Below are 100,401 nucleotides of genomic sequence, written 5' to 3' on the forward strand. Positions count from 1 at the left end.
CGATGACCCTTGAAGAAAAGGAAAAACTCGAAAAAGAATTAGAAGAGTTGAAACTAGTTCGTCGTCCAGAAGTTGTAGAACGCATCAAGATTGCGCGTTCATACGGTGACTTGTCAGAAAATAGTGAGTATGAAGCAGCTAAGGACGAGCAAGCCTTCGTTGAAGGACAAATCTCTAGCTTGGAAACAAAAATCCGTTATGCTGAGATTGTCAATAGCGATGCGGTTGCTCAAGATGAAGTTGCTATCGGGAAAACAGTCACTATCCAAGAAATTGGTGAAGACGACGAAGAAGTATATATCATCGTGGGATCAGCGGGTGCAGATGCCTTTGCAGGTAAAGTATCAAATGAAAGCCCAATTGGGCAAGCCTTGATTGGTAAGAAAACAGGTGATACTGCTACGATTGAAACACCTGTAGGAAGCTACGATGTTAAAATCTTAAAAGTAGAAAAAACAGTTTAATAGGAATGAAAAGAAGGAGTAGATGTAGGGAAAGCGCTTCCCATCACTCCTTTTCTTAATTCTAAAAACTAGAGGAGACTATATGAGTTCAGAAAATAAGCACAAAAAGAAAAATAAAATGGAACGTGGGTTAACAAATCGCCATGTTCAAGTCATGGCCATTGCGGGAACAATTGGGACTGGACTGTTTCTAGGAGCTGGTCGCTCTATTAGTTTAACAGGACCTTCCATTGTTCTAGTCTATATGATCACGGGTGGCTTTATGTATCTTATGATGCGTGCTATTGGGGAAATGTTGTACCAAGATCCGGAGCAACATACCTTTATCAACTTTATTACGCGTTATCTAGGTCAGGGTTGGGGTTACTTCTCAGTCTGGTCATACTGGCTTTCAGTAGTATTTATCGGAATGGCCGAGATTACGGCTATCTCTCACTATGTTCAATTTTGGTTTCCATCATGGCCATCTTGGTTGATTCAGGTTGTATTTCTGACAATACTTGGCTTGGTGAACTTGATTGCTGTTAAAATATTTGGTGAAGTAGAATTTTGGTTTGCCATGATTAAAATTGTGGCTATTCTTGCCATGATTGCCACAGGGGTATTTATGGTATTGACAGGCTTTGAAACACCTCATGGATCTGCGAGCATAACAAATATTACCGATCATTTCTCTCTTTTCCCAAATGGAGTTGTGAACTTTGTCATGGCTTTTCAAATGGTATTTTTTGCTTATCTGATGATTGAATTTATTGGTGTAACCACATCTGAAACTAAGGATCCTCGGAAAGTATTGCCTAAGGCGGTTAAGGAAATTCCTTTGCGAATTATCTTTTTCTACGGTGGAGCTCTCTTAGCCATCATGTCTATTATTCCTTGGCGTGAACTTTCTGCAGCAGATTCACCATTTGTGACAGTGTTTGAACTTGTTGGTCTTAAGTGGGCAGCAGCCTTGATTAACTTTGTAGTTTTGACTTCAGCAGCGTCAGCCTTGAATTCAACTCTTTACTCAACAGGTCGTCACTTGTACCAAATTGCCCATGATTCACCAAATCGTTTCTTGAAAGCTATTAAGGCAGACACGCTCTCACGTCACAACGTTCCTCAGAATGCAATCATTGCTTCTGCCGTATTGATTGGTTTTGCAGCCTTCATCAATGTACTTCCTGGCGTATCAGATGCCTTTGCTTTGATTACGGCTTCTTCATCAGGTGTTTATATCGCCATCTACATCTTGATCATGGTAGCCCATCTCAAGTATCGCAAGTCTAAAGACTTCATGGCAAATGGCTATCTCATGCCTCAATACCGCTTGCTAAATCCTCTGACCATGCTCTTCTTTATCTTTGTATTTGGAACACTCTTTTTACAAGACTCTACATTTGTAGGAGCAATCGGTTCAGCTATCTGGATTGTCGCATTTGGTATTTATAGCCAATGGAAATTTAGAAAATAAGTTTTACTCTCATCAACTTAGGTTGGTGAGTTTTTTAGTTTGACAGTTCTTCAAAATAGGAATATAATCAAGGCGTAAGTGTCTTTGAGGAGGTTTTGATGCACATTATATTGGAGAATACAGAGTCTCAGAAAGCACAGGAGATAGGGAATTTGATTCGCTCCTATAATCGTTCAAAAAGAGAAAAAGCTGAAAGTGAGCCTCTTAATATTTATGTCGAAGATGATAGCGGTGAACTCATGGCCGGTTTAGTAGCAGAGACCTTTGGAAATTGGTTAGAAATTGAGTATTTATTTGTGAAAGAAGACTTGCGAGGACAAGGAATCGGCTCCCAACTATTGCAGCAAGCAGAAACTGAAGCTAAGAATCGAAACTGTCGCTTTGCTTTTGTGAATACGTATCAATTTCAAGCGCCAGCCTTTTATAAAAAGCATGGTTACAAGGAAGTCTTTACTTTAAAAGACTATCCCTATACTGGACAAAGGCACTATTATCAAAAAGAGTTGTAAATGGAAAATGAACGATCGAAGAAATCGACACATCATAATGGAGGTGGGTTAATGGATATCATACTAGATATGGGTAATGTTCTACTGGAATGGAATAAGGATAAGATTTTGAAATCTGTAGCTAAAACTCAGAAAGATTATCTGATTTTAGACAAGGCTATTTTTCAGTCGGGGCTCTGGGAAAGATTGGACCTGGGGACCTTGACTCGAGAAGAATTGGTTGATAAGGTTCTTTCTATGATAGGGGATTGCTATCAGAAAAAGGTTGAAGAAGTCATTTGGAATTGGCCAGCCTATATCGATATTTACATGGAAGTCTTTCCGCTGCTTGCACGTTTAAAGGAAAAAGGTCATCGTATTTTTGTTTTGTCAAATACATCACCAGTTTTTTATGAATTATTGAAAGACCAACTATCTCCTTTAAATGGAATCTTAGATGGTTTCGTCCTTTCCTGTGATATCAAGGTCATCAAACCTGATCGAAAAATGTTTGAAGAAATCCTCCATAAATATCAGTTGGACCCAGCAAATTGTGTCTTTCTTGATGATATAGCAGACAACACTAAGATGGCTGAAAGTTTAGGTATCAAAGCCTATCAAGTAAAACACAGAAGCGATATCGTAGATATTTTACCAAGATTTGAATAAACATAAAAGTCTCTATCATATAGGTGGTAGAGATTTTTTGTTAAAAAAATCGCACAAAATGAAAGATATATATTGCATAATGTAAAATATATGATATAATGAACTTAGAAAGAATCGCGACTTTTAAAATTAAGGAGGAGGTAAGAAGTGGCTAAGAATTTAAAATTAAAACTCGCTCGAGTAGAGCGAGATATGACACAGGGTGATTTGGCAGAAGCTGTGGGTGTCACTAGGCAGACTATCGGCTTGATAGAAGCTGGGAAATACAATCCCTCGCTTTCGCTTTGCCAGTCTATTTGCAGATGCTTAGGCAAAACTCTAGACCAATTATTTTGGGAGGAAGAAGATGAAAAATAGATTTTATTATTACCAATTATTAGATGAAAGAGAAGAGCAACTGATGAATAAAGCGGGGGCTGAAAGTTTCTATATCTCTATAGCTTTCTTGCTTTTATCTTATATGATTACAGTATTAGCACCAAGTCTTTTTAATCCGAGAATGATTCTCATCATTATCATTATTGGAACTTCTTACTTTTTCGGCCGTGCTCGAGATTTGGGTGTGAACTACTATAGTCGTTTTCATTTTACAATTATAGGGTGTTTGCTGGTAACTCTCGCTATTACGACTCTTTTGATGTTGCAGAATTATCAATTCAATATCGAAATTTATCAGCACAATCCTCTGAACGTTAAATACTTGTCTGCTTGGGCAATTACTTATGTTATTTACCTTCCTTGGGTTTTTATTGGCAATCTAGGTCTGAAGAGCTATGGCGAATGGGCTCAGAAAAAATTTGAGCAAGACATGGATGAACTGGAGAGTGGAGAATAGCTTGTTACTCTTTTCTCAATCCAGCTAAAATGTGATATAATAGTACTAATTTATGAGAAAAGAAGAAAGATTTTCATCTTTTTGCAAATAAGGAAGAAGGACAGTATATGTACCAAGATGACAGTTTAACATTGCACACAGATTTGTATCAGATTAACATGATGCAGGTTTACTTCGACCAAGGGATTCATAACAAGAAAGCGGTTTTTGAAGTTTATTTCCGCCAACAACCTTTTAAAAACGGTTATGCTGTATTTGCAGGTTTGGAACGAATTGTGAAATACCTTGAAAACTTGCGTTTCTCAGATAGCGATATTGCTTATTTGGAATCACTTGGCTATCATGGCGCCTTCTTGGAATATCTCCGTCATCTCAAGTTGGAATTGACTGTACGTTCTGCTCAAGAAGGGGATTTGGTATTTGCCAATGAACCGATTGTTCAAGTGGAAGGTCCTTTGGCTCAGTGTCAATTGGTTGAAACAGCTCTCTTGAACATCGTCAACTTTCAAACCTTGATTGCGACTAAGGCTGCTCGTATTCGTTCAGTCATTGAAGATGAGCCTTTGATGGAGTTCGGTACACGTCGTGCTCAAGAAATGGATGCAGCTATCTGGGGAACGCGCGCCGCTGTCATTGGTGGTGCCAATGGGACTAGTAATGTACGTGCTGGTAAGCTCTTTGGAATTCCTGTACTAGGGACTCACGCTCACGCCTTGGTACAAGTCTATGGCAATGATTATCAGGCTTTCAAGGCTTATGCCTCAACGCACAAAAACTGTGTATTCCTAGTAGATACCTACGATACTCTTCGGATCGGTGTTCCAGCAGCGATTCAGGTTGCGCGTGAACTTGGTGATAAGATTAACTTCCTTGGTGTTCGTATTGACTCTGGAGATATCGCCTATATTTCTAAAAAAGTTCGTCAACAACTGGACGAGGCAGGATTTACGGATGCTAAGATTTATGCATCAAATGACCTAGATGAAAATACCATCCTTAACCTCAAAATGCAAAAAGCTAAGATTGATGTCTGGGGTGTAGGAACGAAGCTCATCACTGCTTATGACCAACCAGCACTTGGAGCAGTCTACAAGGTTGTTGCCATTGAAGACGAGAATGGTCACATGCGCAATACCATTAAACTTTCTAACAATGCAGAGAAAGTTTCAACACCAGGTAAGAAACAAGTTTGGCGTATCACCAGTCGTGAAAAAGGCAAGTCAGAAGGTGACTACATTACCTATGACGGTGTCGATGTTGCTAGCATGACTGAAATCAAAATGTTCCATCCAACCTATACTTACATCAAGAAAACCGTCCGTAATTTTGATGCTGTTCCTCTCTTGGTAGACATTTTCAAGGAAGGTAAACTGGTTTATGACTTGCCAAGTCTGCCTGAAATTCAAACCTATGCTCGTAAGGAATTTGATAAGCTTTGGGATGAATACAAACGTGTACTAAATCCACAACATTACCCTGTCGACTTGGCTCGTGATGTATGGCAAGACAAGATGGACTTGATTGATAAAATGCGTAAGGAAGCTCTAGGTGAAGGAGAAGAAGAATGAGTTTGCAAGAGGACATTATCCAGCAACTAGGTGTAAAACCAGTGATTGATGCCCAGGAAGAAATCCGTCGTTCGATTGACTTTTTGAAAAGATACTTGAAAAAACATCCTTTTTTAAAGACATTTGTCTTAGGAATTTCTGGAGGTCAAGACTCGACCTTAGCAGGACGCTTGGCACAATTAGCCATGGAAGAAATGCGAGCAGAAACAGGTGATGATAGTTATAAATTTATCGCTGTTCGCCTCCCTTATGGAGTGCAAGCTGACGAGGATGATGCTCAAAAAGCCCTAGCATTTATTCAGCCAGATGTGAGTTTGGTCGTTAATATCAAGGAGTCTGCTGATGCTATGACAGTAGCAGTAGAAGCAACAGGCAGTCCTGTTTCCGATTTTAACAAAGGAAATATCAAGGCTCGTAGTCGTATGATTGCCCAATATGCTCTTGCAGGTGCTCATAGCGGAGCTGTTATCGGGACAGACCATGCTGCGGAAAATATCACAGGTTTCTTTACTAAATTTGGTGACGGTGGTGCAGATATTCTCCCACTTTATCGCCTCAATAAACGCCAAGGAAAACAACTTTTGAAGGAGCTTGGAGCTGATCCAGCCCTCTATGAAAAAGTTCCAACGGCAGATTTGGAAGAAGAAAAACCAGGTATTGCAGATGAAGTAGCCTTGGGAGTTACTTACAATGAAATTGATGATTACCTCGAAGGTAAACAAGTAAGCCCAGAAGCCCAAGCAACCATTGAAAAATGGTGGTATAAAGGCCAACACAAACGCCACCTACCAATTACTGTGTTTGATACGTTTTGGGAGTAAAAAAGTCCGGGGGACTTTTTTAGCCCGAGCCTGAAAATAGAAAAGCGAGGTTGAATTATGAAATCCATAGGTACAAAGACATTACATACTGAACGGTTGCTATTGCGACGCTTTTGTGAAACTGATGCTCAAGCCATGTTTGAAAATTGGGCTTCTAGTCTAGATAATCTAACCTATGTTACTTGGGATCCTCATCCAAATGTTGATTTTACAAAGAACTCAATAAGAACTTGGGTAGCATCCTATGACAATCCAAATTACTACAAATGGGCCATTAGTTTCAAAGAAAATCCAGAATATGTCATTGGAGATATTAGTCTGGTCAGTATGGATGAAGAAAAATCTAGCTGTGAGATTGGATATATCTTAGGTATGGATTACTGGGGACGAGGGATCATGACAGAAGCCTTGAAAGCTGTTTTATCATTCTGTCTAGATGAGATTGGTTTTGACCAGGTAGATGCTTGCTATGCAAGTCTAAATCCTGCATCTGGGCGTGTCATGGAAAAAGCAGGTATGACTTTTTGGAAGACAATTCCAAATGCAGTTGAACGAAAAGGTTATATAGCTGATAAAATTTATTATCAAATCAAAAAATAAGATGGAAAAGAATAACTTTTCCATCTTATTTTTTATAATATACTTTTTAATCAAAATAAAGCAAATCTTTGCTAGTACTTGTAAAGAGGTCGAAGCCATCTTTGGTAACAACACCGCAGTCCTCAATGCGGACACCGACTTTACCAGGGATGTAGATACCAGGCTCAACTGAGAAGCACATGCCTTCTTCGATAACCATGTCGTTTCCTTCCATGATGGATGGGAACTCGTGTACATCCATACCGATACCATGACCGAGACGGTGGTTGAAGTACTCACCGTAGCCAGCTTTTTCAATCACTTCACGAGCTGCGCGGTCTACTTCATGAGCCGTCACACCAGGTTTGATAAAGTCAAGGGCAGCTTGTTGGGCTTCCAGAGTCAAGTTGTAAATATCTTTCTTGAACTGGTCAGGTTTACCAACAGCGACTGTACGAGTCATATCTGATGCATAACCATTCACCATCACACCGAGGTCAAAGAGGAGAAGGGCATTGTTTTCAACCTTGTTAGCTCCAGGGATACCATGCGGATTCGCAGCATTATCACCAGTCAAGACCATGGTATCAAAGCTCATTTCGTAGCCTTCGCGTTTCATAGCAAAGTCAATCTGCGCAATGATATCAGTTTCCGTATTATCAAGAGAGATATTGTCAAAACCAACTTTAACAGACTTGTCGGCGTAAACACCCGCAACCATCATCTTTTGCACTTCGTCTGCTGATTTAATCAAGCGCATACGTTGGATCAATGGAGTCAAGTTTTCAAACTCGGAAGTTTCAAAGACAGTCTTCAAGCCATGATATTTGGTCAAGATGAGATTATCAAACTCAACAGCGACACGTTTGAAGTCAAGTTGTGGAAGAGCATGTTTCATTTTTTGCCATGGATTTTCAGAATCCACATAGCCCACAACTGGGAAGGAAACAGTGCTGCTTGCACGCTCAACCTCAAGGGCTGGGACAAAGAGGAGAGGTTCCTGATCTGCTAGGACAAAAAGGAACATTTGGCGTTCATGGGGATCACTGTAAAAGCCAGTGAGGTAATTGATTGTGACGGGGTCAGATACGACAGCGACGTCTAGTTTTTCTGATTCAAGATATGTTACGATTTGTTGTAATTTAGACATATGCTACCTTCTTTCTACCCCTCTATTTTGGCAAAAAATGAGAGAAAATGCAAGGGAGAAGGGTAAAAGAAAAGACAAAAAAACTCCGACAAGATAACGGAGTTCTTTGATATGATTTTTCTTGGTTTAAGAAAAGTCAGCCTTGCTTTTGACATCACTGTATTCTTCAGCGATTTCTTGACTGAGAATGTCCTCATAAGCAGGGAGTTGGATGTCCTGACCATATTTCTTCTTGAGGGCTGTAGTGACTAGGCGATAAGCCAGATTGGCATTGCGAGAGAGAATAGGCCCGTGGAAGTAAGAACCGAAAACATTTTTATAATGAACCCCTTCGCCGACTTTTTCTTCGTTATTTCCATTTCCATAGACAACCTGTCCCAGTGGTTTTTGATCATCTGAGAGGAAGGTACGGCCCTGATGATTCTCAAATCCATAGTAGGTTTCATTGAAATCTTCATTATGAATCTTGATGTCACCGATAAAACGGTTATTGGTCTGGTTGAGGGTGTAGTGGCCCATGACCCCTAGTCCTTCGATACGTCTCCCTGAAGCTTCAACATAATATTGACCCAATAATTGGAAACCACCACAGATAGCCAGAACCACACCGTCGTTTTGGATGTAGTTGTCAATGCTCTCTTTTTTAGCAGGTAGGTCGTCTGCAATAATACTTTGTTCAAAGTCTTGACCGCCACCGAAAAAGGCGATGTCGTAGTGATTTTCATCAAAGTCATCATGGAGAGAAACGATGTCAACGGTCACATGGGCTCCCAGCTTTTCAGCCACATACTTGAGCATGAGGATGTTTCCATTGTCCCCGTAGGTATTCATGAGATTTCCGTAGAGGTGGGCAATGTTGAGCTGATAGGGGTAATTGCCAGCTTTTGAGGAAAGTGAAGTATAAACCATTAGTTCATCTCCTTTCTAACAATCTGACGACTAGCCAGCAGTTCGCGGAATTCAAGCATAGCAGTATAGGTAGCCAGAATATAAGCATGCTTGCAGTCTTGGTTCTCAATGGTCTTGAGAACTTGCTCCAGACTACTTGTTTCAGTGATTTTCTCAGCTGGATAGCCTGTTACTCGTAGACGACGAGCGATTTCAGAATGACGAACACCGCCAGCGTTGATTTCGGGAATGTCCATGTCAGTGATTTGTTCAAAATCAGCATCCCAGATCCAGCTGGTATCAATTCCATCTGCATAGTTGGCATTTAGGAGAACAGATAGACTAAATGGATAAGGTGCTAGTTTAATCATTTCGATAGCTTGGGTCGCACCGACTGGATTTTTAATCAAGACGAGGGTACATTCCTTTTCACCGATATGGAAGGTTTCTTGGCGTCCAAAGACAGCACGGCTCTTATCAAATCCCTGCTTGATGAGTTGTGAATCTGCACCAAGGAAACGGGCGATAGCAACCGCTGCTAGGGCGTTGTAGATATTGTAGAGACCACCGATTTGAATACCGTATTCTTGTCCGTCAATGACAAAGCGAGAGCGATTGTTGGTCAACTCAACCAATTCTGTCAAGCGATAGTCGAGATCAGGACGTTTACATCCACAACCTTCACAGATATAGGCACCCAAGTTTGCATAGGTATTGTGCTCATATTTGAGGATGCCTTGGCAGTCAGGACAGAGAATTCCTTCTGTATTATAGTGAGCCAGCTGGGCTGGGCCTTTCTCCAAGTCAAAACCAAAATACTCTACAGGATTTGGAATAGCTGGCTTGTAAAAAAGTGGACTGTCTCCATTAAGGAGAACAGTGGCAGTAGGCACCTTACGAATAGCGTCCAAAATCATCTTGTAAGTTGTGTAAATCTCACCATAGCGGTCCATCTGGTCACGGAAGATATTCGTGATGACAAAAAGGCTTGGCTGGATATAGTCACAGATACGAGATAGACTGGCTTCGTCAATTTCTAGGACGGCAATGTTTTTTCCGGTTTTAGAAGATTTGGCAGTCAAGAAGGTCGTCGCAATTCCTGTAATCATGTTGGCACCGCTTGGGTTGGTCAAAACTTGACCATAAACCTCTTTTAAAATGCCGACAGTGAGGGCAGTTGTCAGGGTTTTTCCGTTGGTTCCAGTGACCACGACAATCTCGTAGTTCTTAGCTAGGTTTTGTAAAATATCTTTATCAAATTGAAGGGCAAGTTTTCCTGGAAGCGTACTTCCACGGCCAAGACGGCTTAAAATGAAGTGGGAAGAACGCCCAGCAAGAAGGCCCAAAGTAGTTTTTAATTTCATGTTTCTATTATATCATAAAAGAGGGAAAAGACAGATTTGAGATTTCGAAGAAGAAAAAACAGCCCAAAGAGGGCTGTTGGATACGATTAAACTCAACTTAAATCGCAAACAAGTCATTCAAGTTCTCAGCCAAGGTTGGGTGAGTGAAGATTTGTTTTGTGAAGTAAGTGTAAGGAATCTTGTTGTCCATGGCAACAGTGATGATGTTGATGATTTCTTGAGAACCTTCTGAGAAGATGCTTGCTCCAAGAATTTCTTTTGTTTCAGTATTGACAACAGCTTTGAAGGCACCACGAAGGTCTCCATTTACATGGCCGCGAGGCATTGCTGCAACTGGAATTTCCTTAACAGCGTATGGAAGTTTCAAATCAGCCGCTTGGCTTTCAGTCAAACCAACTTGTGAAAGTGCAGGTGTGATGAACATGGTGTTTGGTACATTGAGACGGTCTTCAAGTGTGTAGCTGCCATCTCCAGCAAGGTAGCTGTAGACAACACGGAAGTCATCAAGAGAAATGTAAGTAAATTGAAGGCCACCGTTGACATCTCCAACTGCAAAGACACCAGGAACGTTTGTTTGACAGTGTTTGTCCACTTTAATAGCGCCACGTTCAGTTAGTTCAATATCTGTATTTTCAAGTTGAAGTGGTTCTACATTTGGCTTACGTCCAGTTGCGTAGAGAAGGGCGTCGAAACGGTAAGTTTCATTTTCAGTTACGACAAGGACTTGGTCACCGTCGTTTTTGATTTCAGTAGTACGGATGTTTTGAAGCAATTCAATGCCATCTTCTTCCATGTATTGTTTAGCAAGAGCTGCGATGGAAGGTTCTGCACGAGGTAGGAAAGTATCCAAGGCATCTAGGACTGTAACCTTGCTTCCAAGTTTGTTATAAAGACCAGCAAATTCAAGACCGATATTTCCGCCACCAAGGACACCAAGTTTTTCAGGCAATTTGTCCAAGTTTTGGATACCTGTTGAGTCAAAAACATTTTTGCTTGTAGCAAGTCCTGGAATTGGCAAGACGTTTGAAACAGCACCAGTGTTGATGACGATTGTTTCGGCAGTCAGTTCTTGTTTTTCATCACCAGCTTGGATTTCGATGACTTTATTTGAAAGGAAGTGAGCTTCCGCATCAAAGATATCGACACCTGTACCAGCAACAGTCGCATAGTTTTTACCGTTGAGGCGACCAGTGATAGTGTTTTTAGTAGCAATGACTTCTTCAAAAGACAAGTCTTTCTCAGCAGCAACTAGCAAAGTTTTAGTTGGGATACATCCGATGTTGATACAAGTTCCACCGTACATAGCTTTGCTACGTTCAACGAGGGCAACTTTTTTGCCAGCTGAAGCCAATTTACCAGCTAGTGTTTTACCAGCTTTACCAAATCCGATAACGATTAAATCATAAGTTAACATTTAGAGTTCCTCCTATTCGATTTTCATTCTAGCACAAGAAAAAAACTTTTGCACAATTCTGCTACGCTTTAAAAAAGTTTATGAAATAGTGGAAATTTCATCCTTATTTTCTCTGAAAAATCGTTTACATGAGTTTATCGATGGATTGGGCTATCTTTTGCTTCTCTCTTGTGTTATACTAGATAGGTTGCAAAGAAAACAGTACTTTTCTTTTGTGGAAAAGAAGCAACACGATTTTATATCCAGTATATGAAAATACGTCATAAAAAGAAAAGTATAAACTAAGCCCTATAGGGTGGCTTCGCACCACCTTTAGAAAGAAGAATAACGTGAAATTTAATGAATTAAACTTGTCTGCTGATTTGCTAGCAGAGATTGAAAAAGCTGGTTTTGTAGAAGCTAGTCCGATCCAAGAACAAACTATTCCATTGGCTCTTGAAGGTAAGGACGTTATCGGTCAAGCTCAGACTGGTACAGGAAAAACTGCAGCCTTTGGCTTGCCTACCCTTGAAAAAATCCGTACAGAAGAAGCGACCATCCAAGCTTTGGTTATCGCTCCAACACGTGAACTTGCTGTCCAAAGTCAGGAGGAATTGTTCCGTTTTGGTCGTAGTAAGGGAGTCAAAGTACGCTCAGTATATGGCGGATCAAGCATTGAAAAACAAATTAAGGCTCTTAAATCTGGTGCCCATATCGTGGTGGGAACTCCAGGTCGCCTCTTGGACTTGATTAAACGCAAGGCCTTGAAATTACAAGATATTGAAACTCTTATCCTTGACGAAGCGGATGAAATGCTCAACATGGGCTTCCTTGAAGACATTGAAGCTATCATCTCCCGTGTCCCTGAAAATCGACAAACCTTGCTCTTCTCAGCAACTATGCCAGATGCCATCAAACGTATCGGTGTTCAGTTTATGAAAGAACCTGAGCATGTGAAGATTGCGGCTAAGGAATTGACAACAGAATTGGTTGACCAATACTATATTCGTGTTAAAGAACAAGAAAAATTTGATACCATGACTCGTCTTATGGATGTGGAACAGCCTGAGCTTGCTATCGTATTTGGTCGTACCAAACGTCGTGTGGATGAATTGACTCGTGGTTTGAAAATCCGTGGCTTCCGTGCAGAAGGAATTCATGGAGATCTAGACCAAAACAAACGTCTTCGTGTCCTTCGTGACTTTAAAAATGGCAATCTTGATGTTTTGGTTGCGACAGACGTTGCAGCGCGTGGATTGGATATTTCAGGTGTGACCCATGTCTATAATTACGATATTCCACAAGATCCTGAAAGTTATGTTCACCGTATCGGTCGTACAGGTCGTGCTGGTAAGTCAGGTCAGTCTATTACTTTTGTATCACCAAATGAAATGGGCTACCTTCAAATCATTGAAAACTTGACTAAGAAACGCATGAAAGGTCTCAAACCTGCAAGTGCAGAAGAAGCCTTCCAAGCTAAAAAACACGTAGCTCTCAAGAAAATTGAACGTGATTTTGCAGATGAGACTATCCGTGCCAACTTTGAGAAATTTGGTAAGGATGCTCGTAAGCTAGCTGCCGAATTTACTCCAGAAGAATTGGCAATGTATATCCTCAGCTTAACTGTTCAAGACCCAGATAGTCTTCCTGAGGTTGAGATTGCACGTGAAAAACCGTTACCATTTAAACCATCTGGTGGTGGCTTTGGTGGCAAAGGTAAGGGAGGTCGTCGTGGAGATGACCGTCGTGATCGAGATCGCCGTCGCGACAATCGACGTGGTGAACGTCGAGATGACTTCAAAAAAGGCAGTCGCAAAAACGACCGCTTTGAGAAGGAAAAACGTTACCGTAAGGATAATAAAAAACCACGCAATACTTCAAGCGAGAAGAAAACTGGTTTTGTAATCCGTAACAAGGGTGATAAATAATAAAAAAGCGGTTCACTGAGGTGGATCGCTTTTATATATAAGGAGACCGAGAGTCAAGAAAAGTTTCATACGAGAAAATAGATTTATATATTTGTTATCTTGTAATATTATCTTATCAAAAATTTAGGAACCTGTCAACAAGAAAATTAGAAAAAACTAGTAAAAATTTTCGAACAGTCATGAATTGCAATTCAATAAACAATTTTCAGATAATTATTGAAATAATGATCAATTTATGGTATAATGGAAGCGATTAAATACGAGGTGAAAAATGGCACATTTATTAGAAAAAACGAGAAAAATTACGTCTATCCTGAAGCGTGCGGAGGAGAAATTACAAGATGATCTTCCATATAATGCCATCACACGCCAATTAGCGGATATTATTGATTGCAACGCTTGTATTGTTAACAGCAAGGGGCGCCTCCTTGGCTATTTTATGCGTTACAAAACCAATACAGATCGCGTAGAGCAGTTTTTCCAAACTAAGATTTTCCCGGATGACTATGTACAAGGTGCGAACATGATTTATGAAACAGAGGCCAATCTGACAGTTGATCATGATTTGAGTATTTTCCCTGTAGAGAGTCGTTCTGATTTTCCAGAAGGTTTGACAACGATTGCTCCAATCCATGTTTCTGGGATTCGATTGGGTTCTTTGATTATTTGGCGAAATGACAAAAAATTCGAAGATGAGGATTTGATCCTTGTTGAGATTGCCAGCACGGTGGTTGGTATTCAGCTTTTGAACTTCCAACGTGAAGAAGATGAGAAAAATATCCGCCGTCGCACAGCAGTGACTATGGCGGTCAATACACTTTCATATTCTGAATTGCGTGCAGTCTCTGCGATTTTAGCAGAACTAAATGGCAAAGAAGGACAATTGACAGCTTCAGTTATCGCAGATCGCATCGGTATTACACGTTCGGTAATTGTCAATGCTCTTCGTAAACTCGAATCTGCAGGCATTATCGAAAGTCGTTCACTGGGTATGAAAGGAACTTATCTAAAAGTTTTAATCCCAGATATTTTTGATGAAGTGAAGAAGAGGGATTACTAATGGCAAAGGCCTTAATTTCGATTGACTATACAGAAGATTTTGTAGCGGATTATGGAAAATTGACAGCAGGAGCTCCTGCTCAAGCAATATCAGAAGCAATCAATCAGGTAACTAGATTAGCATTTGACCGTGGAGATTATATTTTCTTTACCATTGATGCTCATGAGGAAAATGATGTCTTTCATCCAGAAAGTAAACTATTTCCCCCTCATAACCTGATTGGGACAAGCGGGCGTAATCTATATGGTAAGTTAGCTGAATTTTATCAGGAACAGGCCCAGGATAGTCGTGTTTTCTGGATGGACAAACGTCACTATTCGGCTTTTTCTGGCACAGATTTGGATATCCGTTTGAGAGAGCGTCGCGTGGATACAGTCATCTTAACAGGTGTTCTTACAGATATTTGTGTATTGCATACGGCTATCGATGCCTATAATCTTGGGTATCAGATAGAAGTTGTCAAGCCAGCAGTCGCATCCATTTGGTCTGAAAACCACCAGTTTGCACTTGGACATTTTAAGAATACATTAGGAGCGAAACTCCTTGATGAAAACCTAGTTGAAATCAAAGAATAATGTATTCAAAAAAACTGAAAAAAATCTGAAAAAAGTGTTGACAAAGTTTGTGAAAGTTGATATACTAGTAAAGTAATCGACGCGGGGATGGCGGAATTGGCAGACGCGCAGGACTAAGGATCCTGTGACCGCTTTAGGTCGTGAGGGTTCAAGTCCCTCTCTCCGCATAGGAAAAGAGTTAGCTTCGGCTAGCTCTTTATTTTTATATAAACAAGGGCAAAGATTTTGCTCTTTTTTTCTTATTTCATAAACATTTCATATTTGAATATTATAATGATTTTACAAATATGGAGGTGTTATATGAATCCCACTCAAAGAGCCTGGGCTTACGTCAGCAGAAAACGACTGAGAAGTCTCATATTATTCTTGATTCTATTTGTCTTATTGGCTGGAATATCGGCTTGTTTGACGCTCATGAAGTCCAACAAAACAGTAGAAAATAATCTCTATCGCTCACTGAATACGTCTTTTTCTATTAAAAGAATAGAAGCAGATCAGACTTTTCAACTGTCTCAACTAGATGACCTTAAAAAGATAAAGGGTCTTGAGAAGATTTCACCTGAGCTAGAAACAATAGCCAAGTTAACTGACAAAGAAGTCGTTACTGGAGAACAAAGTATTCAAAGGGATGATTTGACAGAGGCTGAAAAAAATCTCATCAGTTTGATTGCTTTGGAAGATTCTTCCAAGGATGTTTCTTTTACAAGTTCCGCCTTTACCCTTAAAGAAGGAAGGCATATCCAAAAAGGGGATCGTAAAAAAATCTTAATCCACGAAGATTTAGCCAAGAAAAACAACTTAAAAGTAGGAGATAAGATTAGCTTAAATCCTGTTCCAGTAGAAGGAAATAGTGGACAAAGGCTAGACTATGAAATCGTAGGTATTTTCTCAGGTCAAAAACAAGAGAAGTTTACCGGTCTATCATCAGACTTTAGTGAAAATACGGTCTATACAGACTACGAAAGTAGCCAAACTCTTCTTGGGAATAAGGAAGCTCAAGTTACTGCCGCTCGTTTCTATCTAGAAAATCCAAAAGATATGGATAGTATCATTCAAGAGGTTGAAAAGTTATCTCTTGAAACGAAAGGTTACCAAGTCGAAAAGGAAAATAAGACTTTTGAACAAATCAAGGATTCAGTTTCGACCTTCCAAACCTTCCTACAGATTTTCCTCTATGGCATTATGATTGCTGGTGTAGGAGCGCTGATCTTGGTCTTGTCCCTTTGGTTACGAGAGCGAGTTTATGAGGTTGGTATTTTATTGGCACTAGGGAAGGGAAAAGGAGCAATCTTTAGCCAATTCTGCCTAGAAGTTATCCTAGTTTCATTGGCAGCTATTCTGCCTGCATTTGTGGCTGGAAATGCCATTACTTCCTATCTCTTGAAGACTGTACTAGCAAGTGGCGACCAAGCTGCCCTACAAGATACGCTGGCAAAAGCAACGAGTCTTTCAACAAGTCTTCTATCATTTGGAGAATCTTATATCTTCCTACTTATCATTAGCTGCTTGTCAGTTGCACTTTGTTTCCTATTTTTATTTAGAAAATCACCGAAAGAAATTTTATCATCCATCAGTTAATAAAGGAGAAATTATGACTTTACTACAATTACAAGATCTTACTTATCGTTATAAGAACACTGCAGAAGCAGTCTTATATAAAATCAATTACGATTTTGAACCTGGCAAGTTTTATAGTATTATCGGAGAATCAGGAGCTGGGAAATCCACACTCTTATCTCTATTAGCAGGACTTGATAGCCCAGTCGAAGGTGCTATCCTATTCGAAGGCAAGGATATTCGTGAACAAGGTTATTCTTATCATCGCATGCACCATATCTCGCTGGTTTTCCAAAACTATAACTTGATTGATTATCTTTCTCCATTGGAAAATATCCGCTTGGTTAATAAAAAAGCCAGCAAGGATACCCTTCTTGAACTTGGTTTAGATGAAAGTCAAATCAAGAGGAATGTTCTCCAATTATCAGGTGGACAGCAACAACGTGTTGCCATTGCTCGTAGCCTTGTATCGGAAGCACCAGTTATTTTAGCAGATGAACCAACAGGAAACCTAGATCCTAAGACTGCTGGAGATATCATCGATTTGCTCAAATCTCTTACTGAGAAAACAGGCAAGTGTGTGATCGTTGTGACCCACAGCAAGGAAGTGGCACAGGCGTCAGATATTACACTTGAATTGAAGGATAAGAAACTGACTGAAATAAGAACAAACAGTAACTAAAACTTTTAAACATATTAAAAACGGAAGTAAATCTAGAAAGGAATCTTATGTTACACAACGCATTTGCCTATGTCACAAGAAAATTTTTCAAGTCGATTGTGATCTTTCTTATCATTCTCTTGATGGCTAGTTTGAGTTTGGTCGGCTTATCTATCAAAGGAGCAACAGCCAAGGCTTCTCAAGAAACCTTTAAAAATATCACCAATAGTTTCTCCATGCAAATCAACCGCAGGGTCAATCAAGGAACTCCACGTGGTGCTGGGAATATCAAGGGCGAAGATATCAAAAAAATTACGGAGAACAAGGCCATTGAATCCTACATCAAACGGATTAATGCTATCGGTGATTTGACAGGCTATGAACTAATTGAAACGCCTGAAACCAAGAAAAATCTAACTGCAGATCGAGCACAACGTTTTGGAAGTAGCTTGATGATAACAGGTGTAAATGACTCTTCTAAAGAAGACAAGTTTGTGTCAGGCTCTTACAAACTAGTCGAAGGTGAGCATTTAACAAACGATGACAAATACCAGATTCTCATGCACAAAGACTTGGCTGCTAAACATGGCTGGAAGGTAGGAGACAAGGTCAAACTAGACTCAAATATCTACGATGCAGATAATGAAAAAGGTGCCAAGGAAACAGTAGAAGTAACGATCAAAGGACTTTTTGATGGACACAACAAATCTGCTGTAACCTACTCACAAGAACTCTATGAGAATACAGCTATCACAGATATTCACACAGCAGCCCAACTCTACGGTTATACAGAAGATACAGCTATTTATGGAGATGCTACCTTTTTTGTAGCTGGAGATAAGAACCTAGATACTGTCATGCAAGAATTAGGGTCTATCAACGGTATCAACTGGAAGATGTATAGCTTGATTAAGAGTTCATCTAACTATCCTGCCCTTGAACAATCTATCTCAGGCATGTACAAGATGGCTAATCTTCTCTTCTGGGGTAGCTTAAGCTTCTCTGTTCTTCTACTGGCTCTCTTACTGACACTATGGATTAACGCCCGTCGTAAAGAGGTTGGAATTCTCCTTTCAATTGGTCTAAAACAAGCAAGTATTCTAGGACAATTTATCACAGAAGCAGTTATGATTGCTATTCCAGCACTTGTTTCAGCTTACTTCTTAGCCAACTATACTGCTCGTGCAATTGGAAATACAGTTCTTGCAAATGTCACATCAGATGTGGCTAAGCAAGCTAGTAAGGCAGCCCAAGCCTCTAATCTTGGTGGTGGTGCAGAAGTTGACGGCTTTAGCAAGACTCTTTCAAGTCTGGATATTTCCATTCAACCTTCTGACTTTGCTATCATCTTTGTACTTGGCTTAGTTCTTGTAGTATTAGTTATGGCACTTGCTTCAAGCAATCTCCTCTGTAAACAACCAAAAGAACTCTTGTTGGATAGTGAATAAAAAACCTGCTACCTATTCTCACTCAAATGAGATATAATATAGGTAGCATTTTTGATAGAAAAGGATTTATATGAAAATTCTAATTGTAGAAGATGAAGACATGATCCGTGAGGGAATTAGTGACTATTTGGCGGATTGTGGCTATGAAACCATTCAGGCAGCAGATGGCCTTGAGGCCTTAGAACAATTTTCCAATCACCAAGTTGCTCTGATTCTCCTAGATATTCAAATGCCGAAACTCAATGGTTTAGAGGTTTTGTCAGAAATTCGTAAAAGCAGCCAAGTTCCGGTCTTGATGTTGACAGCCTTTCAGGACGAAGAATATAAGATGAGTGCCTTTGCTGCATTAGCAGATGGTTATTTGGAAAAGCCTTTTTCTCTGTCTTTGTTAAAAGTACGAGTGGATGCTATTTTCAAACGTTATTATGATGTAAGTCGTATCTTTACCTATGGGGATACTCAGGTAGACTTTGACAGTTATAGCGCTAAAGTGGCTGGTCAAGAAGTTGCAGTGAATGCAAAAGAACTAGAAATTTTAGACTATCTGGTTAAAAATGAAGGTCGGGCCTTGACTCGGTCGCAGATTATAGATGCTGTATGGAAAGTAACTGATGAAGTACCTTTTGACAGAGTGATCGATGTCTATATCAAGGAACTACGAAAAAAATTGGATTTAGACTGTATTCTTACCGTTCGCAATGTTGGTTATAAATTGGAGAGAAAATGAGACGTTCAGGTTTATTTAAAAAAATTTTTATCTATACCTTCTCGGTATTTTCTACCTTGGTCATTTGTTTGCATTTGGCCATCTATTTCCTCTTTCCTCCGACCTATCTCAGTCATCGACAGGAAAGCATCGGGCAAAAGGCTACAGAAATTGCCCAAACTCTCCAAGGAAAGGACAGTCAAGCTATTCAGGAGGTCCTTGAACTTTATTCTAAAAGCAGTGATATTAAGGGAGCTGTTAAGGGAGAGATGACTCAGGATAAGTTGGAAGTCAATGATAATCTTCCCATTGATAAACAACGACAGACGGCCTCCTTGGTTATTGAGGAAAGAGAAGTTCAAACTAAGGATGATCAGACGATGACCTTACAGTTTTTAGCTTCTATGGATTTGCAGAAAGAAGCAGAAGACATCAGTCTTCAATTTCTGCCCTATACTTTATTAGCGTCTTTCATCATTTCGCTCCTCATCGCCTTTATCTATGCTAGAACCATTGTTGCTCCTATTTTGGAAATCAAACGAGTAACTCGACGGATGATGGATTTGGATGCAGAAGTGAGGTTGCGCGTGGATTCTAAGGATGAAATTGGCGATCTTAAAGAACAAATCAACAGCCTTTATCAGCATCTCTTGACGGTCATTGCAGACTTGCATGAAAAGAACGAGGCCATCCTCCAGCTGGAAAAGATGAAGGTTGAGTTTTTGCGAGGTGCTTCCCACGAACTGAAAACACCTCTAGCTAGTCTAAAGATTCTTCTGGAAAATATGCAAGCCAATATCGGACGCTATAAAGATCGTGACCATTACCTTGGAGTTTCTCTAAGAATTGTGGATGATTTAAGTCACCATGTCCAGCAAATCTTATCCCTTTCTTCAGTGCAAGAATTGCGAGATAAGAAGGAAGTAATCAACCTTCTTGAAATGACAGATTTTCTCTTAAAGGATTATGATTTATTAGCCAAAGAGAGAAAAATCACTGTAGAAAATCAACTCACTGACCAGCAAACTTATCTAAATCCTTCAGTACTAAAGTTGCTTCTTTCCAATCTTATCAGTAATGCTGTGAAACACTCTGTTCAAGGTGGTTATTTAAAAATTGGAGCAAAAGATGGTTGGGTCTTTAGTGAGAACGCCTGTACATCTGAGGAACAAGATAAATTTGAACAATCCTTCACTTCCTCTAGTCGACAAAGCAAGGGAGCTGGTTTGGGACTCTTCGTTGTCAAAAGTTTATTGGAAAACGAAGAAATTGACTATCGATTTGAAAGACATGATGATCACTTGGTATTTTATATGAACCTGCCTTAGAACAAGGAGTAGACCAAGTGGGAAAAGGTTTACATATCTGAAAATAGAAGAAATTCAATCGAAACCACGGGAAAAACTAGCTTTTTTTGCTAAAAAGTGATAAAATGAACAATGTAAATGGGATGTCCCATAAAAATATACAGGAGGCCTGATAAAATGGCAATCGTTTCAGCAGAAAAATTTGTCCAAGCAGCTCGTGACAACGGTTATGCAGTTGGTGGATTTAACACAAACAACCTTGAGTGGACTCAAGCAATCTTGCGCGCAGCAGAAGCTAAACAAGCTCCAGTTTTGATCCAAACTTCAATGGGTGCTGCTAAATACATGGGTGGTTATAAAGTTGCTCGCAACTTGATCGCTAACCTTGTTGAATCAATGGGTATCACTGTACCAGTAGCTATCCACCTTGACCACGGTCACTACGAAGATGCACTTGAGTGTATTCAAGTTGGTTATACTTCAGTAATGTTTGACGGTTCACACCTTCCAGTTGAAGAAAACCTTGAAAAAGCTCGTAAAGTTGTAGAATTTGCTCACGCAAATGGTGTATCAGTAGAAGCTGAAGTTGGAACTATCGGTGGTGAAGAAGACGGAATCATCGGTGATGGCGAATTGGCTCCAATCGAAGACGCTAAAGCAATGGTTGCAACTGGTATCGACTTCTTGGCAGCTGGTATCGGTAATATCCACGGTCCTTACCCAGAAAACTGGAAAGGTCTTCACCTTGATCACTTGCAAAAATTGACTGAAGCTGTACCAGGCTTCCCAATCGTATTGCACGGTGGTTCAGGTATTCCTGATGATCAAATCCAAGCAGCTATCAAACTTGGTGTTGCTAAAGTTAACGTTAACACTGAATGCCAAATCGCATTCGCTAACGCAACTCGTAAATTTGCTCGCGACTACGAAGCGAACGAAGCAGAATACGACAAGAAGAAACTCTTCGACCCACGTAAATTCTTGGCTGACGGTGTCAAAGCTATCCAAGCATCAGTTGAAGAACGTATCGACGTATTCGGTTCAGAAGGTAAAGCTTAATTAGGCTATAGATAGAAAATCTCGCTACGGCGGGATTTTTCTTGTATAATGAATCTAGGAAATGTCATACAGAGGCAATGAAAAGATGAAATTCAAAGAGAGAATATTTAGTGGTGTCATTGATCGGCCGGTGGGGTTTGAAGATTCTTTTGGGAATGTCTATCCGATTAACTATGGCTACATACCTGAACTGATGGGGGGAGATGGCGAAGAGCAAGACGTTTATATTGTTTCCCATGATCAGCAACAGCCTCTGGAAGTCTTTACTGGAAAGTTGGTTGCTATCATTCGACGTCGTGATGATATAGAAGACAAGTGGGTTTTAGCGCCCTTGGACGAGAAGGTTAATAAAGGTTTGATTGCAGAGCAGACCTATTTTATGGAGCAGTATTTTGATTCTTGGATTGAAATGGTGGAGGAGAATAATGATTCAAGTAAGGGAGGTTATAAATAAGGATGAAAAATCTTTTCTTACGGCAGAAATTCTAACTGATTTGCAAAGTTGTTTGGAATTCATGAAACCTCCGGAGCATATATTGATGACTCTTTAATTGCAGTTTTAGCTACACTAGGTTCATTTGGAAAGCTTGTTGACATTGGATTGCTAGCGATTATAGGTTTTTCGATGTTTAGGTGTGAGAAGATTACAGTACTTGTGAAAGGAAAGAAAGCCATGATATTCGATCAGTCCTTGCAAGCCTACCTACATGAAGTAGATGATGTTCTTGTAGCTTGGGAAGAAAAACAAAGTGGAAATTATGAGGTGGAAGCTCAGTTGCTTGCAGCTAATTACCATAAAAATAGATCTCGTATTCTTGCTTTTATACTGCCTAATTTACAAGAATTTTATGGGTATTTCACAGATGAAGAAGCTACTGAAAAATTGGGTAAACCCATCATCGAGCCAGAAAGACAAACCGTTACTTTCTGCGATCAAACTTTTGATGATATTCATATCTTTTCTTTTGACTATCAGGGGCAGGCATTTGAGAGTTTGGAGAATTTTGCCATTGATGGTTAAGGTCTGTTTTCAGTTTTAAAAAGAAGGAGAGAGACTGATGAGTACTGCTGATTTTGTCTTTATTGAGAGTAAAGACCCCATATTCCTAGATTTACAAGCCTTTTGTACTGCTTTGAGAGAAAAATTCCCAGGTATTTTGATCAGAGAAAGGACGAATCCTGAAAAAGCTTACTCGCTTTCTTGGGATTATCAAAGTCCTCAGCTTACTTTGGAAAGTTCACTGAGTAGCAAGAAAAATGTTTTTGTGATTGATTACTTTGATTCAACGAACAGGTTACAAGATTATGCCTCCTATATCATCTGGCTTCGGAAATGGTTTCCACCTGAAGAGAAAGTTTTCTTTTGTGATGAAGGTTATGAGTATGTGTTTGAACTTCCTAGTGATTTATCCCAAAAGGAGTTTGAAAACTACTTACGAACAAGGTTTGATGAGTGAAGAAGAAGTTCGAAAACGAATAATGATATGGATCAGTTGAAAAGGAGAATCAGATGCTTACTAAAGATGATATGTTAGTTGCTTTGCATGATGCAATTACTGAAGACCAAGAATTTGAGTTGGCAGACGAGATTGTAGATGCCATGGAGGCTTCCCCTCAACCCTTTGATTTGGTTGCTCCCATATTAGAACTCATTGCTAACCACCCAGAAGTAGATTTTGGAGCTCCAGGTGAGTTGGTTCACTTTGTGGAGCGATTTTATCATCAAGGCTATGAGGAATTATTGATGGAGTCAGTTCTAAAAAGTCCAACTGTGCATAACATCTGGATGCTTCATCGATGCTATAATGACAATGATCCAAATCTAGTCCGGCAGATTCAGACTTTGGTTGGAGAACTGAAGAAGGATAAGACTCTTGATTCACAAGTAAGAAGCATGATTGAAAACTTAACTTGGTAGAGGGAGGTGATGCAGCATCACCTTTTTATCTTTTCTTAGGGATAAAAATTTTCGATATAAATTAACACTTGTTTTCCTTAGACATTTGCACTATAACAGGGTGTTATTAGGGCTTTCTTTCCTTATGTTGAAAAAGAAGGCAGGTTTTTTGGTGTCTTAAGGAAACTATTAAACATAATTTTTGATTAAAAATATTATTTTAAGAGAGAAATCTCTAATTTCATAATCTATAAGCAAACGCTTGCATTCCTTTTTTTATTGGATTATAATAGGCTGGTATAAAGCTTTCTGTAATAATATTGAAAAGGTGTAGAAAGTAAGGATTTAGAATATTTGTAGTCAAAAATACAATGTTGCTATTCCTTACCATAGGGAGATAGATATGGCAATGATAGAAGTGGAACATCTTCAGAAAAATTTTGTGAAGACAGTTAAGGAACCGGGTTTGAAGGGGGCTTTACGTTCCTTTATTCATCCTGAAAAGCAGACCTTTGAAGCGGTCAAGGATTTGACTTTTGAAGTTCCAAAAGGACAGATTTTAGGATTTATCGGGGCAAATGGTGCTGGAAAGTCGACAACCATCAAAATGCTGACAGGGATTTTAAAGCCAACATCTGGCTATTGTCGGATTAATGGCAAGATTCCACAGGACAATCGCCAAGATTATGTCAAGGATATTGGAGTCGTTTTTGGACAACGCACCCAGCTATGGTGGGATTTGGCTCTGCAAGAGACCTACACGGTATTGAAGGAGATTTACGATGTGCCAGACTCGCTCTTTCATAAGCGCATGGACTTTTTGAATGAAGTCTTGGATTTGAAGGATTTTATCAAGGATCCCGTGCGGACTCTTTCATTGGGACAGCGCATGCGGGCGGACATTGCAGCTTCCTTGCTTCACAATCCCAAGGTTCTCTTTTTAGATGAGCCGACCATTGGTTTGGACGTTTCGGTCAAGGATAACATTCGTCGGGCCATTACTCAGATCAATCAGGAGGAAGAGACAACTATTCTCTTGACCACTCACGATCTGAGTGATATTGAGCAACTTTGTGATCGTATTTTTATGATTGACAAGGGGCAGGAGATTTTTGATGGGACGGTTAGCCAGCTCAAGGAAACCTTTGGTAAGATGAAGACACTCTCCTTTGAACTGCTACCAGGTCAAAGTCATATCGTTTCTCACTATGAAGGTTTTGCGGATATGAGCATTGATAGACAGGGGAATAGTCTCAACATTGAATTCGATAGTTCTCGCTACCAGTCAGCTGACATTATCAAGCAAACCCTGTCTGATTTTGAAATCCGCGATTTGAAGATGGTGGATACGGATATTGAGGATATTATCCGTCGCTTCTATCGAAAGGAGCTCTAAGATGGTCAAATTGTGGAGACGTTATAAACCCTTTATCAATGCAGGTGTTCAGGAATTGATTACCTACCGAGTAAACTTTATTCTCTATCGAATAGGCGATGTCATGGGGGCTTTTGTGGCCTTTTATCTCTGGAAGGCTGTCTTTGATTCCTCACAAGAGTCTTTGATTCAGGGCTTCAGTATGGCAGATATCACCCTCTACATCATCATGAGTTTTGTGACCAATCTTCTTACTAGGTCAGATTCTTCCTTTATGATTGGGGAGGAGGTCAAGGATGGTTCCATTATCATGCGCTTGCTGAGACCAGTGCATTTTGCGGCCTCTTACCTTTTCACCGAACTTGGTTCCAAGTGGTTGATTTTTATCTCTGTTGGCCTGCCATTTTTAAGTGTCATCGTGTTAATGAAAATCTTATCTGGGCAAGGGATTGTAGAAGTGCTGGGATTAACTGTCCTTTATCTTTTTAGCTTAACGCTGGCCTATCTGATTAACTTTTTCTTTAATATCTGCTTTGGATTTTCTGCCTTTGTGTTTAAAAATCTTTGGGGTTCCAATCTACTTAAGACTTCTATAGTGGCTTTCATGTCTGGAAGTTTGATTCCCTTGGCATTCTTTCCAAAGATGGTTTCAGATATTCTCTCCTTCTTGCCTTTTTCATCCTTGATTTATACTCCGGTCATGATCATTGTTGGGAAATACGATGCCAGTCAGATGCTTCAGGCGCTTTTGCTCCAGTTTTTCTGGCTCTTAGTGATGGTGGGCTTGTCTCAGTTGATTTGGAAACGAGTCCAGTCATTCATTACCATTCAGGGAGGTTAGTATGAAAAAATATCAACGTATGCATCTGATTTTTATCAGACAATACATCAAACAAATCATGGAATACAAGGTGGATTTTGTGGTTGGTGTGCTGGGAGTTTTTCTAACTCAAGGCTTGAACCTCCTATTTCTCAATGTCATCTTTCAACACATTCCATCACTAGAAGGTTGGACTTTTCAAGAAATTGCCTTTATCTATGGTTTTTCCTTGATTCCCAAGGGACTGGACCATCTCTTTTTTGATAATCTCTGGGCTTTAGGTCAACGACTAGTTCGAAAAGGGGAGTTTGACAAGTATCTGACTCGTCCTATCAATCCTCTCTTTCACATCCTCGTTGAGACCTTTCAGATTGATGCCTTGGGTGAACTCTTGGTCGGTGGCATTCTATTAGGAACAACAGTGACTAGCATCGCTTGGACTCTTCCAAAATTCCTGATTTTTCTAGTCTGTATTCCTTTTGCGACCTTGATTTATACTTCCTTGAAAATTGCGACAGCCAGCATCGCTTTTTGGACCAAGCAGTCAGGTGCCATGATTTACATTTTCTATATGTTTAATGATTTTGCCAAGTATCCTATTTCTATTTACAATTCATTTCTTCGATGGTTGATTAGCTTTATCGTTCCTTTCGCCTTTACGGCCTACTATCCTGCCAGCTATTTCTTGCAGGATAAGGATGTAATCTTTAACATCGGAGGTTTGATTTTGATTTCCCTTGTTTTCTTTGTCATTTCCCTTAAACTCTGGGACAGGGGCTTGGATGCCTATGAAAGTGCGGGTTCGTAAGAGGTAAAGTAAGACAAAAATCAAGAAAGGCACTTATAATGTTTGTAATTGAAGCAGTCAAGGATGAAGATCAAAAAATGGCAGTTGTTGCTGAGGTTTTAAAGGATTTGCCAGAATGGTTTGGAATTCCAGAAAGTACGCAAGCCTATATCGAAGGAGCCAAGGACTTGCAAGTGTGGGCTGCCTATCAGGAGAGTGATTTAACTGGCTTTGTAAGCTTGTCCTATTCTAGTGAAGATTGTGCAGAGATTGATTGTCTCGGAGTAAAAAAGGCTCATCAAGGTAGAGGAATTGGGAGCCAATTACTTGCTACTTTAGAAAGTGAAGCACGCAAAAAAGTCGACTATTTGCAGGTAAAAACTGTGGCAGAAGGTTCTAATAAAGATTATGATCGGACGAATATTTTTTATCGCAGTCTTGGCTTTAAAAAACTAGAGATTTTTCCGCAACTGTGGGGACCTCAGAATCCTTGTCAGATTTTGATTAAAAAGATGGGTTAAGAATCCCTTGACATCCGTCCTTATAGTGCTATACTATAAGTGGAATCGCCGATTTAGCTCAGTTGGTAGAGCACCGCACTCGTAACGCGAAGGTCACAGGTTCGATCCCTGCAATCGGCATTTTAGAAATGTAAAGAAAGACAAAGAAAATTCAGAATGTTTATTTGAAGGCAATTATCACAAGTTGATTTTTAAAAATAATTTAGTATTTTATTTGAAAAAAACAGTAAAAAGCGCAAAAAATCACTTCCTGTGCTATACTGTGATTGAAATTTTTTTAGTTTGGGCGTTAGAACTGTTTCCTCAGTCCTAGCGCCTTTTCTGTTTGATAAGTCTGTTTGGTGGAGAAATGATTCTGATACTCAATGAAAATCAAAGAGCAAAGTAGGAAACTAGCCGCAGGTTGCTCAAAGCACTGCTTTGAGGTTGTAGATAGAACTGACGAAGTCAGCTCAAAACACTGTTTTGAGGTTGCAGATGAAACTGACGAAGTCAGCTCAAAACGCTGTTTTGAGGTTGCAGATGAAACTGACGAAGTCAGTAACATATATACGGCAAGGCGACGTTGACGCAGTTTGAAGAGATTTTCGAAGAGTATGAGAATCTTATGGGCGCAAGTAATGATGGCTTTCATCTTGCTTCCTATTTGGGAAATTCGATTGTAAAAAGAAGAAAAGCCTGGATCCTTAGAATTTGCTGCAATCAATCCCGACATAGTCAAAGCTTGCTTGATATATCGATTTCCTTGCGTGATGTGTGAGGATATTTTAATGCCAGCACTTTCATAAGACTATTGAGCATAGTCGGCAGAATAAACCTTTTAGAAGCGCCCTATTCCAACACATTGTAGGACTGTCCCACGCTTGATTTCAGTATGGATAGTTTGAGGAGTTTTTCCAAGTAGAGGGGCAATTTCTCTATTTGATTTCCCTTTTTTTCCATCGTTCGATTAACCGACGGCTATCGATTGTCAAATGTTTGGCTTTTGTAGTATAATGGTTCTGAATCTCTGTGCCTTTCTTGTGTTTGTGGTTGAACAACAAGTATAACACAGAGCTGTTTTTTTATGCCTATAAGAGATTTCATGTGACAAGAGGAGCCCCTGAAGCTGTTTTGTCAGCTAAAGCAAGGCTAGTCTTAGCCTTGGACACCAGCCTAACATCATCAAGCCGCTTATCAAATGAAATCGAGTACTAGCTATAAGCTAGTTGAAGCATCTAATTTTTAGGAGGGCTGGATGGCTAACTTCATTATAGAACTTTCAGTAAAGCAAAAATCATGAAAAGTATAATAAAATTCTCTGAAAACAATTGACAAGGACAGTTTTTTCTTGTAAAATAAATAAAAATTAAATACAACACCGAATGAAGTTTAATAGAAGTGGAAAATCGTTTGATTTTTCATGACTGTAAATGGACGGAACTCTGGAGAGACCGTAAAGGCACCGAAGGGGCAAGGCAGGCAACTGCTCAAACTCTCAGGTAAAAGGACAGAGCAATGATAGAGCGCTTTTTGGCATTTATCGATGCATTCCAGAGTACATGTTTCTAGCATGTACTCTTTCTTTTGGGGTTGATTAGATAGGAGAAATGCATGTTAAATTTGCTAAAAGAAATAGACGCTTTTGTATGGGGACCACCCCTTTTGATCTTATTGGTTGGTACAGGGATTTACTTGACTCTTCGTTTAGGACTTTTACAAATTTTGCGTCTCCCTAAGGCCTTCCAGCTTATTTTTACCAAAGACAAGGGACAAGGAGATGTATCTAGTTTTGCCGCTCTTTGTACAGCCCTAGCAGCAACTGTTGGTACGGGAAATATCATCGGGGTGGCAACAGCCATCAAGGTTGGTGGACCAGGTGCTCTTTTTTGGATGTGGGTGGCTGCTTTCTTTGGAATGGCAACCAAATATGCAGAAGGACTACTTGCTATCAAATATCGGAGTAAGGATGAAAATGGCGCTATCGCAGGAGGACCGATGCACTATATCCTTCTAGGGATGGGAGAAAAGTGGCGCCCTCTTGCAATCTTCTTTGCTATAGCTGGAGTATTGGTTGCACTTTTAGGGATTGGTACTTTTACCCAGGTTAATTCCATTACAGAATCCGTTCAAAATACGGCTAGTATTGATCCGACAATTACTGCACTTGTTTTATCTATTTTCGTAGGGATAGCAGTCTTTGGTGGACTTAAGTCCATTTCAAAGGTGTCAACTACAGTTGTTCCCTTTATGGCTATTGTTTACATCTTGGGAACCTTGACAGTCATTTTTGTTAATATTGAGAAAATCCCTGCAACTTTGGCCTTGGTCTTTACATCAGCTTTTAGTCCAGTTGCTGCACTAGGAGGATTTGCTGGAGCCAGTATTCGAACTGCTATCCAGAATGGTGTAGCGCGTGGTGTCTTCTCTAATGAGTCTGGTTTGGGTTCAGCTCCTATTGCGGCTGCGGCAGCCAAGACAAATGAGCCGGTGGAGCAAGGTTTGATTTCCATGACAGGTACCTTTATTGATACCTTGATTATCTGTACATTGACTGGTTTGACCATCTTGGTGACTGGTGTCTGGAGCGGTGATTTGAATGGTGTTGCTTTGACTCAGTCAGCTTTTTCTACAGTCTTCTCTTTCTTTGGACCTGCTCTTCTAACAATCTTCTTGGTACTTTTTGCCTTTACTACGATTTTGGGTTGGAACTACTACGGAGAGCGTTGTTTTGAGTTTCTCTTTGGGGTTCGCTTCATCTGGCTCTACCGTGTGGTTTTTGTGCTCATGGTCTTGCTGGGAGGATTTATTGAGTTGGATATGGTCTGGATTATCGCAGATATTGTCAATGCCCTCATGGCACTGCCAAACTTGATTGCACTCTTAGCCTTGTCGCCAGTTGTTATTGCTGAGACTAAGAAGTATTTTGATAAATAATGTAAGATTGATATTACCATTTATAGATAAGACTAGCATCTGTTTGTGAGATGCTAGTTTTTTCACTACTAGGGCTAGTCTTTTGTTTTATACTCAATGAAAATCAAAGAGCAAACTAGGAAACTAGCCGCAGGTTGCTCAAAGCACTGCTTTGAGGTTGTAGATAGAACTGACGAAGTCAGCTCAAAACACTGTTTTGAGGTTGCAGATGAAACTGATGAAGTCAGTCACATATATACGGCAAGGCGACGTTGACGCGGTTTGAAGAGATTTTCGAAGAGTATTCTGTCATAAGATGAATGAAATTCAATAGTACCTCTTTAATGATATCCTTTATTTGCACTTTTATTTATTGTATAATAGTCAACATAAATGTGTTTTTGGTCTGATATGTCTTGTTTCATCTAAGTGCGAAATAAAAATAAACTGGAGGTGTTTATGTCAAAAGATATTCGAAAATTAGTGATTTCACAGGGACTAGCGAATCTAGCAGATGTCTTTTTTAGAGTCATTGTGATTGCAAATGTGTTTGTCTTATCTGGTTCGGTCATTTCAACCTCCCTAGTGCCAATTCTGATAGGTCTATCCTCCTTTTTAGCTAGTTTCTTAGTTCCATTAGTAACGAAGAGATTCGCTTTAAATCGTGTTCTTTTCTTGACTCAATTGGGTAAGACGACTCTGCTAGCGATTTTGTTTTTTCTACTCAAGCAATCTGAAACTATTTCCCTCCCTCTTTTATATGCTATTGTTACCTTAATCTCCGTTTTGGATGGTTTTGCAGCGCCTGTTTCCTATGCGATTGTTCCACGATATGCAAGTGATTTAGCTAAAGCGAATGCAGCCATCTCAATGAGTGGTGAAAGTGTACAACTCGTTGGTTGGGGTTTAGGAGGCTTCTTATTTGCGAGTCTGGGAATGAAGCCTAGCCTGCTCATTGTGTTATCCTTGTTTACACTTTCTACGATTTTGATGTTCGGTTTGCCACTAGTAGAAAAAGAAGAGTTGTCCTCTGAAACGAGTTTTGAGACGCTCACAAAAGGTTGGCGGCTGGTGGTTAAAGAATCAAGATTACGCTTTATTGTCCAGGCTAATCTCTTAGAAATTCTAGCTAATGCTATCTGGGTATCTTCTGTTTTACTTGTTTTTGTGACTGAAATTTTACATCAGTCAGAAAGCTATTGGGGTTATGTCAATACAGCTTATTCCTTGGGGATTATCTTGGGAGGAGCTATTATCTTCCGTCTAGCCGAGAAAGTTGTTACCTATAAATATCAGACTATGACCTTTTCTTTAATAACGACAGCACTAGTAACACTCTTGATATTGCTATTTCCAAATCTACCTATTTTCTTACTCCTATCTCTAGTAATTGGTTTTCTATCTCAAATCAAGGAAGTCCCTGAGAGTGTATTATTACAGGAATCGGTTGATGAGAAGGAACTTGTAAATGTTTACTCCGTTATTGAAGTTGTCTCTACCTTGGCCTTTTCTGCCTCTGTTTTTCTAATGAGTTCTATCACAGAATATTTTGGTGTATTTACTGGCTTTAGCCTGCCTATATTCTGCTTGCTAGTAGAGTCCATCTTAGTTTTAAGCAACAAGCATCAGATAAATTAACCGTTATGACCACACATCTGGTGTGATTTTTTTGTTTTCATAAAAATTTTTTATCAGTGCAATTTAAAATATATATTATGCAAGGTATAGATTCTGTGTTAGACTTATTGTCAACGAAAGAAAAAGAGGTTCTCTTATGACAACATTTACTATCCACACAGTAGAATCAGCGCCAGCAGAAGTGAAAGAAGTTCTTGAAACGGTACAAAAGGACAACAATGGTTATATCCCAAATCTTATCGGTCTTTTGGCCAATGCCCCTACAGCCCTAGAGGCTTATCGCACTGTTGGAGCTATTAACCGTCGCAATAGTCTAACACCTGTAGAACGAGAAGTGGTACAAATCACTGCAGCTGTAACCAACGGTTGTGCATTTTGCGTCGCTGGTCACACAGCCTTTTCTATCAAGCAAATCCAGATGAACGATGACCTACTTCAAGCCCTTCGCAATCGTACTCCAATCGAAAGCGATCCTAAGCTGGATACCCTAGCTAAGTTTACCTTGGCAGTTATCAATACCAAAGGGCGCGTAGGAGATGAAGCTCTTGGAGAATTTCTTGAAGCAGGCTATACACAAGAAAATGCCTTGGATGTTGTTCTCGGTGTCAGTCTAGCAAGTCTGTGTAACTATGCCAACAACCTAGCTAACACACCGATTAATCCAGAATTACAACCTTATGCATAAGAGGAGGGCAGAGTATGGGATTTTTTTCAGAAGAATTTTTAAGCTGGTTAGACCAGCATGCTGATGAAATTGACAAAAAATCATGTCAAGCTGGAGAAAAGCTGATTGAGAAAATTGCTGCAGAAGGTGCCTTTCGTGTAGGAGTACCAAAAGTTCTTGGAGGGCTAGGTGGAAGTGATCAAGATGTTATCGATATCCTTTCAGAACTCGCTCAACATTCCTTAACAGCTTCCTTTATCTCATGGGGGCAACGAACTTTAATAGACAATATTCTTCATACTGATAATGCTTATTTCAAAGAAGTTTACTTGGAAAAACTCTTATCAGGAGAATATGCAGGTGCTACGGCTTTGTCTAATGCGGTCAAGTATCTATCTGACTTAGAGGAACTAAATGTTCGTATCCTTGAAGAAAAGGGAAATTATTATCTTAAAGGACGACTTCCTTGGGTAACCAATGCTCGTAGGGATCGCTTCCTTACTATTTTTGTAGCAGGATTTGCAGATGATCCGAGTACAAGTTATGTAGTAGCCGTACCATCGGACGCAGAAAACTTTAGTCGTTCCGAAGATTTGGAATTTGTCTCTCTCCAAGGAGGAAATACGGCAGCTCTGACTTTCAACAAGGTTCCTTTAAAGGAAGAGTGGATTCTATCCAAGGATGCTCATCAATTTTTAGCGCAAAATCGTCCAGCTTTTTTAGGCTACCAATTTGGCCTAGCTTTTGGTTTGGCTGAACGTTCACTCTCAGAAGTCGAAAAAGAATTGGGGAAACGAGGTGTCTTGAAGGAAGAGTGGCAACATCAGGTCGAACAGTTAGATGATATTCGGCATTCTCTCTATCAAGGACTATCTGAAGAGTCCTATTTCGTTAAAAATCCGCGTGAGCTATTCCAGTTACGGATTGATATTGTTGATGTTGTTGCCCAAAGTCTCTTATTAGAACTACAAGCTGGTGGCGGTAGAGGATACTTTAGTAAATCGACATCCGGTTTCATACGTCGTTGGAATGAAGGCGCATTTTTGCCAATTGTTTCTCCTAGTGCTGTGCAATTGCGACATATTTTAGCGACAAACTAAAAATAAAGAAAATAAAAACGAGGTTTATCTTTTTAAACTTCGTTTTTTAATACTTCATTTAAGCGCTTTTATGCTATACTGATAATAACATGACTATTGGAGGTTCATATGAAAAAACTCCCCTTGGCCTTTTCAGGGTGTTTATTGGGATTGGCTGGAGCAGGCAATCTCATCCTGGATATTTTTCCACTATTATCGCACATCTTTAGTTTGTCAGGCTTGATTTTATGGTTTTATTTTTTATACAGTCATCTTAGTGATTGGCAAGAAATCCAGCAAGAACTTAAGAAAGCTCCTCTATTATCGGGAATGGCGACTTTTCCCATGGCAGGGATGATTTTATCAACCTACTTACTGCGAATCTTACCTGCGAGTATGAGTATCATAGTGCAAGCTCTTTGGTGGTTTGCCTTTCTACTGGATGTAGGTTTAATCATCTACTTCACTAAAAATTATGTGCAGACTAAACCAAGAACGAGCGCAACGCCAAGTTGGACAGTTCTTTATGTGGGAATAGCAGTAGCAAGCTTGACCTACCCAGTGGTGGGCATAGTCGAGATTGCCTATGGTGCTTGGATTTTTGGCTTTACCTTAACCCTTTTCCTTTATCCTCTGATTTATCAAGATTTGAAAAGTAATCCATTGCCACGGGCTTTACTGGGGCAAGAAGGAATCTATTGTGCTCCCTTTTCTCTACTGTTAGCAGCACTCGTTCGGATCGGAGGTTCAGCTCTTCATGTCTGGATTTTGCTAGTCATGATTCTTGCTTCACAAACTTTCTTTTTCTTTGTCCTCAGTCGCTTGCCAAATATTTTAAAACAGGGATTTCAACCAGCTTTTTCAGCCCTAACCTTCCCAACTATCATCACAGCAACTTCATTGAAAATGGCCCAAGGCATTCTGCAGTTTCCAGTCCTTAACCTCCTCGTTTGGCTGGAAACGATCATTTGTTTAACAATCCTTGTCTATGTATTAGTAGAATATATGCGGTATTTAAGGAACTAAAAAAGCCCCTAGCACTGAGAAGTGTTAGGGGGTTATATATATCTAGTTTAAAAAGCGTTTGGAACCATTCGAAACAACACAGCTCTAAAACTAAAATATAACATCCTTACTGATTTTAACAAATTTTTACTAATAAATCATTATTTTTGTTGAAATCTTTAAAATTAGTAGTATAATTATAGTTATATTTTAAGGGGTATCTAATAAAGATATTTTTAAAGATTACAAGATGAGTTTAGATGATAATAAATCAATTTTGTAGTTAAAAAATAATTTTTAATTTTGTAAATATAATAAAAATTTTTTATAGGAGGATTATCAATATATGAATTCAAAAAATTACTCTATCGGACTTGATATTGGAACTAACAGCGTCGGATTTGCCGTCATTACGGATGACTATAAGGTTCCATCGAAAAAGATGAAAGTTCTGGGCAATACCGATAAACGATTTATCAAGAAAAATCTAATTGGAGCTTTATTATTTGATGAGGGAACTACTGCTGAGGCTAGACGTCTTAAACGAACTGCACGTCGTCGCTATACTCGTCGTAAAAATCGCCTTCGCTATCTTCAAGAAATCTTTTCTGAGGAAATGAGCAAGGTGGATAGTAGTTTCTTTCATCGCTTAGACGACTCCTTTTTAGTTCCTGAGGATAAAAGAGAAAGTAAATATCCTATTTTTGCTACCTTAGCAGAAGAAAAAGAATATCACAAGCAATTTCCAACTATTTATCATTTGAGAAAACAGTTAGCAGATTCAAAGGAAAAAGCTGATTTACGCTTGATTTATCTGGCATTAGCTCATATGATTAAATATCGCGGGCATTTTTTATACGAAGATACATTTGATATTAAAAACAATGATATCCAAAAAATTTTTAACGAATTTATAAGCATTTACGATAACATCTTTGAAGAAAGTTCACTTAGTGAGCAAAATGTACAAGTAGAAGCAATTCTTACAGATAAAATTAGTAAATCTGCAAAGAGAGAACGCGTTCTAAAACTATTTCCTGACGAAAAGTCTACTGGTTTGTTTTCAGAATTTCTCAAGCTGATTGTAGGGAATCAAGCTGATTTCAAAAAACATTTTGAACTAGAAGAAAAATCTCCACTACAATTCTCTAAAGATACCTATGATGAGGATTTAGAAAATTTGCTCGGACAAATTGATGATGATTTTGCAGATCTCTTTGTAGTTGCAAAAAAACTCTATGATGCCATTCTTTTATCAGGAATCTTAACTGTTACAGATCCTTCAACCAAGGCTCCACTATCGGCGTCTATGATTGAACGCTATGAAAATCACCAAAAAGATTTGGCAGCTTTAAAACAATTCGTCAAAAACAATCTTCAAGAAAAATATGATGAAGTTTTTTCTGATGATTCTAAAGATGGCTATGCTGGATATATCGATGGCAAGACCACACAAGAAGCATTTTACAAATATATCAAAAATCTTCTCTCTAAATTCGAAGGAGCAGACTATTTCCTTGATAAAATTGAACGCGAAGATTTTTTGATAAAACAACGAACCTTTGATAATGGTTCTATTCCTCATCAAATTTATCTTCAAGAGATGAATGCTATTCTTCGTCGTCAAGGAGAACACTACCCATTTCTAAAGGAAAACAGAGAAAAGATTGAGAAAATCTTGACATTCCGTATTCCTTATTACGTCGGTCCATTGGCTAGTGGAAATAGTGATTTCGCTTGGCTTACTCGAAATTCTAAAGAAGCAATAAGACCTTGGAATTTTGAAGAAATTGTTGATAAAGCAAGCTCTGCAGAAGCCTTCATCAATAAGATGACTAACTATGACTTATATCTGCCAGAGGAAAAAGTTTTGCCTAAGCACAGTCTCTTGTATGAAACATTTGCTGTCTATAATGAATTAACAAAAGTAAAATTTATTGCAGAAGGTTTAACAAGGTATCAGTTTTTAGACAAAAAGCAAAAGAAAGATATTTTTTATACTCTTTTTAAGGCCGAGGATAAAAGAAAAGTAACTGAAAAAGATATCATTCATTATCTACACAATGTTGATGGCTACGATGGAATCGAACTAAAAGGAATTGAAAAACAATTTAACGCTAGTCTTTCTACTTACCATGATTTACTCAAAATTATCAAGGATAAAGAGTTTATGGATGATGCTAAAAATCAAGCAATTCTTGAAAATATCGTCCACACGCTAACTATCTTTGAAGATCGTGAGATGATTAAGCAACGTCTTGCTCAGTATGACTCTCTCTTTGATGAAAAAGTAATCAAGGCACTAACTCGTCGACATTATACTGGTTGGGGAAAACTCTCTGCTAAGTTGATTAACGGTATCTGCGATAAAGAAACTGGCAAAACGATTCTTGATTATCTGATCGATGACGATTACAACAATCGTAACTTTATGCAGTTAATCAATGATGACAGACTTTCTTTCAAAGAAATTATTCAAAAAGCGCAAGTAGTTGGCAAGACAGACGATGTGAAGCAAGTTGTCCAAGAACTTCCAGGAAGCCCAGCTATTAAAAAGGGGATTTTACAAAGTATCAAGATTGTTGATGAACTTGTAAATGTCATGGGTCATGATCCAGAGTCCATTGTGATTGAGATGGCACGAGAAAATCAGACAACTGCCAGAGGGAAAAAGAATTCCCGACAAAGATATAAACGTATTGAAGATTCATTGAAAATCTTAGCAACTGGACTTAACTCCAAAATTCTAAAACAACATCCGACAGATAACACTGCCTTACGTGATGATAAACTCTTCCTTTATTATCTCCAAAATGGTCGAGACATGTATCTTGATGAAGAGCTGGACATTGATAGACTTGAGGATTATGACATTGATCATATCATCCCTCAAGCCTTTATAAAGGATGACTCTCTTGATAACCGTGTCTTAACTAGTTCAAAGGAGAATCGTGGTAAAACTGACAACGTTCCAAGTTTAGAAGTTGTTCAAAAAAGAAAAGCTTTTTGGCAACAATTATTGGATTCTAAATTGATCTCAGAACGTAAGTTTAATAATTTAACCAAGGCTGAACGCGGTGGGCTGGATGAACGTGATAAAGTTACCTTCATCAAACGCCAACTAGTTGAAACACGACAAATCACAAAACATGTTGCACAGATTTTGGATGCCCGCTTCAATACAAAAGTGAATGAGAAGAACCAGAAAATCCGTACTGTCAAAATTATCACTTTGAAATCCAATCTAGTTTCTAACTTCCGTAAAGAATTCCGACTATATAAGGTAAGGGAAATCAATGACTACCACCATGCGCATGATGCCTATTTAAATGCAGTAGTAGCTAAGGCTATCCTTAAGAAATATCCTAAACTAGAGCCTGAATTTGTCTATGGTGACTATCAAAAACATGATCTTAAGAGATACATCTCAAGAAGTAAAGATCCTAAAGAAATTGAAAAAGCAACAGAAAAGTATTTCTTCTACTCAAATTTGTTAAACTTCTTCAAAGAAGAAGTGCATTACGCAGACGGAACTATCGTAAAAAGGGAGAATATCGAGTACTCCAAGGATACGGGAGAAATCGCTTGGAATAAAGAAAAAGATTTCGCAATAGTGAAAAAAGTGCTTTCTCTTCCACAAGTTAATATTGTGAAGAAAACAGAAGTTCAGACACATGGTTTAGACAGAGGTAAACCTAAGGGGCTGTTTAATTCGAATCCATCTCCTAAACCATCAGAAGATAGTAAAGAAAATCTAGTTCCCATTAAACAAGGGCTTGATCCACGAAAATATGGTGGATATGCTGGTATTTCTAATTCATACGCAGTATTGGTTAAAGCGATTATTGAGAAAGGAGCGAAAAAACAACAGAAGACAATTCTTGAGTTTCAAGGTATCTCTATTTTAGATAAAATAAATTTTGAAAAGAACAAAGAAATTTATCTTCTTAAAAAAGGATACACAGAAATTCTATTAACTATTACTTTACCTAAATATAGTTTATTTGAGTTTCCTGATGGTACAAGGCGAAGACTAGCAAGTATTCTATCGACAAATAATAAACGAGGAGAAATTCATAAAGGAAATGAACTAGTCCTACCTGCAAAGTATACAACTCTTTTGTATCATGCTAAGAATATTAATAAAACACTCGAACCAGAGCACCTAGAGTATGTTGAGAAACATAGGGATGAGTTTGCTAAACTTTTAGAATATGTACTCGATTTTAACGAAAAGTACGTTGGGGCGCTGAAAAATGGAGAGAAAATCCGTCAAGCATTTACAGATTGGGAAACAGTTGATATCAAACAATTGTGTTTCAGTTTCATCGGTCCAGAAAATAGTAAGAATTCTGGATTATTCGAGTTGACATCGCAAGGGAGTGCTTCTGACTTTGAGTTCTTAGGAGTAAAAATTCCACGATACAGAGACTATACACCTTCATCACTCCTCAACGCCACCCTCATCTACCAATCCATCACTGGTCTCTACGAGACTCGGATTGACTTAAGAAAACTAGGAGAAGACTAATGGGATGGAGAACCGTTGTTGTCAATACGCACTCTAAACTATCCTACAAGAATAACCACTTGATTTTTAAAGATGCCTCTCGGACAGAGTTGATTCACCTGTCCGAGGTGGACATCCTACTTTTGGAGACGACAGACATCGTTCTCTCCACTATGCTAATTAAACGCTTGGTGGATGAAAATATTCTGGTCATCTTTTGTGATGATAAACGCTTGCCAACTGCATACTTAATGCCCTACTACGGTCGGCATGACTCCAGTTTGCAACTCTCCCGACAAATCGCTTGGGATGAGGATACTAAGGCACAAGTTTGGACCACCATTATTGCACAAAAAATTCTCAATCAGGCTTTTTATTTGGGGAGTTGTGGTTTTCTGGAGAAGAGCCAGTCCGTCATTGATCTATATCATGGTTTAGATCTATTTGACCCAAGCAATCGTGAGGGACACGCAGCACGGATTTATTTCAACACCTTGTTTGGGAATGATTTTAGTCGTGAGCAAGACAATGATGTCAATGCTGCCTTGGACTACGGCTACACCTTGATTTTGAGTATGTTTGCGCGTGAGATTGTATTGTCTGGCTGCATGACCCAATTTGGATTGAAACATGCCAATCAGTTCAATCAATTCAACCTAGCTAGCGATATTATGGAACCTTTCCGTCCCATTATTGACAGGATTGTCTATGAAAATCGAAGCAGTTCTTTTGTCAAAATCAAGCGAGAACTTTTTACTATTTTCTCAGATACCTTTCACTACAATGGTAAAGATATGTACCTGTCTAATATCGTCAGCGACTATACTAAGAAAGTCATTCAAGCGCTCAATCAACCGGAGAAAGGAGTTCCTGAGTTTAGGATATGAGTTATCGATATATGCGTATGATTTTAATGTTTGATATGCCCGTTGATACAGCCGAGGAACGCAAGGCCTATCGGAAATTTAGGAAGTTCCTCATAGATGAAGGATTTATCATGCACCAATTCTCCATCTATAGCAAGCTCTTGCTCAACAACTCTGCTAATAACGCTATGATTGAGCGACTCAAGATTCATAACCCTAAAAAAGGGAACATCACTCTCTTAACCGTCACAGAAAAGCAGTTTTCTCGCATGATTTACTTAAATGGTGAGCGAAATACTAGCGTAGCAAACTCCGACGCTCGTTTGGTCTTTCTGGGAGAGGAGCCTAGTGATGAAGATTAACTTTCCGCTATTGGATGAACCATTAGCTATTGAAAATGCGGCCTTTTTAGTGCTGGAAGACCAGTTTACCTTTTCAACTATCGTCAAGCAGTTCTACCAATATACTGATGATGGGGAGTTGAAGTTGTTTGATAGAAATCTAAAAGCGCTGAAAGAGTCCGAGTTACTAGTGATAACGGATGTCTTAGGATACAATCTCAACTCACCTGCTATGATTAAACTGATACATGCAGATCTTGAAAATCAGCTCAATGACAAACCAGAAGTCAAATCCATGATTGAAAAGCTAGTAGCTACGATTACAGAATTGTTAGCATTTGAGTGCTTGGAAAATGAACTAGACCTGGAGTACGATGAAATCACCATTCTAGAGTTGATTGATGCGTTAGGAGTCAAAGTTGAAACTCTGAGCGATACTCCTTTTGAAAAGATGCTAGAAATTATCCAGGTTTTTAAGTATCTTTCCAAAAAGAAACTCCTTGTTTTCATCAATGCGACAGCCTATCTATCAAAGGATGAGTTAGCAAATCTGATAGAGTATATCCAACTCAATCAACTAAGGGTTTTATTTGTGGAACCTCGAAAAGTCTATGATTTTCCGCAGTATGTGCTGGATCAAGACTATTTCTTGAACCCTGAAAATATGCTATAATAAGAGTAATAATTGGAACCTGACGATCTGGAGTCTGGCTGGGACGAATAGCGCGATTACGAAATTTCGTGAGAAAAATTTTTCTACGAGGTTTTAGAGCTGTGTTGTTTCGAATGGTTCCAAAACTTGCGCTGGGTAGTTTGGCACTTCCTGCGCGTTTTAGAGCTGTGTTGTTTCGAATGGTTCCAAAACTGTCACAACCGCCCAGCAGTTGAGAATATAGTTTTAGAGCTGTGTTGTTTCGAATGGTTCCAAAACTACGCAGAGGGGTATGAGTGCCAGCAACATGTTTTAGAGCTGTGTTGTTTCGAATGGTTCCAAAACGAATATTTCCCGAGCATGGACGGTATACGCGTTTTAGAGCTGTGTTGTTTCGAATGGTTCCAAAACCTTGCGCCTTGTCGCTTATTTAGAGAATGTGTTTTAGAGCTGTGTTGTTTCGAATGGTTCCAAAACGCCGTGGTTTTAAAACCATCAAAGAGGCCAGTTTTAGAGCTGTGTTGTTTCGAATGGTTCCAAAACCCCAAAACCCTTGAATAACCTCGTTGGCTAGTTTTAGAGCTGTGTTGTTTCGAATGGTTCCAAAACAAAAAGGAAAGTTTCATAAAAGAAACTTGCGTTTTAGAGCTGTGTTGTTTCGAATGGTTCCAAAACGTTGTTGGTTCTGATAAAGCTGTTTCCGTCGTTTTAGAGCTGTGTTGTTTCGAATGGTTCCAAAACGCTAAAATCAGAGTTAAAGCCCTCTTTTGGGTTTTAGAGCTGTGTTGTTTCGAATGGTTCCAAAACCAAGGCTTACGGCTGGGAGCGTTCGGGGTAGTTTTAGAGCTGTGTTGTTTCGAATGGTTCCAAAACCCTGATTTTCTCTGTTGGAAGATACCGCTTGTTTTAGAGCTGTGTTGTTTCGAATGGTTCCAAAACAGCGTAACGGGTCTATTGTAGTATCTGGACGTTTTAGAGCTGTGTTGTTTCGAATGGTTCCAAAACAGGAGACACGGGAGACAGACGGCTTGGAAAGTTTTAGAGCTGTGTTGTTTCGAATGGTTCCAAAACTGAAATCTGACTATCAGTGTCTTCGATTGCGTTTTAGAGCTGTGTTGTTTCGAATGGTTCCAAAACAGGAGTATCTTTTAACAGTTTCTGAAATCAGTTTTAGAGCTGTGTTGTTTCGAATGGTTCCAAAACGCAGTATCTTGAACTAGGGAGAACACTTTTGTTTTAGAGCTGTGTTGTTTCGAATGGTTCCAAAACTTTAGGTTTAGAGAGTGAAATTTACTACTTGTTTTAGAGCTGTGTTGTTTCGAATGGTTCCAAAACAACTTATTCCCTTGCTTATTCGCCGATACAGTTTTAGAGCTGTGTTGTTTCGAATGGTTCCAAAACGTGTTTCTTCTTCCATAACTACTTCTGAGAGTTTTAGAGCTGTGTTGTTTCGAATGGTTCCAAAACAGGAGACCTTGCTGATGCAGTGGACGACGCGTTTTAGAGCTGTGTTGTTTCGAATGGTTCCAAAACTTAACTCAATTTCATATCTGTACCAATCACGTTTTAGAGCTGTGTTGTTTCGAATGGTTCCAAAACAAAGTACCTTTTCAAAAGGTCCATTGATAAGTTTTAGAGCTGTGTTGTTTCGAATGGTTCCAAAACCATAAGTAGGAGATACACCAACAGCCCCAGGTTTTAGAGCTGTGTTGTTTCGAATGGTTCCAAAACTGATTCTTGCATAGTCTCTCCTTTAAAAATGTTTTAGAGCTGTGTTGTTTCGAATGGTTCCAAAACCTAACTACTCTTTGAGCAGTAACGCTCCTAGTTTTAGAGCTGTGTTGTTTCGAATGGTTCCAAAACATGTGATTAACTTTGAGACAAGGGAAAGTAGTTTTAGAGCTGTGTTGTTTCGAATGGTTCCAAAACGCCTATGGTTATTTACAAAGCTGATAACGCGTTTTAGAGCTGTGTTGTTTCGAATGGTTCCAAAACCATATCCTACAGAACGCTTTGAATATGTTAGTTTTAGAGCTGTGTTGTTTCGAATGGTTCCAAAACATAAATGACTTGATAGAGCTGTCATCGTTGGTTTTAGAGCTGTGTTGTTTCGAATGGTTCCAAAACCGTATCTGACATTAGTGGTCAATTTCTGTAGTTTTAGAGCTGTGTTGTTTCGAATGGTTCCAAAACATCCGACATTAAAGTTCCTGGAAGGCTTCAGTTTTAGAGCTGTGTTGTTTCGAATGGTTCCAAAACCATGTCTCGTAATGAGATTGCTAATCGTCAGTTTTAGAGCTGTGTTGTTTCGAATGGTTCCAAAACAACAACCATTTCTGTTATTGCTGGAGCAAAGTTTTAGAGCTGTGTTGTTTCGAATGGTTCCAAAACCTTTACCCTCTGTAGGCATATCAACAAATTGTTTTAGAGCTGTGTTGTTTCGAAAGATAGTAGAAGAGGGTTAGAGCTATTTTTAGGGCTTAAAAGAACTTTTTTGTAATATTTGAAATTTGCTTCTCATTTTACTTGATAATCTTTGTAAAATATAGTACAATTAATTCGTTGGAACTATTCGAAACAACACAGCAAAGTTAAAATAAGGCTTTGTCCGTATACAAACTTGAAAAAGTGAGCACCGATTCGGTTGCTAGAAAGTCATCTGTAAAGATGGCTTTTTTGTTTTGTAAAAGAAATGGGGTAAACTGTCTTTAAAATCATAAAAACGCATAATATCAGGAATTCAAAAAACTTGATGTTATGCGTTTTATCATGAAAACATTTACTGGGATTTTGCAATAAAGTGAGGTTTTTGCCAATCAGCTTATAAACTGTAATCCAAGCTTTCTCCTACTGTTCTTCATGTTCGGATAAAAAATAATAAGTCATAGTACCGAAGATTGTTCCTACTCCGAGTCCTACTAATAGGAAAAATGCGATCATTTTGAGTTCTAGAAACTGCAAGAAGAAATCTGTAATGGAGTGATTTTCAAGAAGTACTTTTTTGGAAAATAGGATAAATAAGTAGAGAGTTGGGATGCTAGTTCCAACTAACCAACTTCTTAACTTGATTTGACGCTTGCTGTAAGTGATTTGTGGAATCTCGGATTGATCATCATCTTCTAAGTGAAGCCCTCTAGTAGAATATCTTGCCTTGAGACTGAGGGTAAAAATCATCAAGAAGTAGAGATAGGGCATAGCCATTCGAACCATCTCTATAAAGCGTCCAAACAAAAGATAGAACAGGAAGAGAAAGAAGGAAGAGTAAAAGATTTGGACCATGGAACGGGCGCAAGCCTTATAGATGACCTCTTGACGGCATTCGTCAAAAGGCCCTTGTATATGAAAGAAATTTCGAACTAAGCGAGTGGTTAAGTCTTCTTTTTTCATGGTAGTGACCTCTTAATAACCTTGTTTTTGATTAGCTTCTTTAAAGAGTTGATAGAGAGTATAGAAGTAGACTAGACTAAAAACGATACAGATGGTTAGAAATAGGAGATATCTCCAATCCATAGAATTCGTTAACAGTTGTGGGAAAGATACGAGGATAAAGCAGAGAGATGCGTTTAAGAGGCGTATTTTTTTTGATGTGATTTTCTGAAATCTTTGTCCTTTGTTCAAGACAGGAAGGGCTAAGAGGAAGATGATTAGAAAAGGACGCGTAATTTGGCCATAAACTAGGAAAACTGTCATAAAGATACTGATCAAAATATGGCTGAGAATTAAAGTTTGTAGTGATTTCATAAGTTTCCTCCTAATCGTCGTCTTGATCTTCTCTAGCTTTTTGAATACGAAGAGTGATGACAATATGCACTGTTAATCCGAAAAAGAAGGCTGCAACGATGGTTGACAAGATACTTCTTGTATTCAAGAGAGCGGTAAGATAGTTTTTGCTATCATCCATTAGGATATTGAGAAGTGGCATTCCAAACAACATGGCTATTCCATAGCCAAGACCAGCTTTAAGACCAGGATTACGTAACTGTTTCTTTTCTTTCTGGTTCAACACGTCAGGATCAATAGAAGCAATACCAGTTTTTGTAGTTTGACTAGTGACATAGATAGCACAAACCATGGAAATTAGAAAGATAATGATTGGATATCCAAAAGCGACTACTTGGGGATATCTAAAAGCAAGGACAAAGGGAATAAGATTGCCTAAAGTCATGAGGTAAAAGAGAATCATAAAGATTTTATTTCCGATGTGCTCAGCTTCGCGCCGTTTGTGTTCATCAAGTGGCCCTGAAATGCCATAGATACGTTTGATTAGTTTTTCATAGAGGGGTTCTTTTTTCATGGGTAATTTCTCCTAAATGAACGATGTTATTTTGTTTCTTTTACGAATTGATAGAGATAATAAAGATAAGTAATAGAAGAAAGGATAGCGATAGTTAGCAATAGATAATATTTCCAATCGTTTGAAATAACCGTCAGTTGTGGTAAGGATAGAAAGGATAGAATCATAAAGAATAGTGCTAAGTTGAGTATGCGCGTTTTTTGGGAATCTATCTTTAGATAAGTCAGTCCTTTGTTGAGTGCTGGAACAAAGACAAGAACAAGGACTGTATCGTAGATGGGCAAGTTCCCTGAAACGATGATGAAGATGAGCAGTGAAGCAAACAAAAGATGATAGGTAAGTAAAGTTACTAGTGATTTCATAAGCTTTCTCCTAATCCTTATCTTGCTCTTTTTTAGCTCTTGCAATGCGAAGTGAGTCGACAATATGTATCATAACTCCGAAAAAGAAAGCTCCCAGTATAGTTTTAAAAATATGTTTTGTATTTAGAAGAGAACTGATAAAATTTGAATTTTCACTTGTTAGGGTATCAATGAGTGGAATTATAAAAAATATCACTGTTCCATAAATCGAACCTGCTTTTAGACCAGGATAACGTAACTGCTTCTTTTCTTTTTTCATGAGTTTCCTCCTAATCCTTATCCTGGTCTTCCTTGGCTTTTGCAATGCGACGGGAGATGATAATCTGTATGACCACTCCAAAGAAGACAGACTGGAGGATACTTGAAAAAATATTTTTAAAAGCGAGAAGAGACTGAAGATAGTCCTGACTCTCACCTAGCAGTATAAGGAGAAGAGGGGTTGAAAAAAAACTCATTAATCCATAGACTATCCCAGCTTTCAGACCAGGGTAATGTAGTTGCTTACTTTCTTTCTCAGTCAGCATATCTGGTTCGATAGTTGTAATCCCAGTTTTTTGCATTTGGTAGGTGACATAGCCAGCAGCGATGAGGGCAATCACTAAAATCAGAGGAGGATAGACTAGAGCCACTAGTTGAGGAAATTGATAGGCCAGAACAAGCGGAATAAGATTGCCGAAAATCATCAGATAAAAGAGAATCATAAAGACTTTATTTCCGATGCGGTCAGCTTCGCGCCGTTTGTATTCGTCCAGTGGATCAGAAATACCGTAAGTGCGTTTGATGAGCTTTTCAGTGAAGGTTTCTTTTTTCATTTTTCTTCTCCTTTTTAAAAATCATCCTCCCAAAAGAGACTGTTGAGGTCAGTTTGGAGGCTGCGGGCGAGATTGAGACAGAGTTCCAGAGTTGGATTGTACTTGTCGTTTTCAATCATATTAATGGTTTGTCTCGAGACACCAATATCCTTGGCAAGTTCGAGTTGGGACTTTCCCAGTTCCTTGCGGAATTCTTTTACGCGATTCATGCTTCCTCCTTTTTAGTTTATGTCACATATATTTGACTATAGTATATTCTTTTAAGAACATAATGTCAACTATTTTTGACATATTTTTAAAAGAATCTTGGTGATAATATTTCTATGTGAAAATCTTTTAGCGATTTTATGCTATAATGAAGAAAAATAAGAGTGAGTTGGATATCCTGAATGCTATCCAATAAAGAAAGAGCAGAAAATGAACCATAAGATTGCAATTTTATCAGACATTCACGGCAACACTACGGCCTTAGCTGGAGTGCTTGAGGATGCTAAAAATCTTGGTGCGACTGAATATTGGCTTTTGGGAGATATTTTTCTTCCTGGGCCGGGAGCAAATGACTTGGTGGCTCTTTTGAAAGACCTTCCCATTGCAGCATCCGTTCGAGGCAACTGGGATGATTGTGTCTTAGAGGCTTTAGATGGACAATATGGTTTAGAGGATCCCCAAGAAATTCAGCTTCTCAGGATGACCCAATATCTGATGGAGGACCTAAAGCCAGAGTATATTGATTGGTTGAGAAAGCTACCTATGGTAGCCAAGAAAGAAGTCGATGGCTTGCGCTTTTCTCTTTCTCATAATTTGCCTGAGAAAAATTATGGTGGTGATTTGCTGGTTGAAAATAATACCGAAAAATTTGACCAGCTACTTGATGAAACTAATGATGTAGCCGTCTATGGGCATGTCCATAAACAACTTCTACGTTACGGTAGTCAAGGTCAACAAATCATCAATCCAGGTTCGATTGGTATGCCTTATTTTAATTGGGAAGGGCTGAAAAATCACCGAGCCCAGTATGCCTTACTTGAGGTTGAAAATGGTGAATTGGTCAATATCCAATTTCGTAAGGTTGCCTATGATTATGAAGCAGAGCTAGAATCAGCCAAGACCAAAGGTCTTCCTTTTATCGAAATGTATGAAGAATTACGACGTGAGGACAACTATCAAGGACATAATAGGGAATTACTTGCTAGCCTAAATGAAAAGCATGGCTATGTGGAGGATGTGAAGAATTATTTTGATTTTTTGTAAGAGTTGCTTTAATGAACAGATACTAAATAAAGAGTCTGGGACAAAAGTCCTAGCCTCTTTTTGATGTTGGATTGTCGAGCAAGACGCAGTGGTTGAGTGGGCTCAACTACGCTGATTTCATCAGCTTTTACAGCCCTACTCAACTGTGCGGAGGTGGGACGACGAAATCGAATTCTAACGAATTACCGATTTCTGTCCCACTCTCTTTTAATATTTCTTATTGTAATTGAGATTGATCTGGTAGGTAAGAACCACCGAGATAGGTTTTGCTGAGTTTTTCAAGGGTTCCATCTTGGTAGAGTTCTTTAAGAACCTTGTCAAATTGGTCTTTAAATTCTTTTTGGTCACTTGAAAAGATGATGTAATTGTTTGGATTGTCATTGCTTTCCAAGTCAACTACGTTCAAGTCTAAAACTCGGTCTTGGATAATTTTTTGAACAGAGATTTTATCAAAGATTAGGAAATCAAATTCGCCATTTGCGAGGTCAGTCAGACGTTTAGCGACATCTTCACCAGAGTATTGGATGGTAGCAGGATTGTCTGAATGGCTTTGATTCCAGTCCGCAACAACCTTGGCAGTAGAAGTTCCAGTATCATCCTGGGTTGTTTTACCAGCGATGTCTTGCAGAGAAGTAAGAGCTTTGTCTTTTCTGCTTACAAGCACCAAAGGATTTTTAGCGATAGGTAGGGAGTAGAGGTATTTGGCTGCTCTCTCTTTGGTATAGCTCAAGTTGTTGGCAGCAGCTTGGTAACGGCCAGCATCCACTCCAGGGAAGATACTTTCCCAAGCTGTTTTTTGAAATTCAATCTTGTATTGATCCAGTTTTTCATCGACCGCTTTTAAAACTTCAACATCATATCCAGTTAGGCTACCATCTTTTTCAAAGTCAAAAGGTGGGATGTCTCCGGCAGTTGCTACGACAATGGTTTTAGGACTAGCAGTGGAAGTTGAAGTACTTTCTTGTTTAGATTGTCCACAGGCGACCAACAAGGGACTAATGGCTAATCATAAGAATAATTTTTTCATAAGATAATGGTGTCTAGCTTACCAGACAATCAATCAGATATCTAATATATATTTTTTATGGAAGTGATAGAGAAATATTATAATTTCCAGTTTTGTAGTAAACAACTCAAGTAAGAAAAAGATAATTTGTTTCACCAATGAAAAATCTCTGCAAGCTCTTTCAGAATGTGGTAAAATGGAAGCAATAGAAATAGAAAAGGAAATCAATTATGAAATTTCTTGAGTTAAATAAAAAACGTCATGCGACCAAGCATTTTATTGATAAACCTGTCGATCCGAAGGATGTTCGTACAGCTATTGAAATCGCAACCTTGGCACCAAGTGCCCACAACAGTCAGCCTTGGAAATTTGTCGTGGTTCGTGAGAAAAATGCTGAACTAGCAAAATTAGCTTACGGTTCAAACTTTGAGCAAGTAGCGTCTGCACCTGTAACCATTGCCTTGTTTACAGATACAGACTTAGCCAAACGTGCTCGCAAGATTGCCCGTGTTGGTGGAGCAAAGAACTTCTCAGAAGAACAACTTCAGTACTTTATGAAAAATCTTCCAGCAGAGTTTGCGCGTTACAGCGACCAACAAGTTAGTGACTACTTGGCTCTTAATGCTGGACTTGTTGCTATGAACTTGGTCCTTGCTTTGACTGACCAAGGAATCGGATCAAACATTATCCTTGGTTTTGACAAATCAAAAGTCAATGAAGTCTTGGAAATCGAAGAACGCTTCCGTCCAGAGCTCTTGATTACAGTGGGATACACAGATGAGAAGTTGGAACCAAGCTACCGCTTGCCAGTAGATGAAATTATCGAAAAAAGATAGGAAGAAAAAATGACAGTTATTGATTTTACAGCAGAAGTAGAAAAACGTAAAGAAGACCTCTTGGCTGACTTGTTTAGCCTTTTGAAAATCAACTCAGAACGTGATGACAGTAAGGCTGATGCGCAGCATCCTTTTGGTCCTGGACCAGTAAAAGCCTTGGAGAAATTCCTTGAAATCGCAGACCGTGATGGTTACCCAACAAAAAATGTTGATAACTATGCAGGACATTTTGAGTTTGGTGAAGGGGAAGAAGTTCTCGGTATCTTTGCCCACATGGACGTGGTGCCAGCAGGTAGCGGATGGGACACTGATCCTTATACTCCAACCATCAAGGATGGTCGTCTCTATGCGCGTGGTGCTTCAGATGACAAGGGTCCTACAACTGCTTGTTACTATGGTTTGAAAATCATCAAAGAGCTTGGTCTTCCAACTTCTAAGAAAGTCCGCTTCATCGTGGGAACAGACGAAGAATCAGGCTGGGCAGATATGGACTACTACTTTGAGCATGTAGGACTTGCGAAGCCAGACTTTGGTTTCTCTCCAGATGCTGAATTCCCTATTATTAATGGTGAAAAAGGAAATATCACAGAATACCTCCACTTTGCTGGTGAAAACAAGGGTGAAGCTCGTCTTCACAGCTTCACAGGTGGTTTGCGTGAAAATATGGTGCCAGAATCAGCAACAGCTGTTGTTTCAGGTGACTTGGCTGATTTGCAAGCGAAACTAGATGCCTTTGTTGCAGAGCACAAGCTTAGAGGAGAAATTCAAGAAGAGAACGGCAAGTACAAGGTTACGATTATCGGTAAATCTGCTCACGGTGCTATGCCTGCTTCAGGTGTCAATGGTGCAACTTACCTTGCTCTCTTCCTCAGCCAGTTTGCTTTTGAAGGACCTGCAAAAGACTTCCTTGACATTGCTGGTAAGATTCTCTTGAATGACCATGAAGGCAAAAACTTGAAAGTGGCTCATGTGGATGAAAAGATGGGTGCCCTTTCTATGAATGCTGGTGTCTTCCGTTTTGATGAAACAAGTGCTGACAATACCATTGCCCTTAACTTCCGTTATCCAAAAGGAACAAGTCCAGAGCAAATCAAATCAGTTCTTGAAAACTTGCCTGTTGCTTCAGTTAGCCTTTCTGAACATGGGCACACTCCTCACTATGTGCCAATGGAAGACCCACTCGTTCAAACCTTGTTGAATGTTTATGAAAAACAAACAGGTCTTAAAGGTCACGAACAAGTCATCGGTGGTGGAACATTTGGACGTTTGTTAGAGCGTGGTGTCGCTTACGGTGCTATGTTCCCAGATTCTATCGATACTATGCACCAAGCCAACGAATTTATTGCCTTGGATGATCTCTTCCGTGCAGCAGCCATCTACGCTGAAGCTATCTATGAATTGATCAAATAATGATATAGAAGTCTGAGATTTAATGCTTAGACTTCTTTTTGGAGGGAAACAGATGTCTCAAATCGAAAGAATCAAGCAAGCTATTATGGCGGATCCACAGAATGCCGGCTATACTGAGCAAGGCATCGAGCCACTCTTTGCAGCACCAAAAACTGCTCGAATCAATATCATTGGGCAGGCACCTGGTCTCAAAACTCAAGAAGCAGGACTTTACTGGAAGGATAAAAGTGGGGATCGCTTGCGAGAATGGTTGGGTGTGGATGAAGATACGTTTTATAACTCAGGTTACTTTGCTGTCATGCCTATGGATTTCTACTTTCCAGGTCATGGAAAATCGGGTGACCTGCCACCTCGTCCAGGTTTTGCAGAAAAATGGCATCCGGAACTCTTGAAGGAATTACCAGATATTCAATTAACACTCTTGATTGGTCAGTATGCCCAAGCCTACTATCTACATGAGAAGGTCAGTGGCAAGGTGACAGACCGTGTGCATCGATTTAAAGATTATTTGCCTGATTATTTCCCTCTGGTACACCCATCACCACGTAATCAAATTTGGATGAAAAAAAATCCTTGGTTTGAGGAAGAAGTGGTTCCAGATTTGAAAAAAAGAATTAAAACTATTTTAGGAGAAAAAGAATGAACGAAATTACTTTTGACGATTTTTATCAGTTTTATCAGAAAGAGTCGCTTTCTGTATTAGATGTGAGAGAAGTAGAGGAATTTGAGACTCTTCATTTAGAAGGCGCTCGTAATTTACCTCTCAGCCAATTAGCTGATACTTATAAACAACTAGATAAAGATAATCTTTACTACGTGATTTGTAAATCAGGAATGCGTTCAGCACGTGCCTACCAATTTTTAGCAGAACAAGGCTATGAGGTTGTCAATGTCCAAGGTGGCATGGATGCCTTAGAATAAGAAAATCTCCCTTTGAGACCGAAAATAAGAAAGGTTTTAAAGGGAGTTTATTTGTTCTAAAAATCAGAAAATTGAAAACATTTTAAAATTATTTCGAGATAGCCTTTTCAAGCCTTTAATCATGTTATACTAAGAAAGTATTTTATTTTTAATAAGGAGAGTTTATGGCTAAAAAAGGTGCTTTAACAGGATTACTCCTGTTTGGAATATTTTTTGGAGCAGGTAACTTGATTTTCCCTCCAACTCTAGGCGCACAGTCTGGAGAAAACTTTCTTCCTGCCATTGCAGGATTTGTATTTTCGGGTGTTGGGATTGCCGTCCTAACCTTGATCATTGGTACCCTTAATCCTAAGGGTTATATCTATGAAATTTCTAAGAAAATTTCTCCATGGTTTGCGACAATTTATCTTGCAGCTTTGTACTTGTCGATTGGTCCATTCTTTGCCATTCCACGTACAGCAACGACATCATTTGAAGTTGGTATTAGTCCGCTATTAGATCAAGCAGATAAAGGTTTAGGTTTGATTGTCTTCACCATTCTATACTTTGTAGCTGCCTACCTAATTTCGCTGAATCCTTCAAAAATCTTGGATCGTATTGGTCGAGTCTTGACTCCAGTTTTTGCCATCTTAATTGTTATTCTGGTCATCCTTGGAGCTTTAAAGTATGCTGGGAACGCACCACAAGCAGCTTCAGGAGCTTATCAAGCTTCCGCCTTTGGAGCTGGTTTCTTAGAAGGATACAATACACTTGACGCGCTTGCTTCGGTTGCCTTCAGTGTTATTGCAGTACAAACCTTGAAACAACTTGGTTTTTCAAACAAGAAAGAGTACATTTCAACCATTTGGGTTGTTGGAATCGTTGTAGCACTCGGATTTAGTGCTCTCTACATCGGTCTAGGTTTCTTGGGCAATCATTTCCCAGTAACAGAAGAAGCAATGAAGAGCGGAACTCCGGGAGTTTATATCTTGTCTCAAGCGACTCAAGAAATCTTTGGTTCTACTGCTCAGCTTTTCCTAGCGGCTATGGTAACCGTTACTTGCTTTACAACGACTGTAGGGTTGATTGTATCAACTGCCGAGTTCTTTAACGGACGTTTCCCACAAGTCAGCTACAAGGTTTATGCGACTGTCTTTACCTTGATTGGTTTTGCTATTGCAAATCTTGGTTTGAGTGCTATTATTAAGTACTCTGTACCAGTTCTCGTTATTTTGTACCCAATTACGATTGCCATTGTCATGATTGTGATTGTGAACAAGTTTGTTGCTCTTTCAAAACCAGGAATGCAATTAACCGTTGGTATTGTCACAGCCATTGCTATTGCAAGTGTTTTAGGATCTACTTTTAAAGTTGAGGCCCTTGCAAATATTGTGAACGCTCTACCATTTGCTAAGGCTTCATTGCCATGGTTAGTACCAGCTATTATCGGAATTCTACTTTCTCTTGTTCTTCCAAATAAACAAGAAAGTGAAGCTTTTGAAATGGAATAATCACTAAAATCACTTTTGTAGCTAAGTCTACAGGAGTGATTTTCTTTTTTTATCCGATGATAAATGTGTTATAATAGGTAGCAAAAGAGGTGAAGAAATGAATCAAACTGTAGAATATATCAAAGAACTAACTGCTATTGCGTCACCAACAGGTTTTACGCGTGAAATTACGAATTATTTGGTTGAGACTCTTGAAAAACTAGGTTATCAACCAATCCGTACTGCCAAAGGTGGTGTCAACGTTACTGTCAAAGGTAAAAATGACGAGCAACAGCGTTATGTAACTGCCCATGTGGATACTCTGGGAGCTATCGTCCGTGCTGTTAAACCAGACGGTCGTCTCAAGATGGATCGTATCGGTGGTTTTCCTTGGAACATGATTGAAGGAGAAAACTGTACCGTTCATGTAGCTAGCACAGGTAAAACCGTATCAGGTACGATTTTGATCCACCAAACTTCTTGTCACGTTTACAAAGATGCGGGAACAGCGGAACGTACACAGGACAATATGGAAGTGCGTTTGGATGAAAAAGTTACCAACGAAAAAGAAACACGCGCACTCGGTATCGAAGTTGGAGACTTTATTAGTTTTGACCCACGAACTGTCGTGACTGAGACAGGTTTTATCAAATCTCGTCATTTGGATGATAAGGTCAGTGCAGCTATTCTCCTCAATCTCCTTAAAGTTTATAAGGAAGAAGGAGTTGAACTTCCCGTCACTACGCATTTTGCCTTTTCAGTCTTTGAAGAAGTGGGACATGGTGCTAACTCAAGCATCCCTAGTCAAGTTGTCGAATATCTAGCGGTAGATATGGGAGCAATGGGAGATGACCAGCAGACGGATGAGTACACAGTGTCAATCTGTGTCAAAGATGCTTCAGGTCCTTATCACTATGAATTCCGTCAACACTTGGTGGCCTTGGCAAAAGAGCAGGATATTCCATTTAAACTCGATATCTATCCATTTTATGGTTCAGATGCTTCTGCAGCTATGTCAGCTGGAGCAGAAGTCAAACACGCTCTTCTAGGAGCGGGTATCGAGTCTAGTCACTCTTATGAGCGTACTCATATCGATTCTGTAGTTGCTACTGAGCGTATGGTGGATGCTTACCTCAATAGTGGATTGGTAGACTAAGATGTGCCTCATCTGTCAACGAATTGAATTGATTAAGGCGGGGGAAAATCCCTATTTTGTAAAAGAACTGGAAACAGGCTATGTTGTTATTGGTGATCATCAGTATTTTGAAGGTTACACTCTGTTTTTAGCCAAGGAACATGTCACAGAATTACATCATCTACCTCCAAGTGTTAAACTTCGTTTTTTAGAGGAAATGAGTCTGGTTCAGGAAGCAGTTTCTAAAGCTTTTTCTGCTGAAAAAATGAATGTAGAGTTATTGGGAAATGGAGATGCACATGCTCACTGGCATATTTTCCCCAGACGAGAGGGTGATATGAAGGGACACGGTCTTAATGGTCGTGGTCCAGTTTGGTGGGTTCCTTGGGAAGAAATGGCAGCAGAAGATTGCCAAGCGCAACCGAAACAATTAGAAAACTTAATCCAAACTTTATCTGTTGAATTGGATAAAGTTATCATATGAAAGGATAAATCATGAAAAAAAGATACCTTATCTTGTCAGGACTACTAGCCCTAACATTGGCGGCTTGTTCGCAAGAAAAACCAGCAACTTCTGACGCAAAAGCTTCTTCAGAGCAAAAGACTGTACAAGAAGGAACCGCGGGAAGTAAGTCTCAGGAAGCGAGCCCAAAAAAGGCAGAAGTGGTCAATAAGGGAGACTACTTTAGCATTCAAGGCAAGTACGATGAAATCATCGTAGCAAATAAACACTATCCATTGTCTAAAGACTATAATCCAGGGGAAAATCCAACAGCCAAGGCTGAGTTGGTCAAACTCATCAAAGCTATGCAAGAGGCAGGATTCCCGATTAGCGATCATTACAGTGGCTTTAGAAGTTATGAGACTCAGACTCAACTTTACCAGGAATACGTTAATCAAGATGGAAAGGCAGAGGCTGACCGCTATTCGGCAAGACCTGGTTATAGTGAACACCAAACTGGTCTGGCTTTTGACCTGATCGGAACAAATGGAGACCTAGTCACTGAAGAAAAGGCAGCCCAATGGCTTTTGGACCATGCAGCAGACTATGGCTTTGTCGTTCGTTATCTAAAAGGTAAGGAAAAGGAAACCGGTTATATGGCTGAAGAATGGCACCTTCGCTATGTTGGCAAAGAAGCCAAAGAAATTGCAGCTAGTGGTCTCAGTTTAGAAGAGTACTATGGATTTGAAGGTGGAGACTATGTTGATTAGTCGCAAAACATCTTGCAAGATTACTTAAATTTTGATAAAATGAATAATAATTAAATAGAAATCTGCAAGACTAGTAACTCAAGGGAAATATATCAGGGAGGAGAGCCGTGACTGCAAGCTCTCTATATGAAAGTTGGGTGAATTCACTTGCGCATGGATTTAGAAATGAAGGTCTGACTTGTCAGATAAAAACGGATGGTACCGCGTGTCAACGCTCCGAGTGGAGTTTTTGGCATGTGGTTTTCTTTTTATCTACGAGAGACTGATGGAGGAATTATGTCAACTATTGAAGAACAATTAAAAGCGCTGCGCGAAGAAACGCTGGCTAGCTTGAAGCAGATTACTGCTGAAAATGAAAAAGAGATGCAAGACTTGCGTGTCTCTGTCCTTGGTAAAAAGGGTTCGCTTACGGAGATTCTTAAAGGAATGAAAGATGTCTCTGCTGAGATGCGTCCAATCATTGGGAAACACGTCAATGAAGCTCGTGATGTCTTGACAGCAGCCTTTGAAGAAACAGCTAAGCTCTTGGAAGAAAAGAAAGTGGAAGCTCAACTAGCAAGTGAGAGCATCGATGTTACACTACCAGGTCGTCTAGTTGCGACTGGTCACCGTCATGTCCTCACACAAACCAGTGAGGAAATCGAAGATATTTTCATTGGGATGGGTTACCAAGTCGTAGATGGTTTTGAAGTGGAGCAAGACTACTATAACTTTGAACGTATGAACCTTCCAAAAGACCACCCAGCTCGTGATATGCAGGATACTTTCTATATCACTGAAGAAATCTTGCTCCGTACCCACACGTCTCCAGTTCAGGCGCGTGCTATGGATGCCCATGATTTTTCTAAAGGTCCTTTGAAAATGATCTCGCCAGGGCGTGTGTTCCGTCGTGATACGGACGATGCGACTCACAGTCACCAGTTCCACCAAATTGAAGGCTTGGTTGTTGGGAAAAATATCTCTATGGCAGACCTTCAAGGAACCCTTCAGTTGATTGTGCAAAAAATGTTCGGTGAAGAGCGTCAGATCCGTCTGCGTCCATCTTACTTCCCATTCACAGAGCCATCTGTTGAGGTGGATGTTTCTTGCTTCAAGTGTGGTGGAGAAGGCTGTAACGTATGTAAGAAAACAGGTTGGATCGAAATTATGGGTGCCGGTATGGTTCATCCACGTGTCCTTGAAATGAGTGGTATCGATGCGACTGTTTACTCTGGATTTGCCTTTGGTCTTGGTCAAGAGCGTGTAGCTATGCTCCGTTATGGAATCAACGATATTCGTGGCTTCTACCAAGGAGATGTCCGCTTCTCAGAACAGTTTAAATAATGATTAGAAAAGTAGAAATGCCAGATGTTGAGGTGTTGGCCAAAATTGCCAAACAAACCTTTCGTGAAACATTTGTTCATGATAATACAGAAGAGCAGTTACAGGAATACTTTGAAGAGGCTTATAGTATGAGAGTTTTGTCAACTGAGTTGGGAAATCCTGACTCCGAAACCTATTTCATTATGCATGAAGAGGAGATAGCTGGTTTTCTCAAAGTCAACTGGGGAAGTGCTCAGACTGAGAGAGAATTAGAGAATGCTTTTGAAATTCAACGTCTCTATGTGCTACAAAAATTCCAAGGATTTGGACTAGGTAAGCAACTGTTTGAATTTGCTCTTGAACTTGCTACAAAAAATAGTTTTTCTTGGGCTTGGCTAGGTGTTTGGGAGCATAATACAAAAGCTCAAGCATTTTATAATCGATATGGTTTTGAAAAATTTAGCCAACATCATTTTATGGTTGGTCAAAAAGTAGATACGGATTGGTTACTGAGAAAGAAATTAAGGTAAGAAGAGGATTCTTCTATTGAAATGATAGGAAAGGAAAAGAACTAGAGTGATAACTGTCATTCTGGAAAACTAAATTATGCTTGTATCTTATAAATGGTTAAAAGAATTGGTGGACATTGATGTGCCATCACAAGAGTTGGCTGAAAAAATGTCAACTACAGGGATCGAGGTAGAAGGTGTTGAATCACCAGCTGCTGGTCTCTCAAAAATTGTCGTCGGAGAAGTCTTGTCTTGCGAAGATGTACCTGAAACACACTTGCATGTTTGCCAAGTCAATGTGGGTGAAGAAGAAGCCCGTCAAATCGTCTGTGGTGCACCAAATGTGCGCGCAGGCATTAAGGTTATGGTGGCTGTTCCAGGTGCTCGTATAGCAGATAACTACAAAATCAAAAAAGGTAAAATCCGTGGTTTAGAGTCACTAGGGATGATCTGTTCACTTGGTGAATTGGGCATTTCTGACTCCGTTGTACCAAAGGAATTTGCAGATGGCATCCAAATTTTGCCAGATGAGGCTGTTCCAGGTGAGGAAGTATTTTCTTATCTAGACTTGGATGATGAAATCATCGAACTTTCCATCACTCCAAACCGTGCAGATGCTCTTTCTATGCGTGGGGTAGCGCACGAAGTAGCAGCTATCTATGACAAGGCAGTCAACTTCAAAGAATTTACTTTAACAGAAACAGACCAAGTTGCAGCGGATGCTCTTTCTGTCAGCATCGACACAGACAAGGCGCCTTACTATGCCGCTCGTATCCTGGACAATGTGACCATCGTACCAAGTCCACAATGGTTGCAAAACCTCCTCATGAACGAAGGCATCCGTCCGATTAATAATGTCGTCGACGTGACCAACTATATCCTGCTTTACTTTGGCCAACCTATGCATGCCTTTGACTTGGATACCTTTGAAGGGACTGACATCCGTGTACGTGAAGCGCGTGCTGGTGAGAAATTAGTGACCTTGGATGGGGAAGAGCGTGAACTTGCAGAAACAGACCTAGTCATCACTGTGGCTGACAAACCAGTAGCCCTTGCAGGTGTCATGGGTGGTCAGGCTACAGAAATCTCTGAAAAATCTAGTCGTGTCGTTCTTGAAGCTGCTGTCTTCAATGGCAAATCTATCCGTAAGACAAGTGGTCGCCTCAACCTTCGTTCAGAATCATCTTCTCGCTTTGAAAAAGGCATCAATGTGGCAACCGTTAATGAAGCCCTTGATGCAGCAGCAAGCATGATTGCGGAATTGGCTGGTGCGACAGTGCGTAAAGGCATCGTTTCAGCGGGTGAGCTTGATACTTCCGATGTAGAAGTTTCTTCAACTCTTGCCGATGTTAACCGTGTCCTTGGTACGGAGCTTTCCTACGCGGATGTAGAGGATGTCTTCCGTCGTCTTGGATTTGGCCTTTCTGGAAATGCAGAAGCCTTCACAGTCAGCGTCCCACGTCGCCGTTGGGATATCACCATCGAAGCGGATCTCTTTGAAGAAATCGCTCGTATCTATGGCTATGACCGCTTGCCAACTAGTCTTCCAAAAGATGACGGTACAGCTGGTGAATTGACTGCGACACAAAAACTTCGCCGTCAAATTCGTACGATTGCTGAAGGAGCAGGTTTGACAGAAATCATCACCTATGCTCTAACAACTCCTGAAAAAGCAGTTGAGTTTACGGCTCAACCAAGTAACCTTACGGAACTCATGTGGCCAATGACTGTGGATCGTTCTGTCCTCCGTCAAAATATGATCTCAGGTATCCTTGATACTGTTGCCTACAACGTGGCTCGTAAGAATAAAAACTTGGCCCTTTACGAGATTGGAAAAGTCTTTGAACAAACAGGAAATCCAAAAGAAGAACTTCCAAATGAGATCAACAGCTTTGCCTTTGCCTTGACAGGCTTGGTTGCTGAAAAAGATTTCCAAACAGCAGCAGTTCCAGTTGATTTCTTCTATGCTAAGGGAATCCTTGAAGCGCTATTTTCTCGCTTGGGACTAGAAGTGACTTATACAGCAACCTCTGAAATTGCTAGTCTTCATCCAGGACGTACAGCCTTGATCTCACTCGGTGACCAAGTCCTTGGTTTCCTCGGTCAAGTACATCCTATTACAGCTAAGGCTTACGACATTCCAGAAACTTATGTAGCAGAGCTCAACCTTTCAGCTATTGAAGCAGCCCTTCAACCAGCTGCTCCATTTGTGGAAATTACTAAATTCCCAGCAGTCAGCCGTGATATCGCTCTTCTCCTCAAAGCAGATGTGACTCACCAAGATGTGGTTGATGCCATCAAATCTGCAGGCGTGAAACGTTTGACAGATATCAAACTCTTTGATGTCTTCTCAGGTGAAAAACTAGGACTTGGTATGAAGTCAATGGCTTATAGCTTGACATTCCAAAATCCAGAAGATAGCTTGACAGACGAACAAGTCGCACGCTACATGGAAAAAATCCAAGCATCACTTGAAGAAAAAGTCAATGCAGAAGTGCGTTAAAGTATCAATCCATCCTTCGGGGTGGATTTTTGCTTTTCAAATAACAATTCAGGATCAAAAATAGACAGTTGAGGAACAGAGAAGATAAATTGGAGTTTACCAGTGTATAATGTACTCATAACTCAAAGTACCCTAAGATTTTTTACTAAAATGAGGATGATAAAATGGACAGAAATTATTGTAAAGGCTATCAAAAAGGAGTATAATGAGTGCAAGACATTTCGGAGGTGAAAGATGCTAGAAGTAAGAAGTCTAGAGAAAAGTTTTGGATCCAAGCAAGTTTTGTTTGGTATTGACTTTCAAGCGCGACCAGGTCGTATTTTGGGGCTAGTCGGGAAAAACGGTGCTGGGAAAACAACGATTTTCCACAGTATTTTGAAGTTTTTAGAATATCAGGGAGAAATCAGTCTAGATGGTCAGGATATTCGTCAAGAGACCTACGCTCGGATTGGCTATCTGCCTGAAGAACGCAGTCTCATGCCTAAATTGACAGTCCTTGAACAAGTTCGTTACTTGGCGACCCTAAAAGGCATGGACACCAAGGAAATCAAAGAAAAACTCCCTCAATGGATGGAAAAACTGGAAGTTAAGGGGAAACTGACGGACAAGATTAAAAGTCTCTCAAAAGGAAATCAACAGAAGATTCAGTTGATTATCACTTTGATTCATGAACCAGACTTGATTATCCTAGATGAGCCTTTTAGTGGCTTGGATCCAGTTAATACCGAACTTCTTAAGCGGGTTATCTTGAAAGAAAAAGAACGCGGCGCGACCATTATCTTTTCTGACCATGTCATGACCAATGTCGAAGAACTTTGTGATGATATCCTCATGATTCGTGATGGGCGTGTGGTCTTGCATGGACCGGTTCAAGAGGTTCGCAATCAATACGGGAAAACACGACTTTTTGTTTCTAGTGACCGAAGCAAGGAAGAACTGGAGAGCCTTCCTCATGTCAAACAGGTTAGCTTGACCAAGCAAGGCAGTTGGAAGTTAATCTTGGATGATGAAAGTGCAGGTAGAGAGCTCTTTCCAATCTTGACTCAAGGTCGATATATCGCGACTTTTGATCAACAAGCTCCAACAATCGATGAAATCTTTAAATTAGAATCAGGGGTGGAAGTATGAGAAATATGTGGGTTGTAATCAAAGAAACCTATCTAAGACATGTCAAGTCGTGGAGTTTCTTCTTTATGGTGATTTCGCCTTTCCTCTTTTTAGGTCTTTCTGGAGGAATTGGTGTTCTCCAAGGTTCTTCCTTGGCTCAAAATAGTAAGGTAGCAGTAGTTAGTTCTGTTCCTCTTGTTACAGAGGAACTTAAATCGACCAATGGTCTTAACTTTGACTATAAGGATGAAGCAAGTGCCCAAGTCGCTATCAAAGATGAAAAAATAAAAGGCTATCTAACCATTGACCAGGAGAATAGTGTCCTCAGGGCAGTCTATCATGGTGAGACTTCACTAGAGAGTGGCATTAAGTTAGCAGTGACCGCTAAGTTGAATGAACTTCAATCCCAACTCAACCGTTCAGAAGCAAATTTGTCTCAGGAACAGGAAAAACGCTTGGCTCAAACGGTTCAATTTACAGAGAAAATTGATGAAGCCAAGGAAAATAAAAAGATGGTCCAAACCTTTGCTGCTGCAGGACTGGGCTTCTTCCTTTATATGATTTTGATTACTTATGCTAGTGTCACTGCTCAAGAAGTGGCCAGTGAGAAAGGGACTAAAATCATGGAAGTGGTCTTCTCAAGTATTCGTGCCAGCCATTACTTCTACGCTCGCATGATCGCCCTGCTCCTAGTCATTTTAAGTCATATTGGGATTTATGTTGTAGGTGGACTTGGAGCTATCTTATTCTTTAAGGATATGCCTATCTTGGCAAATTCAGGTATTCTAAATCACTTGGGAGAAGCCTTTTCGATCAATACCTTGTTGTTTGTCTTGGTTAGTCTCTTTATGTATGTAGTCTTGGCTGCCTTCTTAGGTTCTATGGTTTCGCGACCTGAAGATTCTGGTAAGGCCTTATCGCCTTTGATGCTTTTGATTATGGTAGGTTTCATTGGGGTAACAGTATTAGGAACTTCTGGTGATAATTTGATTTTGAAAATCGGTTCTTACATCCCATTCGTTTCAACCTTCTTTATGCCATTCAGAGCTATCAATGGTTACGCAAATGGACTAGAAGCTTGGATTTCTCTTGCTATAACAGTCATTTTTGCAGTAACTGCAACAGTCTTTATCGGACGCATGTATGCTAGTTTGGTCCTTCAAACAGATGATTTGGGGATCTGGAAAACCTTTAAACGAGCTTTGAGTTATAAATAAAGTATCGGACCTGTGAGTGTATCTCCCAGGTCTTTTATACTCTTCGAAAATCTCTTCAAACCACGTCAGCTTCCATCTGCAACCTCAAAACAGTGTTTTGAGCAGCCTGTGGCTAGCTTCCTAGTTTGCTCTTTGATTTTCATTGAGTATTAATTAGCTGAAATATTTCACATTTATTTCTCCTAAACCTTTGACTATTAGGCAAAATTATCGTACAATAAAGAGTACATGATAAAATGAGACCGGAGTTTATCCACTCTGGCGTTAGTAGTAAAAAATGAGGAGAAACGCTTTGGAATTAGAAGTATTTGCTGGGCAAGAAAAAAGTGAACTATCTATGATTGAGGTGGCTCGTGCCATCTTGGAACTCCGTGGTCGTGATCACGAAATGCATTTTAGTGATTTGGTTAATGAAATCCAAAACTATCTCGGTACCTCTAATAGCGATATTCGTGAAGCTTTGCCTTTGTTCTATACAGAGTTGAACTTTGACGGTAGCTTTATCTCACTTGGAGATAACAAATGGGGCCTTCGTTCATGGTATGGAGTGGATGAAATCGATGAGGAAATCATTGCTCTTGAAGAAAGTGATGATGAAGAAGTAGCACCTAAGGCTAAGAAAAAACGTGTCAACGCCTTTATGGATGGTGATACAGATGCTATTGATTACAGTGCAGATGATCCAGAGGATGAAGACGCCTACGAAGAAGATCCAGCTCTTTCTTATGATGATGAAAATCCAGATGATGAGAAGAATGAAGTGGAAGCCTACGATGCTGAAATCAATGAAATCGCCCCAGATGATCTAGACGAAGAAGTCGATCTTAATGAAGAAGACGACGAAGACTCTGAAGAAGAGGAAGAATAAAAATAAAAAGGAGTTGGAGCTGGAATCGGTCTATCAAGTCTCGATTTCCTAGTCCAGCTTTTTTGTATTAATTTGAATTAGTTTTGTAAGCTGGAATGCGCCAAGTCAACGATTTGTTCTATTTGACAAATGGTTCATTTTGAGGTAATATATTGTTCGGGCACCTCTTTTAGAGGTCGGAGCTCCCTAGTTATTAGGGAGCTATTTTTGTTTTTCCAGGAAGCTTTTCTTCTTGGGGTGTAGTTATTGATGAAGGTCTTGTTTTCTCAATCCCCTGTTAGTGAACAAGACCTTGAGCATTTTAGAAAGAGGAATCTATGTCTACGAAATATATTTTTGTCACTGGTGGTGTGGTGTCGTCTATTGGAAAAGGGATCGTTGCAGCGAGTCTTGGACGTCTTTTAAAAAACCGTGGTTTGAAGGTGACCATTCAAAAATTTGACCCTTATATCAATATCGACCCAGGAACCATGAGCCCTTACCAGCACGGAGAAGTCTTTGTAACTGATGATGGGGCTGAGACAGATTTGGACTTGGGCCACTATGAACGTTTTATCGATATCAACCTCAACAAATACTCAAACGTGACAACTGGTAAAATCTACAGCGAAGTTCTTCGTAAGGAACGCCGTGGAGAGTACCTTGGAGCAACTGTCCAAGTTATTCCTCATATTACAGATGCCTTGAAAGAAAAAATCAAGCGTGCTGCCCTAACGACTGACTCTGACGTTATTATTACAGAGGTTGGTGGAACAGTCGGCGATATCGAGTCCCTTCCATTCTTAGAAGCTCTTCGTCAGATGAAGGCAGATGTGGGTGCAGATAATGTCATGTATATCCATACGACCTTGCTTCCTTACCTCAAGGCAGCTGGAGAAATGAAGACCAAGCCGACTCAACACTCTGTCAAAGAATTGCGTGGTTTGGGAATCCAGCCAAATATGTTAGTCATTCGTACAGAAAAACCAGCAGGACAAGGGATTAAAAATAAACTAGCCCAGTTCTGTGATGTGGCGCCAGAAGCAGTTATCGAGTCCTTGGATGTGGATCATCTTTACCAAATTCCACTGAACTTGCAGGCACAAGGTATGGACCAAATTGTCTGTGACCACCTGAAATTAGACGTACCAGTAGCAGATATGACAGAATGGTCAGCCATGGTGGACAAGGTTATGAATCTAAAAAAACAAGTCAAAATTGCTCTTGTTGGTAAGTATGTCGAGTTGCAAGATGCCTACATTTCTGTCGTAGAGGCCTTGAAACACTCTGGTTATGCCAATGATGCAGAAGTCAAGATTGATTGGGTCAATGCTAACGATGTGACAGCTGACAATGTGGCAGAACTTCTATCTGACGCTGACGGAATCATCGTTCCAGGTGGTTTTGGCCAACGTGGAACAGAAGGTAAGATTGAAGCGATTCGCTATGCGCGTGAAAATGATGTACCAATGCTTGGAGTCTGCTTGGGTATGCAGTTGACCTGTATCGAGTTTGCACGTAATGTCTTAGGTCTTGAAGGAGCTAATTCAGCAGAGCTAAATCCTGATACCAAATACCCTATCATCGATATCATGCGTGATCAGATTGATGTTGAGGACATGGGTGGGACCCTTCGTTTGGGACTTTATCCTTCTAAGTTAAAACGTGGTTCTAAGGCAGCGGCAGCTTATCATAACAAAGAGGTGGTGCAACGCCGTCACCGTCACCGTTATGAGTTTAACAATGCTTTTCGTGAACAGTTTGAAGGAGCAGGTTTTGTCTTTTCAGGAGTGTCACCAGATAATCGTTTGGTAGAAATTGTGGAAATTCCAGAAAATAAATTCTTTGTAGCTTGTCAGTACCATCCAGAGCTATCAAGTCGTCCAAACCGCCCAGAAGAACTCTACACTGCTTTTGTAACAGCAGCTGTCGAAAATAGTAAATAGGTAAATGAAGAGACTGGGCAAAAAGTCTTAAAATCAGAAAATGCATATTGTCAGGTTAAAAAAACTTGATAGTATGCATTTTATTTTCACTATTTTTTGATATAGTAGAATGAAATAAAATCTGAACAAATCAACTAGGAAAGTCCAATCAATTTATAGGAAGGCTTTAGAAGTTAAATTGTACTGTTCTATATTCAATTTAATGTAAAATTGAGTTTTTCACCAGTCTCTTTTATTTATTTTTAGCATTATGAAAATCTGGAAAAAGGACATTATTTTTGGTAAGATAAGGGTATGGATTTTGAAAAAATTGAACAAGCATATACCTATTTACTAGAAAATGTCCAAATCATTCAAAATGATTTGACGACAAATTTTTACGATGCCTTAATTGAGCAAAATGGAATCTATCTGGATGGTCAGACGAATCTGGAAGATATCAAGAAAAACAATCAAGCTTTAAAACGATTGGCTCTTCGAAAAGAAGAGTGGTTACGAACCTACCAATTCTTATTAATGAAGGCAGCGCAAACGGAACCTCTTCAGGCCAACCACCAGTTTACACCAGATGCGATTGGTCACTTGATGATTTTTTTGATGGAGCAATTGTGGCCTGCTAAAGATCTAAGTCTACTAGAATTGGGCTCTGGGATGGGAATTCTGGGTGCTAGCTTTTTAACGTCCATGAACAAAAAGGTAGATTACCTAGGGATTGAGATAGACGACCTCTTGATTGATCTGGCAGCAAGCATGGCGGAAGTTATGGATCTTCAAATGGGCTTTGTCCAAGGAGATGCAGTACGTCCACAAGTATTAAAAGAAAGTGATTTTATTGTGAGCGACCTCCCGATTGGCTACTACCCGGACGATCAGATTGCCTCTCGTTACCAAGTAGCAGCAAAGGATGAACATACTTATGCTCATCATCTATTAATGGAGCAATCTCTCAAGTATCTTAAGACGGGAGGTTATGCTATTTTCCTTGCTCCAACAGATCTTTTGACGAGTCCCCAGAGTGACCTCTTGAAATCCTGGCTGACTGACCAGGCTCAACTAGTAGTTATCGTAGCTTTACCAGAGGATCTCTTCGCTCAAGGGGCCCAGTCTAAGACCATTTTTGTTCTACAAAAGAAAGTGGTAGAAGGCTTTGAGCCATTCGTTTATCCACTTGCTAGTCTTCGTGATCCTGAAATTTTGTTGGAATTTAAGGAAAATTTTCAAAATTGGTGTCAAGAACATGAAATCTAGTATAAATTTTGATATAATAGTTGAAAACGCTTAAAAAGGGGAAACATTATGACAAAAACCATTGCAATTAACGCTGGAAGCTCTAGCTTGAAATGGCAACTTTACCAAATGCCAGAAGAAAAGGTGCTTGCAAAAGGGTTGATTGAACGCATTGGGTTGAAAGATTCTATTTCTACAGTTAAGTTCGATGGTCGTTCAGAACAGCAAGTTCTTGACATTGAAAACCACACTTTAGCTGTAAAAATCTTGCTTGATGACTTGATTCGTTTTGATATTATCAAATCTTATGATGAAATTACTGGTGTTGGACACCGTGTTGTTGCAGGTGGAGAATACTTCAAAGAGTCTACAGTTGTTGAAGGGGATGTTCTAGAAAAAATCGAAGAACTAGGACTTCTTGCTCCATTGCACAACCCTGCAAATGCTGCTGGAATTCGTGCCTTCAAAGAATTGTTGCCAGAGATCACAAGTGTAGCAGTTTTTGACACATCATTCCATACAACAATGCCAGAAAAAGCCTACCGTTATCCATTACCAACTAAGTATTATACAGAAAACAAGGTTCGTAAATACGGAGCGCACGGTACAAGCCACCAGTACGTTGCTCAAGAAGCAGCGAAACTCTTGGGACGTCCACTTGAAGAATTGAAATTGATTACCTGTCACATCGGTAATGGTGCTTCTATTACAGCTGTTAAGGGTGGTCAATCTGTTGATACTTCAATGGGATTCACTCCACTTGGTGGTGTTATGATGGGAACTCGTACAGGAGATATTGACCCGGCTATCATTCCGTATTTAATGCAATATACAGAGGACTTTAACAAGCCTGAAGATATCAGTCGCATCCTCAATCGCGAGTCAGGATTGTTGGGTGTTTCAGGTAAGTCTAGTGATATGCGTGATGTTCAAGCGGCAATGGAAGCAGGTGATCCTGATGCAACCTTGGCTCTTGAAATGTACGTTGACCGTATCCAGAAACACATCGGACAATACTTGGCTGTCCTAAACGGAGCAGATGCCATTATCTTTACTGCAGGAGTTGGTGAAAATGCAGCTGGTGTGCGTGAAAAAGTTATCACTGGTATTTCTTGGTTCGGTTGTGATGTAGATCCAGAGAAAAATGTCTTTGGTGTGACTGGAGATATCTCAACAGAAGCAGCAAAAATTCGTGTACTTGTTATTCCAACAGATGAAGAACTCGTTATCGCGCGTGACGTTGAACGTTTGAAAAAATAACAGATGAAAAAATCGACCTTCAATAAGAAAGGTCGTTTTTTTTCATCGAGTAGAGCTACCATTTAGTGAGCGAAACTTCACCACTATTGAGCCAAATCTTTTCACCGTTGGCTAATTCTATCTGTAGTTGTCCTTGATCAGAGATGTCACAGGCTTTTCCTGTGATAGTTTGGTGCTCTTGCTTAAAGGAGACTTCTTTTCCTAAAACGATTGAGCGTTTTTTATAGAGATAGAGGAGTTCATCGGCTTCTGTTTCGTAGAAACATTTCCAGATTTCAGCAATCAATTCATTGCGAGTAATGGGAGTCTTTTGAGAAAATAAGCTTCCAGCTTTAGTTTGTAGATTCTTGGGAAATTCAGCGATAGAAAAGTTGATCCCGACCCCAATGATAACATCTGTAACGAGACCAGTTTCTACGGAGGTAATGGCTTCGGTTAGAATACCAGCAATTTTTTTCTGGTTCAGATAAATGTCATTGACCCACTTGATATCCACGTCGATTAAACTAAGGTTTTTGATAGCCTTGTAGATAGCTCCAGCTGTTAGAAGTGTATAGGCTGGAAGATTCTGGTAAGGGAGATTGGGTTGTAAGTGAAGGGACATGTAAATCCCCCCTTTATCTGGAGAAAAATAGGGACGTTGAAAACGGCCACGCCCCATGGTTTGACTAGTGGAAAGGTAGAGCCTATCTCCTTTTTCACCAGCTTCCATAGCCTCTTTAGCATCGGTTTGGGTAGATTTTGTTGAGGGTTTAAACTGGACAGTAATGGGACTATTTGCTTCGATTTCCTGAGGTAAGATAAGATCACCGTCAAGAAGTTTATACCCACGGTTTTTGATACTGTCAATCTCCAGTCCCTCTTGTTGGAGACGTTGGATCGCCTTCCATACGGAAGTTCGAGATAGTTTTAATCTCTCAGCTATTTTTTCTCCGCTTAGATAATCGGTCTCAGTAGCTAGTATTTTATAGACTTCTTGGTAGGATTTCATGCTAGACCCTTTCTGGAATAATTAGATTTATTGTACCATATTTTTAAAAAAGGGATAGCGATTTTCAAGTAATCTTAGTTAACTATAAAATTTTACTTTGTTTTAGTCACGATGATAGAGGCAAAGAGGTTTTCAAATCTCTTGAAAAATGGTAAAATGTTTTAATAACTTATTTATCTGAATGTGATATTCAGAAGGAAAGGATCTGTTGTGAAATCAATAGGTGTCATTGAAAAGTTAAAAAGTTTATCGAAACAAGAAGGACTTCTTTTGGGAGTTATTCTGAGTATTTTTCTTCCTTTTTATCTTTTTGTTATTATTTTTATCTCTTACTTACTTTGGTTAGTATATACTGGGGAGATGAAGGGGATCTTGAAACGTTTGTCTCAACACCCTGTCTTGCTCTTTTTTATTGCTTATAGCACTGCAATTTCTCTTCTGGCACAAAATGTGATGGGAGTAGTTTCTTCGGTGGCCATGTTTCTGTTTGCCATCTTCTTTTACTACTATCAATCCCAGTTGACTCCTAAATTTTTCAGGTTGACGATTGAAGGAATATTAGCCTTAAGTGTCTTTGCAGCAGTCTTTGCAGCCTTGGAACATTTCCAAATTGTAAAGAAATTTGATTATACCTTCCTCTCACCACGAATGCAGGTTTGGCATCAAAACCGAGCGGAGGTTGCCTTCTTTAACCCTAATTACTATGGAATTATCTGTTGTTTCTGTATCATGATTGGTTTTTATCTGATTAGCACAACTAAGTTAAGGTGGTTACGAATCTTTTCTATGATTGCCATCTTTGCTAATTTATTCGGTTTAAACTTTACGCAGAATCGTACAGCTTTTCCAGCCATCATCTTTGGAGCCATCATTTACCTCTTCACGACCATTAAAAACTGGCGTGCCTTCTGGCTTAGTATAGGAGTTTTTGGGGTTGGTTTAGCCTTTCTATTTTCGAGTGATTTGGGTGTTCGAATGGGAACCTTAGATTCATCTATGGAAGAACGTGTTTCTATCTGGAATGCTGGAATGGCCTTGTTTAAGCAAAATCCATTCTGGGGTGAAGGACCGCTAACCTACATGCACTCTTTCCCTCGTATTGGAGCACCTTATCATGAACATGCTCATAGTATTTATATAGATACGATTTTGAGTTATGGAGTTGTCGGTACCGTTCTCTTGGGGATTGCTTCTACCACTCCGGTACGAATGTTGATTGATATGAGTCAAGTACCTAGTAAGCGTCCTATCCTTGGACTTTACCTCTCTTTCTTGACAGTAGTAGCTGTGCACGGAATTTTTGATTTGGCTCTCTTTTGGATTCAATCATCCTTTATTTTCCTATTAGTGATGTGTAGTTTACCACTAAAACATAGTATGATTGATGAATTAGTTGATTAAGAAAAAGGCGGTGGGACAGAAATCGATAGACAAAGTCTCGATTTCGTTGTCCCAGCCCCGCGAGGATGATTAGGAGCTTTTTGGAGTCAAAAAGACGAACAAAAAGTTCAATCAGCTACCGCGTCAAAGTTTGATTGCTAATAAAAAGTGAGGTTGGGATCTTTTGTCCCAACCTCTTCTTTTTTTCAATTCAATTATTGAATAGCTTGAACCAAGTCTTCAGCTTGTTGTTTTAGTGAAGTAGCAACACTGTCTTCAAGGACTAGTTTACCATCTACCCAAGCAGAATCATTGATACGAGCTGCAGTGAATTCACCTACAACTTGTGTACGGATGAATGGCAAGAGGTCTTTGTAGATTGCAAAGAGTTGTTCATGACCTGCATTTGCTACTGAAGACACAGTAACAATTTTATCTTGAAGGGCAGATGGACCACGAGTTTCAGATAAGTCAAGAGCGCGTGAAAGCCAGTCAAGCAAGTTTTTCACTGTTCCAGGAATTGAGAAGTTGTAGACTGGAGAGAAAATCCAGATAGCATCAGCAGCCAGAACAGCTTCACGAGCCGCTGCTACAGCTGGAAGAGTTGGAACTTCAAGTTCTTGGTTAAAAAGTGGGATTGCTGAGTAGTCAAGGTAGCTAATCTCAGCTTTTCCTGCAAGAGCTTTTTCGGCTTCTAGCGCCATTTGGTGGTTGAAAGAACCTTCACGAAGTGAACCAACGATAAATAATACTTTTTTAGACATAGGGAGTCTCCTTTATATTTTAATCAGAGCTTTTTCTGTTGTTATAAATGATGTTACAACAAAATGAAATCATTTGCAAGAAATTTGCCCAGAAAATAAAAATCGATGATAGTCAAGATTATTTTTAGGAGTAGAGATTAGGAACAGTCTGTGAAATCAATAATTCAAGCGTCATATACTCCTGTCATAAGAGAAGTTCCGTGCTAAATCCTCCTCCTTTATTTACTTGTAATTCACTTGGATAGATGGTAAAATAGACGAGTGAAAATGAGACAGAAAAAAGAAAAAAATTCCCTATTATTTCAGTACAGTATTGGCTTAACCATGCTGGCTCTAGTTGTGACCTCTTCCTTTCTTTATTTGGTTTGGCTTGGTATGAAGCCTTATCGAACTGCAAAGACAGAAGGGGAGAGACTGGCCAAGCAGTATGCGAATCTAGAAACGGTTAGTCAGATTGACTTTTTTAATGGTTTAGAGAGCTACTATAGTGTCCTCGGCCAAGATAAAAATCAAAAGCCAATAGCTGTTTTAATTGAGAAAAATAGTCAAAAAATCTATGTGTATCAACTAGAAAGTGGCACTTCACAAGAAAAAGCAGAAGCAGTTGTCAGAGAAAAAGGAGCAACTGAGATTGACACGATTACCTTTGGACGGTATGCTGATAAACCCGTCTGGGAAATCAAGTCTGGTGGAGACTACTATCTGGTTGATTTTGAAACAGGTGTCATACTCGAAAAGGAGAAGCTATGAAATTATCTAAACGTGTCTTAGAAATGGAAGAAAGCGTCACTCTGGCTAGTGATGCAAGAGCTAAGAAATTAAAGGCTGAAGGAAAAGATGTTCTTTTCTTAACTTTAGGTCAGCCTGATTTTCATACTCCTGAGAATATTCAGGATGCTGCAGTTGAGGCTATTCGAGATGGACGTGCTTCTTTCTATACGGTGGCTTCAGGTTTGCCTGAATTAAAAGCAGCGGTCAATACCTATTTTGAACGCTATTATGGTTATTCTGTAAAGCCTAATGAGGTGACTTTTGCAACTGGTGCCAAGTTCTCTCTTTATACTTTCTTTATGGCTGTGGTTAATCCAGGAGATGAGGTTATCATTCCAACACCTTACTGGGTTAGCTATGGGGATCAGGTTAAGATGGCTGAAGGTGTACCAGTATTTGTCCAAGCCAAGGAAGACAATCACTTTAAAGTAACTGTGGAGCAATTAGAAGCAGCTCGCACAGATAAGACAAAGGTTTTGGTTCTCAATTCCCCATCTAATCCTACCGGTATGATTTATTCTCGTGAGGAACTCTTGGCTATCGGAAATTGGGCTGTTGAACATGACATTCTTATCCTAGCAGATGATATTTATGGTCGTTTGGTCTATAACGGGAATGAGTTTGTGCCAATCTCTAGTCTATCAGAAGCTATTCGCAAGCAAACCATTGTCATTAACGGGGTATCAAAAGCCTACGCAATGACAGGTTGGCGGGTGGGTTATGCAGTAGGTGATCCAGCAATCATCGCTGCTATGAGCAAATTGACTGGTCAAACAACTTCTAACCTAACCGCTGTTTCACAATACGCAACAATCGAGGCATTAACTGGACCGCAAGATTCTGTAGAAGTCATGCGTCAAGCTTTTGAAGAACGTTTGAATACCATCTATCCACTCTTGTGTGAAGTCCCTGGTTTTGAAGTTGTCAAACCTCAAGGAGCTTTCTATCTCTTCCCAAATGTTAAAAAAGCTATGGAGATGAAAGGCTATACAGATGTAACAGCATTTACAACGGCTATTCTTGAGGAAGTTGGTCTGGCCTTGATTACGGGAGCAGGCTTTGGTGCGCCAGAGAATGTCCGTCTCAGCTATGCGACAGACTTGGAAACTCTTAAAGAAGCTATTCGTCGTTTGCATCTATTTATGGAAAAATAAAAATAAGATCTTCGTCGTCTTGACGGAGATTTTTTTGGATAAAACCTGAGATTTTTCTCTGATAGAATCTAGCTATCAGGCATTATTTGTGGTACAATAGTGGGTAATAATGTCTTTAGACAAGTTAAACAAAAAAAGGAAGATAAAACATGACAAAACGTGTAACAATTATCGAAGTAAAAGATTACGTTGGTCAAGAAGTCACTATCGGTGCTTGGGTTGCCAACAAATCTGGAAAAGGGAAAATTGCCTTCTTGCAATTGCGTGATGGAACAGCCTTCTTCCAAGGTGTGGCCTTTAAACCAAACTTTGTAGAAAAATTTGGTGAAGAAGTGGGGCTTGAGAAGTTTGATGTCATCAAACGCTTGAGCCAGGAAACTTCTGTTTATGTGACAGGTATTGTCAAAGAAGACGAACGTTCTAAGTTTGGTTATGAGTTGGACATTACAGACATCGAAGTGATCGGTGAATCTCAAGATTACCCAATCACTCCAAAAGAACACGGAACAGACTTCTTGATGGACAACCGTCACTTGTGGTTGCGTTCACGCAAACAAGTCGCTGTCATGCAAATCCGTAACGCTATCATCTATGCGACTTATGAGTTCTTCGACAAGAACGGCTTTATGAAGTTTGATAGCCCAATTCTTTCAGGAAATGCAGCAGAAGATTCTACAGAACTTTTCGAAACAGACTACTTCGGAACACCAGCCTACTTGAGCCAATCTGGTCAGCTTTATCTTGAAGCTGGGGCTATGGCTCTTGGTCGTGTCTTTGACTTTGGTCCAGTATTCCGTGCTGAAAAATCAAAAACTCGTCGTCACTTGACTGAATTCTGGATGATGGATGCGGAGTACTCATACTTGACACACGATGAGTCACTTGATTTGCAAGAAGCTTATGTAAAAGCATTGCTTCAAGGTGTTCTTGATCGTGCTCCTCAAGCCTTGGAAACCTTGGAACGTGACACTGAGCTCTTGAAACGCTACATTGCAGAGCCATTCAAACGCATCACTTACGATCAAGCCATTGACCTCTTGCAAGAGCATGAAAATGATGAAGACGCTGACTACGAGCATCTTGAACATGGTGATGACTTTGGTTCACCACACGAAACTTGGATCTCAAACCACTTTGGTGTACCAACATTTGTCATGAACTACCCAGCAGCCATCAAGGCCTTCTACATGAAACCAGTTCCTGGAAATCCAGAGCGCGTGCTTTGTGCAGACTTGCTTGCTCCAGAAGGTTACGGAGAAATCATCGGTGGTTCTATGCGTGAGGAAAACTATGATGCCCTTGTCGCTAAGATGGATGAACTTGGGATGGATCGTACAGAGTACGAATTCTACCTTGACCTTCGTAAATACGGTACAGTACCACACGGTGGATTTGGTATCGGTATCGAGCGTATGGTAACCTTCGCAGCTGGAACTAAACACATCCGTGAAGCTATTCCATTCCCACGTATGTTGCACCGTATCAAACCTTAATAGCCATAAAAACGCCGTCTGGCGTTTTTATACTCTTTGAAAATCAAATTCAAACTACGTCAGCTTCACCTTGCCGTACATGTGTTACTGACTTCGTCAGTTCTATCCACAACCTCAAAACTGTGTTTTGAGCAACCTGCGGCTAGCTTCCTAGTTTGCTCTTTGATTTTCATTGAGTATTACTTTAAATGAAAGAGGTGGAGAAAATGTAGGCAAATCTAAGTAAGTCTTTTAGAAACAATCATATTACATATTGAAAGAGAGAAAACAATGTTTAAAAGAACTTACAAACGCAACATTCCACTCCTAGCAGGTCTGGAATTCACTTCTTATTTTGGGATTACCAGTTTTTGGATTTTATTTTTCATTCAAAATGGTCTATCCTTGCTTCAAATCGGCCTATTAGAGAGTATCTTTCATGGGACAAGTCTCTTGTGTGAAATCCCCTCTGGTATGTTGGCCGATCGATTTAGTTACAAGACCAATCTCTATTTGGCTCGCTTGGCCAGTATTGTGTCCTCTATCTTGATTTTGTTTGGTCAGGGGAATTTTTGGATTTATGCGATTGCCATGATGGTTAATGCTTGGTCCTACAATTTTGACTCGGGGACCAGTACCGCTTTCTTATATGATTCGGCAGTTGAAGCGGGTCAAAAGGACCGATATCTTCAGATTTCTAGCTTTTTATCTGGTGTGGCAGAAGTCACCCGAACCCTAGGTACAGTTATGGCAGGCTTCTTTATTCATGGAGAATTGGCTTGGACCTATCTGATTGCTATAGGATTTTCATTTCTTTCTATCATTTTGATTTATTTTATGAAAGAACCAATGGCCAAGAGAGAGAAAAATGAATCCTTGACCTTTAAAACAATTGTTCTGCAAGTCCGAAAAGAATGGCAGGAAAAACCAGTACTTTTTTACTGGATGCTGACTTACCAGCTAGTCGGGACACTCATGTGTATGTTTTACTTTTATTATCAGCAGAAAATAAGTGACTTAGCAGGATGGCAGGTTTCACTGGTTATGCTGATTGGTAGTGGGTTAAATCTTATAGCGGTTTATGTAGCTAGTCAAATCGGTAAAAAATGGAATAGTAATCGAGTTTTTCCGACTCTTGTTGCACTAACGGGCTTGGCCTTGTTGTTGGTGTTTTCAGGAACCCCCTTTGCTTTTCTTCTTGTATATCTTTTAACTGATACACTTTATGCAGTTTATCAGCCGATCTATTTCAATGACTTACAAGGTTATTTACCTTCCAGTGTAAGAGCAACTATGCTTAGTATCAATTCCATGCTCTTTAGTCTTTCCATGATTGTCATATTTCCACTGACAGGTTGGTTAATCGATCGTTGGGGTATTGTAGCTGTCTTTTTAGTTCTAGGTCTTATCTTGCTTTTCATTTATCCTATATTAATAATCAGTCTGACAAGGATGGGCAAGCTATTAGATAAGGACTTAAAAACTGAGTAAAGCACGAAAACCTAATTGCCCAAAGGATCATCCTGTGGTACAATAGCAAGAGGAAAAGGAGAAGAGTATGATCGATGTAGAAGAAATTCTAAGTAAGATGAATCCCAATCAAAAGATCAACTATGACCGTGTCATGCAAAAGATGGTTCAAGTTTGGGAAAAAAATGAAGAAAGACCAACCATTCTCATGCACGTCTGTTGTGCTCCTTGTAGCACCTATACTTTAGAGTATTTGACCAAATATGCAGATGTAACTATTTATTTTGCTAATTCAAATATCCATCCTAAAGCTGAGTATCACAAGCGTGCCTATGTGACAAAAAAGTTTGTCAGTGATTTCAATGAACGAACTGGCAATAACGTCCAATATCTAGAAGCACCTTATGAACCCAATGAATACCGTAAACTGGTTCGAGGTTTGGAAGAAGAACCTGAAGGTGGCGATCGCTGCAAGGTTTGTTTTGACTATCGTTTGGATAAGACAGCGCAGGTAGCTATGGACTTGGGATTTGACTACTTTGGTTCGGCCCTGACTATCAGTCCTCATAAAAATTCGCAAACCATCAATAGTATCGGGATTGATGTGCAGAAAATTTACACCACTCACTATCTTCCGAGTGACTTTAAGAAAAATCAAGGCTACAAACGTTCTGTAGAAATGTGTGAAGAGTATGACATTTATCGCCAATGCTACTGTGGCTGTGTCTATGCCGCTCAAGCACAGAATATTGACTTGGTACAGGTCAAGAAGGATGCAACAGCCTTTATGGTAGATAAGGATATCGAGAAAGATTATTCGCATATCAAGTTCACTGTTACGAAGTTAGATATTTAGATGAAAACCTGCCCAATGTGGCAGGTTTTTTGCTAAAATGTACTGGGATAGAAATAGATGGATCAATCTTTAAATTTTTAGTCCGTGTCTTGCGAGACTTCAATAAATCAGTTGATACTTAAGATTTGTGGATGAAAAATGAAGTTTTGCTCAAAGGAGCTTTTGGGAATTTAGAAGACCCCAAAATAGTTCAATACTGTGGTAAAATTATTCCTTTTTGCATTTATACAACTTATTTTACACTATCTTTATTCTTGTGATATAATGTCAAATTATAGAGTGGAGGTCATTTTTAATGATTGATAAGGTAATTGAACAATATAAAAATCATGATAATCTTGATATTCGAGTAGAATTGCATAAGAAGTATTCAAAAAATAAATTGGGATTTAACAATTGGATATTTTCTAACTACGAAATCACTGATGAAGTAAAGGTTCTAGAATTGGGATGTGGTACAGGAGAACTGTGGAAAAGTAATCTTGATTCTATAGACAAGATGAAGCAGTTGGTTGTTACAGATTTTTCTCAAGATATGGTAAAAACAACGAAGTCAGTGATTGGAAATAGAGACAATGTCAACTATGAAATAATGGATATTCAAAAGATTTCTTTTGAGAATGAAACATTTGATATTGTTATTGCTAATATGCTTCTACATCATGTGAATGATATTCCTAAAGTTCTCTCTGAGGTGAATAGGGTTCTAAAAACAGGGGGCATTTTTTACTGTGCTACATTTGGTGAAAATGGAGTTGTAGATTTTTTGGCCAGTTTATTGAAAGATGAGGTTAATCAAGATTTAGAAAATAAAACGTTTACTTTACAAAATGGTAAAAGGTACCTGAGTAGGTATTTTAACTCTGTCGATACATTACTCTATGATGATGAGTTACAGGTAACTAGAATAGATGACCTAGTTAAATACATCCAATCGTTTAAAGGAATTTCAGAAATAGGTTCACTAGAAGAGGAAATAATACGTAAAAGATTGGAAAGTGAGTTTAATAATGGTACGTTGATCATTCCTAAAGAATATGGTATGTTTATCGCTCGAAAAGAAAGTTAAGGGAACGAAAGTATGAAAAATTACGGAGAAGCTTTTCGATATTTTAGAAAATTAAACGGATATTCTTTAGAGTATGCTGCAGCTGATTCTATATCAAAATCTCAACTCTCTAGATTTGAAAGGGGAGAAAATGAAATTTCTCTTTCAACGTTCTTTAAATTATTATCAAATATCAATGTTTCGATAGAGAATTTTTGTAACTACCTAGAACATTATAAAAGATCTGAGCTTGATGATTTTTTGGTTAATTTATCTCCAAATTTTTATAGTTTGAATACTAAAGGGTTGGAGGAAATAAAAAATGAGCAACAAAAACTTTTTGAGAAGAGTGGGGAAAAAACTCATAAAATAAATACAATTATGGTTCAAGGATTATTAAATCAAATAGATTGTAATCATGTAGTTAGTAGAGATGATCTAAATTTAGTATATGACTATTTATTCCAGAAGGAACGATGGGAGTCCTATGAGATAACGCTGATTGGTAATTTATATCATCTTTTTGAAATAGATTATATTTACAGGGTCGGAAAAGAAATACTAGAGCGTACACATTATTACGAAAAAATCGGCAAGAATAGGAATTTAGTTGTGTCAGCTTGTTTAAATTTTTGGTTTTGTTGCCTTGAAAATTCACATCTAATATATGCAGACTACTTTGAAATGAAATTAAAAAAATTATTAAAAGATGACACAAAAGTTTTTGAAAAATCTACATTCAAATTTGTAGAAGGATATAAAATATACCTGACAGAATCTAAAGAATCTGGAATTAAACAAATGAACAATGTCATTAAATATTTTGAGTTTATTGAGTCTAAAAATATTGCTTTATATTTTCAAAAACGATTAAATCAGTTAGTAGATTAAATAACATTTTCTTTGTTAAGTCATTTTTTCCAAGGATTGTACTAAAGGATTGGTGCTATGTAGAAAGACAAAACTAACTATTTTGATACGAAGGTGATTTGTATTTTTTATACCGATTATCTTCGTATTTTTTGTATTAAACGATAGAAGATTGTTCTTAACTTACAAGAACAAAGAAATTAAAAAAGTATTAGTATATCTATTTATTTTGTATATCTTGCGAATTCTATCATAACGGCTTTATTCCTTTTTGTGTTTACACAACTTATTTTACACAACCAAAAAAACAAGGTCAGGATTTTGTTCCTGACCTCTGACAACTTTACCGATTCTTTAGTTCTACGTAGCGTTTGTACCAAATGTTGACATAGGCTTCTGAGAAAGGACCTCGCTCATTGTTAATCCAATCAACAAGAATCTTAACATGCTCTTTCAGAATATAGTCTAGATCAGAAGAATACTTCATTTTTCGCTTGTGTCGTTCATACTCCTCAACGTCCAAGAGGCGTTTCTCACCATCTGTAAAAACTTTAACATCCAAATCATAGTCAATGTATTTTAAAGCTTCTTCATCCAGATAGTAAGGACTAGCCATATTGCAGTAGTAGGAGATACCATTTTCACGAATCATAGCGATAATATTAAACCAATATTTCTTGTGAAAGTAAACAATAGCCGGTTCTCGAGTTACCCAACGACGACCGTCACTTTCGGTAACAAGTGTGTGGTCGTTGACGCCGATAATAGCGTTCTCTGTTGTTTTTAGTACCATGGTGTCCCGCCAAGTACGGTGGAGACTTCCATCATGCTTATAACTTTGAATTGTAATAAAGTCGCCTTCTTTTGGAAGTTTCATAACTAACCAACTTTCTACAATTTATAAGTTTATCGTTTACTATTGTATCACATTTTTGTTTAAAGTTCTTAGTTTTTTTATGAAAAAATTAAAGATATTCTCGGAGAGCGCTGGCTATATCCGAAAAATCATAACCTTTTCTAGCTAAAACTTGGGTCAAACGTTGTTTCAGTTCGTATCCTTCATACTTTCGTGAGTATTTTGGGTATTGCTTATCCAATTCTTTAAAAATTAGCTCCTGAACAGTTTCTTCATCGACCTGGTTATCTAGTTGATCAAAGGCAGCCTTGGCTTCTGAGTAGGAAAACCCTTTGTTGGTCAGATTTTGGATAATCTTGTCCTGTAAGGCGCGGGCAGGTAATTTCCCTTGGTATTTTTTCAGTAGTTTTTCAGCTGTACGCTCTGCGACTTCCGCCATATCAAATTCTTGTAAGACTTCTTGGATGATAGACTTAGCAACCCCTTTTTGAGAAATCTTCTGCATCAGCATATAGCTTCCCTTATCTCCTGAAAGCTGATTGGAATTGATGATAGCTTGTGCATATTGGCGGTCATTGATCCAGTTGTCATTCTTTAGAGACTGAATGACTTTGGGAATGATTTTCTCATCAATTTCATGTTTGGCAAGATAATCTCTAACTTCTTTTTCAGTACGGGCCTTGAAGGATAAGTGGTAGAGAGCTAGATTTTTACTGTAGGAAAATTGCGCAAAGGATTTAATCTCAGTTAGTTCCTCAGCTGAGATTTCTTTCCCTTTTGTTAACATAAAGCGAACAATGGTATCCTCGGTAATGTAGCAGGTTTGGTCGCTATCAAGTTCGAGCAGATAGAGTCTTTTTTTCTTTTCAAGTTTTGTGATTTTCATGGTTTTCCTTTTATCCAAACGCTTCAAAGGCAGCAACGAGTCGAAGTTTATTCACATCGACCTGTTCTCTCCCATAATAGTCAAGAAATAGTTCAGCGTATTTAGGGTCATGTAGGTTATAGTTGAGGGACCAAATTGCCCAAAAGAGATCGATATGTCGATCACTAAAATCAGCCAAACCAAGATCAATAAAACAAGAGAAGTGGTCAGCATCTTTTAGAATAAAGTTTGGTAGACAGGCATCACCGTGAATAAAGGCATCTGTTTCTAAAAGGTGCCCTTGTTCTTGGATGAGTTGGAAGGCCTCTTCGCGACTGCTAATCTGGAATTGGGCTAGGAGCGCCTTGGCATAGAACTCCCCTTTTTCATAGTTTTTAAAGGCTCTGTCTTTATAGGTCTGTAAATGATTTTCTGATGGAAAATTTTTCGGATTTAAACTGTGAAGCTTTTTTAGAGCCTCTGCCATTGTTCGGCAGATTTTTTCTGGCTGATCTAAAAAAGCGAGAGCATCACGGCCAATGGCTTCTTTTGTCAGAAGATAGTCTTTATCCGTAGATACATAGTCGATAACAGGAGTTCCTATTCCCTCTTGTTCAAACCACCTTGCAATGCTAGCTTCTCGCTCTAATCTTCCCTTTTGATCAATTTTTAAATAGTAACCTGAGTCAAGATAAAGGACCCTTGCGCCTGAATGAGAAGAGCTGTCAGAAAGGCTTGTCCCCTCTATATAAGTTCGTAATTGCTCAGGAAAATCCAATGAGGAAAAAGATATCTTTGTATTCATGTTTTTATTGTAACATATTCTTAACCATTGAGAAACTACGTGGTATAATAGACTTATGAATCTAAAAGTCAAACAAAAAATTCCATTAAAAATCAAGCGCATGGGGATTAACGGGGAAGGAATCGGTTTTTTCCAGAAAACCCTCGTTTTTGTTCCAGGTGCCCTCAAGGGAGAAGATATCTATTGTCAGGTGACTTCGGTTAAGCGTAACTATGTTGAGGCTAAACTGCTTGAGGTCAATAAAAAATCTAAGTTTCGAGTAGTACCAGACTGTACCATTTATAATGAGTGTGGAGGCTGTCAAATCATGCACCTGCACTATGACAAGCAGCTGGAGTTCAAGACAGATCTCCTTCATCAAGCTCTGAAGAAGTTTGCCCCTGCTGGCTATGAAAACTATGAAATTAGACCAACCATTGGCATGCAGGAGCCTAAGTATTATCGGGCTAAACTACAATTCCAAACTCGAAAATTTAAGGGGCAAGTTAAGGCAGGTTTGTATGCTCAGAATTCTCACTACTTGGTTGAGCTAAAAGACTGTCTGGTTCAAGACAAGGAGACGCAGATTATTGCCAATCGCATTGCTGAACTCTTGACCTATCATCAAATTCCGATTACAGATGAACGGAAAATCCTTGGGGTTCGGACCATCATGGTTCGTCGAGCACGGAAAACTGGGCAGGTTCAAATCATTATCGTCACTAATCGCCAATTGAATCTGACTCTCTTAGTTCAAGACCTAGTCAAGGATTTTCCAGAAGTGGTGACAGTTGCAGTCAATACCAATACTGCCAAAACCAGTGAGATTTATGGAGACAAGACCGAGATTATTTGGGGGCAGGATAGTATACGCGAGGGTGTTCTTGATTATGAATTTTCTCTTTCACCTCGAGCTTTTTACCAGCTCAATCCTGAACAGACTGAAGTCCTCTATAGTGAAGCCGTTAAGGCCTTGGACGTAAATGAGAATGACCATCTGATTGATGCCTATTGTGGTGTTGGAACCATTGGTTTTGCCTTTGCTAAAAAAGTTAAAAGTCTGAGGGGGATGGATATTATTCCAGAAGCTATTGAGGATGCCAAAGAAAATGCCCAGCGCATGGGTTATACCAATACTCACTATGAGGCTGGAACTGCAGAAGAAATCATCCCTCGTTGGTACAAGGAAGGCTATCGTGCCGATGCCTTGATTGTAGACCCGCCTCGTACCGGTTTAGATGACAAACTCTTGGATACCATCGTTAAATACGCTCCTGAAAAGATGGTCTACATTTCCTGCAATGTATCTACCTTGGCGCGCGATTTAGTCCGTTTGGTAAAGGTCTATGATCTACACTATATCCAGTCTGTTGATATGTTTCCACACACGGCTAGGACAGAAGCAGTGGTCAAATTGACTAGGAGAAAGCCAGCTTCTAAATAAAAACGGCAACTGGAAAGTTTTTGAAAAGAAGACTTCTAGTTACAGAGTAAGATTTGCAAGCTATCTTTAAATATGATAAAATAAGTAGAAAATAAAATGAAAAAAGAGGTATGTGAAATGTCACGTAAACCATTTATCGCTGGTAACTGGAAAATGAACAAAAACCCAGAAGAAGCAAAAGCATTCGTTGAAGCTGTAGCATCAAAACTTCCTTCATCTGATCTTGTTGAAGCTGGTATTGCAGTTCCTGCACTTGACTTGACAACTGTTCTTGCTGCTGCTAAAGGTTCAAACCTTAAAGTTGCTGCTCAAAACTGCTACTTTGAAAATGCTGGTGCTTTCACTGGTGAAACTAGCCCACAAGTTTTGAAAGAAATCGGCACTGACTATGTTGTGATCGGTCACTCAGAACGTCGTGACTACTTCCACGAAACAGACGAAGACATCAACAAAAAAGCAAAAGCAATCTTTGCTAATGGTATGCTTCCAATTATCTGTTGTGGTGAAAGCCTTGAAACTTACGAAGCAGGAAAAGCAGCAGAATTCGTAGGTGCTCAAGTTTCTGCTGCTCTTGCTGGATTGACTGCAGAACAAGTAGCTTCAACAGTTATCGCATATGAGCCAATCTGGGCTATCGGTACTGGTAAATCAGCTTCACAAGACGATGCACAAAAAATGTGTAAAGTTGTTCGTGACGTTGTAGCAGCTGACTTTGGTCAAGAAGTAGCTGATAAAGTACGTGTTCAATACGGTGGTTCAGTTAAACCTGAAAACGTTGCTGAATACATGGCTTGTCCAGACGTTGACGGAGCTCTTGTTGGTGGTGCATCACTTGACCCAGAAAGCTTCTTGGCATTGCTTGACTTTGTAAAATAAGCCTTAAATATCTGAGACAGACAGTTCCCCCTCTCGAGGTTTTGGCTGCCTGTCTTCTTTTTAGTAAAATGGCGTGCGAAAGCACGCTCTTTTCTGCATTTAAGAAGAAAAAGAAAGGAGAATTATGCTTTATATTTGGTCTTATCTCAAACGTTATCCCAAGTGGTTAGTGTTAGACTTCTTCGGAGCTATTTTCTTTGTTATTGTCAATCTTGGGCTACCGACTGTTCTTGCTCGTATGATTGACCAGGGGATTAATCAAGGTAATGAAGAAAAGCTCTATTTTTGGGCTATCGTAATGTTGGTTATTATCGTCTTGGGGACATTTGGGCGGGTTGTTCTATCCTATGCTGCTAGTAAATTGACCACCAATATGGTTAAGGACATGCGAAATGATGTTTATGCTAAATTACAAGAGTATTCTCATCACGAATATGAACAAATTGGTGTTTCTTCATTGGTGACTCGTATTACCAGTGATGCCTTTGTCCTTATGCAGTTTGCAGAGCAGACGCTTAAGTTGGGTGTTATCACTCCCATGATGATGCTGTCGAGTATTCTTATGATTTTCTTGACCAGCCCTTCACTAGCTTGGATTGTCGCTTTTTCTGTCCCTTTTCTAGCTGTAGTAGTCCTTTATGTGGCAGTGAAAACGCGCCCCTTATCTGAAAAACAACAGAAAACACTGGATAAGATAAACCAATATGTCCGTGAAAATTTGATGGGCTTGCGAGTGATTCGTGCCTTTGCTCGTGAAGACTTCCAAGAAAACCGTTTCGAAGAGAAAAATGCGATCTATGCGGATAATTCAAATCGTTTGTTCAAATTGACTGGTTTGACAGAGCCACTTTTTGTGCAAATCATTATCGCTATGATTGTAGCTATCGTTTGGTTTGCTTTGGATCCTCTCAAACAGGGAAGTTTGCAGATTGGGGATTTGGTAGCCTTCATCGAGTATAGTTTCCATGCCCTCTTGTCCTTCCTTTTCTTGTCAAACCTCTTTACCATGTACCCTAGAACGGCTGTGTCTAGTGAGCGTTTGAAGGAAATCATGGATATGCCGATTTCCATTGATCCAAATGAGGACGGAATTCAAGAAACAGAAACCCATGGTTATCTAGAATTTGATAATGTAACCTTTGCCTATCCTGGGGAAACAGAAAGCCCTGTTTTGCATAATATTTCCTTTACTGCTAAACCGGGAGAAACCATTGCTTTTATCGGCTCAACTGGTTCAGGTAAGTCTACTCTAGTTCAATTGATTCCTCGTTTCTACGATGTTACACTAGGGAAAATTAAGGTCGATGGTGTTGATGTCCGAGATTACCGCCTCAAATCACTCCGCCAGAAGATTGGGTTTATTCCCCAAAAGGCCTTGCTCTTTACTGGGACTATCGCAGACAATCTCCGCTATGGGAAAGAAGATGCCAGTCATGAGGACTTGCACCAAGCAGCTGATGTAGCCCAAGCCAAAGACTTTATCGAAAGTCGAGAAGAAGGTTTTGCAACTCATCTGGCTGAAGGGGGAAGCAACCTATCTGGTGGTCAGAAACAACGCTTGTCGATTGCCCGAGCAGTCATCAAGGGTCCAGATATCTACATTTTTGATGATTCTTTCTCAGCCTTGGACTACCGTACAGATGCTATCTTGCGCCGTCGTCTCAAGGAAGTGACGCAAGATGCTACAGTATTGATTGTTGCGCAACGTGTTGGAACTATCATGGATGCTGACCAGATTATCGTCCTTGATAAGGGTGAAATTGTTGGTCGTGGCCGTCATGAAGAATTGATGGAAACAAATGACATCTATCGAGAAATTGCTGAGTCGCAGTTGAAAAATGCGTCTCTGACAGAAGAATAGGAGGTAAAGGATGAAACAACAATCTAGTCTAGCTCGTCTATGGAGCTATTTAAAAGCCTACCGTTTTTCTGTTTTCTTTGCAGTCTTCTTGAAAATAGTCAGCGTCATTATGAGTGTTATCGAGCCTTTTGTATTAGGGCTTGCTATCACAGAATTAACCAGCAATCTTCTTGCTATGGCAAATGGTGTTGCAGGAGCAGGGATTAATACCAGCTATATCGCAGTGATTCTGGTAATCTATCTCTTGCGTGGCCTTTTTTATGAGTTGGGGTCTTATTACTCAAACTACTTCATGACCAATGCGGTGCAGTCCATGATACAGGATTTGCGAAATGAAATGAGCGAAAAAATCAACCGCATCCCTGTGTCTTACTTTGACAAGCACCAATTTGGGGATTTGCTGGGACGTTTTACTAGCGATGTAGAGACCGTATCTAATGCACTTCAACAATCCTTCTTGCAGATTGTCAACGCAGTCTTTACCATTCTTTTTGTTATGGGAATGGTCCTCTATCTAAATCTTCAGCTGGCTATCATTGTTATCTTGTCGATTCCGATTACTTATTTTGGTGCTAAAACGATTCTGAATCGTTCGCAGCCGTACTTTAAACAGCAGGCAGCTATATTGGGACGAATGAATGGATTTGTACAGGAAAACTTAACAGGTTTCAATGTTTTAAAACTTTTCGGGCGCGAAGAAAATTCTCAAGAAAGATTTGAAAAGATTACGGATGAATTGCAACAAGTCGGATTCAAGGCGAGTTTTATTTCAGGATTGATGATGCCTGCCCTTCACATCGTGTCTGATTTAACTTACCTAATAGTTGCTGTCTTAGGTGGTTTGCAGGTTATTGCAGGGCGCTTGACGATCGGTAATATGCAAGCTTTCGTTCAGTATGTGTGGCAGGTCAGTCAACCGATACAAAACATTACTCAATTAGCAGGGCAAATACAAAGTGCTAAGTCTTCGCTTGACCGTGTCTTTGAAGTTCTAGATGAACAGGAAGAAGTCCAAACTGCTGAAGCGAAAGAACTAGCACCATTGACAGGTCAAGTTAGTTTCAAAAATGTCGATTTCCAATATGTAAAAAATAAACCATTGATTCGCAATTTTAATTTAGATGTTGAACCTGGAGAGATGGTAGCTATCGTTGGACCTACTGGAGCAGGGAAAACAACCTTGATTAACCTTCTCATGCGTTTTTACGATGTGACAGCTGGTGCCATTTTAGTGGATGGACAAGATATTCGAGACTTGTCTCGTCAGGACTATCGTCGCCAGTTTGGGATGGTCTTACAGGATGCTTGGCTTTATGAAGGCAGTATCAAGGAAAATCTTCGCTTTGGAAATCTTGAGGCAACTGACGAGGAAATCGTTGAAGCTGCTAAGGCTGCAAATGTGGATCACTTTATCCGCACCCTTCCTGGTGGCTATAACATGGAGATGAACCAAGAGTCAAGTAATATTTCTCTTGGACAAAAACAGTTGTTAACCATCGCGCGTGCACTCTTGGCGGATCCTAAAATCTTAATTTTGGACGAAGCAACTTCTTCAGTTGACACTCGTCTAGAACTTTTGATTCAAAAGGCTATGAAACGTTTGATGAAGGGGAGAACAAGCTTTGTCATTGCTCACCGTCTTTCGACAATTCAGGAAGCTGATAAGATTTTGGTACTTAAAGATGGACAGATAATCGAACAGGGAAATCATGAAAGTCTTTTAGCTGCAAAAGGTTTCTATTATGATCTTTATCAAAGTCAATTTTCTAGTAAAAACAGTGAAAATAGCTAGGATAAATAGCCACTCATTTTCTTAAATTATCAGTCAATTAGAACTTTTTTAATATGGGTTAATTTTCTTGCTTTTGTCTACTAGGTGTAGTATACTGAGATAGTAATCAATAAATATGGTTGCAAAAATAATATTATGAGGTGAGAAAAATGGTAGAATTGAAAAAAGATGCATTAAAAGACGTAACAACATTATCTAAATCAGCGCCTGAAGCGCTAGCAAAAACAAAGGAAGTGCTTAACCAAGCAGTAGCAGACTTGTATGTGGCTCACATTGCCCTTCACCAAGTACACTGGTACATGCGTGGTCGTGGTTTCCAAGTATGGCATCCTAAGATGGATGAATACATGGATAGCCTTGATGGTTACCTTGATGAAATCAGCGAACGCTTGATTACACTTGGTGGCAAACCATACTCTACATTGACAGAATTTCTTCAACACAGTGAAATCGAAGAAGAAGTTGGAGAATTCCGTAATGTAGAAGAAAGTTTGGAACGTGTTCTTGAAATTTATCGTTACCTCATCACTCTTTTCCAAAAAGCTTTGGATGTAACAGATGAAGAAGGTGATGATGTAACCAATGATATCTTCGTTGGTGCTAAGGCAGACCTTGAAAAAACAGTCTGGATGCTTGCAGCAGAATTAGGACAAGCACCTGGTTTGTAAGATACTCTATTTTGTCAAAAATCCGTAGAAGTTTTCTACGGATTTTTTCTATTCAGGAGGGCATTCCAAAACAGTCTTTTTTGAAGATTTTTGATAAAATAGAACTATCAATGAAAAGGATGAAAGCATGACAAAGAAAATCGTAGCCATTTGGGCTCAAGATGAAAAGGGTGTGATCGGAAAAGAGGATCGCTTGCCATGGCATTTGCCAGCAGAGTTAAAACATTTTAAAGAAACAACCTTGAATCATGCCATTTTAATGGGTCGTGTAACCTTTGATGGGATGGGACGACGATTGCTTCCAGGACGTGAGACTCTGATTTTGACGCGCAATCCTGAAGAGTCAATTGAGGGGACTCTGGTTTTCCAAAATGTTGAGGATGTTTTAGACTGGTACCATCATCAGGCTAAGAATCTCTATATCATTGGTGGCAAGCAGATTTTTCAGCTTTTTGAACCTTATCTCGATGAGATTATTGTGACACAAATTCATGCTCAAGTTGAAGGGGATACCTATTTCCCAGAAGATTTTGACTTGACTGCTTTTGAGACTGTTTCAAGCAAATCTTATTCCAAAGATGAGAAAAATGTCTATGATTTTACCATTGAATACAGAAAGAGAAAGGAAGTCTAATGGAGCGTAGTATTTTTGGTTTTTTCACAGCTCTTTTGTGTGCTGTCTGTCTTGTGGCTGGATCACACGCTTTTCGTAAAAAGCGCTACGGACTTGCTACTCTACTTTGGCTTAATGCTTTTACAAACTTGGTGAATAGCATTCATGCTTTTTATATGACCTTATTTTAGATAGAAAAATCATTTAGAACGGAAGGGAATCATGCCTACAAATAGGAAAAATGATATGATGGTTTATTGCTCATTTTGTGGCAAAAGCCAAGAAGAAGTTAAAAAAATAATCGCTGGGAACAACGCCTTTATCTGTAATGAATGTGTGGAGTTGGCCCAGGAAATTATTCGTGAGGAGTTGGCTGAGGAAGTCTTGGCAGACTTGTCTGAAGTACCAAAACCAATCGAACTCTTAAACATCTTGAACCACTATGTGATTGGTCAAGATCGTGCCAAACGTGCTTTGGCAGTTGCTGTATATAACCACTACAAACGCATCAATTTCCATGACACTCGTGAAGAATCAGAAGATGTGGATTTGCAAAAGTCAAACATTTTGATGATTGGTCCAACTGGTTCAGGGAAGACTTTCCTTGCTCAAACTCTTGCTCGAAGTTTGAATGTACCATTTGCTATTGCTGATGCAACAGCCCTTACTGAGGCTGGTTATGTAGGTGAGGACGTGGAAAATATCCTCCTCAAACTCTTGCAGGCAGCTGATTTTAACATCGAACGTGCAGAACGTGGAATTATCTACGTAGACGAAATCGACAAGATTGCTAAGAAGAGCGAGAACGTTTCTATCACACGTGATGTTTCTGGTGAAGGTGTGCAACAAGCCCTCCTCAAGATTATCGAGGGAACTGTAGCTAGCGTGCCACCTCAAGGCGGACGCAAACATCCACAACAAGAAATGATTCAAGTGGACACTAAGAATATCCTCTTTATCGTGGGTGGTGCCTTCGATGGCATCGAAGAGATTGTCAAACAGCGTCTTGGTGAAAAAGTTATCGGCTTTGGACAAAACAACAAGGCTATTGACGAAAACAGCTCTTATATGCAAGAAATCATCGCAGAAGATATTCAAAAGTTCGGAATTATTCCTGAGTTAATTGGACGCTTGCCTGTCTTTGCAGCCTTGGAGCAGTTGACCGTAGATGATTTGGTTCGCATCTTGAAGGAACCAAGAAATGCCTTGGTCAAACAATACCAGACCTTGCTTTCTTATGATGATGTTGAGTTAGAATTTGACGACGAAGCCCTCCAGGAAATTGCTAACAAAGCCATCGAACGCAAAACTGGTGCGCGTGGTCTTCGCTCAATCATCGAAGAAACCATGCTAGACGTTATGTTTGAAGTTCCAAGTCAAGAAAATGTGAAAACTGTTCGTATCACAAAAGAAGCAGTCAATGGAACGGCTAAGCCAATCCTAGAGACAGCCTAGAGGTGACTATGGAAATCAATACACACAATGCTGAGATTTTGCTGAGTGCAGCTAACAAGTCCCACTATCCGCAAGATGAACTTCCTGAGATTGCTCTTGCAGGTCGCTCAAATGTTGGTAAATCAAGCTTTATCAATACCATGCTTAATCGTAAGAATCTAGCTCGTACTTCTGGGAAACCAGGAAAAACACAACTACTCAATTTCTTTAATATTGATGATAAGATGCGTTTTGTGGATGTGCCTGGTTATGGTTATGCCCGTGTTTCCAAAAAGGAACGTGAAAAATGGGGTCGTATGATTGAGGAATATTTAACTACTCGAGAAAATCTACGAGCGGTTGTTAGTCTCGTTGACCTTCGCCATGATCCATCGGCAGATGATGTACAGATGTACGAATTTCTTAAATATTATGAGATTCCTGTCATCATTGTGGCGACCAAGGCAGACAAGATTCCGCGTGGGAAATGGAACAAGCACGAATCAGCAATTAAAAAGAAATTAAACTTTGATCCAAGTGATGATTTTATCCTCTTTTCATCCGTAACAAAAGCAGGAATGGACCAGGCTTGGGATGCTATTTTAGAGAAAATTTGAGGAAATTGAATGGCTAAAACAATCCATACAGACAAGGCTCCAAAGGCTATCGGACCTTATGTTCAAGGAAAAATTGTTGGCAATCTTTTGTTTGCTAGCGGTCAAGTACCTCTATCTCCTGAAACTGGAGAAATCGTAGGAGAAACGATCCAAGAACAGACAGAGCAAGTTTTGAAAAACATTGGAGCTATTTTAGCAGAAGCAGGGACAGATTTTGACCATGTGGTCAAAACAACCTGTTTCTTAAGCGATATGAACGATTTTGTACCCTTCAATGAGGTTTACCAAACAGCCTTTAAAGAGGAATTTCCAGCTCGTTCAGCTGTAGAAGTAGCTCGTCTTCCTCGCGATGTAAAAGTCGAAATTGAAGTCATCGCAGAGATTGGATAAGCGAGTTGAAGTTTGGTTCTTCCAAACTTCTTTTGATATAAGGAGACAATGATGACAAAGAAACAACTTCACCTGGTGATTGTGACAGGGATGAGTGGTGCAGGAAAAACCGTAGCCATTCAATCCTTTGAAGATTTAGGATATTTTACCATTGATAATATGCCACCTGCCCTCTTACCAAAATTTTTACAGTTGGTTGAGACCAAGGATGATGACCACAAGTTGGCCCTAGTGGTGGATATGCGTAGTCGTTCTTTCTTCTCAGAGATTCAGGCTGTCTTGGATGAATTGGAAAATCAAGATGATTTGGACTTTAAAATCCTCTTTTTGGATGCAGCAGATAAGGAATTGGTGGCACGTTATAAGGAAACTAGAAGAAGTCACCCTCTGGCAGCAGATGGTCGTATTTTGGACGGAATTAAGCTGGAACGTGAACTCTTGGCACCCTTGAAAAATATGAGTCAAAACGTGGTTGACACAACAGAGTTAACTCCTCGTGAACTCCGTAAGACCATTGCAGAGCAGTTTTCAGACCAAGAACAGGCTCAGTCCTTCCGTATTGAGGTTATGTCTTTCGGGTTTAAATATGGCATTCCTATTGATGCTGACTTGGTATTTGATGTCCGTTTCCTCCCAAATCCCTACTATCTACCAGAACTTCGCAATCAGACAGGTGAAGACCAGGACGTTTATGACTATGTTATGAATCATGAGGAATCTGAGGATTTCTACCGCCATTTGTTGGCCTTGATTGAACCAATCCTACCTGGCTATAAGAAAGAAGGAAAATCTGTTTTAACCATTGCAGTAGGTTGTACAGGAGGACAACACCGGAGTGTTGCCTTTGCCAAACGATTAGCCAATGATTTGTCTAAGAATTGGCCTGTAAATGAAAGCCATCGTGATAAAGACCGAAGAAAGGAAACGGTAAACCGTTCATGAGAAAACCAAAAATTACGGTGATTGGTGGAGGAACCGGAATCCCTGTTATTTTAAATAGTTTAAGGGAAAAGGATGTGGAAATTGCAGCCATTGTAACCGTTGCGGATGATGGCGGTTCTTCAGGCGAATTGCGTAAAAATATTCAACAGTTGACACCTCCAGGGGATTTACGTAATGTTCTTGTGGCCATGTCAGATATGCCAAAATTCTATGAAAAGGTCTTTCAATACCGTTTTTCTGAGGATGCAGGTGCTTTTGCTGGTCATCCATTAGGAAACATTATCATAGCTGGCTTATCTGAAATGCAGGGTTCAACCTATAATGCTATGCAATTACTGAGTAAATTTTTCCATACGACAGGAAAGATTTATCCATCTAGTGACCATCCCTTGACACTCCATGCCGTCTTTAAAGATGGAACAGAAGTAGCTGGAGAAAGTCACATTGCAGACCATCCAGGCATGATTGACCATGTTTATGTCACCAACACTCTAGACGATGAGAAACCGCAGGCTAGCCGCCGAGTTGTGAATACCATTCTTGAGAGTGATATGATTGTCTTGGGTCCAGGCTCCCTCTTTACCTCCATTTTGCCGAATATTGTCATTGAAGAGATTGGACAAGCCCTTCTTGAAACAAAGGCTGAAATTGCCTATGTCTGCAACATCATGACCCAGCGTGGAGAAACAGAGCATTTCTCAGATAGTGATCACGTAGAAGTCTTGCATCGTCATTTGGGTAGACCATTTATTGATACAGTACTTGTTAATATCGAGAAGGTACCTAGAGATTATATGGATACCAATCGTTTTGATGAGTATTTAGTACAGGTTGAGCATGATTTTGACGGTTTGCATCAACAAGTTCCCCGTGTCATTTCATCCAACTTCCTACGTTTGGAAAATGGTGGTGCCTTCCATGATGGGGATTTAATCGTGGATGAATTAATGCGCATCATACAGGTGAGAAAATGAGTTTCACAGTAGCAGTAAAAGAAGAAATCCTAGGTCAACACCACCTGAGTCGCTATGAGTTATCAGCTATTATCAAGATGTCTGGAAGCATAGGTTTGTCTAGTTCTGGCTTGACCTTGTCCGTTGTTACAGAGAGTGCCAAGCTTGCCCGCCATCTCTATGAATCGTTTTTACACTTTTATGGTATCAAGTCGGAGATTCGTCATCATCAGAGAAGTAATCTTCGTAAAAATCGGGTCTATACTGTGTTTACAGATGAGCAAGTCCAAGAACTTTTAGCGGATTTGCGTTTGGCTGATTCTTTCTTTGGTTTGGAGACGGGAATTGATCCGGATATTTTAGGAGATGAAGAAGCAGGTCGTGCCTATCTCTGTGGTGCTTTTTTAGCAAACGGGAGCATTCGAGATCCCGAGTCAGGCAAGTATCAGCTGGAAATTAGTTCAGTTTATCTAGATCATGCCCAAGGGATTGCTTCGCTCTTGCAGCAGTTCTTGTTAGATGCCAAGGTGATTGAACGAAAAAAAGGTGCAGTGACCTATCTCCAACGAGCTGAAGATATTATGGATTTCCTGATTTTAGTAGGAGCTATGGAGGCACGTGATACTTTTGAAGGTGTCAAGATTCTCCGAGAAACTCGAAATGACCTCAATCGTGCCAATAATGCAGAGACGGCAAATATTGCACGTACGGTTTCAGCGAGTATGAAAACCATTAATAATATCAGTAAAATCAAAGATAGAATTGGCTTGGATAATCTGCCAGCAGACTTGCAGGAAGTTGCCCGTCTGCGTATTCAGCATCCAGACTATTCTATTCAAAAGTTGGCAGATAGTCTGACAAATCCCTTAACCAAAAGTGGTGTCAATCATCGCCTGAGAAAGATCAACAAAATTGCAGAGGAACTGTAAAATATAATATATTGATGTTCAAAAAAGATATATCGAGATTGATGTTTAAAAATTTTTAAAATAACCTCAAATCATAACCACCCGTCAAACGGGTGGTTTGTACCATGGCTATAAGCCCAGATAACTAGCCAGCGCCTAAAGACGCTGGCTTTCACTTTGTTCAAGCCTTATTGCATTTGACTCGTCACAAGCCTCTTAAAGAGGCATATGTACTACTTGCCACTATCCCTAAAGGGATCTTCATATTCTTTTACACTCAACTTATCTAAAGCAATATCTTTTCGCTCTTGTTCCTGAATGTATTTCTTTATTGTGGCTTCATTGAGTCCCACCGTACTTACATAATAACCTTCCGCCCAGAAATGCCGATTCCCAAACTTGTACTTTAGATTGGCGTGTTTGTCAAACATCATGAGTGCACTTTTTCCTTTTAAATAACCCATGATACTCGAAACACTTATCCTTGGTGGAATACTTACTAACATATGTACATGGTCTGGCATTAAGTAACCCAAGATAATTTCAACTCCTTTATAACTACAAAAGTGATGAAATATTTCGCCTAAACTACTTCGATATTGATTATAGATAACTTTTCGTCTATACTTAGGGGTGAACACAATGTGATACTTACAATGCCACTTTGTGTGCGATAAACTATGAGCCTTTTGTGCCATATTTTTCTCCTTTCGTTTTACAATTGGCTTGAACACCTTAATTGTATCGCGTTTGGAGTTTTTTGGTATAACCTTCGATGCGCACCCGCATAGCGGGTGGTTTATTTGTCTCGCACCTCACGGAGCGAGACGGACTAATAGTCACATAAATTTAAAAAATTCTACTGAAGTTTCATTCAGTAGAATTTTCATTTTCAGAGGATTCGTTGTTTTAAGAGATTAAGGTTCTAGATAGAATACTAAAAATTTCAAATTTTTTTTTAATCTTCATTAAATTGCGTAGTTATAGTTTTCTTAAAAATTAATAGATAATTATGTATTTTCTTTATAAAATCTTTAAATTTATATTTTATTATTGAAGTGTAAATTTAAGGAGGATCAAAATGGAAAAAAATATTTTAGAGACAAGGAATTTGTCAAAGAAATTTGGGAATCAACTTGTAGTGAATAATATTTCATTACAAGTGAAAGAGAATTGTATCTACGGATTACTTGGTCCAAATGGTGCTGGGAAATCAACAACACTAAAGATGATAACAGGAATGCTCCATAAATCGTCCGGAGATATTATATTTAATGATCATACATGGAGTAGAAAGGATCTTGAACAAATTGGTGCCTTGATAGAGCTACCTCCGTTATATGAGAACTTAAGTGCAAGAGAAAATTTAAAAGTAAGAACAATGTTACTTGGATTACCCGAATCAAGAATTGATGAAGTTCTAAAAATCGTTGGTCTATCAAATACAGGTAAAAAAAGAAGTGGAAAATTTTCTTTGGGAATGAAACAACGATTAGGAATTGCAATAGCACTGTTAAATAATCCTAAATTATTAATTTTAGATGAGCCAACCAACGGCTTAGATCCATTGGGAATTCAAGAATTAAGGGAGATGATTCTTGGCTTTCCAAAACAAGGCATTACAGTAATTCTATCCAGCCATAACATTTCCGAAGTTGAGCAAGTTGCAGATTATATCGGAATAATATGTGAAGGTGAATTAAAATACCAAGATATAAAAAACTCTCAAGAAAGTTTAGAAAATTTATTTTTGGAAGTAGTAAAGAAGGAGAATTAAAAATGATAAATTATATCCTTAGTGATTATTTAAAATATAAAAGAACTTTTTTAAAAAAAATAATCTATATAATACCTATATCTTTGATAATTCTTTCTTATATACTGGCACCACCATATTTTACAGTAGATTCATATAATTGGTGGTATACTATAATTATGCCAATTACTTATGCACTGATTCCTGCTTTAATGAATCGATACGAAGATAAAAAAATAAAATATAGGGCAGTTTATCCTCTAAGTATTGATTTAAGAAAGATTTGGATATCAAAAATTATTGTAGCAAGCTATTTGATTCTGATGACAAGTTTGGTTCATTTGATAGCAGTTTTAATTGTGCAATTTATTTTTGGAAAACAAATATTTTTAAGCTATAGCTTTAGTACTTTATTAGTTTCGAGTATAGTATTAGTGGTATCAAGTATATGGCAAATTCCATTTTGCCTACTATTAGCTAAAAAGTTTGGTTTTTCTACTAGTCTTATGATAAATGGTTTATTAGGTGTTGTACTAGGAATTATGTTTTCTGCTGGAGATTATTGGTTGTTTTCCCCATATAGTTGGAGTATAAGAACTATGGTTCCAATGCTGAAAATTATGCCAAATGGACTACCAGCAGATGCAGGAAATATGATGTTAAACACATCCATTTTGCCTCCATGTATCTTCTCAATTCTGTTATTTCTTCTATTATCTTACTTATCATCTATTTGGTTTGCAAAACAGGAGGTGGGATAGTGATAAATATTTTAAAGTCTGAACTATATAAGATAAAACATACTTGGTTACCCTGGTTATATCTGTTTCTCCCAATACTATTTGTGATTATGATATATGCTGGTTTTAAATTTACGAGCCTAAGTAGGTATTCAATAGAGGATGTCACATTAAATTATTTGATTACGTTAGGTGCATTGTTCCCGATTATTATTGGTTTTATTACTGCAAAGGTAATAGAAATGGAAGCAGAAGCAGGTTGTTTTCAGATAATGTTAACTGGTTCGCAATCAAGAACTAGTATGTATATTGGTAAGTTATTATCCTTATTGTTGTGTGCATCTCTATCACTTGTTTTACTCCAAAGTAGTTTTTTGATGTTTTTTAATTATCAAGAATTTTATGATTTGATATTGGAATCAGTCTTAATGATTATCGGAGTTGTTCCGTTATATTTAATACATCTGGTTATTAGCCTCAGATTTGGGAGTGGTGCCTCTATTGGTCTTGGTTTCTTTGAAACTTTGATAGCGCTACTTGCTGTTACAAGTATGGGGGATAATATTTGGTATTACTTACCAAGTTCATGGCCTTCAAGGCTTTGTGGTCTTTATTTTGTAGATAAAATTTCAGGTGAAAACTCATTTTATTTTGAATTTTTTAAATGGTCTTTAGTTGCAACACCAATAATAGTTGTAATGTTATTTGTAAGTTTGATTTGGTTTAATAAATGGAACGGCAGAACTAATATGGAATAGAAATGAAGGTGGTAATAAGATGGTGAAAATATTAGCTATAGATGATGAAATGGATCTTTTGGTCTTAATCAAAAATATTTTAACACAAAAATTATATCATGTAGATATTTTTCAAAATCCAACAGAAGTACCTATTTCTAAATTATCAGAGTATGATTTAATCTTGTTAGATATAATGATGCCAAAAATCGATGGTATATCTTATTGTAAATCTATTAGAGATAGAGTAGACTGTCCCATCTTATTTTTAACTGCAAAATCTTTGGAAAGTGACATTGTTTCGGGTTTATCAACAGGAGCTGATGATTACATTCTAAAACCTTTTGGAGTAAATGAATTAATTGCGAGAGTTGATGCCCATTTACGTCGAGAAAACCGAGAGAGACATTTAAGTTTAAATCTTGGAAAAATTAGATTTGATTTATCAGCGAATATGATTTATGTGAATGATAAGAAAATTCCTTTTACAAAATCTGAGTATCGAATTTGTGAACTTCTGGCACGTAGGCGCGGGCAAGTATTTTCAAGAGAACAGATTTATGAGATGATATTTGGATATGATGGAATTGGTAATTCTTCAGCTATTTCAGAACATATTAAGAATATTCGCGCAAAATTACAGAAGGAAGGTGTATCTCCAGTTGTAACTGTATGGGGAATTGGATATAAATGGGAATAAAATTAAAAGGGCAATCGCTAAGAATAATATTTTTAGAATATCTAATAAGTGTAGGAATTGTACTGTTTCTTTCAGTTGGTTTAGTAATTCTGATGTTCACCACCATGTATTCATTAGGATTTATTTTACCTGCCGATTACACAGAAAATCAAATTTATGAGAGGAAGAATGCGATAGCCAATACAGAGACTTTTGATAAAAATCTTATACCAGATAATGCTTCATATCTATTAATTTCAAAGGATGGAAATATCATTACTAGTTCAATGAGTAAAGATGAAGAAGATCGAGCAATTCGATACTATAATAATGAGAGAGTATATAATACCCCATCTTATAGCTATATAGAAATTTTACGAAATGACGGTTATTGTATTATTCAATATTCAGTAAAACCCTATTTTACAAATAAATTCATGGCAAAATATTTTCCTAATGTCAATGTAGTGTATGTCAGTATTCTTATTTTAGTTAGTTTACTAAATACATTGGTTGTTACAATAGTATGGGCTAAATATCTTGTGAAACAACTCTCACCTATATTTGCTGCTTCCGAAAAAATATCAGAACAAACTTTAGATTTTGAACTGCATTATTCAAGAGTCAAAGAATTTAATGAAGTTCTATTTAGTTTAGAGAAAATGAGAAATGCTTTGCAAGAGTCATTAATCAAAGAGTGGATACAGGAAGAAAACAAGCAAAAACAGATTTCTGCTTTGATACATGACTTGAAAACCCCAGTATCTATTGTTCAAGGAAATGCTGAGTTGCTTAAAAAGACATCTGTGACAGAGGACCAGAGTATTTATATAGATTATATACTGAGGAATAGCAATAGAATATCTGAATATATAAAAACACTTCTAATCATGAATAAGAATTCTAATGCCACTGAATACCAGCCACAATCGTTGGCAGTAAAAACTGTATCAGAACAATTGGTAACAGTTTCTAAAGAACTAATGTCAATTAATTCTAACAATCTAAAAACTAATGTAGTAGTTGAAGATGGTATAATGAGTGTAGACTTGAAACTCTTAGAGAGAGCATTGCAAAATGTCTTAGCGAATTCAATTGAAAATAATAATGGAATAGTTACATTGGAATTGAATTTAAAAACTGTAGATGAATTTTTAGAAATATCAGTATTAGATAACGGGAAAGGTTTTTCTGATATCGATTTAATTCACGCAAAAGAACAGTTCTATCGTGGAGATTATAGCAGGCATTCTGCAACCAATTATGGTATTGGATTATTTATTACTGAACAAATAATTAAATTACATGGTGGATCAGTAATCTTGAAAAATAGAGAAGCTTGTCGTGGTGCTGAAGTTAAATTTATATTACCGATACAGAATGATAAATGAGCCAGATTAACACTTAACTTATGTAATAATTAATCTAACAGCCCTAACATCAAACTTTATAACATGTTCATAACTGTATTTAACGTCAATTTGTAAATGTTAACTTCGAACTTTCACTACAAATTACACTAAGATAGAATATTATCTAGTATTACTCATACGGTGCACAGAGTTTGTTAGTCTGAATATGTCGGAATGAGGGGCAATATTAAAAAACTAATCAATAAGTATTAAACTTTCTATAAAAAGCAAATAAAGGTGGTTAGTGGAAAAGTTTTTAAAATCATAAAAACGCATAATAGCAAGTTCTTTAGATACTTGTTATTATGCGTTTTATCATGAAATTTCACTTGATTTTTTAATAAAGTTGTAATTTTGACATTATAGACTTGTAGAGTGTTTTGGTTGTACTTTTTGTTCGGGGTCGATATAGTTGATGGCATTATTAACAGCAGTTGGTGCTTCACCTAGACCTGTTGCAATCAAGTCAATCTTACCTTCGTAGTAGCAGCAGTCACCGATAGCATAAATTCCAGCTTGGCTTGACTCTTGCTTGCTATTGACGATAATCTTGTGGCGGTTCAGTTCTAATCCCCATTTTTTAAGATTACCGACAGAAGATTTAAAGCCATAGTTGACAAAGAGGTGGTCCAATTCAATGGTTTCGGTTTCATCGGATTTGACTTTTGTGATTTCAAGCTTGTCAAGAGTTTGGCCGTCACCAAGAAGTTGACTCGGCACAAATGGTGTTTTGATAGTTACAGAAGACTCTTGCAAGGCTTGTACGCTATGCTCAAGTGCACGGAAGTTATCGCGACGGTGAACAAGTGTAGTTGGAGCAATCTTTTCAAAAGCTAAAGCCCAGTCAACGGCTGAGTCACCACCACCCAGGATGGTTACCTTCTGACCAGCATATTGTTGAATATTAGAAACGTGGTAGTGGATATTGTCATAGCCTTCAACACCTTCTAATTCGAGTGGACGTGGTTTAAAAGCACCGCCCCCCATAGCAATAATAACGGTTTTAGAAGTATGATTTCCCTTATTAGTTGTAATCTTAAAAACATCATCCTCTTTTTCAATCTCAAGAACAGTTTCATTGAGGTGAACAGGTGTCTCAAACCCTTCAAGTTGTTCCAAAAGGCGGTTAGTCAATTCTTCCCCTGTGAGGTTTGGAAAACCTGGAACATCGAGAATTTGTTTTTCAGGATATAGGATGGCAGGTTGACCACCTAGTTGAGGAAGAGAATCAATGATTTGTACTTTGGCTTGACGAAGGTGAGCATAAAAGGCTGCGAAAAGACCGACAGGTCCACCTCCTACAATGGTAATATCATATAGTTCAGACATGGTTTCTCCTTAATTCATTTCTATCATTTTATTCTATCATATTTTCTAGCTAAATTCGCAAACTAAGTTCCACCGCTATTAGAAGTGGAAGTTAATCTGATAAAAATCCTAAAAACCAGTGGAAATCCGTGTCAGGGTAAGTTCCACTGGTTTTAATAATGCTTGATTTCATCGTTTTTGTAGCCGAAAAGAATCGAAAAAAAGAGCGCACAAAATCCCCACATCTGAAAGCGTTTCAGATTAAGTTCCGCTATGGTGGAAGTTAGTGTGAGACGTTTGAATGGGGTTGAAGGTTAGTTTTTAGATCTTATGTTGGA

At 39.1% G+C, this 100,401-nt stretch carries 98 protein-coding genes, 2 tRNA genes, 1 pseudogene, 1 CRISPR repeat array and 1 riboswitch (1 of these 103 only partly in view); of the genes and pseudogenes, 80 read left to right on the top strand and 21 right to left on the bottom strand.

Annotated elements, in window-relative coordinates; genetic code table 11:
- The 9 genes from greA to QM406_RS01165 form a co-directional block, all read left to right on the top strand.
- On the top strand, window positions 1-464 hold the 3' portion of the coding sequence (gene greA / locus QM406_RS01125) for a transcription elongation factor GreA (RefSeq protein ID WP_000818756.1). It extends 19 nt beyond the left edge of the window; only the last 464 of its 483 coding nucleotides appear in the window; its start codon lies beyond the left edge, outside the window; its stop codon occupies window positions 462-464.
- Window positions 465-546: 82 nt separating this feature from the next.
- Window positions 547-1,920, top strand: a complete 1,374-nt coding sequence (locus tag QM406_RS01130) for an amino acid permease (RefSeq protein WP_414273166.1) — start codon at window positions 547-549, stop codon at window positions 1,918-1,920.
- A 98-nt stretch (window positions 1,921-2,018) separates the two neighbouring features.
- On the top strand, window positions 2,019-2,429 hold the full coding sequence (locus QM406_RS01135; protein WP_414273167.1) for a GNAT family N-acetyltransferase: 411 nt from the start codon (window positions 2,019-2,021) through the stop codon (window positions 2,427-2,429).
- A 51-nt stretch (window positions 2,430-2,480) separates the two neighbouring features.
- Window positions 2,481-3,077 carry an HAD family hydrolase gene (locus tag QM406_RS01140; protein ID WP_414273168.1) on the top strand — a complete coding sequence of 199 codons (597 nt, stop codon included), beginning with the start codon at window positions 2,481-2,483 and terminating at the stop codon, window positions 3,075-3,077.
- A 147-nt stretch (window positions 3,078-3,224) separates the two neighbouring features.
- Window positions 3,225-3,434 carry a helix-turn-helix transcriptional regulator gene (locus QM406_RS01145; RefSeq protein WP_070837358.1) on the top strand — a complete coding sequence of 70 codons (210 nt, stop codon included), beginning with the start codon at window positions 3,225-3,227 and terminating at the stop codon, window positions 3,432-3,434.
- Complete coding sequence (locus tag QM406_RS01150) at window positions 3,424-3,912, top strand: DUF6773 family protein (protein WP_281334761.1); 489 nt, start codon at window positions 3,424-3,426, stop codon at window positions 3,910-3,912. Before QM406_RS01145 ends, QM406_RS01150 begins: the two co-directional genes overlap by 11 nt.
- A 107-nt stretch (window positions 3,913-4,019) precedes the next feature.
- Complete coding sequence (locus QM406_RS01155) at window positions 4,020-5,480, top strand: nicotinate phosphoribosyltransferase (RefSeq protein ID WP_414273169.1); 1,461 nt, start codon at window positions 4,020-4,022, stop codon at window positions 5,478-5,480.
- Window positions 5,477-6,301 (top strand): ammonia-dependent NAD(+) synthetase, encoded by an 825-nt coding sequence (gene nadE, locus QM406_RS01160; protein WP_414273170.1) that lies wholly within the window; start codon window positions 5,477-5,479, stop codon window positions 6,299-6,301. Before QM406_RS01155 ends, nadE begins: the two co-directional genes overlap by 4 nt.
- A gap of 57 nt (window positions 6,302-6,358) precedes the next feature.
- Window positions 6,359-6,901 carry a GNAT family N-acetyltransferase gene (locus tag QM406_RS01165; RefSeq protein WP_414273171.1) on the top strand — a complete coding sequence of 181 codons (543 nt, stop codon included), beginning with the start codon at window positions 6,359-6,361 and terminating at the stop codon, window positions 6,899-6,901.
- 46 nt (window positions 6,902-6,947) lie between these two features.
- Here QM406_RS01165 and QM406_RS01170 read toward each other — a convergent pair whose 3' ends face one another.
- From QM406_RS01170 to QM406_RS01185, 4 genes are all read right to left on the bottom strand, one after another.
- Window positions 6,948-8,030 carry a M24 family metallopeptidase gene (locus QM406_RS01170; RefSeq protein ID WP_414273172.1) on the bottom strand — a complete coding sequence of 361 codons (1,083 nt, stop codon included), beginning with the start codon at window positions 8,028-8,030 and terminating at the stop codon, window positions 6,948-6,950.
- Between the two features lie 126 nt (window positions 8,031-8,156).
- Window positions 8,157-8,939 carry a lipid II isoglutaminyl synthase subunit GatD gene (gatD, locus tag QM406_RS01175; RefSeq protein WP_125386166.1) on the bottom strand — a complete coding sequence of 261 codons (783 nt, stop codon included), beginning with the start codon at window positions 8,937-8,939 and terminating at the stop codon, window positions 8,157-8,159.
- Window positions 8,939-10,282: a lipid II isoglutaminyl synthase subunit MurT gene (murT, locus tag QM406_RS01180; RefSeq protein ID WP_414273173.1), complete on the bottom strand. Its 1,344-nt coding sequence runs from the start codon at window positions 10,280-10,282 to the stop codon at window positions 8,939-8,941. Before murT ends, gatD begins: the two co-directional genes overlap by 1 nt.
- 97 nt (window positions 10,283-10,379) lie before the next feature.
- The gene (locus QM406_RS01185; protein WP_173228731.1) at window positions 10,380-11,696 is read right to left on the bottom strand and encodes an FAD-containing oxidoreductase; all 1,317 of its coding nucleotides are present in this window, start codon (window positions 11,694-11,696) and stop codon (window positions 10,380-10,382) included.
- A gap of 329 nt (window positions 11,697-12,025) precedes the next feature.
- On the opposite strand from QM406_RS01185, the gene QM406_RS01190 reads away from it, so the two are divergent.
- The 19 genes from QM406_RS01190 (at window position 12,026) to QM406_RS01280 (ending at window position 27,496) form a co-directional block, all read left to right on the top strand.
- Complete coding sequence (locus tag QM406_RS01190) at window positions 12,026-13,603, top strand: DEAD/DEAH box helicase (protein WP_414273174.1); 1,578 nt, start codon at window positions 12,026-12,028, stop codon at window positions 13,601-13,603.
- A 271-nt stretch (window positions 13,604-13,874) separates the two neighbouring features.
- Window positions 13,875-14,663 carry a GTP-sensing pleiotropic transcriptional regulator CodY gene (gene codY, locus QM406_RS01195; RefSeq protein ID WP_414273175.1) on the top strand — a complete coding sequence of 263 codons (789 nt, stop codon included), beginning with the start codon at window positions 13,875-13,877 and terminating at the stop codon, window positions 14,661-14,663.
- Window positions 14,663-15,238: a cysteine hydrolase family protein gene (locus QM406_RS01200; RefSeq protein WP_414273176.1), complete on the top strand. Its 576-nt coding sequence runs from the start codon at window positions 14,663-14,665 to the stop codon at window positions 15,236-15,238. Before codY ends, QM406_RS01200 begins: the two co-directional genes overlap by 1 nt.
- An 81-nt stretch (window positions 15,239-15,319) precedes the next feature.
- Window positions 15,320-15,405 (top strand) — tRNA-Leu (locus QM406_RS01205).
- 133 nt (window positions 15,406-15,538) lie between these two features.
- Entirely contained in the window at window positions 15,539-16,816 is a 1,278-nt protein-coding gene (locus QM406_RS01210) for an ABC transporter permease (RefSeq protein WP_414273177.1), read from the top strand.
- Between the two features lie 13 nt (window positions 16,817-16,829).
- Entirely contained in the window at window positions 16,830-17,477 is a 648-nt protein-coding gene (vex2, locus tag QM406_RS01215; RefSeq protein ID WP_414273178.1) for an ABC transporter ATP-binding subunit Vex2, read from the top strand.
- Window positions 17,478-17,524: 47 nt separating this feature from the next.
- Window positions 17,525-18,904, top strand: a complete 1,380-nt coding sequence (vex3, locus tag QM406_RS01220; RefSeq protein WP_414273179.1) for an ABC transporter permease subunit Vex3 — start codon at window positions 17,525-17,527, stop codon at window positions 18,902-18,904.
- Between the two features lie 70 nt (window positions 18,905-18,974).
- Window positions 18,975-19,631: a response regulator transcription factor gene (locus tag QM406_RS01225; protein WP_414273180.1), complete on the top strand. Its 657-nt coding sequence runs from the start codon at window positions 18,975-18,977 to the stop codon at window positions 19,629-19,631.
- Complete coding sequence (gene vncS, locus QM406_RS01230) at window positions 19,628-20,938, top strand: sensor histidine kinase VncS (protein WP_414273181.1); 1,311 nt, start codon at window positions 19,628-19,630, stop codon at window positions 20,936-20,938. Before QM406_RS01225 ends, vncS begins: the two co-directional genes overlap by 4 nt.
- Before the next feature lie 156 nt (window positions 20,939-21,094).
- Entirely contained in the window at window positions 21,095-21,976 is an 882-nt protein-coding gene (locus QM406_RS01235; RefSeq protein ID WP_414273182.1) for a class II fructose-bisphosphate aldolase, read from the top strand.
- Window positions 21,977-22,037: 61 nt separating this feature from the next.
- Entirely contained in the window at window positions 22,038-22,430 is a 393-nt protein-coding gene (locus tag QM406_RS01240; RefSeq protein ID WP_414273183.1) for an inorganic diphosphatase, read from the top strand.
- A gap of 219 nt (window positions 22,431-22,649) precedes the next feature.
- A complete protein-coding gene (locus tag QM406_RS01245; RefSeq protein WP_414273184.1) occupies window positions 22,650-22,997 on the top strand; it encodes a hypothetical protein in 348 nt (115 codons plus the stop codon).
- 37 nt (window positions 22,998-23,034) lie between these two features.
- Window positions 23,035-23,433, top strand: a complete 399-nt coding sequence (locus QM406_RS01250) for a hypothetical protein (RefSeq protein WP_414273185.1) — start codon at window positions 23,035-23,037, stop codon at window positions 23,431-23,433.
- A gap of 53 nt (window positions 23,434-23,486) precedes the next feature.
- A complete protein-coding gene (locus QM406_RS01255) occupies window positions 23,487-23,894 on the top strand; it encodes a hypothetical protein (RefSeq protein WP_414267184.1) in 408 nt (135 codons plus the stop codon).
- 382 nt (window positions 23,895-24,276) lie between these two features.
- On the top strand, window positions 24,277-25,269 hold the full coding sequence (locus tag QM406_RS01260; protein ID WP_414273186.1) for an ABC transporter ATP-binding protein: 993 nt from the start codon (window positions 24,277-24,279) through the stop codon (window positions 25,267-25,269).
- Between the two features lies 1 nt (window position 25,270).
- Window positions 25,271-26,089 carry an ABC transporter permease gene (locus QM406_RS01265; protein ID WP_315639586.1) on the top strand — a complete coding sequence of 273 codons (819 nt, stop codon included), beginning with the start codon at window positions 25,271-25,273 and terminating at the stop codon, window positions 26,087-26,089.
- Window position 26,090: 1 nt separating this feature from the next.
- Complete coding sequence (locus tag QM406_RS01270; protein ID WP_315639584.1) at window positions 26,091-26,876, top strand: ABC transporter permease; 786 nt, start codon at window positions 26,091-26,093, stop codon at window positions 26,874-26,876.
- Window positions 26,877-26,914: 38 nt separating this feature from the next.
- Window positions 26,915-27,376, top strand: a complete 462-nt coding sequence (locus QM406_RS01275; protein ID WP_414273187.1) for a GNAT family N-acetyltransferase — start codon at window positions 26,915-26,917, stop codon at window positions 27,374-27,376.
- A 47-nt stretch (window positions 27,377-27,423) separates the two neighbouring features.
- Window positions 27,424-27,496 (top strand) — tRNA-Thr (locus QM406_RS01280).
- Window positions 27,497-27,665: 169 nt separating this feature from the next.
- On the opposite strand, the gene QM406_RS01285 is transcribed toward QM406_RS01280, so the two are convergent.
- Window positions 27,666-28,091, bottom strand: coding sequence for a hypothetical protein (locus tag QM406_RS01285; RefSeq protein WP_414273188.1), 426 nt, complete (start codon window positions 28,089-28,091; stop codon window positions 27,666-27,668).
- A 108-nt stretch (window positions 28,092-28,199) separates the two neighbouring features.
- Window positions 28,200-28,383 (bottom strand): annotated as a pseudogene (locus QM406_RS01290) (helix-turn-helix domain-containing protein); the annotation flags it as partial.
- 407 nt (window positions 28,384-28,790) lie between these two features.
- A riboswitch (glycine riboswitch) is annotated at window positions 28,791-28,879 on the top strand.
- Window positions 28,880-28,969: 90 nt separating this feature from the next.
- On the opposite strand from QM406_RS01290, the gene QM406_RS01295 reads away from it, so the two are divergent.
- From QM406_RS01295 to csn2, 9 genes are all read left to right on the top strand, one after another.
- Window positions 28,970-30,292 (top strand): alanine/glycine:cation symporter family protein, encoded by a 1,323-nt coding sequence (locus QM406_RS01295; protein ID WP_414273189.1) that lies wholly within the window; start codon window positions 28,970-28,972, stop codon window positions 30,290-30,292.
- Window positions 30,293-30,730: 438 nt separating this feature from the next.
- The gene (locus QM406_RS01300) at window positions 30,731-31,909 is read left to right on the top strand and encodes a ryptide export MFS transporter (protein ID WP_414273190.1); all 1,179 of its coding nucleotides are present in this window, start codon (window positions 30,731-30,733) and stop codon (window positions 31,907-31,909) included.
- A 136-nt stretch (window positions 31,910-32,045) separates the two neighbouring features.
- A complete protein-coding gene (locus QM406_RS01305; RefSeq protein ID WP_045763587.1) occupies window positions 32,046-32,594 on the top strand; it encodes a carboxymuconolactone decarboxylase family protein in 549 nt (182 codons plus the stop codon).
- Between the two features lie 14 nt (window positions 32,595-32,608).
- A complete protein-coding gene (locus QM406_RS01310) occupies window positions 32,609-33,673 on the top strand; it encodes an acyl-CoA dehydrogenase family protein (RefSeq protein WP_414273191.1) in 1,065 nt (354 codons plus the stop codon).
- A 108-nt stretch (window positions 33,674-33,781) separates the two neighbouring features.
- Window positions 33,782-34,678, top strand: coding sequence for a TDT family transporter (locus QM406_RS01315; protein WP_075232154.1), 897 nt, complete (start codon window positions 33,782-33,784; stop codon window positions 34,676-34,678).
- Window positions 34,679-35,003: 325 nt separating this feature from the next.
- Window positions 35,004-39,188 carry a type II CRISPR RNA-guided endonuclease Cas9 gene (gene cas9 / locus QM406_RS01320; RefSeq protein ID WP_414273192.1) on the top strand — a complete coding sequence of 1,395 codons (4,185 nt, stop codon included), beginning with the start codon at window positions 35,004-35,006 and terminating at the stop codon, window positions 39,186-39,188.
- On the top strand, window positions 39,188-40,054 hold the full coding sequence (gene cas1 / locus QM406_RS01325; RefSeq protein ID WP_281334739.1) for a type II CRISPR-associated endonuclease Cas1: 867 nt from the start codon (window positions 39,188-39,190) through the stop codon (window positions 40,052-40,054). Before cas9 ends, cas1 begins: the two co-directional genes overlap by 1 nt.
- A complete protein-coding gene (cas2, locus tag QM406_RS01330; RefSeq protein WP_281334738.1) occupies window positions 40,051-40,395 on the top strand; it encodes a CRISPR-associated endonuclease Cas2 in 345 nt (114 codons plus the stop codon). The genes cas1 and cas2 overlap by 4 nt, the downstream gene beginning before the upstream one ends.
- Complete coding sequence (gene csn2, locus QM406_RS01335) at window positions 40,385-41,047, top strand: type II-A CRISPR-associated protein Csn2 (protein ID WP_281334737.1); 663 nt, start codon at window positions 40,385-40,387, stop codon at window positions 41,045-41,047. Before cas2 ends, csn2 begins: the two co-directional genes overlap by 11 nt.
- Window positions 41,048-41,137: 90 nt before the next feature.
- Window positions 41,138-43,483: direct repeats of the CRISPR family, unit length 36 nt; unit sequence GTTTTAGAGCTGTGTTGTTTCGAATGGTTCCAAAAC.
- Between the two features lie 390 nt (window positions 43,484-43,873).
- Here the strand turns inward: csn2 and QM406_RS01340 are convergent.
- The 7 genes from QM406_RS01340 to QM406_RS01370 are packed head-to-tail and all read right to left on the bottom strand — an operon-like array spanning window position 43,874 to window position 46,703.
- Entirely contained in the window at window positions 43,874-44,413 is a 540-nt protein-coding gene (locus tag QM406_RS01340; protein ID WP_414273193.1) for a DUF3278 domain-containing protein, read from the bottom strand.
- A gap of 12 nt (window positions 44,414-44,425) precedes the next feature.
- A complete protein-coding gene (locus tag QM406_RS01345) occupies window positions 44,426-44,767 on the bottom strand; it encodes a hypothetical protein (RefSeq protein ID WP_049508169.1) in 342 nt (113 codons plus the stop codon).
- A 10-nt stretch (window positions 44,768-44,777) separates the two neighbouring features.
- On the bottom strand, window positions 44,778-45,320 hold the full coding sequence (locus tag QM406_RS01350) for a DUF3278 domain-containing protein (protein WP_248035638.1): 543 nt from the start codon (window positions 45,318-45,320) through the stop codon (window positions 44,778-44,780).
- A gap of 26 nt (window positions 45,321-45,346) precedes the next feature.
- Complete coding sequence (locus QM406_RS01355) at window positions 45,347-45,682, bottom strand: hypothetical protein (protein ID WP_248035642.1); 336 nt, start codon at window positions 45,680-45,682, stop codon at window positions 45,347-45,349.
- 10 nt (window positions 45,683-45,692) lie between these two features.
- The gene (locus QM406_RS01360) at window positions 45,693-45,941 is read right to left on the bottom strand and encodes a hypothetical protein (protein ID WP_248035645.1); all 249 of its coding nucleotides are present in this window, start codon (window positions 45,939-45,941) and stop codon (window positions 45,693-45,695) included.
- 10 nt (window positions 45,942-45,951) lie between these two features.
- A complete protein-coding gene (locus tag QM406_RS01365; RefSeq protein ID WP_414273194.1) occupies window positions 45,952-46,494 on the bottom strand; it encodes a DUF3278 domain-containing protein in 543 nt (180 codons plus the stop codon).
- A 14-nt stretch (window positions 46,495-46,508) separates the two neighbouring features.
- Window positions 46,509-46,703: a helix-turn-helix transcriptional regulator gene (locus tag QM406_RS01370; protein WP_006152985.1), complete on the bottom strand. Its 195-nt coding sequence runs from the start codon at window positions 46,701-46,703 to the stop codon at window positions 46,509-46,511.
- 208 nt (window positions 46,704-46,911) lie between these two features.
- Between QM406_RS01370 and QM406_RS01375 the strand changes: the two genes are divergently transcribed.
- Window positions 46,912-47,745, top strand: coding sequence for a metallophosphoesterase family protein (locus tag QM406_RS01375; RefSeq protein WP_414273195.1), 834 nt, complete (start codon window positions 46,912-46,914; stop codon window positions 47,743-47,745).
- A 217-nt stretch (window positions 47,746-47,962) separates the two neighbouring features.
- Here the strand turns inward: QM406_RS01375 and QM406_RS01380 are convergent, their stop codons facing one another.
- A complete protein-coding gene (locus QM406_RS01380) occupies window positions 47,963-48,745 on the bottom strand; it encodes an amino acid ABC transporter substrate-binding protein (protein WP_248035735.1) in 783 nt (260 codons plus the stop codon).
- Between the two features lie 236 nt (window positions 48,746-48,981).
- Between QM406_RS01380 and QM406_RS01385 the strand changes: the two genes are divergently transcribed.
- The 17 genes from QM406_RS01385 (at window position 48,982) to QM406_RS01465 (ending at window position 67,652) form a co-directional block, all read left to right on the top strand.
- Window positions 48,982-49,587, top strand: a complete 606-nt coding sequence (locus tag QM406_RS01385; protein WP_414273196.1) for a nitroreductase family protein — start codon at window positions 48,982-48,984, stop codon at window positions 49,585-49,587.
- A 9-nt stretch (window positions 49,588-49,596) separates the two neighbouring features.
- Window positions 49,597-50,997, top strand: a complete 1,401-nt coding sequence (pepV, locus tag QM406_RS01390; protein WP_414273197.1) for a dipeptidase PepV — start codon at window positions 49,597-49,599, stop codon at window positions 50,995-50,997.
- Between the two features lie 52 nt (window positions 50,998-51,049).
- The gene (locus tag QM406_RS01395; protein ID WP_414273198.1) at window positions 51,050-51,640 is read left to right on the top strand and encodes a uracil-DNA glycosylase family protein; all 591 of its coding nucleotides are present in this window, start codon (window positions 51,050-51,052) and stop codon (window positions 51,638-51,640) included.
- A complete protein-coding gene (locus tag QM406_RS01400; RefSeq protein WP_049548374.1) occupies window positions 51,637-51,918 on the top strand; it encodes a rhodanese-like domain-containing protein in 282 nt (93 codons plus the stop codon). Before QM406_RS01395 ends, QM406_RS01400 begins: the two co-directional genes overlap by 4 nt.
- A 164-nt stretch (window positions 51,919-52,082) precedes the next feature.
- Window positions 52,083-53,408 carry a branched-chain amino acid transport system II carrier protein gene (gene brnQ / locus QM406_RS01405; protein ID WP_414273199.1) on the top strand — a complete coding sequence of 442 codons (1,326 nt, stop codon included), beginning with the start codon at window positions 52,083-52,085 and terminating at the stop codon, window positions 53,406-53,408.
- A 97-nt stretch (window positions 53,409-53,505) separates the two neighbouring features.
- Window positions 53,506-54,543: a M42 family metallopeptidase gene (locus QM406_RS01410; protein WP_414273200.1), complete on the top strand. Its 1,038-nt coding sequence runs from the start codon at window positions 53,506-53,508 to the stop codon at window positions 54,541-54,543.
- 1 nt (window position 54,544) lies between these two features.
- Complete coding sequence (locus QM406_RS01415) at window positions 54,545-55,006, top strand: HIT family protein (protein WP_153225196.1); 462 nt, start codon at window positions 54,545-54,547, stop codon at window positions 55,004-55,006.
- A gap of 11 nt (window positions 55,007-55,017) precedes the next feature.
- On the top strand, window positions 55,018-55,734 hold the full coding sequence (ldcB, locus tag QM406_RS01420) for an LD-carboxypeptidase LdcB/DacB (protein ID WP_153225197.1): 717 nt from the start codon (window positions 55,018-55,020) through the stop codon (window positions 55,732-55,734).
- Between the two features lie 276 nt (window positions 55,735-56,010).
- A complete protein-coding gene (pheS, locus tag QM406_RS01425) occupies window positions 56,011-57,057 on the top strand; it encodes a phenylalanine--tRNA ligase subunit alpha (protein ID WP_153225198.1) in 1,047 nt (348 codons plus the stop codon).
- Window positions 57,057-57,566 (top strand): GNAT family N-acetyltransferase, encoded by a 510-nt coding sequence (locus QM406_RS01430; protein ID WP_153225199.1) that lies wholly within the window; start codon window positions 57,057-57,059, stop codon window positions 57,564-57,566. The genes pheS and QM406_RS01430 overlap by 1 nt, the downstream gene beginning before the upstream one ends.
- 76 nt (window positions 57,567-57,642) lie before the next feature.
- Window positions 57,643-60,048 carry a phenylalanine--tRNA ligase subunit beta gene (gene pheT / locus QM406_RS01435; RefSeq protein WP_414273201.1) on the top strand — a complete coding sequence of 802 codons (2,406 nt, stop codon included), beginning with the start codon at window positions 57,643-57,645 and terminating at the stop codon, window positions 60,046-60,048.
- Between the two features lie 234 nt (window positions 60,049-60,282).
- The gene (locus QM406_RS01440) at window positions 60,283-61,176 is read left to right on the top strand and encodes an ABC transporter ATP-binding protein (RefSeq protein ID WP_414273202.1); all 894 of its coding nucleotides are present in this window, start codon (window positions 60,283-60,285) and stop codon (window positions 61,174-61,176) included.
- Window positions 61,173-62,372 (top strand): ABC transporter permease, encoded by a 1,200-nt coding sequence (locus QM406_RS01445; RefSeq protein WP_414273203.1) that lies wholly within the window; start codon window positions 61,173-61,175, stop codon window positions 62,370-62,372. The genes QM406_RS01440 and QM406_RS01445 overlap by 4 nt, the downstream gene beginning before the upstream one ends.
- 292 nt (window positions 62,373-62,664) lie before the next feature.
- Window positions 62,665-63,240, top strand: coding sequence for a DNA-directed RNA polymerase subunit delta (gene rpoE, locus QM406_RS01450; protein WP_049502915.1), 576 nt, complete (start codon window positions 62,665-62,667; stop codon window positions 63,238-63,240).
- 317 nt (window positions 63,241-63,557) lie between these two features.
- Window positions 63,558-65,165 carry a CTP synthase gene (locus tag QM406_RS01455; protein ID WP_371607524.1) on the top strand — a complete coding sequence of 536 codons (1,608 nt, stop codon included), beginning with the start codon at window positions 63,558-63,560 and terminating at the stop codon, window positions 65,163-65,165.
- Between the two features lie 294 nt (window positions 65,166-65,459).
- Complete coding sequence (locus QM406_RS01460) at window positions 65,460-66,413, top strand: class I SAM-dependent methyltransferase (RefSeq protein ID WP_414273204.1); 954 nt, start codon at window positions 65,460-65,462, stop codon at window positions 66,411-66,413.
- 48 nt (window positions 66,414-66,461) lie between these two features.
- A complete protein-coding gene (locus QM406_RS01465) occupies window positions 66,462-67,652 on the top strand; it encodes an acetate kinase (RefSeq protein ID WP_414273205.1) in 1,191 nt (396 codons plus the stop codon).
- Between the two features lie 55 nt (window positions 67,653-67,707).
- Here QM406_RS01465 and birA read toward each other — a convergent pair whose 3' ends face one another.
- Window positions 67,708-68,643, bottom strand: a complete 936-nt coding sequence (birA, locus tag QM406_RS01470; RefSeq protein ID WP_414273206.1) for a bifunctional biotin--[acetyl-CoA-carboxylase] ligase/biotin operon repressor BirA — start codon at window positions 68,641-68,643, stop codon at window positions 67,708-67,710.
- Window positions 68,644-68,853: 210 nt separating this feature from the next.
- Between birA and QM406_RS01475 the strand changes: the two genes are divergently transcribed.
- The gene (locus tag QM406_RS01475) at window positions 68,854-70,044 is read left to right on the top strand and encodes an O-antigen ligase family protein (protein WP_414273207.1); all 1,191 of its coding nucleotides are present in this window, start codon (window positions 68,854-68,856) and stop codon (window positions 70,042-70,044) included.
- Window positions 70,045-70,238: 194 nt separating this feature from the next.
- Here the strand turns inward: QM406_RS01475 and QM406_RS01480 are convergent, their stop codons facing one another.
- Complete coding sequence (locus QM406_RS01480) at window positions 70,239-70,787, bottom strand: NAD(P)H-dependent oxidoreductase (RefSeq protein ID WP_375555726.1); 549 nt, start codon at window positions 70,785-70,787, stop codon at window positions 70,239-70,241.
- Between the two features lie 261 nt (window positions 70,788-71,048).
- Between QM406_RS01480 and QM406_RS01485 the strand changes: the two genes are divergently transcribed.
- The 7 genes from QM406_RS01485 to QM406_RS01515 all read left to right on the top strand — a co-directional run bounded on the left by QM406_RS01485 (window position 71,049) and on the right by QM406_RS01515 (window position 78,449).
- Window positions 71,049-71,537: a DUF5590 domain-containing protein gene (locus QM406_RS01485; protein ID WP_414273208.1), complete on the top strand. Its 489-nt coding sequence runs from the start codon at window positions 71,049-71,051 to the stop codon at window positions 71,535-71,537.
- On the top strand, window positions 71,534-72,712 hold the full coding sequence (locus QM406_RS01490; protein ID WP_414273209.1) for a pyridoxal phosphate-dependent aminotransferase: 1,179 nt from the start codon (window positions 71,534-71,536) through the stop codon (window positions 72,710-72,712). The genes QM406_RS01485 and QM406_RS01490 overlap by 4 nt, the downstream gene beginning before the upstream one ends.
- Before the next feature lie 149 nt (window positions 72,713-72,861).
- Window positions 72,862-74,205: an asparagine--tRNA ligase gene (asnS, locus tag QM406_RS01495; protein WP_414273210.1), complete on the top strand. Its 1,344-nt coding sequence runs from the start codon at window positions 72,862-72,864 to the stop codon at window positions 74,203-74,205.
- 270 nt (window positions 74,206-74,475) lie between these two features.
- Entirely contained in the window at window positions 74,476-75,675 is a 1,200-nt protein-coding gene (locus tag QM406_RS01500; RefSeq protein WP_414273211.1) for an MFS transporter, read from the top strand.
- A 67-nt stretch (window positions 75,676-75,742) separates the two neighbouring features.
- The gene (locus QM406_RS01505; RefSeq protein WP_006150335.1) at window positions 75,743-76,510 is read left to right on the top strand and encodes an epoxyqueuosine reductase QueH; all 768 of its coding nucleotides are present in this window, start codon (window positions 75,743-75,745) and stop codon (window positions 76,508-76,510) included.
- Between the two features lie 295 nt (window positions 76,511-76,805).
- Complete coding sequence (locus QM406_RS01510; RefSeq protein ID WP_315639480.1) at window positions 76,806-77,579, top strand: class I SAM-dependent methyltransferase; 774 nt, start codon at window positions 76,806-76,808, stop codon at window positions 77,577-77,579.
- A gap of 12 nt (window positions 77,580-77,591) precedes the next feature.
- Window positions 77,592-78,449, top strand: coding sequence for an Rgg/GadR/MutR family transcriptional regulator (locus tag QM406_RS01515; protein WP_315639479.1), 858 nt, complete (start codon window positions 77,592-77,594; stop codon window positions 78,447-78,449).
- A gap of 322 nt (window positions 78,450-78,771) precedes the next feature.
- Here the strand turns inward: QM406_RS01515 and QM406_RS01520 are convergent, their stop codons facing one another.
- The 3 genes from QM406_RS01520 to QM406_RS01530 all read right to left on the bottom strand — a co-directional run bounded on the left by QM406_RS01520 (window position 78,772) and on the right by QM406_RS01530 (window position 80,954).
- Window positions 78,772-79,305: a DUF402 domain-containing protein gene (locus tag QM406_RS01520; protein ID WP_000775325.1), complete on the bottom strand. Its 534-nt coding sequence runs from the start codon at window positions 79,303-79,305 to the stop codon at window positions 78,772-78,774.
- Between the two features lie 88 nt (window positions 79,306-79,393).
- Entirely contained in the window at window positions 79,394-80,170 is a 777-nt protein-coding gene (gene recX / locus QM406_RS01525) for a recombination regulator RecX (RefSeq protein WP_320692891.1), read from the bottom strand.
- 10 nt (window positions 80,171-80,180) lie between these two features.
- Entirely contained in the window at window positions 80,181-80,954 is a 774-nt protein-coding gene (locus QM406_RS01530) for an aminoglycoside 3'-phosphotransferase (RefSeq protein WP_414273212.1), read from the bottom strand.
- Between the two features lie 55 nt (window positions 80,955-81,009).
- Here QM406_RS01530 and rlmD point away from each other — a divergent pair, with 55 nt between their 5' ends.
- The 12 genes from rlmD to whiA all read left to right on the top strand — a co-directional run bounded on the left by rlmD (window position 81,010) and on the right by whiA (window position 93,452).
- Window positions 81,010-82,377, top strand: a complete 1,368-nt coding sequence (gene rlmD / locus QM406_RS01535; protein WP_414273213.1) for a 23S rRNA (uracil(1939)-C(5))-methyltransferase RlmD — start codon at window positions 81,010-81,012, stop codon at window positions 82,375-82,377.
- Between the two features lie 117 nt (window positions 82,378-82,494).
- Complete coding sequence (tpiA, locus tag QM406_RS01540) at window positions 82,495-83,253, top strand: triose-phosphate isomerase (protein WP_414273214.1); 759 nt, start codon at window positions 82,495-82,497, stop codon at window positions 83,251-83,253.
- 124 nt (window positions 83,254-83,377) lie between these two features.
- Window positions 83,378-85,114, top strand: a complete 1,737-nt coding sequence (locus QM406_RS01545) for an ABC transporter ATP-binding protein (RefSeq protein WP_036757118.1) — start codon at window positions 83,378-83,380, stop codon at window positions 85,112-85,114.
- A 10-nt stretch (window positions 85,115-85,124) separates the two neighbouring features.
- Window positions 85,125-86,906, top strand: coding sequence for an ABC transporter ATP-binding protein (locus QM406_RS01550; protein WP_414273215.1), 1,782 nt, complete (start codon window positions 85,125-85,127; stop codon window positions 86,904-86,906).
- 149 nt (window positions 86,907-87,055) lie between these two features.
- Entirely contained in the window at window positions 87,056-87,574 is a 519-nt protein-coding gene (locus QM406_RS01555) for a Dps family protein (RefSeq protein WP_000229851.1), read from the top strand.
- Window positions 87,575-87,701: 127 nt separating this feature from the next.
- Window positions 87,702-88,208, top strand: coding sequence for a dihydrofolate reductase (locus QM406_RS01560; RefSeq protein WP_049548564.1), 507 nt, complete (start codon window positions 87,702-87,704; stop codon window positions 88,206-88,208).
- Between the two features lie 201 nt (window positions 88,209-88,409).
- Window positions 88,410-89,642 (top strand): ATP-dependent Clp protease ATP-binding subunit ClpX, encoded by a 1,233-nt coding sequence (gene clpX / locus QM406_RS01565; protein WP_371559818.1) that lies wholly within the window; start codon window positions 88,410-88,412, stop codon window positions 89,640-89,642.
- 8 nt (window positions 89,643-89,650) lie between these two features.
- On the top strand, window positions 89,651-90,238 hold the full coding sequence (gene yihA / locus QM406_RS01570; RefSeq protein WP_049548566.1) for a ribosome biogenesis GTP-binding protein YihA/YsxC: 588 nt from the start codon (window positions 89,651-89,653) through the stop codon (window positions 90,236-90,238).
- A gap of 9 nt (window positions 90,239-90,247) precedes the next feature.
- Complete coding sequence (locus QM406_RS01575; protein ID WP_001140420.1) at window positions 90,248-90,628, top strand: RidA family protein; 381 nt, start codon at window positions 90,248-90,250, stop codon at window positions 90,626-90,628.
- 51 nt (window positions 90,629-90,679) lie between these two features.
- A complete protein-coding gene (rapZ, locus tag QM406_RS01580) occupies window positions 90,680-91,570 on the top strand; it encodes an RNase adapter RapZ (RefSeq protein WP_414273216.1) in 891 nt (296 codons plus the stop codon).
- On the top strand, window positions 91,567-92,544 hold the full coding sequence (locus QM406_RS01585; RefSeq protein ID WP_414273217.1) for a YvcK family protein: 978 nt from the start codon (window positions 91,567-91,569) through the stop codon (window positions 92,542-92,544). The genes rapZ and QM406_RS01585 overlap by 4 nt, the downstream gene beginning before the upstream one ends.
- Window positions 92,541-93,452, top strand: coding sequence for a DNA-binding protein WhiA (whiA, locus tag QM406_RS01590; protein ID WP_414273218.1), 912 nt, complete (start codon window positions 92,541-92,543; stop codon window positions 93,450-93,452). The genes QM406_RS01585 and whiA overlap by 4 nt, the downstream gene beginning before the upstream one ends.
- Window positions 93,453-93,664: 212 nt before the next feature.
- On the opposite strand, the gene tnpA is transcribed toward whiA, so the two are convergent.
- Window positions 93,665-94,129, bottom strand: coding sequence for an IS200/IS605 family transposase (tnpA, locus tag QM406_RS01595; protein WP_414273219.1), 465 nt, complete (start codon window positions 94,127-94,129; stop codon window positions 93,665-93,667).
- Between the two features lie 383 nt (window positions 94,130-94,512).
- Between tnpA and QM406_RS01600 the strand changes: the two genes are divergently transcribed.
- From QM406_RS01600 to QM406_RS01620, 5 genes are read left to right on the top strand one after another with little or no spacing between them, the layout of a single operon-like run.
- Window positions 94,513-95,208, top strand: a complete 696-nt coding sequence (locus QM406_RS01600; RefSeq protein ID WP_371620441.1) for a lantibiotic protection ABC transporter ATP-binding protein — start codon at window positions 94,513-94,515, stop codon at window positions 95,206-95,208.
- A gap of 2 nt (window positions 95,209-95,210) precedes the next feature.
- Entirely contained in the window at window positions 95,211-95,948 is a 738-nt protein-coding gene (locus QM406_RS01605; protein WP_375555737.1) for a lantibiotic immunity ABC transporter MutE/EpiE family permease subunit, read from the top strand.
- On the top strand, window positions 95,948-96,685 hold the full coding sequence (locus QM406_RS01610; protein WP_414273220.1) for a lantibiotic immunity ABC transporter MutG family permease subunit: 738 nt from the start codon (window positions 95,948-95,950) through the stop codon (window positions 96,683-96,685). Before QM406_RS01605 ends, QM406_RS01610 begins: the two co-directional genes overlap by 1 nt.
- Window positions 96,686-96,704: 19 nt before the next feature.
- Window positions 96,705-97,364, top strand: coding sequence for a response regulator transcription factor (locus tag QM406_RS01615; protein ID WP_414273221.1), 660 nt, complete (start codon window positions 96,705-96,707; stop codon window positions 97,362-97,364).
- Complete coding sequence (locus QM406_RS01620; RefSeq protein WP_414273222.1) at window positions 97,355-98,734, top strand: sensor histidine kinase; 1,380 nt, start codon at window positions 97,355-97,357, stop codon at window positions 98,732-98,734. The genes QM406_RS01615 and QM406_RS01620 overlap by 10 nt, the downstream gene beginning before the upstream one ends.
- A gap of 381 nt (window positions 98,735-99,115) precedes the next feature.
- Here the strand turns inward: QM406_RS01620 and QM406_RS01625 are convergent, their stop codons facing one another.
- Window positions 99,116-100,084 carry an NAD(P)/FAD-dependent oxidoreductase gene (locus QM406_RS01625; RefSeq protein ID WP_045763532.1) on the bottom strand — a complete coding sequence of 323 codons (969 nt, stop codon included), beginning with the start codon at window positions 100,082-100,084 and terminating at the stop codon, window positions 99,116-99,118.
- Window positions 100,085-100,401 lie beyond the last annotated feature (317 nt).

This window comes from Streptococcus infantis, from assembly GCF_047465035.1.
Lineage (GTDB): Bacteria > Bacillota > Bacilli > Lactobacillales > Streptococcaceae > Streptococcus > Streptococcus infantis_T.

What these genes read in the sequence shown, in the direction of transcription:
- QM406_RS01130 (WP_414273166.1), top strand. Translation starts at nt 547, where the DNA reads ATGAGTTCAGAAAATAAGCACAAAAAGAAAAATAAAATGGAACGTGGG.
- QM406_RS01135 (WP_414273167.1), top strand. Translation starts at nt 2,019, where the DNA reads ATGCACATTATATTGGAGAATACAGAGTCTCAGAAAGCACAGGAGATA.
- QM406_RS01140 (WP_414273168.1), top strand. Translation starts at nt 2,481, where the DNA reads ATGGATATCATACTAGATATGGGTAATGTTCTACTGGAATGGAATAAG.
- QM406_RS01150 (WP_281334761.1), top strand. Translation starts at nt 3,424, where the DNA reads ATGAAAAATAGATTTTATTATTACCAATTATTAGATGAAAGAGAAGAG.
- QM406_RS01155 (WP_414273169.1), top strand. Translation starts at nt 4,020, where the DNA reads ATGTACCAAGATGACAGTTTAACATTGCACACAGATTTGTATCAGATT.
- nadE (WP_414273170.1), top strand. Translation starts at nt 5,477, where the DNA reads ATGAGTTTGCAAGAGGACATTATCCAGCAACTAGGTGTAAAACCAGTG.
- QM406_RS01165 (WP_414273171.1), top strand. Translation starts at nt 6,359, where the DNA reads ATGAAATCCATAGGTACAAAGACATTACATACTGAACGGTTGCTATTG.
- QM406_RS01170 (WP_414273172.1), bottom strand. Translation starts at nt 8,030, where the DNA reads ATGTCTAAATTACAACAAATCGTAACATATCTTGAATCAGAAAAACTA.
- gatD (WP_125386166.1), bottom strand. Translation starts at nt 8,939, where the DNA reads ATGGTTTATACTTCACTTTCCTCAAAAGCTGGCAATTACCCCTATCAG.
- murT (WP_414273173.1), bottom strand. Translation starts at nt 10,282, where the DNA reads ATGAAATTAAAAACTACTTTGGGCCTTCTTGCTGGGCGTTCTTCCCAC.
- QM406_RS01185 (WP_173228731.1), bottom strand. Translation starts at nt 11,696, where the DNA reads ATGTTAACTTATGATTTAATCGTTATCGGATTTGGTAAAGCTGGTAAA.
- codY (WP_414273175.1), top strand. Translation starts at nt 13,875, where the DNA reads ATGGCACATTTATTAGAAAAAACGAGAAAAATTACGTCTATCCTGAAG.
- QM406_RS01200 (WP_414273176.1), top strand. Translation starts at nt 14,663, where the DNA reads ATGGCAAAGGCCTTAATTTCGATTGACTATACAGAAGATTTTGTAGCG.
- QM406_RS01210 (WP_414273177.1), top strand. Translation starts at nt 15,539, where the DNA reads ATGAATCCCACTCAAAGAGCCTGGGCTTACGTCAGCAGAAAACGACTG.
- vex2 (WP_414273178.1), top strand. Translation starts at nt 16,830, where the DNA reads ATGACTTTACTACAATTACAAGATCTTACTTATCGTTATAAGAACACT.
- vex3 (WP_414273179.1), top strand. Translation starts at nt 17,525, where the DNA reads ATGTTACACAACGCATTTGCCTATGTCACAAGAAAATTTTTCAAGTCG.
- QM406_RS01225 (WP_414273180.1), top strand. Translation starts at nt 18,975, where the DNA reads ATGAAAATTCTAATTGTAGAAGATGAAGACATGATCCGTGAGGGAATT.
- vncS (WP_414273181.1), top strand. Translation starts at nt 19,628, where the DNA reads ATGAGACGTTCAGGTTTATTTAAAAAAATTTTTATCTATACCTTCTCG.
- QM406_RS01235 (WP_414273182.1), top strand. Translation starts at nt 21,095, where the DNA reads ATGGCAATCGTTTCAGCAGAAAAATTTGTCCAAGCAGCTCGTGACAAC.
- QM406_RS01240 (WP_414273183.1), top strand. Translation starts at nt 22,038, where the DNA reads ATGTCATACAGAGGCAATGAAAAGATGAAATTCAAAGAGAGAATATTT.
- QM406_RS01245 (WP_414273184.1), top strand. Translation starts at nt 22,650, where the DNA reads ATGATATTCGATCAGTCCTTGCAAGCCTACCTACATGAAGTAGATGAT.
- QM406_RS01250 (WP_414273185.1), top strand. Translation starts at nt 23,035, where the DNA reads ATGAGTACTGCTGATTTTGTCTTTATTGAGAGTAAAGACCCCATATTC.
- QM406_RS01255 (WP_414267184.1), top strand. Translation starts at nt 23,487, where the DNA reads ATGCTTACTAAAGATGATATGTTAGTTGCTTTGCATGATGCAATTACT.
- QM406_RS01260 (WP_414273186.1), top strand. Translation starts at nt 24,277, where the DNA reads ATGGCAATGATAGAAGTGGAACATCTTCAGAAAAATTTTGTGAAGACA.
- QM406_RS01265 (WP_315639586.1), top strand. Translation starts at nt 25,271, where the DNA reads ATGGTCAAATTGTGGAGACGTTATAAACCCTTTATCAATGCAGGTGTT.
- QM406_RS01270 (WP_315639584.1), top strand. Translation starts at nt 26,091, where the DNA reads ATGAAAAAATATCAACGTATGCATCTGATTTTTATCAGACAATACATC.
- QM406_RS01275 (WP_414273187.1), top strand. Translation starts at nt 26,915, where the DNA reads ATGTTTGTAATTGAAGCAGTCAAGGATGAAGATCAAAAAATGGCAGTT.
- QM406_RS01285 (WP_414273188.1), bottom strand. Translation starts at nt 28,091, where the DNA reads ATGTCGGGATTGATTGCAGCAAATTCTAAGGATCCAGGCTTTTCTTCT.
- QM406_RS01295 (WP_414273189.1), top strand. Translation starts at nt 28,970, where the DNA reads ATGTTAAATTTGCTAAAAGAAATAGACGCTTTTGTATGGGGACCACCC.
- QM406_RS01300 (WP_414273190.1), top strand. Translation starts at nt 30,731, where the DNA reads ATGTCAAAAGATATTCGAAAATTAGTGATTTCACAGGGACTAGCGAAT.
- QM406_RS01305 (WP_045763587.1), top strand. Translation starts at nt 32,046, where the DNA reads ATGACAACATTTACTATCCACACAGTAGAATCAGCGCCAGCAGAAGTG.
- QM406_RS01310 (WP_414273191.1), top strand. Translation starts at nt 32,609, where the DNA reads ATGGGATTTTTTTCAGAAGAATTTTTAAGCTGGTTAGACCAGCATGCT.
- QM406_RS01315 (WP_075232154.1), top strand. Translation starts at nt 33,782, where the DNA reads ATGAAAAAACTCCCCTTGGCCTTTTCAGGGTGTTTATTGGGATTGGCT.
- cas9 (WP_414273192.1), top strand. Translation starts at nt 35,004, where the DNA reads ATGAATTCAAAAAATTACTCTATCGGACTTGATATTGGAACTAACAGC.
- cas1 (WP_281334739.1), top strand. Translation starts at nt 39,188, where the DNA reads ATGGGATGGAGAACCGTTGTTGTCAATACGCACTCTAAACTATCCTAC.
- cas2 (WP_281334738.1), top strand. Translation starts at nt 40,051, where the DNA reads ATGAGTTATCGATATATGCGTATGATTTTAATGTTTGATATGCCCGTT.
- csn2 (WP_281334737.1), top strand. Translation starts at nt 40,385, where the DNA reads ATGAAGATTAACTTTCCGCTATTGGATGAACCATTAGCTATTGAAAAT.
- QM406_RS01340 (WP_414273193.1), bottom strand. Translation starts at nt 44,413, where the DNA reads ATGAAAAAAGAAGACTTAACCACTCGCTTAGTTCGAAATTTCTTTCAT.
- QM406_RS01345 (WP_049508169.1), bottom strand. Translation starts at nt 44,767, where the DNA reads ATGAAATCACTACAAACTTTAATTCTCAGCCATATTTTGATCAGTATC.
- QM406_RS01350 (WP_248035638.1), bottom strand. Translation starts at nt 45,320, where the DNA reads ATGAAAAAAGAACCCCTCTATGAAAAACTAATCAAACGTATCTATGGC.
- QM406_RS01355 (WP_248035642.1), bottom strand. Translation starts at nt 45,682, where the DNA reads ATGAAATCACTAGTAACTTTACTTACCTATCATCTTTTGTTTGCTTCA.
- QM406_RS01360 (WP_248035645.1), bottom strand. Translation starts at nt 45,941, where the DNA reads ATGAAAAAAGAAAAGAAGCAGTTACGTTATCCTGGTCTAAAAGCAGGT.
- QM406_RS01365 (WP_414273194.1), bottom strand. Translation starts at nt 46,494, where the DNA reads ATGAAAAAAGAAACCTTCACTGAAAAGCTCATCAAACGCACTTACGGT.
- QM406_RS01370 (WP_006152985.1), bottom strand. Translation starts at nt 46,703, where the DNA reads ATGAATCGCGTAAAAGAATTCCGCAAGGAACTGGGAAAGTCCCAACTC.
- QM406_RS01375 (WP_414273195.1), top strand. Translation starts at nt 46,912, where the DNA reads ATGAACCATAAGATTGCAATTTTATCAGACATTCACGGCAACACTACG.
- QM406_RS01385 (WP_414273196.1), top strand. Translation starts at nt 48,982, where the DNA reads ATGAAATTTCTTGAGTTAAATAAAAAACGTCATGCGACCAAGCATTTT.
- pepV (WP_414273197.1), top strand. Translation starts at nt 49,597, where the DNA reads ATGACAGTTATTGATTTTACAGCAGAAGTAGAAAAACGTAAAGAAGAC.
- QM406_RS01395 (WP_414273198.1), top strand. Translation starts at nt 51,050, where the DNA reads ATGTCTCAAATCGAAAGAATCAAGCAAGCTATTATGGCGGATCCACAG.
- QM406_RS01400 (WP_049548374.1), top strand. Translation starts at nt 51,637, where the DNA reads ATGAACGAAATTACTTTTGACGATTTTTATCAGTTTTATCAGAAAGAG.
- brnQ (WP_414273199.1), top strand. Translation starts at nt 52,083, where the DNA reads ATGGCTAAAAAAGGTGCTTTAACAGGATTACTCCTGTTTGGAATATTT.
- QM406_RS01410 (WP_414273200.1), top strand. Translation starts at nt 53,506, where the DNA reads ATGAATCAAACTGTAGAATATATCAAAGAACTAACTGCTATTGCGTCA.
- QM406_RS01415 (WP_153225196.1), top strand. Translation starts at nt 54,545, where the DNA reads ATGTGCCTCATCTGTCAACGAATTGAATTGATTAAGGCGGGGGAAAAT.
- ldcB (WP_153225197.1), top strand. Translation starts at nt 55,018, where the DNA reads ATGAAAAAAAGATACCTTATCTTGTCAGGACTACTAGCCCTAACATTG.
- pheS (WP_153225198.1), top strand. Translation starts at nt 56,011, where the DNA reads ATGTCAACTATTGAAGAACAATTAAAAGCGCTGCGCGAAGAAACGCTG.
- QM406_RS01430 (WP_153225199.1), top strand. Translation starts at nt 57,057, where the DNA reads ATGATTAGAAAAGTAGAAATGCCAGATGTTGAGGTGTTGGCCAAAATT.
- pheT (WP_414273201.1), top strand. Translation starts at nt 57,643, where the DNA reads ATGCTTGTATCTTATAAATGGTTAAAAGAATTGGTGGACATTGATGTG.
- QM406_RS01440 (WP_414273202.1), top strand. Translation starts at nt 60,283, where the DNA reads ATGCTAGAAGTAAGAAGTCTAGAGAAAAGTTTTGGATCCAAGCAAGTT.
- QM406_RS01445 (WP_414273203.1), top strand. Translation starts at nt 61,173, where the DNA reads ATGAGAAATATGTGGGTTGTAATCAAAGAAACCTATCTAAGACATGTC.
- QM406_RS01455 (WP_371607524.1), top strand. Translation starts at nt 63,558, where the DNA reads ATGTCTACGAAATATATTTTTGTCACTGGTGGTGTGGTGTCGTCTATT.
- QM406_RS01460 (WP_414273204.1), top strand. Translation starts at nt 65,460, where the DNA reads ATGGATTTTGAAAAAATTGAACAAGCATATACCTATTTACTAGAAAAT.
- QM406_RS01465 (WP_414273205.1), top strand. Translation starts at nt 66,462, where the DNA reads ATGACAAAAACCATTGCAATTAACGCTGGAAGCTCTAGCTTGAAATGG.
- birA (WP_414273206.1), bottom strand. Translation starts at nt 68,643, where the DNA reads ATGAAATCCTACCAAGAAGTCTATAAAATACTAGCTACTGAGACCGAT.
- QM406_RS01480 (WP_375555726.1), bottom strand. Translation starts at nt 70,787, where the DNA reads ATGTCTAAAAAAGTATTATTTATCGTTGGTTCACTTCGTGAAGGTTCT.
- QM406_RS01490 (WP_414273209.1), top strand. Translation starts at nt 71,534, where the DNA reads ATGAAATTATCTAAACGTGTCTTAGAAATGGAAGAAAGCGTCACTCTG.
- asnS (WP_414273210.1), top strand. Translation starts at nt 72,862, where the DNA reads ATGACAAAACGTGTAACAATTATCGAAGTAAAAGATTACGTTGGTCAA.
- QM406_RS01500 (WP_414273211.1), top strand. Translation starts at nt 74,476, where the DNA reads ATGTTTAAAAGAACTTACAAACGCAACATTCCACTCCTAGCAGGTCTG.
- QM406_RS01505 (WP_006150335.1), top strand. Translation starts at nt 75,743, where the DNA reads ATGATCGATGTAGAAGAAATTCTAAGTAAGATGAATCCCAATCAAAAG.
- QM406_RS01510 (WP_315639480.1), top strand. Translation starts at nt 76,806, where the DNA reads ATGATTGATAAGGTAATTGAACAATATAAAAATCATGATAATCTTGAT.
- QM406_RS01515 (WP_315639479.1), top strand. Translation starts at nt 77,592, where the DNA reads ATGAAAAATTACGGAGAAGCTTTTCGATATTTTAGAAAATTAAACGGA.
- QM406_RS01520 (WP_000775325.1), bottom strand. Translation starts at nt 79,305, where the DNA reads ATGAAACTTCCAAAAGAAGGCGACTTTATTACAATTCAAAGTTATAAG.
- recX (WP_320692891.1), bottom strand. Translation starts at nt 80,170, where the DNA reads ATGAAAATCACAAAACTTGAAAAGAAAAAAAGACTCTATCTGCTCGAA.
- QM406_RS01530 (WP_414273212.1), bottom strand. Translation starts at nt 80,954, where the DNA reads ATGAATACAAAGATATCTTTTTCCTCATTGGATTTTCCTGAGCAATTA.
- rlmD (WP_414273213.1), top strand. Translation starts at nt 81,010, where the DNA reads ATGAATCTAAAAGTCAAACAAAAAATTCCATTAAAAATCAAGCGCATG.
- tpiA (WP_414273214.1), top strand. Translation starts at nt 82,495, where the DNA reads ATGTCACGTAAACCATTTATCGCTGGTAACTGGAAAATGAACAAAAAC.
- QM406_RS01545 (WP_036757118.1), top strand. Translation starts at nt 83,378, where the DNA reads ATGCTTTATATTTGGTCTTATCTCAAACGTTATCCCAAGTGGTTAGTG.
- QM406_RS01550 (WP_414273215.1), top strand. Translation starts at nt 85,125, where the DNA reads ATGAAACAACAATCTAGTCTAGCTCGTCTATGGAGCTATTTAAAAGCC.
- QM406_RS01555 (WP_000229851.1), top strand. Translation starts at nt 87,056, where the DNA reads ATGGTAGAATTGAAAAAAGATGCATTAAAAGACGTAACAACATTATCT.
- QM406_RS01560 (WP_049548564.1), top strand. Translation starts at nt 87,702, where the DNA reads ATGACAAAGAAAATCGTAGCCATTTGGGCTCAAGATGAAAAGGGTGTG.
- clpX (WP_371559818.1), top strand. Translation starts at nt 88,410, where the DNA reads ATGCCTACAAATAGGAAAAATGATATGATGGTTTATTGCTCATTTTGT.
- yihA (WP_049548566.1), top strand. Translation starts at nt 89,651, where the DNA reads ATGGAAATCAATACACACAATGCTGAGATTTTGCTGAGTGCAGCTAAC.
- QM406_RS01575 (WP_001140420.1), top strand. Translation starts at nt 90,248, where the DNA reads ATGGCTAAAACAATCCATACAGACAAGGCTCCAAAGGCTATCGGACCT.
- rapZ (WP_414273216.1), top strand. Translation starts at nt 90,680, where the DNA reads ATGACAAAGAAACAACTTCACCTGGTGATTGTGACAGGGATGAGTGGT.
- QM406_RS01585 (WP_414273217.1), top strand. Translation starts at nt 91,567, where the DNA reads ATGAGAAAACCAAAAATTACGGTGATTGGTGGAGGAACCGGAATCCCT.
- whiA (WP_414273218.1), top strand. Translation starts at nt 92,541, where the DNA reads ATGAGTTTCACAGTAGCAGTAAAAGAAGAAATCCTAGGTCAACACCAC.
- tnpA (WP_414273219.1), bottom strand. Translation starts at nt 94,129, where the DNA reads ATGGCACAAAAGGCTCATAGTTTATCGCACACAAAGTGGCATTGTAAG.
- QM406_RS01600 (WP_371620441.1), top strand. Translation starts at nt 94,513, where the DNA reads ATGGAAAAAAATATTTTAGAGACAAGGAATTTGTCAAAGAAATTTGGG.
- QM406_RS01605 (WP_375555737.1), top strand. Translation starts at nt 95,211, where the DNA reads ATGATAAATTATATCCTTAGTGATTATTTAAAATATAAAAGAACTTTT.
- QM406_RS01615 (WP_414273221.1), top strand. Translation starts at nt 96,705, where the DNA reads ATGGTGAAAATATTAGCTATAGATGATGAAATGGATCTTTTGGTCTTA.
- QM406_RS01620 (WP_414273222.1), top strand. Translation starts at nt 97,355, where the DNA reads ATGGGAATAAAATTAAAAGGGCAATCGCTAAGAATAATATTTTTAGAA.
- QM406_RS01625 (WP_045763532.1), bottom strand. Translation starts at nt 100,084, where the DNA reads ATGTCTGAACTATATGATATTACCATTGTAGGAGGTGGACCTGTCGGT.